Origin of the sequence: Hymenobacter saemangeumensis (genome assembly GCF_039541835.1) — a bacterium.
Taxonomy (GTDB): Bacteria; Bacteroidota; Bacteroidia; order Cytophagales; family Hymenobacteraceae; genus Hymenobacter; species Hymenobacter saemangeumensis.
This window is the reverse complement of the sequence record NZ_BAABGZ010000010.1, coordinates 1-115,343: the sequence shown is the minus strand read 5'-3', so window position 1 is coordinate 115,343 and position 115,343 is coordinate 1. Positions and strand designations below refer to the sequence as shown.

Annotated in this window: 93 protein-coding genes and 1 other RNA gene (1 of these 94 running past the window's edge); 57 read left to right on the top strand and 37 right to left on the bottom strand. The window is 61.8% G+C overall.

Annotated features, from left to right (window positions below; all coding sequences use genetic code 11):
* From ABD919_RS03250 to ABD919_RS03220, 7 genes are all read left to right on the top strand, one after another.
* A protein-coding gene (locus ABD919_RS03250) for a pseudaminic acid biosynthesis-associated methylase (RefSeq protein ID WP_345233738.1) crosses the window boundary here: on the top strand, nucleotides 1-498 show its 3' portion. The gene continues 156 nt to the left of window position 1, outside the view; the window shows 498 of its 654 coding nt (coding positions 157-654); its start codon lies beyond the left edge, outside the window; the stop codon is at nucleotides 496-498.
* A 108-nt stretch (nucleotides 499-606) separates the two neighbouring features.
* Nucleotides 607-1,359, top strand: coding sequence for a cytidylyltransferase domain-containing protein (locus ABD919_RS03245; protein WP_345233736.1), 753 nt, complete (start codon nucleotides 607-609; stop codon nucleotides 1,357-1,359).
* The gene (locus tag ABD919_RS03240) at nucleotides 1,356-2,243 is read left to right on the top strand and encodes a class I SAM-dependent methyltransferase (protein ID WP_345233735.1); all 888 of its coding nucleotides are present in this window, start codon (nucleotides 1,356-1,358) and stop codon (nucleotides 2,241-2,243) included. Before ABD919_RS03245 ends, ABD919_RS03240 begins: the two co-directional genes overlap by 4 nt.
* A gap of 96 nt (nucleotides 2,244-2,339) precedes the next feature.
* Entirely contained in the window at nucleotides 2,340-3,086 is a 747-nt protein-coding gene (locus ABD919_RS03235) for a class I SAM-dependent methyltransferase (protein WP_345233733.1), read from the top strand.
* A 120-nt stretch (nucleotides 3,087-3,206) separates the two neighbouring features.
* Nucleotides 3,207-3,797 (top strand): GNAT family N-acetyltransferase, encoded by a 591-nt coding sequence (locus ABD919_RS03230; RefSeq protein WP_345233731.1) that lies wholly within the window; start codon nucleotides 3,207-3,209, stop codon nucleotides 3,795-3,797.
* Nucleotides 3,781-5,730 (top strand): NAD-dependent epimerase/dehydratase family protein, encoded by a 1,950-nt coding sequence (locus tag ABD919_RS03225; RefSeq protein WP_345233729.1) that lies wholly within the window; start codon nucleotides 3,781-3,783, stop codon nucleotides 5,728-5,730. The genes ABD919_RS03230 and ABD919_RS03225 overlap by 17 nt, the downstream gene beginning before the upstream one ends.
* Before the next feature lie 62 nt (nucleotides 5,731-5,792).
* Nucleotides 5,793-6,464 carry an HAD family hydrolase gene (locus ABD919_RS03220; protein ID WP_345233728.1) on the top strand — a complete coding sequence of 224 codons (672 nt, stop codon included), beginning with the start codon at nucleotides 5,793-5,795 and terminating at the stop codon, nucleotides 6,462-6,464.
* Nucleotides 6,465-6,724: 260 nt separating this feature from the next.
* On the opposite strand, the gene ABD919_RS03215 is transcribed toward ABD919_RS03220, so the two are convergent.
* Complete coding sequence (locus tag ABD919_RS03215) at nucleotides 6,725-6,892, bottom strand: hypothetical protein (RefSeq protein ID WP_345233726.1); 168 nt, start codon at nucleotides 6,890-6,892, stop codon at nucleotides 6,725-6,727.
* 420 nt (nucleotides 6,893-7,312) lie between these two features.
* On the opposite strand from ABD919_RS03215, the gene ABD919_RS03210 reads away from it, so the two are divergent.
* Both ABD919_RS03210 and ABD919_RS03205 read left to right on the top strand, forming a co-directional pair.
* A complete protein-coding gene (locus ABD919_RS03210) occupies nucleotides 7,313-7,849 on the top strand; it encodes a hypothetical protein (RefSeq protein ID WP_345233725.1) in 537 nt (178 codons plus the stop codon).
* Between the two features lie 504 nt (nucleotides 7,850-8,353).
* Nucleotides 8,354-14,572, top strand: coding sequence for a S8 family serine peptidase (locus ABD919_RS03205; RefSeq protein ID WP_345233723.1), 6,219 nt, complete (start codon nucleotides 8,354-8,356; stop codon nucleotides 14,570-14,572).
* A 185-nt stretch (nucleotides 14,573-14,757) separates the two neighbouring features.
* Here the strand turns inward: ABD919_RS03205 and ABD919_RS03200 are convergent, their stop codons facing one another.
* From ABD919_RS03200 to ABD919_RS03190, 3 genes are all read right to left on the bottom strand, one after another.
* A complete protein-coding gene (locus ABD919_RS03200) occupies nucleotides 14,758-15,123 on the bottom strand; it encodes a cupin domain-containing protein (RefSeq protein ID WP_345233721.1) in 366 nt (121 codons plus the stop codon).
* Between the two features lie 249 nt (nucleotides 15,124-15,372).
* On the bottom strand, nucleotides 15,373-16,506 hold the full coding sequence (locus ABD919_RS03195; protein WP_345233719.1) for a flavin monoamine oxidase family protein: 1,134 nt from the start codon (nucleotides 16,504-16,506) through the stop codon (nucleotides 15,373-15,375).
* Between the two features lie 618 nt (nucleotides 16,507-17,124).
* Nucleotides 17,125-22,644: a T9SS type A sorting domain-containing protein gene (locus ABD919_RS03190; RefSeq protein WP_345233717.1), complete on the bottom strand. Its 5,520-nt coding sequence runs from the start codon at nucleotides 22,642-22,644 to the stop codon at nucleotides 17,125-17,127.
* 734 nt (nucleotides 22,645-23,378) lie between these two features.
* On the opposite strand from ABD919_RS03190, the gene pseI reads away from it, so the two are divergent.
* From pseI to ABD919_RS03170, 4 genes are all read left to right on the top strand, one after another.
* Nucleotides 23,379-24,422: a pseudaminic acid synthase gene (pseI, locus tag ABD919_RS03185; RefSeq protein WP_345233715.1), complete on the top strand. Its 1,044-nt coding sequence runs from the start codon at nucleotides 23,379-23,381 to the stop codon at nucleotides 24,420-24,422.
* A gap of 127 nt (nucleotides 24,423-24,549) precedes the next feature.
* Nucleotides 24,550-25,842 carry a glycosyltransferase family protein gene (locus ABD919_RS03180; RefSeq protein WP_345233713.1) on the top strand — a complete coding sequence of 431 codons (1,293 nt, stop codon included), beginning with the start codon at nucleotides 24,550-24,552 and terminating at the stop codon, nucleotides 25,840-25,842.
* Nucleotides 25,843-25,861: 19 nt separating this feature from the next.
* On the top strand, nucleotides 25,862-27,247 hold the full coding sequence (locus ABD919_RS03175) for a DUF7033 domain-containing protein (RefSeq protein ID WP_345233712.1): 1,386 nt from the start codon (nucleotides 25,862-25,864) through the stop codon (nucleotides 27,245-27,247).
* 262 nt (nucleotides 27,248-27,509) lie between these two features.
* Complete coding sequence (locus ABD919_RS03170) at nucleotides 27,510-28,988, top strand: oligosaccharide flippase family protein (RefSeq protein ID WP_345233710.1); 1,479 nt, start codon at nucleotides 27,510-27,512, stop codon at nucleotides 28,986-28,988.
* 36 nt (nucleotides 28,989-29,024) lie between these two features.
* Here ABD919_RS03170 and ABD919_RS03165 read toward each other — a convergent pair whose 3' ends face one another.
* The 8 genes from ABD919_RS03165 to ABD919_RS03130 form a co-directional block, all read right to left on the bottom strand.
* Nucleotides 29,025-29,891 carry a LysM peptidoglycan-binding domain-containing protein gene (locus ABD919_RS03165; protein WP_345233708.1) on the bottom strand — a complete coding sequence of 289 codons (867 nt, stop codon included), beginning with the start codon at nucleotides 29,889-29,891 and terminating at the stop codon, nucleotides 29,025-29,027.
* A gap of 260 nt (nucleotides 29,892-30,151) precedes the next feature.
* A complete protein-coding gene (locus ABD919_RS03160; RefSeq protein ID WP_345233706.1) occupies nucleotides 30,152-31,294 on the bottom strand; it encodes a T9SS type A sorting domain-containing protein in 1,143 nt (380 codons plus the stop codon).
* Between the two features lie 297 nt (nucleotides 31,295-31,591).
* A complete protein-coding gene (locus tag ABD919_RS03155) occupies nucleotides 31,592-34,738 on the bottom strand; it encodes an efflux RND transporter permease subunit (RefSeq protein ID WP_345233704.1) in 3,147 nt (1,048 codons plus the stop codon).
* Nucleotides 34,739-34,857: 119 nt separating this feature from the next.
* Nucleotides 34,858-35,940: an efflux RND transporter periplasmic adaptor subunit gene (locus ABD919_RS03150; protein ID WP_345233702.1), complete on the bottom strand. Its 1,083-nt coding sequence runs from the start codon at nucleotides 35,938-35,940 to the stop codon at nucleotides 34,858-34,860.
* 114 nt (nucleotides 35,941-36,054) lie between these two features.
* Nucleotides 36,055-37,353: a TolC family protein gene (locus ABD919_RS03145; protein WP_345233700.1), complete on the bottom strand. Its 1,299-nt coding sequence runs from the start codon at nucleotides 37,351-37,353 to the stop codon at nucleotides 36,055-36,057.
* A 123-nt stretch (nucleotides 37,354-37,476) separates the two neighbouring features.
* The gene (locus ABD919_RS03140) at nucleotides 37,477-38,865 is read right to left on the bottom strand and encodes a sensor histidine kinase (protein WP_345233698.1); all 1,389 of its coding nucleotides are present in this window, start codon (nucleotides 38,863-38,865) and stop codon (nucleotides 37,477-37,479) included.
* A 59-nt stretch (nucleotides 38,866-38,924) separates the two neighbouring features.
* A complete protein-coding gene (locus ABD919_RS03135; RefSeq protein WP_345233696.1) occupies nucleotides 38,925-39,605 on the bottom strand; it encodes a response regulator in 681 nt (226 codons plus the stop codon).
* Between the two features lie 206 nt (nucleotides 39,606-39,811).
* Entirely contained in the window at nucleotides 39,812-40,153 is a 342-nt protein-coding gene (locus ABD919_RS03130; protein WP_345233694.1) for a tetratricopeptide repeat protein, read from the bottom strand.
* Nucleotides 40,154-40,306: 153 nt separating this feature from the next.
* Here ABD919_RS03130 and ABD919_RS03125 point away from each other — a divergent pair, with 153 nt between their 5' ends.
* From ABD919_RS03125 to ABD919_RS03110, 4 genes are all read left to right on the top strand, one after another.
* The gene (locus ABD919_RS03125; protein WP_345233692.1) at nucleotides 40,307-41,047 is read left to right on the top strand and encodes an electron transfer flavoprotein subunit beta/FixA family protein; all 741 of its coding nucleotides are present in this window, start codon (nucleotides 40,307-40,309) and stop codon (nucleotides 41,045-41,047) included.
* A 97-nt stretch (nucleotides 41,048-41,144) separates the two neighbouring features.
* The gene (locus ABD919_RS03120; RefSeq protein WP_345233690.1) at nucleotides 41,145-42,122 is read left to right on the top strand and encodes an electron transfer flavoprotein subunit alpha/FixB family protein; all 978 of its coding nucleotides are present in this window, start codon (nucleotides 41,145-41,147) and stop codon (nucleotides 42,120-42,122) included.
* Between the two features lie 178 nt (nucleotides 42,123-42,300).
* Nucleotides 42,301-42,933: a bifunctional nuclease family protein gene (locus tag ABD919_RS03115; RefSeq protein WP_345233688.1), complete on the top strand. Its 633-nt coding sequence runs from the start codon at nucleotides 42,301-42,303 to the stop codon at nucleotides 42,931-42,933.
* A 107-nt stretch (nucleotides 42,934-43,040) separates the two neighbouring features.
* Nucleotides 43,041-43,577 carry a YfiT family bacillithiol transferase gene (locus ABD919_RS03110; protein WP_345233686.1) on the top strand — a complete coding sequence of 179 codons (537 nt, stop codon included), beginning with the start codon at nucleotides 43,041-43,043 and terminating at the stop codon, nucleotides 43,575-43,577.
* A 235-nt stretch (nucleotides 43,578-43,812) separates the two neighbouring features.
* On the opposite strand, the gene ABD919_RS03105 is transcribed toward ABD919_RS03110, so the two are convergent.
* The gene (locus ABD919_RS03105) at nucleotides 43,813-44,622 is read right to left on the bottom strand and encodes an ABC transporter ATP-binding protein (RefSeq protein WP_345233684.1); all 810 of its coding nucleotides are present in this window, start codon (nucleotides 44,620-44,622) and stop codon (nucleotides 43,813-43,815) included.
* A 90-nt stretch (nucleotides 44,623-44,712) separates the two neighbouring features.
* Complete coding sequence (locus tag ABD919_RS03100) at nucleotides 44,713-45,444, bottom strand: MlaE family ABC transporter permease (RefSeq protein WP_345233682.1); 732 nt, start codon at nucleotides 45,442-45,444, stop codon at nucleotides 44,713-44,715.
* A gap of 101 nt (nucleotides 45,445-45,545) precedes the next feature.
* On the opposite strand from ABD919_RS03100, the gene ABD919_RS03095 reads away from it, so the two are divergent.
* A complete protein-coding gene (locus tag ABD919_RS03095) occupies nucleotides 45,546-46,268 on the top strand; it encodes an SDR family oxidoreductase (RefSeq protein ID WP_345233680.1) in 723 nt (240 codons plus the stop codon).
* A gap of 2 nt (nucleotides 46,269-46,270) precedes the next feature.
* Here the strand turns inward: ABD919_RS03095 and ABD919_RS03090 are convergent, their stop codons facing one another.
* A complete protein-coding gene (locus ABD919_RS03090; RefSeq protein ID WP_345233678.1) occupies nucleotides 46,271-46,891 on the bottom strand; it encodes a GIN domain-containing protein in 621 nt (206 codons plus the stop codon).
* A 151-nt stretch (nucleotides 46,892-47,042) separates the two neighbouring features.
* On the opposite strand from ABD919_RS03090, the gene ABD919_RS03085 reads away from it, so the two are divergent.
* From ABD919_RS03085 to ABD919_RS03060, 6 genes are all read left to right on the top strand, one after another.
* On the top strand, nucleotides 47,043-47,738 hold the full coding sequence (locus tag ABD919_RS03085) for an SDR family oxidoreductase (RefSeq protein WP_345233676.1): 696 nt from the start codon (nucleotides 47,043-47,045) through the stop codon (nucleotides 47,736-47,738).
* A gap of 106 nt (nucleotides 47,739-47,844) precedes the next feature.
* Nucleotides 47,845-48,753 (top strand): gliding motility-associated ABC transporter ATP-binding subunit GldA, encoded by a 909-nt coding sequence (gldA, locus tag ABD919_RS03080; RefSeq protein WP_345233674.1) that lies wholly within the window; start codon nucleotides 47,845-47,847, stop codon nucleotides 48,751-48,753.
* Nucleotides 48,754-48,769: 16 nt separating this feature from the next.
* Nucleotides 48,770-49,114: a hypothetical protein gene (locus tag ABD919_RS03075; protein WP_345233672.1), complete on the top strand. Its 345-nt coding sequence runs from the start codon at nucleotides 48,770-48,772 to the stop codon at nucleotides 49,112-49,114.
* A 19-nt stretch (nucleotides 49,115-49,133) separates the two neighbouring features.
* The gene (gene gldF, locus ABD919_RS03070; RefSeq protein ID WP_345233670.1) at nucleotides 49,134-49,859 is read left to right on the top strand and encodes a gliding motility-associated ABC transporter permease subunit GldF; all 726 of its coding nucleotides are present in this window, start codon (nucleotides 49,134-49,136) and stop codon (nucleotides 49,857-49,859) included.
* Nucleotides 49,860-49,870: 11 nt separating this feature from the next.
* Nucleotides 49,871-51,595 (top strand): gliding motility-associated ABC transporter substrate-binding protein GldG, encoded by a 1,725-nt coding sequence (gene gldG, locus ABD919_RS03065; protein WP_345233669.1) that lies wholly within the window; start codon nucleotides 49,871-49,873, stop codon nucleotides 51,593-51,595.
* Between the two features lie 28 nt (nucleotides 51,596-51,623).
* Complete coding sequence (locus ABD919_RS03060; protein ID WP_345233668.1) at nucleotides 51,624-51,944, top strand: hypothetical protein; 321 nt, start codon at nucleotides 51,624-51,626, stop codon at nucleotides 51,942-51,944.
* Between the two features lie 29 nt (nucleotides 51,945-51,973).
* On the opposite strand, the gene ABD919_RS03055 is transcribed toward ABD919_RS03060, so the two are convergent.
* Together ABD919_RS03055 and ABD919_RS03050 are read right to left on the bottom strand one after the other, a co-directional pair.
* Nucleotides 51,974-52,279, bottom strand: a complete 306-nt coding sequence (locus ABD919_RS03055; RefSeq protein WP_345233667.1) for a type II toxin-antitoxin system RelE/ParE family toxin — start codon at nucleotides 52,277-52,279, stop codon at nucleotides 51,974-51,976.
* Nucleotides 52,267-52,446: a hypothetical protein gene (locus tag ABD919_RS03050; protein WP_345233666.1), complete on the bottom strand. Its 180-nt coding sequence runs from the start codon at nucleotides 52,444-52,446 to the stop codon at nucleotides 52,267-52,269. Before ABD919_RS03050 ends, ABD919_RS03055 begins: the two co-directional genes overlap by 13 nt.
* 144 nt (nucleotides 52,447-52,590) lie before the next feature.
* Between ABD919_RS03050 and dnaN the strand changes: the two genes are divergently transcribed.
* Both dnaN and gldC read left to right on the top strand, forming a co-directional pair.
* Nucleotides 52,591-53,715 (top strand): DNA polymerase III subunit beta, encoded by a 1,125-nt coding sequence (dnaN, locus tag ABD919_RS03045; RefSeq protein WP_345233665.1) that lies wholly within the window; start codon nucleotides 52,591-52,593, stop codon nucleotides 53,713-53,715.
* A gap of 118 nt (nucleotides 53,716-53,833) precedes the next feature.
* Nucleotides 53,834-54,178, top strand: a complete 345-nt coding sequence (gene gldC / locus ABD919_RS03040) for a gliding motility protein GldC (RefSeq protein WP_345233664.1) — start codon at nucleotides 53,834-53,836, stop codon at nucleotides 54,176-54,178.
* A gap of 134 nt (nucleotides 54,179-54,312) precedes the next feature.
* Here the strand turns inward: gldC and ABD919_RS03035 are convergent, their stop codons facing one another.
* The 5 genes from ABD919_RS03035 to ABD919_RS03015 all read right to left on the bottom strand — a co-directional run bounded on the left by ABD919_RS03035 (nucleotide 54,313) and on the right by ABD919_RS03015 (nucleotide 60,046).
* Nucleotides 54,313-54,858, bottom strand: a complete 546-nt coding sequence (locus tag ABD919_RS03035; protein ID WP_345233663.1) for a hypothetical protein — start codon at nucleotides 54,856-54,858, stop codon at nucleotides 54,313-54,315.
* Between the two features lie 384 nt (nucleotides 54,859-55,242).
* A complete protein-coding gene (gene dcd / locus ABD919_RS03030) occupies nucleotides 55,243-55,782 on the bottom strand; it encodes a dCTP deaminase (protein WP_345233662.1) in 540 nt (179 codons plus the stop codon).
* A gap of 46 nt (nucleotides 55,783-55,828) precedes the next feature.
* Nucleotides 55,829-56,725: a hypothetical protein gene (locus ABD919_RS03025; RefSeq protein WP_345233661.1), complete on the bottom strand. Its 897-nt coding sequence runs from the start codon at nucleotides 56,723-56,725 to the stop codon at nucleotides 55,829-55,831.
* Nucleotides 56,726-56,820: 95 nt separating this feature from the next.
* Nucleotides 56,821-58,122, bottom strand: coding sequence for a glutamate-1-semialdehyde 2,1-aminomutase (hemL, locus tag ABD919_RS03020; RefSeq protein ID WP_345233660.1), 1,302 nt, complete (start codon nucleotides 58,120-58,122; stop codon nucleotides 56,821-56,823).
* Between the two features lie 133 nt (nucleotides 58,123-58,255).
* A complete protein-coding gene (locus ABD919_RS03015) occupies nucleotides 58,256-60,046 on the bottom strand; it encodes an ABC transporter substrate-binding protein (RefSeq protein ID WP_345233658.1) in 1,791 nt (596 codons plus the stop codon).
* A gap of 200 nt (nucleotides 60,047-60,246) precedes the next feature.
* Between ABD919_RS03015 and ABD919_RS03010 the strand changes: the two genes are divergently transcribed.
* From ABD919_RS03010 to dgt, 8 genes are all read left to right on the top strand, one after another.
* Nucleotides 60,247-61,758 (top strand): NADP-dependent isocitrate dehydrogenase, encoded by a 1,512-nt coding sequence (locus ABD919_RS03010; protein WP_345233656.1) that lies wholly within the window; start codon nucleotides 60,247-60,249, stop codon nucleotides 61,756-61,758.
* 99 nt (nucleotides 61,759-61,857) lie between these two features.
* Nucleotides 61,858-62,529, top strand: coding sequence for a TetR/AcrR family transcriptional regulator (locus ABD919_RS03005; protein WP_345233654.1), 672 nt, complete (start codon nucleotides 61,858-61,860; stop codon nucleotides 62,527-62,529).
* 33 nt (nucleotides 62,530-62,562) lie between these two features.
* Nucleotides 62,563-64,293, top strand: coding sequence for a peptidase domain-containing ABC transporter (locus ABD919_RS03000; protein ID WP_345233653.1), 1,731 nt, complete (start codon nucleotides 62,563-62,565; stop codon nucleotides 64,291-64,293).
* A 108-nt stretch (nucleotides 64,294-64,401) separates the two neighbouring features.
* Nucleotides 64,402-65,799: an HlyD family secretion protein gene (locus ABD919_RS02995; protein ID WP_345233651.1), complete on the top strand. Its 1,398-nt coding sequence runs from the start codon at nucleotides 64,402-64,404 to the stop codon at nucleotides 65,797-65,799.
* Nucleotides 65,796-67,289 (top strand): TolC family protein, encoded by a 1,494-nt coding sequence (locus ABD919_RS02990; RefSeq protein WP_345233649.1) that lies wholly within the window; start codon nucleotides 65,796-65,798, stop codon nucleotides 67,287-67,289. Before ABD919_RS02995 ends, ABD919_RS02990 begins: the two co-directional genes overlap by 4 nt.
* Nucleotides 67,290-67,504: 215 nt before the next feature.
* Entirely contained in the window at nucleotides 67,505-68,176 is a 672-nt protein-coding gene (locus tag ABD919_RS02985) for a DUF1361 domain-containing protein (protein ID WP_345233647.1), read from the top strand.
* A gap of 90 nt (nucleotides 68,177-68,266) precedes the next feature.
* A complete protein-coding gene (locus tag ABD919_RS02980) occupies nucleotides 68,267-71,299 on the top strand; it encodes a M1 family metallopeptidase (RefSeq protein WP_345233645.1) in 3,033 nt (1,010 codons plus the stop codon).
* A gap of 197 nt (nucleotides 71,300-71,496) precedes the next feature.
* Nucleotides 71,497-72,864, top strand: coding sequence for a dGTP triphosphohydrolase (dgt, locus tag ABD919_RS02975; protein WP_345233643.1), 1,368 nt, complete (start codon nucleotides 71,497-71,499; stop codon nucleotides 72,862-72,864).
* 67 nt (nucleotides 72,865-72,931) lie between these two features.
* On the opposite strand, the gene ABD919_RS02970 is transcribed toward dgt, so the two are convergent.
* From ABD919_RS02970 to guaA, 5 genes are all read right to left on the bottom strand, one after another.
* The gene (locus tag ABD919_RS02970) at nucleotides 72,932-73,651 is read right to left on the bottom strand and encodes a type 1 glutamine amidotransferase (RefSeq protein WP_345233641.1); all 720 of its coding nucleotides are present in this window, start codon (nucleotides 73,649-73,651) and stop codon (nucleotides 72,932-72,934) included.
* Nucleotides 73,652-73,655: 4 nt separating this feature from the next.
* Nucleotides 73,656-74,402: a hypothetical protein gene (locus tag ABD919_RS02965; protein ID WP_345233639.1), complete on the bottom strand. Its 747-nt coding sequence runs from the start codon at nucleotides 74,400-74,402 to the stop codon at nucleotides 73,656-73,658.
* A gap of 106 nt (nucleotides 74,403-74,508) precedes the next feature.
* Nucleotides 74,509-74,712: a hypothetical protein gene (locus ABD919_RS02960; protein ID WP_345233637.1), complete on the bottom strand. Its 204-nt coding sequence runs from the start codon at nucleotides 74,710-74,712 to the stop codon at nucleotides 74,509-74,511.
* Nucleotides 74,713-74,877: 165 nt separating this feature from the next.
* Nucleotides 74,878-75,462, bottom strand: a complete 585-nt coding sequence (locus ABD919_RS02955) for a DUF4291 domain-containing protein (protein WP_345233634.1) — start codon at nucleotides 75,460-75,462, stop codon at nucleotides 74,878-74,880.
* A 191-nt stretch (nucleotides 75,463-75,653) separates the two neighbouring features.
* Nucleotides 75,654-77,189, bottom strand: coding sequence for a glutamine-hydrolyzing GMP synthase (guaA, locus tag ABD919_RS02950; RefSeq protein ID WP_345233632.1), 1,536 nt, complete (start codon nucleotides 77,187-77,189; stop codon nucleotides 75,654-75,656).
* Nucleotides 77,190-77,467: 278 nt separating this feature from the next.
* Here guaA and ffs point away from each other — a divergent pair.
* The 6 genes from ffs to ABD919_RS02920 all read left to right on the top strand — a co-directional run bounded on the left by ffs (nucleotide 77,468) and on the right by ABD919_RS02920 (nucleotide 80,923).
* Nucleotides 77,468-77,565: signal recognition particle sRNA small type (gene ffs / locus ABD919_RS02945), an RNA gene on the top strand.
* Nucleotides 77,566-77,750: 185 nt separating this feature from the next.
* The gene (gene fsa, locus ABD919_RS02940; RefSeq protein ID WP_345233631.1) at nucleotides 77,751-78,407 is read left to right on the top strand and encodes a fructose-6-phosphate aldolase; all 657 of its coding nucleotides are present in this window, start codon (nucleotides 77,751-77,753) and stop codon (nucleotides 78,405-78,407) included.
* Between the two features lie 96 nt (nucleotides 78,408-78,503).
* Entirely contained in the window at nucleotides 78,504-78,707 is a 204-nt protein-coding gene (locus tag ABD919_RS02935; protein ID WP_345233629.1) for a fructose-6-phosphate aldolase, read from the top strand.
* A 114-nt stretch (nucleotides 78,708-78,821) separates the two neighbouring features.
* Nucleotides 78,822-79,496, top strand: coding sequence for a cell division ATP-binding protein FtsE (locus ABD919_RS02930; protein ID WP_345233627.1), 675 nt, complete (start codon nucleotides 78,822-78,824; stop codon nucleotides 79,494-79,496).
* Between the two features lie 31 nt (nucleotides 79,497-79,527).
* Entirely contained in the window at nucleotides 79,528-79,998 is a 471-nt protein-coding gene (locus tag ABD919_RS02925) for a T6SS immunity protein Tdi1 domain-containing protein (RefSeq protein ID WP_345233625.1), read from the top strand.
* Between the two features lie 28 nt (nucleotides 79,999-80,026).
* Complete coding sequence (locus ABD919_RS02920; RefSeq protein ID WP_345233623.1) at nucleotides 80,027-80,923, top strand: glycosyltransferase; 897 nt, start codon at nucleotides 80,027-80,029, stop codon at nucleotides 80,921-80,923.
* A 256-nt stretch (nucleotides 80,924-81,179) separates the two neighbouring features.
* Here ABD919_RS02920 and ABD919_RS02915 read toward each other — a convergent pair whose 3' ends face one another.
* On the bottom strand, nucleotides 81,180-82,055 hold the full coding sequence (locus ABD919_RS02915; protein ID WP_345233621.1) for a DUF6565 domain-containing protein: 876 nt from the start codon (nucleotides 82,053-82,055) through the stop codon (nucleotides 81,180-81,182).
* A 180-nt stretch (nucleotides 82,056-82,235) separates the two neighbouring features.
* On the opposite strand from ABD919_RS02915, the gene ABD919_RS02910 reads away from it, so the two are divergent.
* The 6 genes from ABD919_RS02910 (at nucleotide 82,236) to ABD919_RS02885 (ending at nucleotide 89,921) form a co-directional block, all read left to right on the top strand.
* On the top strand, nucleotides 82,236-83,381 hold the full coding sequence (locus ABD919_RS02910; protein WP_345233619.1) for a DegT/DnrJ/EryC1/StrS family aminotransferase: 1,146 nt from the start codon (nucleotides 82,236-82,238) through the stop codon (nucleotides 83,379-83,381).
* A 31-nt stretch (nucleotides 83,382-83,412) separates the two neighbouring features.
* The gene (locus ABD919_RS02905; protein ID WP_345233617.1) at nucleotides 83,413-83,769 is read left to right on the top strand and encodes a hypothetical protein; all 357 of its coding nucleotides are present in this window, start codon (nucleotides 83,413-83,415) and stop codon (nucleotides 83,767-83,769) included.
* Between the two features lie 188 nt (nucleotides 83,770-83,957).
* The gene (locus tag ABD919_RS02900; protein ID WP_345234059.1) at nucleotides 83,958-84,269 is read left to right on the top strand and encodes a type II toxin-antitoxin system HigB family toxin; all 312 of its coding nucleotides are present in this window, start codon (nucleotides 83,958-83,960) and stop codon (nucleotides 84,267-84,269) included.
* A complete protein-coding gene (locus ABD919_RS02895; protein WP_345233616.1) occupies nucleotides 84,266-84,622 on the top strand; it encodes a helix-turn-helix domain-containing protein in 357 nt (118 codons plus the stop codon). The genes ABD919_RS02900 and ABD919_RS02895 overlap by 4 nt, the downstream gene beginning before the upstream one ends.
* The gene (locus ABD919_RS02890) at nucleotides 84,622-85,638 is read left to right on the top strand and encodes a Gfo/Idh/MocA family protein (protein ID WP_345233614.1); all 1,017 of its coding nucleotides are present in this window, start codon (nucleotides 84,622-84,624) and stop codon (nucleotides 85,636-85,638) included. The genes ABD919_RS02895 and ABD919_RS02890 overlap by 1 nt, the downstream gene beginning before the upstream one ends.
* Nucleotides 85,639-86,009: 371 nt before the next feature.
* Nucleotides 86,010-89,921, top strand: a complete 3,912-nt coding sequence (locus ABD919_RS02885) for an autotransporter outer membrane beta-barrel domain-containing protein (RefSeq protein ID WP_345233612.1) — start codon at nucleotides 86,010-86,012, stop codon at nucleotides 89,919-89,921.
* Nucleotides 89,922-89,952: 31 nt separating this feature from the next.
* On the opposite strand, the gene ABD919_RS02880 is transcribed toward ABD919_RS02885, so the two are convergent.
* Complete coding sequence (locus tag ABD919_RS02880) at nucleotides 89,953-90,912, bottom strand: DUF3078 domain-containing protein (RefSeq protein ID WP_345233610.1); 960 nt, start codon at nucleotides 90,910-90,912, stop codon at nucleotides 89,953-89,955.
* A 199-nt stretch (nucleotides 90,913-91,111) separates the two neighbouring features.
* Between ABD919_RS02880 and ABD919_RS02875 the strand changes: the two genes are divergently transcribed.
* The 3 genes from ABD919_RS02875 (at nucleotide 91,112) to ABD919_RS02865 (ending at nucleotide 96,825) form a co-directional block, all read left to right on the top strand.
* Complete coding sequence (locus ABD919_RS02875; protein ID WP_345233608.1) at nucleotides 91,112-94,177, top strand: PD-(D/E)XK nuclease family protein; 3,066 nt, start codon at nucleotides 91,112-91,114, stop codon at nucleotides 94,175-94,177.
* Nucleotides 94,178-94,455: 278 nt separating this feature from the next.
* Entirely contained in the window at nucleotides 94,456-94,890 is a 435-nt protein-coding gene (locus tag ABD919_RS02870) for a nucleoside deaminase (protein ID WP_345233606.1), read from the top strand.
* Between the two features lie 147 nt (nucleotides 94,891-95,037).
* The gene (locus ABD919_RS02865) at nucleotides 95,038-96,825 is read left to right on the top strand and encodes a chloride channel protein (RefSeq protein WP_345233605.1); all 1,788 of its coding nucleotides are present in this window, start codon (nucleotides 95,038-95,040) and stop codon (nucleotides 96,823-96,825) included.
* 243 nt (nucleotides 96,826-97,068) lie between these two features.
* Here ABD919_RS02865 and ABD919_RS02860 read toward each other — a convergent pair whose 3' ends face one another.
* Nucleotides 97,069-98,259, bottom strand: a complete 1,191-nt coding sequence (locus tag ABD919_RS02860; RefSeq protein ID WP_345233603.1) for a cation:proton antiporter domain-containing protein — start codon at nucleotides 98,257-98,259, stop codon at nucleotides 97,069-97,071.
* 86 nt (nucleotides 98,260-98,345) lie between these two features.
* Between ABD919_RS02860 and ABD919_RS02855 the strand changes: the two genes are divergently transcribed.
* Nucleotides 98,346-99,581: a BaiN/RdsA family NAD(P)/FAD-dependent oxidoreductase gene (locus tag ABD919_RS02855; protein WP_345233601.1), complete on the top strand. Its 1,236-nt coding sequence runs from the start codon at nucleotides 98,346-98,348 to the stop codon at nucleotides 99,579-99,581.
* Between the two features lie 262 nt (nucleotides 99,582-99,843).
* Here ABD919_RS02855 and ABD919_RS02850 read toward each other — a convergent pair whose 3' ends face one another.
* The gene (locus tag ABD919_RS02850; RefSeq protein ID WP_345233599.1) at nucleotides 99,844-100,095 is read right to left on the bottom strand and encodes a hypothetical protein; all 252 of its coding nucleotides are present in this window, start codon (nucleotides 100,093-100,095) and stop codon (nucleotides 99,844-99,846) included.
* A gap of 190 nt (nucleotides 100,096-100,285) precedes the next feature.
* Here ABD919_RS02850 and ABD919_RS02845 point away from each other — a divergent pair, with 190 nt between their 5' ends.
* On the top strand, nucleotides 100,286-101,734 hold the full coding sequence (locus tag ABD919_RS02845) for a diadenylate cyclase (protein ID WP_345233597.1): 1,449 nt from the start codon (nucleotides 100,286-100,288) through the stop codon (nucleotides 101,732-101,734).
* Between the two features lie 222 nt (nucleotides 101,735-101,956).
* Here ABD919_RS02845 and ABD919_RS02840 read toward each other — a convergent pair whose 3' ends face one another.
* The 5 genes from ABD919_RS02840 to ABD919_RS02820 form a co-directional block, all read right to left on the bottom strand.
* Nucleotides 101,957-102,901 carry an N-acetylornithine carbamoyltransferase gene (locus ABD919_RS02840; RefSeq protein WP_345233596.1) on the bottom strand — a complete coding sequence of 315 codons (945 nt, stop codon included), beginning with the start codon at nucleotides 102,899-102,901 and terminating at the stop codon, nucleotides 101,957-101,959.
* A gap of 98 nt (nucleotides 102,902-102,999) precedes the next feature.
* Nucleotides 103,000-104,172 (bottom strand): aspartate aminotransferase family protein, encoded by a 1,173-nt coding sequence (locus ABD919_RS02835; protein ID WP_345233594.1) that lies wholly within the window; start codon nucleotides 104,170-104,172, stop codon nucleotides 103,000-103,002.
* Nucleotides 104,173-104,226: 54 nt separating this feature from the next.
* On the bottom strand, nucleotides 104,227-105,279 hold the full coding sequence (argC, locus tag ABD919_RS02830) for an N-acetyl-gamma-glutamyl-phosphate reductase (protein WP_345233592.1): 1,053 nt from the start codon (nucleotides 105,277-105,279) through the stop codon (nucleotides 104,227-104,229).
* A gap of 15 nt (nucleotides 105,280-105,294) precedes the next feature.
* Nucleotides 105,295-106,506, bottom strand: a complete 1,212-nt coding sequence (gene argG, locus ABD919_RS02825; protein WP_345233590.1) for an argininosuccinate synthase — start codon at nucleotides 106,504-106,506, stop codon at nucleotides 105,295-105,297.
* Nucleotides 106,507-106,670: 164 nt separating this feature from the next.
* Complete coding sequence (locus ABD919_RS02820; protein ID WP_345233589.1) at nucleotides 106,671-107,246, bottom strand: GNAT family N-acetyltransferase; 576 nt, start codon at nucleotides 107,244-107,246, stop codon at nucleotides 106,671-106,673.
* 623 nt (nucleotides 107,247-107,869) lie between these two features.
* Here ABD919_RS02820 and argB point away from each other — a divergent pair.
* The 4 genes from argB (at nucleotide 107,870) to ABD919_RS02800 (ending at nucleotide 112,547) form a co-directional block, all read left to right on the top strand.
* Nucleotides 107,870-108,652, top strand: a complete 783-nt coding sequence (argB, locus tag ABD919_RS02815; protein WP_345233587.1) for an acetylglutamate kinase — start codon at nucleotides 107,870-107,872, stop codon at nucleotides 108,650-108,652.
* On the top strand, nucleotides 108,640-109,707 hold the full coding sequence (locus ABD919_RS02810) for a M20 family metallo-hydrolase (protein WP_345233585.1): 1,068 nt from the start codon (nucleotides 108,640-108,642) through the stop codon (nucleotides 109,705-109,707). The genes argB and ABD919_RS02810 overlap by 13 nt, the downstream gene beginning before the upstream one ends.
* A 92-nt stretch (nucleotides 109,708-109,799) precedes the next feature.
* A complete protein-coding gene (gene argH / locus ABD919_RS02805) occupies nucleotides 109,800-111,113 on the top strand; it encodes an argininosuccinate lyase (protein WP_345233583.1) in 1,314 nt (437 codons plus the stop codon).
* Nucleotides 111,114-111,242: 129 nt separating this feature from the next.
* Nucleotides 111,243-112,547, top strand: a complete 1,305-nt coding sequence (locus ABD919_RS02800; protein ID WP_345233581.1) for a M48 family metallopeptidase — start codon at nucleotides 111,243-111,245, stop codon at nucleotides 112,545-112,547.
* Nucleotides 112,548-112,823: 276 nt separating this feature from the next.
* Here ABD919_RS02800 and ABD919_RS02795 read toward each other — a convergent pair whose 3' ends face one another.
* Nucleotides 112,824-113,813, bottom strand: coding sequence for an aldo/keto reductase (locus ABD919_RS02795; protein ID WP_345233579.1), 990 nt, complete (start codon nucleotides 113,811-113,813; stop codon nucleotides 112,824-112,826).
* Nucleotides 113,814-114,147: 334 nt separating this feature from the next.
* On the opposite strand from ABD919_RS02795, the gene ABD919_RS02790 reads away from it, so the two are divergent.
* Together ABD919_RS02790 and ABD919_RS02785 are read left to right on the top strand one after the other, a co-directional pair.
* Nucleotides 114,148-114,579: a hypothetical protein gene (locus ABD919_RS02790; RefSeq protein ID WP_345233577.1), complete on the top strand. Its 432-nt coding sequence runs from the start codon at nucleotides 114,148-114,150 to the stop codon at nucleotides 114,577-114,579.
* A gap of 3 nt (nucleotides 114,580-114,582) precedes the next feature.
* Nucleotides 114,583-115,257 carry an SCO family protein gene (locus ABD919_RS02785; protein WP_345233575.1) on the top strand — a complete coding sequence of 225 codons (675 nt, stop codon included), beginning with the start codon at nucleotides 114,583-114,585 and terminating at the stop codon, nucleotides 115,255-115,257.
* Nucleotides 115,258-115,343: the final 86 nt, after the last annotated feature.

Sequence of the window (115,343 nt, the reverse complement as noted above, 5' to 3'; positions counted from 1 at the left end):
GACCGGGAGGCCCGCATCCTGGAAGTGGGCTGCAACACGGGCATGCAGCTGGTAGGCCTGCAGGCAGCCGGCTTCCGCAACCTCTACGGCATCGAGCTGCAGCACTACGCCGTGGAAAAGGCCCGCGACTTCGTGCGGGGCGTTAACATCCTGCAGGGCAGCGGCTTCGACCTACCGTTTAAGGACAGCTACTTCGACCTGGTTTGCACCAACGGCGTGCTCATTCACATTGCGCCCGACGACCTGCCGCGCATCATGGGCGAGATGGTGCGCACCTCCCGCCGCTACATCATGGGCTACGAGTACTACGCGCCCGAAACCACGCCCATCAAATACCGCGGCAACGAGGGCTTTCTCTGGAAAACCGACTTCGCCAAGCTCTTCCTCGACAGCTTCCCCGAGCTGCGCCTGGTGAAGCAGCAGCTTTACCCCTACATCCACCAGGCTGAGCAAGGAAACCAGGACGTGGTGTACCTGCTTGAAAAAGTCACAGCCTGAAAAGGGACGTTAGACTTTAGACATGAGACATTAGAAAGTTCTTACGTCAAACAATTTTGCCAGAACAATTCTAAGGTCTCATGTCTAACGTCTAACGTCTAAAGCAAAATGTCTCTCTCTCCGACCATGCAGACGGCCGGCATTATCTCCCAGGTGCGCATGGGCAGCACCCGGCTGCCGGGCAAGGTGCTGCGGCCTGCCGCCGGGCGCCCCCTGCTCGACTACCACGTGCAGCGCCTGCAGCAAAGCGGCCTGCCTGTGCTGCTGGCCACCACCACCGAGCCTGCCGACGACGTACTGGCCGCCTATGCCGCCGAGCGGGGCCTGCCCTGCCACCGCGGCAGCGAAGCCGACGTGCTGGCCCGCTACTACGAAACGGCCCAGCGGTTTGGCCTCGACGTCATCGTGCGCGTCACCAGCGACTGCCCCCTGGTGGATGGCCAGCTAATCGGCTCGGCCGTGCAGCGCTACCTGGACGAGGGCAACCCCTGGGTGTACCGCTCCAATGCCATCGTGCGCACCTTTCCGCGGGGGCTGGACTTCGAGATTTTCTCCATGGAGATGCTGACCGAGGCCTACCACCAGGCCACCCTGCCCTACGAGCGGGAGCACGTGACGCCCTACCTCAAAACCAACCCCTCGGCCGCCTCCCGGGTACAGTACCGCAACGAGGTGTGGCCCGGCGGCGACTACAGCCGCTTCCGCATCACCCTCGACACAGCCGAGGATTATGAAGTGCTGCGCCGCCTGATTGAAGAGCACCGGGCCCAGGAGCTGGACGTGGCGGCGCTGCTGGCCCTGCTGCAAGCCCAGCCGGGAATAATGGCCCTGAACGCGCACATCGAGCAGAAAGCCACATGAACCTGCCTGACACCCTGCGCCTGAACGAGTACGGCTTTGTGGAGGTGCGCGACAAGCCCAGCCCCACCGAGCTGGCCGACTACTATGCCCGCCGCTACTACCAGGAAAACCTGACCACCTACCAGCCCGAATACCCGGCCGAGGAGCTGAAGCACATCGAGGGCAAGCTGCGCCTGCGCCACTGGGTGGTCAGCGAGCTGCGGGGCAACAACACTGCCGGCACCTTCCTCGACATTGGCTGCGGCGAGGGCTGGGCCCTGGCTTACTTTCAGCGCCAGGGCTGGCCGGTGCTGGGGCTGGACTTCAGCCGCTACAGCGTGGAAAAGTTTCACCCGGCGCTGCTTGAGTTCCTGCGCACCGGCGACCTGTACGAAGAGCTGGCCCGCCTCGCCGCCGAAGGCCGGCAGTTCGACCTGCTCTGGCTCGACAACGTGCTGGAGCACGTGCTGGACCCCGCCGAGCTGCTCCGCCGCTGCCGCACCCTGCTCGCCCCCGGCGGCGTGCTGATGGTGGACGTGCCCAACGACTTTTCCAGCCTGCAGAACCACCTGCTGGAAACCGGCAAAATTGACCGTCCTTTTTGGGTTGTGCTGCCCGACCATCTGTCCTACTTCAACCAGACAGGGCTGCGAAGCCTGGCCACTGCCACGGGCTTCCGCACCGCAAAAGTCCTTGCCGACCAGCCCATTGACCTCAACCTGCTCAACCCCGCCACGAACTACGTAATGGACCGAAGCGCCGGCAAAGGCGCCCACCGCGCCCGCGTCGAGCAAGACAACCTATTGCTGCGCACGGCCCCCCTGCCGGCAGTAGCGGCCTACTACGAAGCCATGGCCGGCGTAGGATTGGGCCGCAGCATTGTCGCATTTTTGCAGCCTGAATAGCAGTTGTCAGTTGCTAGTTGTCAGTTGTCAGGTCGTTCTGATGGCTTGTTTGCTAGAACGGACTGACAACTGACAACGAACAACTGACAACTAATTATGTCCACCCTTATTTCCGTGCTCAGCGGCGCCTCCGGCCCCGAGCAGGCCCGCCGCGAAGGCTTTGCCCAGAGTTTGCGCGAGTCGCCCATTCCCAATACCGAGCTGCTCAACAACCTGGGCTTGTACCTGAACCGGCAGACCTTTTCGCGCCTGCTGTTCTTCACCGAGCTCTACCAGCAGATTATTCCCGTGCACGGCGTGGCCATGGAGTTTGGCGTGCGCTGGGGGCAAAACCTGGCCCTTATGCACGCCCTGCGCGGCATCTACGAGCCGTTCAACTACAACCGCAAAATCATAGGATTCGACACCTTTGGCGGGTTTCCCTCAGTTGATGCCAAAGACGGCGACCGGGTGAAGGCCGGCGACTACGGCGTAACGGACAACTACCAGGACTACCTCAGCCAGATTCTGGCTTTGCACGAGGCCGACAGCCCCATTCCGCACAAGCGCAAGTTTGAGCTGGTGGCCGGCGACGCCTCCGAGACCGTGCCGCGCTACCTGCGCGACCACCCCGAAACCGTCATTGCCTTCGCCTACTTCGACTTCGACATCTACGCCCCCACCAAGGCCTGCCTCGAAGCCATCCGCCCCCGCCTCACCAAGGGCGCCATCGTGGCCTTCGACGAGCTGAACTGCCCCGAGTTTCCGGGAGAGACCCTGGCTTTTGATGAAGTGTTTGGCATCTCCAACTACGCCCTGCGCCGCAGCCCGCTCAACCCGTTGATTTCGTATCTGGTGGTGTAGTTGTCAGTTGTTCGATGTCAGTTGTCAGTTTGTTCTGAATGCATCAATCAGAACAATCCTGTCAACGAACAACTGACAACTATCAACTATCAACTGACAACTATCAACTGATAACCAAGATTGACTTACCGCCCCCTCTCCTGCGCTGAATACACCTACCAGGACTACCGCCTCGTCCCCATCCGCTACGAGGACCGGGAAGCTATTCGGGCCTGGCGCAACGCCCAGCTGCAGGTGCTGCGTCAGGCTGCGCCCCTGACGGCTGAGCAGCAGGATGCCTATTTCCAGCGGGTAGTGCTCCCGCTGTTTGAGCAGGAACAGCCGGGGCAGCTGCTGTTTTCGCTGCTGCACCAGGGCGAGCTGGTGGCGTATGGCGGGCTGGTGCACATTGCCTGGCTCGATGGCCGGGCCGAGGTCTCCTTTCTGGCGGCCCCAGCCCGCGTGGCCGAGGCTGCCACCTACCGCCGGGACTTTCTGGCCCACCTGTGCCTGCTGGGGCAAGTAGCATTCGAAGACCTGAAGCTCAACCGCTTGTTCACCGAAACCTACGACATCCGGCCGGCGCACGTGGCGATTCTGGAGGAAGCCGGCTTCCGGCTCGAAGGCCGCTTGCGGCAGCATGTGCGCCCCACGCCGGATACCTTTGCCGACTCACTGATGCACGGCCAGCTGGCCGCCGACTATGCCACAGCCTTTGGAATTACCCTTTAAGCGAATCTTTATCAGCGGCGGGGCCGGCGTTATCGGCCAGGAGATGGTGCGCTGCCTGGCAGCACTCGATGCGGAGATTCAGGTGCTGGTGGGCGACATCAAGCCCCGCCCCGCCGACTTCCCCGCGCGCTTTCAGTACCGGCAGGGCGACCTCAACTTTCTGAGCGAGCAGGAAATCGCGGACTTCGCGCCCGACCTGTTTATGCACCTGGCCGCCACCTTCGAGCGCTCCACCGAAACCTACGGCTTCTGGGAAGAAAACTTCCGGCACAACGTGCGCCTCAGCCACCACCTGATGACGGTGCAGAAAGACCTGCCCTCGCTGAAACGGGTGGTGTTTGCCTCCAGCTACCTCATCTACGACCCGGCCCTGTACACCTTCACGGAAGCGCCGGCCCGGCCCCGCAGCCTGCGCGAAGACGACCCCATCCTGCCCCGCAACCTGACGGGCATGGCCAAGCTCTCCCACGAGATTGAGCTGCGCTTTCTGCAAACCTTCCGCGCCGCGCAGTTCAGCACGGTGTGCCCGCGCATCTACCGCGGCTACGGCCGCAACGGCCGCGACATCACCTCGCGCTGGGTGCGGGCCCTGCTGGCCGGCGAGGAAATCACCGTGTACGGCGCCGAGTCAATGTTCGACTACCTCTACGCCGCCGACACCGCCGAAGGCCTCCTGCGCCTGGCCGCCGCCGAAGCCGTGACGGGCATCATCAACCTCGGCACGGGCCGCGCCCGCCGCGTGGCCGACGTGGTAGCCGTACTGCAGCAGAATTTCCCCGGGATGCTGGCCAAATACGTGGCCTCCGATATTCCTTTCGAAGGCTCTCAGGCCGATATGACCTTGTGGAGCAGCCACATTGATTGGACTCCGCCCACTACGCTGGAAGTAGCCATTCCCGAAATCATTGCCCACGAGCGGGCCCAGGCAGCTGCTGCCGCCAGCGCCAAAGCGCCGGGCCACATCCTGGTGAGCAGCGTATCGGGCAAGGTGCCCCTGGTGCAGGCCGTGCGCCAGGCCGGCCAGCGCCTGTACCCGGGCATCCGGGTAATTGGGGCCGACATCAACGCCCAGGCCCTGGCCTTCCACTTTGCCGACGAAAGCTGGGTGATGCCGCCCACGGCCGACGAGCAGCTGCCCAACATCATCAGCTACTGCCAGGAACACGGCGTGGGCCACATCATCCCCACCCGCGACGGCGAGCTGGACTTCTGGAGCCGGCACCGCGCGGCCTTGGCCACGGCCGGCATTGCCGTGCTGGTAAGCGAGCCCGACGCCGTGAAGCGCTGCCTCGACAAGCTGGAGTTTGCCGTGCTCGGCCAGCAGGCCGGCCTGCCGGTGATTCCCACCAGCCTGAGCATCGACTCCTTACTGGCCGATGACGCAGCTCTTAGCCAGGAATCGGCGTTCGTGGTGAAAGAGCGGTTTGGGGCCGGCTCCCTCAGCCTGGGGCTCAACCTGCCCTATGCCACGGCCGTGAACCATGCCCAGAATCTGCGTGAGCCCATTTTCCAGCCCTTCATCCAGGGCCGGGAAATCAGCGTGGACGGCTACGTGGACCGCGCCGGCCGCGTGCACGGCCTGGTGCCGCGCACCCGCGACATTGTGGTGAGCGGCGAGTCACAGATTACCACCACCTTCCACGACCCTGAGCTGGTGGCCCGCCTAAGCGAGATGGTGGCCAAGCTTGGCCTCTACGGCCCCTTCGTGCTGCAAGCCGTGCTCACCGACGATGGGCAGCTGTACATTATCGAGTGCAACTGCCGCTTCGGCGGGGCCTCCACCCTGGGCATTGCCGCCGGGGTAGACTCCTTTTTCTGGTTTCTGCAGGAAGCTGCCGGCGCCGACCTTAGCCAGTACCCATTCCGCCCGGCGCCCGGGCCGCTGCGTCAGGTACGCGCCGCGGCCGACGTAGTGATGGAAGTAAAAAGGTAAAGATGAAGCGTTAAAACGCGAAAGCCCTTTTAACTTTCAACGCTCACCCTTCAACTTCCAAAATGCCGGTTCTTGTTTTCGACCTCGACGACACCTTGTACCCCGAGCTGAGCTACGTGCACAGTGGCTTTCGGGAGGTGGCGGTATTTCTGGCCCCTCAGCTAGGGGTACCGGCCGAAACACTGACGGCGGCGCTGATTGCTGATGAGGCCGCCTCCGGGCGCGGGCAGCTCTTCGACAACCTGCTGCGCCGGTATAGCCGCTGGTCGAAAGCCCTGGTAATGGCCTGCCTGCGCACCTACCGGCAGCACCAGCCCCGGCACCTGGCGCTGCACCCCGACGCCGAGCGGTGCCTGCAGCGCTTTGCGGCCTGGCCGCTGTACATCGTTACCGATGGCCACAAGGAAGTGCAGGCCCGCAAAGTAGCCGCGCTGAATTTGGCCGGTCGGGTGCGCTTCGCCTACCTCACCAACCGCTACGGCCGCCACCGCGCCAAGCCCGACCCCTACGTGTTTGAGCTGATTCGCCAGCGCGAGGGCGTGGAAGCCGGCCAGGTTATCTACGTGGGCGACAACCCCCGCAAGGACTTCGTCGGCATCAAGCCCCTGGGCTATAAAACCGTGCGCATCCTGCGCGGCAATTACGCCCACCTGCCAGCCGATGCCGCGCACGAGGCGCAGTGCCGCATTCACTCATTGGATGAGCTGACGGAGGAATTTTTGGCTTCGCTGTAAATACAGTCGGAGAAGCTGATGATATGAAGGTTTATAATTGGGGTGTATGCTGGATGTACCTTTTGCGTGAACGGCCGCAGGTTGCACAGTAGTTAGTCCCTGTCCATTACCACTGCGGCTTATCCTTTCTCTAAACAAAGTCAGGATGTCTTGATTCTATAAAACGCTTCTTGGTTGGCCTGTTCTTGACCAGTTGGCAGGCGCATACCCAACAACCAGCCTTAGTGGCATTCGAAGGGGCCAACACCGTGATGGTGGTACTAGCCGATAGTGGGGAAGTCTTTTTTGACCGCGTAGGGCAAGCCCTGGTAAGGCGCGGCTACGAGGTGGATATGCGCGATGCGGTCAGCCAGCGTTTGGGAACAGCTCCCCTGTCTGCTCCCAATGGGAAATGCCTTGCCGCCGTGTATGCCCAGGTACAGGGCCATACCGTGCGGCTCTGGGGCAATTCGTTCTGTGCCCGGCCTGGCAGGAGCCGCCGGCCAATTACCCACTCGGTCTCCCCCGGGTTAATGTCTGCCCCGACGATTGCGAGGCGTGGGGTTGGGCCGAGCTGGTAGCCATAGCGCAGCGATTAGCTCGAAAAGGAGCCCTTTATTTTTAATTTCAGAACCCAGAGTTTAGAAGCGGGACGCTGAATTAATAAGCTTCTTAAACTGAATGGACTCGTTTGCCCTGGACAGCTTGGCTGAACAACCCTTCGGTGTGCAAAAGACACCGTGGTGGAATCAGTTGGTCATTCGTTCACTGCCTGCTGTTGTGCCCCTGCCCCCCTGGCAAACCGTCCCAGAAGCCCTATAGGTTGGCCGTCCGCGCCAGGCAGCCGCGCGGCACACGGCTCCATTTCCATGAAAAAAGGATTTCTGTTACTCCTCCTGCCGGCGACTCTTTTGCCTGTTGCCTGTACCCGGATAGACCGGGGACGGGACATCCATTCCGATTTCATGGACTTTGTCTACCTCAAAGACCACAACCGGTTTGTGTATAAATCCAAAGTCAATGCCAGGGCCGATACCCAGGTGTTCCTTACCACGCACTTCGCAGTGGACCTGCCCAAAGGCTTAAAGCATTGGCAGGTTTTAGGTAATGAGTTTGTCTTCGAGTATGAGAAGAAGCAACTCGTCTACATCCAAATGGCTTATCAGAACGAAAGCCAACCCATAGAGCCTACGCTCCGCAACGTGAACAACGAAGAAGTTTATGCGCGGTTGAGCCCGTATTGGTACGAGCGAAAGTATCCGGAAAAAATATTGAAGGAGAACCATCCCGGCCGAATTTCCAAGGTGTACTCCGATGGGAGGGCTGTGATATTGCTGTACAACGTAAAGCAGGAGAATGTCGACCACTTCCTGCGCCTAACTAACGGGTTAACCTATCTCAATTGAGCGAGAGCAGGGTTTGACAGGGGTACCCCCATTACTTAAACGGCTAGCAACTGCCACGCACCAAGCGTCCTCAGGTCATTGCTGCGCCGGGCTTTTTGTGCGGCACTTCACCGGGGCCCGGCACGAACATGATTATGCTATTTTAATCAGGTGAATAGCAGAATTACTTTGTAGGAATTACTTTCGCCTCGTTCAAAACCGGCTACGTGCGGGGTTTTGAAGTTTTGAGCATCGGGCTGCACTGCCCGTCTTGCCTCCCAGTGCCAGGCGAGCCTAAGGGCCGCCCTCGTCCGCGGGCAGTGGCTAGCTTCTCAGGCGCTTGAGCCGGGCTAACCCATTGCTTTCCTCTCTGAGCTTCTACGCGCACTGGCTTCCCAAGCCGAGCGGCCACATCTACCCTGGTATTGCCTCGTGGTTTATCGGCATTACTTAAAGACGCCAGCTGCGCGATGCTTGCAGAAGGCTTCCCTACGTTTTTTCAACGGCTCACTTTTACCCTTGCTTATGGCTCATTTTTACTTCGCCGGCTCCGAGAGCTGTTTCCTCACCCTGCTGCGTCCGGCCCGCATGGCAGGGGCGCTGCTACTCGCCTTTTGCTACTGCCTGCCCTTGCTGGGATTCGCGCAGGGGCAACCAAGCCCGAAATCAGCCAAGCCGGGTGGTGAAGTGGAGCTTCGACTGGCCGCGGGCACCTACCGCCTGGTGAAAGGCACCCATACGCCCGTCGCTCCTGCTGAAATTGTGGAGGGGCGCTACTACCGGCTGGTGCAGTTCGACCGCCTGCCCACCGATGCCCAGCGCGCCGCACTTGCCGCCGATGGGCGCGTGGAGCTGCTTACCTACCTACCCCAGAATGCCTGGGTTGCGGCCTTGAAGGCCGGCACCGACCCGGCCCTTGCGTTACGTGGCCTGCCCGTGCGGGCCGTCGTGGCCGTGGAGCCGGAGTGGAAGCTAAGCAGCAGCCTGAGCAGCCGCAACTACCCCTCCCACGCGCTGCGGGCAGGGGGGCGGCTGGCCCTGCGGGTGCAGGTGTATGCGCCGATAACGCTGGCCACGGCCACGCAGCGGCTCCGGGTGCTGGACGCGGCCGTGGCCAAGTCGGCCGAGCACCCGAACGTGCTGGAAGTGACGGTAGCGGTAGGCCAGGAACGACGCCTGGCCGCTGAGCCCTGGGTGCAGACGGTGGAAGCCGCTCCCGCTCCTCCTACTCTTGAGGCCGAGCGGGACGTGACAAACCACCGCGCCAACGTATTGAACTCCAACCTGCCCAGTGGCCGCCACCTCGACGGCACAGGCGTAACCATCGCCATCGGCGACGACGGGTTTGTAGGGCCGCACATCGACTTTCAGGGGCGCCTCACCAACATCGTGCAGACAAGCGACGGCGACCACGCCGACCACGTCACGGGCATAGTGGGCGGGGCTGGCAACCTCAACCCCACCATGCGCGGCCAGGCCACCGGCGCTACGCTCCGCACATACAGCTACTACGCCGACATCCTGACCATGACTGGCGCGACCGGGCAATACGCTACTCAGGGAGTCCGTATCTCCTCGCACAGCCTGGGCCAGACCTGCAACGACGGCTACACTTCCGATGCGCGCACCAGCGACCAGCACACCCGCCTGAATCCGGCGCTGATGTACGTGCACTCGGCCGGCAACTCCGGCACCAGCGACTGCTCCTACGGGGCGGGCGCCGGCTGGGCCAACATCACCGGGGGGTACAAGATGGGTAAGAACGTGCTTACCGTGGGCAACCTTACGCACCTCGACGTGCTTTCCTCGTCGTCTTCGCGCGGACCAGCCAAAGATGGGCGCATCAAGCCCGACATCTGCGCTACTGGCACTGATGTTAACTCAACGGGTGAAAACAACACGTACAACTCCAAATCGGGTACGTCGATGGCGTGTCCGGCCGTGAGCGGGGTTCTGGGGCAGCTTTACCAGGCCTACCGCAACGCCAACGCCGGCGCCGACCCTAACTCGGCTCTCATCAAAGCAGCCGTGCTCAACACGGCCGATGACATCGGCAACCCCGGCCCCGACTTCAAGCACGGCTACGGCCGCATCAACGCGCTGCGGGCCGTGGAGTTGCTGGAAAATACGCGCTACGTCACCAACACCCTGAGCACGGGGCAGAACCAGACCGTGAGCCTGACGGTGCCCGCCGGCGTCAGCCAGCTGAAGGTGATGCTGTACTGGGCCGATTACGAAGCTGCTGCCAATGCCGCCACGGCCCTGGTCAACGACCTGGACTTTACGCTCAGCACCCCGGCCGCGGGTACCCTGCAGCCCTGGGTGCTGAACCCGGCGCCCAACGCCGCTACCCTCGACGCGGCCGCCACGCGCGGAATCGACCACCTTAACAACATGGAGCAGGTGACGCTCGATGCGCCGGCGGCGGGCACCTACACGGCAAACATCAGCGGATTCAGCATCCCGCAGGGGCCGCAGCGCTACTACGTGGTGTACTCCTGGGTAGAGAACAACGTCCGCATCACCAACCCTATTGGAGGCGAGGCCTTTGTGCCGGGCGAGACGCAGGTGCTGCGCTGGGACGCCAACACCAGCGCCTCCGGCTTCACCCTGGAGTACAGCACCAACGCGGGCACATCCTGGAACAACATCGGCACGGCCACGGCCGCCGCCCGCGCCTATACCTGGACGGTGCCCAGCAGCCTGGCCACGGCGCCCAGTGGGCAGCTGCGGGTTCGCGTGGTACGCGGGGCCCAGTCCAGCAGCAGCGAAAACCTTTCGGTTATCGGCGTTCCGGCCAACCTGCAGTTTGTGTCGGTATGCCCAACGGAGACGCGCCTCAGCTGGAACGCCGTGACGGGGGCAACGGGCTACGAGATTTTCAAACTGGGGACGACCACCATGGAGTCGGTGGGTACCACCACGGGCCTGGCCTTCACCGTTACGGGCGTTTCCTCCACTGTTGAGCAGTGGTTCAGCGTGCGGGCAACCGGGGCAAACGGCCTGATAGGGCGCCGGGCAAATGCGCTGCGGCGAGCCATCGGGACCAGCAACTGCCCGGCCTTTCCGCCCCCCACCATCAGCAGCTTCTCCCCTACCAGCGGGCCGGCGGGCACGGTGGTCACCATCACCGGCACCAACTTTACCGGGGCAACGGCGGTGAGCTTCAACGGCACCAACGCACCCACTTTCACGGTGGTCAGCTCGACAACCATAAACGTGACGGTACCCGCTGGCGCCCTTAGCGGGCCAATCACGATTACGGCGCCCAACGGCCAGGCCACCAGCTCGCAGAGCTTCAACACCGGCAATTATGTTCTGAACGACAACCTGCCGGTAACAACCTGCTCGGGCGCACTCTACGACTCAGGTGGCCCTGGTGGCAACTACTCCAACAATGAGAACTACACCAAGACTTTTACCCCGGCAACAACCGGCGCCAAGCTCCGGATGGTGTTCACCGCTTTCGACACCGAGGCGACGTACGACTTCCTTTACATCTACGATGGGGCCACTACCAGTGCTCCGCTGATAGGCACCTACCACGGCACCGCGGGCCCCGGCACAGTGACGGCTACCAATGCCAACGGACAGCTTACGCTGCGCTTCACCTCGGATGGTTCGGTAACGCCCTCAGGGTTTGAAGCCACCATCTCCTGCGTAATGCCGGCCGCGCCCACCCTAACCAGCCTCTCGCCCACGAGCGGGCCGGTGGGTACGAGCGTGACGCTGACCGGCACCAACTTTACCGGCGCTACCGGCGTGAGCTTTAACGGCACGGCCGCCAGCACCTTCAGCGTAACGAGCGCCACCACGGCCACGGCTACCGTGCCGGCAGGCGCTACCAGCGGCAACGTGACCATTACGACGCCGAATGGTACCAGCAACGGGGTGGCCTTTACCGTGGTAACGCCCACTGCCGTTACGTCCATCGTGCCGGCGGGCAGCAGCCCAACCAATGCGGGCAGCGTAAGCTACACAGTCACGTTCTCGGCCCAGGTGACTGGGGTTACCGTGGCCAACTTCTCCCTGACTGCCGTGGGCGTGGCCGGAGCCAGCGTGAGCAGCGTGAGCGGCTCGGGCAGTACCTACACCGTGACGGTGAGCACTGGCAGCGGCGACGGCACCCTGCGCCTGAACCTGGCCAATAGCAGCGGCATCAGCCCCGGCGTGAGCAACAGCCCCTACACCAGCGGACAGGCGTATACGATTGACAAGACGCCCCCCACGGCCACCATTACTTCCAGCACCGGCGCCAACGGCAGCACCAGCAGCAGCGCGACCTTTGCCTATACTGTCACCTTTTCGGAAAGCGTGACCGGATTTACGGCCGCCGACGTCACGGTGAGCAACGGCAGCCTGAGCGGCTTCAGTGGCAGCGGCACCACGTACACCTTTGCCATCACCCCCGCTGCCAACGGCCCCGTGACGGTGAGCATAGCCGCGAACATGGCCGCCGATGCTGCCGGCAACGGCAACACGGCGGCGGCCCAGTACAGCATCACCTACAGCCAGCCGGTGACGGCAGCCCCGGCACTGACCTCCCCGGCGAACGGCAGCTCCATAAGCAGCACCACGCCCACCTACAGCGGCACGGCAGTAGCCAACAGCACGGTGACGGTGTACGTGAACGGCACGAGCATCGGCACCACCCAGGCCTCGGCCGGCGGCAGCTGGAGCCTGACCCAGCCCACGCCGCTGGCCTATACCACCCACACGGCCGCCGCCACGGCCCAGGCCAGCGGCAGCGCCGTGAGCGCCAGCAGCGCCAGCTCCACCTTTACCGTCAGCCCGCCCAACCTGAGCATCAGCACGGGCACCGCCACGACGCCCATTGTGGTAGCGGCGGGCACGTATAACAACATCACCATCACGGGCACCGGCTACGGGCAGCTCGGCGGGGCCGTGGTAGTGAACGGGGCCTTGCAGGTAGCGGGCAGCCTCTACACCAACTGCCAGCCCCTGACCGGGCCGGGCAGCTTCACCCTGGCAGCCGGGGCCACACTGGGCATCTGCGACGCCGCCGGCCTGAGCAACGCCCCCGGCACCGGGGCCGTGCAAACCACCGGCGCCCGCAGCTTTTCCCCCGACGCCACTTACCTCTACCATGGCCGGGCCGCCCAGGTAACCGGTGCCGGCCTCCCGGCCACGGTGGCTACGCTGGCAGTGGACAACCCCAACGGCCCCGTGCAGCTCACCCAGGCTCTGGCCCTGACCCGCGAGCTGCGCCTCACCCGTGGCGTGTTTAGCCTCAACGGCCGGGCCCTGACGCTGCTTTCCGACAACAGCACCACGGCGCAGGTAAACCAGGACGGCGTAACGACTACCGGCACGGTGACCGGGGGAGTGGCCACGGTGCAGCGCTTTGTGCCGGCCAACGGCAACGCGGGTCTGGGCTACCGCCACTTTGCCTCGCCGGTGAGCGGCAACACCCTGGCCGACCTGGCCGTGCCCGGCAGCTTCCAGCCCGTGTTCAACGGCGCCTACAATAGCAGCAGCACGCCGGCCCAGCTCACCCCCTTCCCCACCGTCTTTGGCTTCGATGCGGCGCGGATAGGCACCGCACCAAGCAGCTACACCGGCTTCGACCAGGGCTGGTACTCGCCGGCTACCGCCTCAACCCCCGACGCCTTTACCACCGGCCGGGGCTACGCCGTGCACCTGGCGGCAAACCAAACGGTAGACTTCGTAGGGCCATTGAACCAAACCGCTGTGAGTATGGTCCTGCCCCGGGCTGCCGGCACCGCCGCCCCGGACGACAGCAGGGGCTGGCACCTGCTTGGCAACCCCTTTGCCAGCGCCTTTGCCCTGGCCAGCCTGGACAATACGCCCGGCGTGGACAATGCCAAGTACATCTTCCAGAGCAGCGGGCCTTACGCCGGCAGCTACGAAACCTACCTCACCGGCCTGTCGGGGCAGCCGCTGCTGGCCCTGGGGCAGGGCTTCTTCGCCCGGGCCAGTACGCCCGGAACAGCTCCCGTGCTCAGCTTCGCGCTGGCCGGCCGTCGGGTTGATTTCAGCACCAACAGCACCTTCCACCGCGGTAGCGCAGAAACCCGCCCCTTGCTGGAGCTGGCCCTTGCCAACGCCGCTGGCTCGCTGCGCGACCGCACCACCCTCTACGCCGACGCCCGCGCCACTACGGGCCCTGACCCGGCCTACGACGCCGTGAAGCTGCCCAACGCCCACGGGCTCAACCTCGCGCAGCTGGCCGCCGGGCAGCGCATGGCAGTGAACGCACTGCCCGCTTTTGGAGCGAGCACTCTGGTGCCCCTCAGCGTGGGCGTGCCTGCTCCTGGCACCTATGTGCTACAGGTAAACCAGCTGCTGAACCTGCCCGCTGGCACCACCGTCGTGCTGGTAGATGCCCTGCTGGGCACGCGCACCGACCTGGCCACGCTGCCGGTCACGGGCTACGTCTTCACCTTGTCAGGCGCGCAGGCTGCCACGCCCCTCACGGGTCGCTTTTTCCTGAACCTGGGTGCTGTGGCGCTGGGCACGGCCGCAAGCCAGGCAGGGGCTGCTATGCAGCTCTTCCCCAACCCTGCCCACGGCGGCGCGGCCACGCTCACTGGCGCGGCGCCAGGCCTACCGGTGACGGTGCTAGACGCGCTGGGCCGCACGGTGTTGTCGACCACCGCTGATAGCTTGGGCAAGGCAGTGCTGACATTGCCTGCCGGACTGGCTACGGGCGTGTACGTGGTACGCAGCGGCGCCCATGCCTTGCGCCTGGTGGTGGACTAAAGCTGCTGTCAACCAATTAAAAAGGGGCTGGCCATTGGGCCAGCCCCCTTTTTTATGCCCTGTAGCTGCTACGGGACTTGCACCACCTGTGGCTGCGCACTCAGGAAGTGCAGCTGTGCTGGCTTGTCATTCGTTAGTCCGCGCTGGGCCTGTGCGACGAGAGGACACTGCCCTTGCCAGACGGCTTACAGCACCTGCAGGTCGCGGCGCGTGCGCTCACTTTCTACGTTGCCGGTGTTGAGCGTCGATTTGGGCTCTATCATCAGAATCCAGGTTTCGGATTCCGTGCGGGGGCGGTGCTCGGTGCCGCGCGGTACTACCAGCAGCTGGCCGGGATGCACTTCCTCCGTGCGGTCCCGGAAGTCCATCAGCAGCTTGCCCTGCACTACCATGAACAGCTCGTCTTCCTCGGCGTGGCTGTGCCAGATAAACTCGCCACTCACCTTGGCAATCTTGATGTGCTGGTCGTTCAGCTCGCCAATGATGCGGGGGTTCCAGTGGTCGTCAAACAGGGCAAATTTCTCAGTCAGGGTGATGGGCGTAGGAGTCATAAAGGCAAGGTGAAGGGTAATGCAAGAGGAGTTCGTCAAAGGTCGCAAAGAAGGCCTCCGCGGGCGTAGGTGCTTGTCCCTGCTTCAGGCCAGGCGGAGAAGCTGCCAGGCTATACGGGACATCAGTAAAAAGCTGGCAAAAACGCCGCAACAGGGACAGGCCATTAAATCTACTTCAGCAGCCTGGTTGTTTCGAATCCAGACCCGCCGCTGCAGGTATCCAGGCAGTAAAATCAAAGCCCGGCATGGTTACGCCTTCCCGGCCAGCTGCCTGAGTACCTGCGCAGCCGCGTAGCGGCCCGATTCCACCGCCCCATCAAGCCGCCCCCACTCGCTGATGGAGGTTTCGGCACCCGCCCAGTGCAGGGCACCTCCCCAGGCGGGCTGCCGCAGCAGTGCCGGGCCCTGCAGGGGTACTGCCATAGGCGGCTGCTCATCGCCCGGCACGCTGGTGTGCGGGTCCAGCGACCAGTCCCATTCATGGTACGCCAGCGGGGCAGCAGCTTGCGGCCCAAACAGGCGCCCAAGCTGCTGCCGTACGGCGGCCTCTCGCTCCGATGCCGTAGCCATCCGCAACAAATGCGGGGCAGCAAAGAAGCCAAACAAGGCACCAACCTCCCCTTCCACCGGCGAGGCATCGTGAATTTCGATTAATGGCCCCGGTTGGCTGATGGCAAACCCCGACCAGCCCTGGGCCCGCCAGAAAGGCTCGGCATACACCACGACACTTTTCATGGCGTGGCTCATCCAGGTGGGCACGCTGTGCAGGGTATGGCGCAGCGAAGCGGGCAGCTCCGGCTCAAAGGTCAGGCGGTGGGCGGCCAGCCGTGGGGGCAAAGCCAGCACCACTGCCCGGGCTACATAGGCCCGGCTGCTCTGGCCCTGCTGCGCCTGCACCTCAATGCCTTGCCCGTCGGCTAAGCGGCGCAGCTGCGTTACGCGCACGTTTAGCTGCAGGGCCCCGGCCGGCAGCCCGGCGGCTAAGGTGCGGCAAAGCATAGCCGCCCCACCGCCCAGACGCAGGTACCCGGCGGAGCCCGCGGGATGGGGCAGCCGGTGCACGCCTTCTGCCGTCTCATAGGCAGTAGCGCCCACGCTGGGCTGCTCATAGGGCGTAATGGCCAGCTCCCGCAGCAGCTGCATCAGGAATGGATGATGCGCCCAGCCCCAGGTAGCGCCCAGGTCTATCCATCCGGCTCCGGGGCGGCCCGGCAGGGCCGGCACGGCCAGGGTGCGCCCTCCTACCCGGGGGCGGGCTTCCAGCACCAGCACGGAAAGGCCGGCTTCAAGCAGCATACGAGCAGCTACCAGGCCAGACAGCCCGGCCCCAACCACGATAACGGAGGCAGATGAAGCCGGCGCTGAAGGTGAGTCAATTCCCATGGAAGCAAAATGGTAGGCGAAGGCGAAATAAAACGGGCATACGCGCTACGTACCCAAGCAGTCGAAACAAGCCCTGCCATGCTGCGCCTCCAGGCATCTGAGAAGCGCGCTGGCCGCCGGTCCCACGCCCCCGCTACGGCGGGGCCTGATGCAAACCTTAGATGGGGTCAGAAGTTCGCCGGGATTTTACGTGATATAAAAGCCGCATTGCACCGGCTAAGCTTAATTATTCACCGGCAGACTTTTTCAATATGCTTTTACTGCGTTAACAATCAGTGCCTTGCCTCCTATTATTTGAACATAAGCTTCTCATTCTTTTATTAATCTCTAGTCCAGGCCCGTCATTCCCTGTTTCTCATCGGCTTCATGCCCTGTGGGTACGCCCATTACTATCAGGGACGTGCCTTACCGACGCAGCACCTGTGTTTTTTAAAGCCTTTAGCGCCTCGGGCTTTACTCTAAATGGAGCAGGCACGGCCATCGACGTGGCGGTACTTCTTGGTGCTACGAACAAATCAGCCGGCACAGTCTGCACAATAAAGCCCCCTATCGACCCCCCTGCGCTAATGGCGGAGCTCCGATAGGGGGCCTGATACGGGCTAGCGCCCAGCCAACGGCCTAGTGGTGCACCACGCGCACCATACCGGCATGGCTGCCCTGGCTAATGCGCAGGGTGTAGAGGCCGGCAGGCAGGGCATCGGCTTCGGGCAGGCCAATAAGCTGGCTTCCCAGGGCGGCCGGCACAGTGCGCCGCAACACTTCGCGGCCCGTGGCGTCGAGTACTACCAACGTGGCCGGCCCGGCTTCGGGCGTGCTGAGCCGGGCCGTCAGACCAGACTCGAAAGGCCGCGGGAAAGCCTCTACTGCCCAGGCCGATACCTGCAGGCTTAACGCCACAACGGGCGAATAGTGGGTGGTACCGTCCACGTCTACCTGGCGCAGGCGATAATACACCGTGGGCACGCTATAACGGGCCAGGTTGGCATCGAGGTAGCGGTAGTCGTGGGCGCTGTTGCTGGTGCCGGCGGCGGGCTGCCTGCTCAGCGTTTGCCAGGCCAGGCCGTTGGTGCTGGCTTGCACCTCAAAGCTGGCGCTGTTGAGCTCGGTGGCCGTGCGCCAGGTGAGCAGGCCATCGGCGCCTTTGCGCACGGCGGTGAAGGCCACGAGCGTAACCGGCAGCGGGGAAAAGTTGGTGCGGCCCAAGCCAAACTGGCTGAAGCTGGTCAGCCCTTTGCGCAGGGCGTAGCCGTCGGCCACCCGGCGACCGCTGCCGTTATCGGCGTTCAGGGTGCCGCCTCCGGTGGACCAGTCGGCGGCATTGATGCTGGCGTCGGGGCGCTTGAGCACGGCGAAGAGGTTGTCGTTGAGGTCGTAGAAGGGCGCCAGGCCAGCGCGTACGTCGTAGTTACCGGCGGTGGGCTGCGTGTCGGGCGTCAGCGTCCACACCCCGGCCGGGTGCACCGACTGGTAGCGGGGGGTGGTGGGGCCTTCCGCGCAGTTCAGACCGGCGTCGGTGCCGGGCTTGGCGCCAAACCGGGCCGTGAGCGTGCTGAGCCCGGTCAGCCCTTTATCATCAATTTCGAGCAGGGCATAGGCGCCAGGCAGGCCTACCGGAAAGGCATAGGTACCGGTAACGCCCGGGGCCACTGCCCGGCGCAGGTTGCCCAGCACGTAGCTGCTGGCGCTGTAGCCGCTGAGGCTGCCCGGGGCCGGGTTGCTGTGTACCCACTGGAAAGCGCCGGTGGTGATGCGCCCGGCCGTAAGCGTGAGCGTGCCGCTGCTGCTGGCATTGGCGGTTTGGAGCAGCAAGCCGGCGGGGTTATTCACCACCACGCTGCCAAACTGCCCATTGCCGACTACTTGCTGGGCCGCGCCCGCAAACGTGACTACGCTTGCCGGGTCGAGGACTGTGCTGCCGCTGTTTTGCCAGTTGCCGGCCACGGTGAGGCGGGCGGCCGGGCCAGCCGTGAAGCTGGCACCGGCGGGCACCGTAAGGCTGCGCACCGTGGCGCCGGGCTGGTTCAGGCTGGGCTGCAGGGGTACGGCCGCCACCCGGCCATTGCCCAGGCTTACCGTGGCGGCATTCTGGTTCACCACCACGTCCGTGGCGAGGGTGGGCACGGCGCCATTGGCCCAGTTCTGGCAGTCGAACCAGTCGCCGTTGGCGGCTACGCCCCCTCCCATCCAGGCGCCGGCCGCGCCGTTCAGCACCACCTCGGAGGCCACAGCAAACGTGTTGGGGTCGGTATTTTCGATGGTGCCGCAGCCGCCGCTGGCCGAGGTGCTCAGGCTCAGCACCTGGTACTGCGCCGAGGCCGTGCTGGTCGGAATGAGGTAGTCGAAAACAGGTCCGGGCACGCTGATGGTTTCCACCGCATTGGTAGTAAGGTTTTTCAGCACCATGGTGAGCGGAAACTGCGCCGCCGCCAGCGTAGCGGCCGTGTTGTTGGTGATGTCGAAGCTGGTAAACGTGAAGCGCATGGTATGCGGGCCTTCGGCCGGGCATACGTAGCGGCCGCGGTAGGCGGCACGGGGCGGAAAGCCAAAGCTCCAGCCGGGGTTGTTGCCCTGGTTGTTGGCCCCGTTCCGGCCACCCTCGAAGTAGGCCCCACCGGTAGCGCGGCTGTCGCGGATGTACGTATAGTCGGCGCACACGCTCTCCCCACCCGCCGGCTTGGTCCAGGTGAACAGCGAGCCCGGCACGGTGCTTTGCAGGGTGATGGGGTTGGTGCCAGTGCCCGGCAGCAGCACCACGGCGTTGGCGCTGAATGTGGTGGTGGAATTGGGCTCAAATCGGTACACCTGCCCGGGCGAAGTGCGCAGGGAATCGGTAATGGTGGTGTTGCCAATAAAGACGCCCGAGTTGATAATGCGCAGCGAGCGAATGGTGTTGTTGCCCGTAAGTCCTCCCAGCAGGCTGTTGACCACTACCCGGTTGTATCCCTGCCCGCCGCCTTGAAAGCTGGCATTGCCAATGCCCAGCAGGTAGATAACGGAGTTACTGGCATTGAGCGTGAGCGTGGAAGGGGCCTGGGCGCGCCACGACTGACGCGTCACCTCAACGCGTGAAGCCCCAAGGTTCAGCGTCTTAGCCAGGTTGCTGGTACAGAAGAAGTCGTTTACCGTGAACCGCTGGCTGTTGGTGTTCAGGGTGCCGGCTGTCAGGGTAAAGCCCCAGGCCGTATTGCTGCTATAGGTGATGGCGTAGCCAGTCAGCTGCTGCACGAAGTCGTCGGCCAGGGTGACGGTGCCGCCGGGCGCATTCACCTGCAGGCGGCCGTTGAGGCGCTGCCCGGCGCTGGTGAGGGTGCCCGAGCCCAGCAGGTTCAGGTCGCCCTGTAAGGCCAGGGTCATGTTCGGGGCCGGCGCCCAGCTTACCGAGCCGTACACGTTCAGCGCGTTGTTGGTGCTGGCGTCGAAGAGGCTGGTCAGGGTGGGGTTATTGACTACGGTGCGGCAGTCGATGCTGCGGCACGACGCGACTGGCTGGTCGAGCTCCAGCACCTGCCCGGTCGTGGTAAACGAGTTGGAGTCGAGCACCACGTCGTCGAAGGCGCTGGGGACGCAGCTGCCGCTGGCGCCGCCGCTGCTGGTAGACCAGTGGGCGGGGTCGCTCCAGCGGCCGCCATTGCCCACCCAGTACAGGCGGCGGGACGGGGCCGGGGTGAAGGCAATGCCCGTATTCAGGCCATTGTCGAGGCTGGCCTGGGCCTGCCAGCTGGCGCCGCCCGAGAAGGCCGCGTTGCGGAGCTGCACGTATTGCAGCGGCACGGCCGTGCTGCCCACAAAGCGGACCGGGCCACCGTTCACCGGCCCCACAATGTCCACATAGGCCGAGCAGTTGCCGACGGCATCGAAGGTAGCCCCCGGGGCAAACGTGTGCACAGAAGCGTTACTAAAGCTGTACCGACGGCCCGGCGTTAGTCGGAGCGAGCCCGTGATGGTGATGCCGGCGCTGATGATAGCCGGCCCCTCAAACCGCAGCTGCTCGTAGGTACTGGCCGTGCCGTTGCCGTTCACCAGGCCCGGCGCCAGCGTGAGGGGGGCATCGCCAAACACCACGGTGGCGTAGCGCAGCCCGCGCCCGCTCACGAAGGATACCGATGAGGCACTGGTGAGCAGGTTGATGGTGCTGGTGCCTGCGTTCAGCTGCACGGTGGTGCTTGCGTCCCACGTGTGAGCTCCGCCCGCCGCCGTGATGCGCAGCACACTGCCGCCCAGGTTGAGGATGGTAGCGGCCGTACTGTTCAGGCCTACCCCGTACGGCACGCCCGTCGAGCCGATAAAGGTATTAGAGCCCGTGTAGGCAAAGCCGGCGGTGAAGCCGAAGGCGCTGACGGCCTGGCTATTGGTGTTCAGGGCACCGGCCTCAACGCACAGGCGCGAGGTGGTCGTCACAGCGTCTTGCAAACTCAGGGCACTGCCCGGGCAGCGCACCCAGAGGGTGGCCGCAAGCTGCTGGCCCGCCGTGGTAAGGGTATAGGTGCTGCCGGCGGTGCTACCCCCCACAAACAGGGCGATGGGCAGCGTTTGGGTCATGCTGGCAGCTAAGGTGAGCGAGCCCCGCACCGCCAGGGTGTTGAAGCCCGGGGCCGTGCGCAGGTCGGGCTGGTTGCTAACGCCGGCCCAGCTCATGTTGCGGCACAGGGCGGCGGCCCCGTCCAGGGTCACACGCTGGCCGGGGGCGGTAAAGGAGTTGGCATCGAAGTGCACGTTGGTGAGCACGCCGGGCAGGCAGCTGTTGCCGCTGCTGCTGCCGCCGCTGCTGCTGGCCCAGTGGGTGGGGTCGTGCCAGCTGCCGCTGCCGCCCACCCAGTACAGGTCGCTGACGGGTGCTGAGGCCAGGGCAATGCCGGTGTTGTTGCCGTCGTCGGCGCAGCTGCTGCCCACGGCCCCGCCGGGGGTGGTGCCGTCGGCGGCGGTGAAGGCCAGGTCTTGCAGGGCCAGGTGGCTGAGCGGGGCCGTAGCCCAGCCGCCGCTGCGCGCCAGCGTAACGCGGGCCCCCACCGAAGCGGACTGCACCACGCCTTGCCCGGCGCAGCTGCCGCCCGAGGCCAGCGTGGCCCCCGCCCCAAAGGCCACCGTGCCGCTGGCCGGCAGGCGCAGCGTGACGTCGGGCGCTACGGTCAGGGCCCCGCCCGGCGCGATGGCGATAGAAGCGAGCACAGCCGTATTAGCTCCTATTTCCAGGTTTTGAAACGACGCATTGAGCGCATTCACGTTGACGGCGTTGCCGGGCAGGGTGCTTACCCGGTGGTAGCTCAGGGGCGTGCTTTGAAACAGAAAATAGCTGTTGTTAAAAGTGGAATTGCCCAGCCGGATGGTGCCGGTGCCGGCAACCAGGCTCAGGTTGGGATTGGAAATAACCCAGCCCGTTAGGGGGTTGGGCCGCAGCACTGTTACCGAGCTGCTGCCCAGGTCGAGCACCATGGGCACGGTGCCCGGTGCGGAAAAGTAGCTGCAGCTGATGCTGGTACTGCCCAGGCTCACGCGGGCAGCCGCCTGCAGGGTGATGTGCGAGCTATTGAGCGCCATGTTCACCGGGCTGATGAATGTCCACTGGCCCTGGGCGTTGGCAAACGTGAACGAGCCGTTGCCCAGATTCACGTTCTGCATGTCGATGACGTGGCCGGCATCCGGGGCCAGCAGGCGGAAATTGATGGCGGAGGGTGTGCCCATCAGGGGCGTGTACCGAATGTCGCCGTTCACTTCCATGGTTCCCCCGCCGCTGAAGGAGCCCCCGCGCACGTTGCCACTCCACGTCAGGTTGCGGCAGGTGGGGGTGGCCCCCACTGCCAGGCTCACGCGCTGGTTGTTGCCGTTGAAGGAATTGGCGTCGAAGTACACGTCGTCGGTGCTTTGGGGCACCTGGCTGTAGGCCCCGCCGGAGCCGCCGCTGCTGGCGGCCCAGTGAGCCAGCTCGTTCCAGGCCCCGCTGCCCGACACGGTGGTGCCGGTGCCGGTGGGAGCCGGCACCCAGTAATACGGGCTGGCCTGGATTGCCCCGGCCCCGCCCAGGAGGAACAGCAAGGCCAGCAGCAGGAAGCTGGTGTGGGCCCGCAGGCCCGAGCACCAGAAGGCTGGCTTAGCACACCGAAGCAATGGACCGCGGCCTACTTTGAATAATAATGTTGTCATGGAGTTGAGTTGAAAAGCAGTAAAAAGGAGAAGGCCAGGCAGTAGAGAGCGGCGACGTCAGCAGGAAAAACTCAGCGACGCAGTGCGTCTGTGGCGGCTGGACGTCCGATGCCCTGTTTGGAACCTGACACCTGATAGAGCATAAGCCGCCCTTTTTCAACCGATTTAACTTAACCATCAGCTAGTCAATGGATATGCATCGACTAACCTTGTTTAGTAAAGTCTAAAGACCCGGGCCGCTTTTTTCATTTTACAAGGGAAAACAGCACGTTTTAATGCTCAAAGGTCCCCTGGGCGCTTAGCAAACCCTATTGCCGCACGGGCAAACTAGGACCAACAGCAGGGGGACTGATTCAAACAGCAGTATTATTTGGCTGACCGGACGCCAACGGCTGCCCATCGCTCTCACCAGGAAGGCATTGCCCTTATTTATCATTAGATGAGACCTTTGCGCACCTTCTCCCTAAGCAATAGAGCAGCTTGCCCCTTCCGCCCCCCCCCTTGCTGCAGCTTCAGCCGCTGCCATGGTGGCGAGAGACCCTGAAAAGCCGCTGCTGAAGCTGACCAAAGCCCTGCTGTGGGTATTCCGAATGCCTTGCTGTGGGGCCTATGTGCTGGCGAATGGCTCATTGATGCCGCGCAGTTGGGCTAAGAGTCGCTCCCGGCCCACGGTGCAAACCCACCTTGCCTGGGCAAGGCCCTACCTTTGCAGGCCTGACTGGCTTTACCTGAACATGACTGAAATCAACATCGGCGGCCGCCCCGTGGGCCCCGCCCACAAGCCGTTTATCATCGCCGAGATGTCGGGCAACCACAACCAGAGCCTGGAGCGGGCCCTGGCCCTGGTGGATGCCGCCGCCGCCGCCGGCGTCGACGCCCTCAAGCTGCAGACCTACACCGCCGATACCATCACCATGGACACCGGCTTCGCCATCGATGAAGAAGGCCAAAGCCTGTGGGAAGGCAAAAACCTCTACAAGCTCTACGAGGAAGCCCACACGCCCTGGGCGTGGCACGCCGAGCTGTTTGCCCGCGCCCGGCAGCACGGCCTGCTGGCCTTCAGCTCGCCCTTTGATGAGACGGCCGTTGACTTCCTGGAGACGCTGGACGTGCCGGCGTACAAAATTGCCTCCTTCGAAAATGCCCACTGGCCGCTGCTGCGAAAAGTAGCTGCCACCGGCAAGCCCGTGATTGTGAGCACCGGCGCAGCCACGCTGGCCGAAATCGATGAGGCCGTACGCGTGCTGCGCGAGGCCGGCTGCCGCGAGCTGGTGCTGCTTAAGTGCACCAGCACCTACCCTGCCTCCCCGGTCAACACCAACCTGCGCACCATCCCGGTGCTGGCCGAAACTTTCGGCTGCCCCATCGGCCTGAGCGACCACACCATGGGCGTGGGCGCCAGCGTAGCCGCAGTGGCCCTGGGCGCCTGCGTCATCGAAAAGCACTTCACCCTGAGCCGCGCCGAAGGCGGCGTGGACTCGGCCTTTTCCCTGGAGCCCCAGGAGCTGCAGGCCCTGGTGGTGGAAACCGAGCGCGCCCACCAGGCTCTGGGCACGGTGCAGCTCTGCATTCAGACCGGCGAGGAGAAAAGCCGCCTCTACAAGCGCAGCATCTACGTTTCCAGGCCCATCGCCGCCGGCGAGGAGCTTACCGCTGACAACCTGAAAATCATCCGCCCCGGCGACGGTCTCTGGCCCCGACACTGGGAAACCGTGATGGGCCGCCGCGCCACCCGCGACCTCAAGCCCGGCACCCCGCTAAGCTGGGACGTGCTTTAACAGCAGTTAAAAGTTGAGAGTTAAAAGTTAAAAAGGTAGGTCTGCCAGCTTTTTAACTTTTAACTCTCAACTTTTAACTAAAAAAGCCAGGCTGCTTATTGCCCGAACCCCTCCCGCTACCGCCTTCATGCTGCCCCTGCTCCCCCGCCTGCGCGACATCCTGCAGCTGCGCTTCACCGCTGTATTTGCCTCGCTGCCCCCGGCCGCCCTGGCCGATATTTCGCCAGCCAACCCGCTGAAGCGCCTGGGCCGGGTGCTGGGCTATGCCGGCCTGCGGCTGCTGGGCAACATGTTCCGGCCCATTAAGAACCCCGAAAACCTGCATGGGGCCGTGTGGCTGTACGTGGTGAGTGCCAATAACTACGACGCCCTGGAGTTCATCAAAAAAGCCCGGCCCGATGCGGTACTGCTGGCGGGTCAGGCCAAGAACATCGGCCGTTACAATGCAGTAGTCAACCGCCTGTCCCTGCGGCGCAAGCTGCTGTACTACTGGCAATTCCCCTACGCCCTGCTGGGCCTGCTGCGCACGGAAGGTGGCCGGGCCTGGCGCTTTTTCGACTTCATCTTCTACGCCATCGGCTACTACGAGGTGTACCGGCGGGCCCTGCGCCACTACCGGCCCCGGGCCGTGGTGTTTTCCAACGACCACAACGACGACACCCGCTCCCTGCTGCTGGCCTGCCGCGCCGAGGGCGTGCCCACGGCCTATGTGCAGCACGCCAGCGTGAGCGTGCATTTCCCGCCCCTGGGCTTCGACCTCAGCCTGCTCGAAGGGCAGGACGCCCTGGACAAGTACCGGCAGTGTGGCCCCGTGCACGGCCGCGTGGAGCTGGTGGGCATGCCCAAGGCCGATGCCTACCTGAGCCGGCGCAACACCGCGCCCGCCGTGCGCCGCGTGGGCCTCGCCTGCAACATCCACGACCCGATGCCGGCCCTCACTGAGGCCCTGGCGTTTCTGGTGCGGGAGCTGCCCGAGCTGACCTTTACCCTGCGCCCCCACCCCAGCGACGGCCGCGACTTCGAGCCCCTGCGCCAGCTGCTGCCCAGCCTGCAGTGGTCCTCGGCCCGCCAGGAAAACGTGTTCGACTTCCTACTAAATCAGGATGCCCTGGTGGCAGCCGATACCTCCACTCACCTCGAAGCCGTGCTGCTGAACGTCGTGAGCCTGTACTTCCGCTTCGGCACCAACCCGCTTACCGAAGACTACTACGGCTACGTAGCCAATGGCCTGGTGCAGCGGGCCCCTACAACTGCCGACCTGGCTGTATTGCTCCGCCAGTACGCCGCCCACAAGCCGGCTGACTTCTACCTGCGGGCCGCCTACTACAATGCCACGCTGGGCACCGCCTACGAAGGCCAGAGCCAGGCGCGGGCGCTGGGCATTCTGGAGCAGTGGCTGGCCGATGGCCACCGGCCCTAGCCCGCACTACTTTTACGTCATGACACTGCCGCCCGCGTTTCCGCTACCCCAGCCCGCGCCCGCGCCGCTGCCGGCTGCTACCCGCCTGGCTTACGTGCTGCGTCACTTCCACCTGGCCTACGACTCGGTACCGGAAGTAAGCATCGGCTACGAGGAAACGGCGGTCGTCCGGCTGGAGGACGCCTCGGGCGGCTTTTTCAGCGGGCAGGCCCCCTACCCGCCTGCTCCGCAGTGGCGTGACTGGTGCGGTACGCGGCTGCCGTTCTTCTTCAGCCCCCCGGTTGAAGCGCCCCTGCTGCACCTGCCGGCCGGCCGGGCTTTTATCGGGCCTGACCTTATCAGCGCGGCTTTTTACCTGCTTAGCGGCTGGCAGGAATACTTTTCAGCGGAGCGCGACCAGCACGGCCGATTTCCCTATGCGGCCAGTGTCCAAAAGCAATATGGCTTCGTTACCCTGCCGCTGGTCAACTATTATTTCGACGTATTGCGGGCGGCAGTGGAGCACGTGACGGGCCAGCCGCTGCGCCCCCGGCGCTGGGGCCCGGCCCAGGCAGCTTTCGCGGGCTTTATAACCCACGATATCGACACCATTCACGGCGGCTGGGGTACTCGTATCCGCAGCCAGCTGCACCAGGGCCACTTGCCCAGGGTGGTTCAAACGCTGCTTTACAAAGCTGCCGGCCGGCCCAGCCCCTGGAACAACCTGGAAGAGGTACAGGAAGCAACTACCAAGCAGGGCGCACCCTCTACTTTTTTCATGCTGGGCAGCCAGCAGCCCGCTTCCAATGGAACGCTCAACGCCGACTATGACCTGACCGCCGCCAGCATGGCAGCACGCTTGCGTAAGCTGGCCGCGCGAGGAGCCGAAATTGCCAGCCATGCCAGTTACGGCACGGCAACCACTCCAGGCCGGCTACAGGCTGAGCGGCAGCGCTATGGCCTCCCCGCTCCCACCGGCAACCGGTTTCACTACCTGTGCTGGGAGCCGCGGATTACGCCGCAGCTGGTAGCAGGCGCCGGCTTTCGCTACGACTCCACCCTGGGGTTTGCTGAGCATTTTGGGTTTCGCAACTCCTACTGCCACCCCTTCTTTCCCTTTGATTTTGAGCAGGGCCAGGCACTGGCCTTTCTGGAACTTCCGCTGAACGTGATGGATGCCACCCTACACCACCCAAACTACCTGCAGCTATCAGCCCCGCAGATTATGCCGGCCCTACAGCCCCTGTTCGCTGAAATCGAGAAGTTCGGCGGCCTGACCACCCTGCTCTGGCACAATGACCATTTCGACCCCGCCAACGACGTCACCGGCCCCCGGCAGTTTGCCGAAATCATGACCCACCTGCAGCAGCGCGGAGCCGCATTCCTCACCGGAAGCCAAATCGTGGCCGAAGTTTGGACATGTTAGATGATGAGTCGATGTGCTGACGCGGTATGAAGGAAAAAATGAACGTCCCGCTCATCTGGCGTCCGCTTGTCGAAGCAGCTTGCCGGCGGCAGTAATTCCCTTTTAATTGGATTTACACTCGTGGTGAAGATGCTTAGGCTAGCGCTCCGCTCCCTGGCTTGATGCGCCACATGCTCAGCAGGACGTTCTTTTATCCTTCATTACCGCATCAGCACATCAGCACATCACCTCATTACTTTTCACTTAATCACCTAAAAGCAAATTGGGCATCGTCCAACGCCAGGGCCTTCGCAACACCCTGATTTCCTACGCCGGGCTGGTTATTGGCTTTGTCAATACCACCGTGGTACTGCCCCGGCTGCTCACGCCCGCCCAGATTGGCCTGACGGGGGTGCTGGTGTCGCTGGCCACCATCGGGGCGCAGCTGGCTTCGGTGGGCTTTGCCAGCACGGGCATGCGCTACTTCCCCTACTTCCGGGGGCAGGGGCGCAACCACGCCGGCTTTCTGCCCCTGCTGCTGGGTTTGCCCATGCTGGGCTTTGTGGTGGTGGCCGGTCTGCTGTGGCTGGGAAAGCCGCTGGTGCTGCACTGGTACGCCAAGGATGCCGCCCTGCTGGGGCCGCACTACCTGGTAGCCATCGGGCTGGCGGCCTGCATCCTGCTCTACTCCCTGCAGGATGCCTTTCTGAAGGCCCTGTACCACACGGCGTTCTCCTCTTTTGTGCAGGAAGTGCTGCTGCGCCTGCTTATCGTGGCCGCCGCGGCCGCCTATGGCCTGGGGGCGCTCAGCTTCGAGGGCTTTGTGCTGGCTTACCTGGGGGCTTATGCCCTGGTGGCGCTCATGCTGTCGCTTTACCTCATGGCCATTCGCGAGTTCAACCTGCGGCCTACGCGGGCGGCGCTGCGCGTGAAGCCCCTGCGCGAGCTGCTGGCCTACGGCGGCTTCGTGCTGCTGAGCAACATCTCCGGCACCGTGCTGCTCACCATCGACAACCTTATGGTGGGCTCCAAGCTCAGCCTGGCCGCGGCGGGTATCTACATCATTGCCACCAACATCAGCACGGCCCTGACTATGCCCTTCCGGGCGCTGTACAAAACGGCCTTCCCCCTTATTGCCGAGTACTGGAAGGAAGGCAACATGGCCAGGCTGGCCGACTTCTACCAGCGCACCACCCGCCTCAACACCCTACTGGGCAGCTACCTGGCCATAGGCATTGCCCTAAACCTGGATTTTATCTACGGCATCATCAACCGGCCGGCCTACACGGCGGGCACCACGGCCGTGCTGCTGCTGCTGGCCGGCCGCCTGTTCGACGGCATTGCCGGCGTCAACGGCATCATCGTCGCCACTTCGCCCCGCTACCGCTTCGATTTGATATTCAACTTCACCCTGGCCGCCGCTACCGTGGCGCTCAACTGGCTGTTGATTCCGCGCTACGGCCTGGCCGGCGCGGCCGTAGCCTACTGCCTGGCTTTGACCGGCATCAACCTGGCCCGCACCTGGTTTGTGTGGCGGGCCTACGGCATGCAGCCCTTCGATGCCCGTATTCCGCGCATTCTGGCCGTGGCCGGCGTGGCGGCGGCGGTAGTGTGGTTCTTGCCTTCTCTGCCCAACCTCTGGCTGAACCTGCTCTGGCGCGGTGGCGTGCTCACGCTGGTGTACGGCGCGGGCATCCTGCTCACGCGCACCGCGCCGGAGCTGGAGCAGCTCTGGGCAAAGGTGCTGCGCCTAAAGAAGTAAGCATGAGCTTGTTTTCGACCCGGTAAAGAGCCTGGCTCAGAACTTATACCCCGAAAACGTTCGGGTAAACTCGGCTGCGGGAATGGGCTGATTGGCCAACACGTCAACAAACTCGAACCGCTCGTACAAACCCTGCTCGTCTACTACGTGCACCAGCACGGGCAGAAAGGTGTTGGGGTCTACGCACACCGTGGTGCGGCGGCCGTAGGCATTGGGCACCTGCAGCACCCGGCCCTCGGCAATTTTCTCCTCGGCTGCTAAGTTGTTGCGCTCCATAATGCGGTAGTCGCCGCAGCCAAACCGCTGAGCCACGGTGCCCGGCGTCTCGTTTTTGCCGGCCGTATAGCTTACATACCGGAACTGCGGAAAGTCAGACCGCAGAATGTGAGCGGGCCGGCCCTGCAGCAGGGTGTCGCCCACGTAGCGCAGCGAGCGAAAGAAGGCACTTTCACCGCCGGCACCGGCCGGGCGCAGCAGCTCGGCGATGGGGCCAAAGCCGGCCTGCAGCGCCACGTGGTGCTGGTCGCGCCGCATCAGCGTGCCCTGGGGGTTCAGGCTGAGGGTGAGGTAGGGAAACCGGCCCAGGTGCACCCAGGCCTGACCATCGTTCTGCCCCGTTACCCACAGCACCTCAATGCCGTCCTGCTTTTTGATGTACACCTTCAGGGGCCGGAAATTCACTTTAACCAGGTTGCGGGCCTGAATGATTTTGCCTTGCATACGCTCCTGGGCCCTCATGGTGCAGCGCATGGTTTGCAGGCCCTCAATGGCGCTGCGCAGCCGGAAAATCAGCTGCTCGGTAGTGAGGTTGACGGGCGGCTGGGCCGGCGACGTAGCCGCCAGCAGCAGCACCAGCAGGGCGGGCAGCCAGAAGCACAAGCGGCGAGTGGAGAGCGAGGCCATAAGCGGCTGAGGAATACGTAACCAGCTATTAGCAGAACTGAAGCCTACAGCGGCTCCGGGGTCGATACACAGTTTGTGAAGCAGTTAAAAACGGAGAGCTAAAAGCCAGGCTGTATGTATTTTAACCCTCCGCATTCAACTACCTAAAAAACCATGCACCAACTTGAGAACTGCTGTAAATAGCAGCCTCAGCTCTTACTAAACCAACAGGCAGGGCTGACTGAAAGCCAGTGCCGGCAGGCTCGCCGGCCGGCACTGATCTACTGCCGTACAATGCGGCGCACGGCCACTACCTGCTCGGTCTGAATGCGCAGCAATGCCACTCCATGGAAAGCACCAAACACGGTGGCTGGCAGCTGCACGGCACCCTGCTGCACCGGCAGCTCCCGGGCAAACAGCACGCGGCCGGTAACATCAGTGGCCGTCAGACGGACCGTGCGGCCGCTGAGGCCGTCTACGCGCAGGGCCTCGGTGCCCAGCGGGTTGGGGTACACCAGCACCGCGGCCTCGGCGGCAGCCCCCCGGGCAGCGGTGGGCTGCATAATGCGGCGGTACCGGTCGCGGTACTGCACGGCCGTAATGGTTTCGGTAGTCCCCTGCATCTGGGTGATAATGGTCAGCACAGGCACGTGGTGGGTTTTGGCCAGCCACTTGTACTCCCGGGTCAGCGGCACGTCGAAGCCGGTGCCGGGCATGCCACCGGTAGCAAGGCTGTCGTGTTCTGTGATTTTACTTACTATCCGCACCGTCTGAAACGTGCCAAACGGGGTGATGAGCGTGCCCCAGGCATCTACCTGGTTTACCCGCTTGCGCTTGCGGCTGAAGTAGCCGGTGGAAGCCGCAGCCTGCGGCGTTTCGAGAAAGGAGCGGCTGGAGTCGCGCGGGCTGGCGAAGCTGAGCGGAAAGCGGTAGATGACGTCCTGCTCGGCCTGGCTGCGGTAGGTTACGGGCACCTGCTGCCCGCCTACCGTGCCGCCATAACCCACCGAGCGGTAGTCGGCATTGGAGGCGTTGTAGAACTGGTAGGGGTCGGTAATGGGCGAGTTGGCCGCCAGGGCCGCCGGCAAAGCCTCGGGCGAAGCTACCGTGGCCCGGTTAACTCCACCGAGTACTCCAAACGAAAACTGGTAGATGGGCGAATTGGTAGCAGCCACCGAAATGTAGCGGTCTACGGTCTGGGAAGTAGCCACCAGGGTGCTGTAGTTCCAGGTCTGGTTGGCGCCGCGCTGCGTAAGCTGGGGCGCGCCAGCCGGCAGCATGGCCGCGGCCTGGCTTTGCCGCATGGAATCGACCGGGACCGACGTAGAAACGGCCGGCATGTCGCTGCGGTCTATAATGGGGGAAACCTGGGCCCACACATTAGTGGAAGCCAGCAGTAACAAGGGGTAAAAAGTTGAGCGCATAAGCAATATGCAAAAATTAAGAAACCATTATAATATCCTTATTGCCAGAAGGTTCCCACCCAAAGATACTATCCCGCAGGCATCTTATTCCAGTTGAGAGGAGCATTTATTTTCAACAATGGCGCCGTATGGTAGCAGGGCAAAAAAACTGAAAACCGGGGTGGCACTCCATTTTTATGCGGTGCGGGCGAGGGTATTCATGCATCAGTCCACGACTTTTGCCACCCCGGTTAGCTAGCTGGCCATAGGCCTTTTCCTGAAGAATTAATTGCGTTCTTATACTTGGCCAGCGCAGCCTCAGGCCCCCACCAGCGCAGGCTCCTGCGCCTGCTTGACTTCCGGCGCCGGCCCGTCCTGCCGCAGCTCGCGGTAGAAGAAGCCGAAGATGAGCGGGAAAATCAGCAGGGTGAGGACGGTGGCCGATATCAGCCCGCCAATCACCACGATGGCCAGGGGCTTCTGCGTCTCGGAGCCGATGCCGGTGGAAATAGCCGCCGGAAACAGCCCAATCATGGCCATCAGGGCCGTCATCACCACGGGGCGCACCCGCGAGGCCACGCCCTCGCGCAGGCTCTGCTCCAGGCTGAGCCTGCGCCGCAGGTTCTGCTTGAATACCGTGATAAGCACAATGCCGTTCTGAATACAGATGCCGAACAGCGCAATGAAGCCGATGCCGGCCGAGATGCTGAAGTTGATGTGCGTGAGGTGCAAGGCCAGGATGCCGCCGATAAGGGCGAAGGGCACGTTCACCAGCACCAGCCCGGCGTCTTTGCCGTTGCCAAAGGTGATAAACAGCAGGATGAAGATGATGACCAGCGACACCGGCACCACCTGCGTCAGGCGCTTGGTGGCCCGCACCTGGTTTTCGAACTCCCCAGCCCACTCAATGCGGTAGCCCTTGGGCAGGTGCACCTGGGCATTCACCTTGTCCTGGGCCTCGGCAATGGTGGAGCCCATGTCCCGGTCGCGGATGGAGAACTTCACGGCAATAAAGCGCTGCCCGTTGTCGTGGTACACGAAGGCGGGGCCGTTTACGGTGCCGATGTCGGCAATTTCCTTTAAAGCCACCTTGTTGTCGCGCATGGTGGGCACGCGCAGCTCCCCAATCTCGGCCTCGGTGCTGCGGTACTGCTGGGGGTAGCGGATGCGCACGTCGAAGCGGCGCTCGCCTTCGTAAATCTGGGTGGCCGCCTTGCCGCCGATGGCCATTTCCACCACGGCCTGGGCGTCGGCGGTGCTCACGCCGTAGGCGGCCATGCGGCTTTGGTCGAGCTTGAGGCTGAGCTCGGGCTGGCCCAGGTTGCGCAGCACGCCCAGGTCCTTCACCCCGCGAATGCCTTTGAGGATGGCAGCTACTGAATCTGCTTTTGAGTTGATGGCCTCCAGGTCGTTGCCAAAAATCTTGACGGCCAGCGAGGCGTTGATGCCCGCCACGGCCTCGGCCACGTTGTCGATAATGGGCTGGGAGTAGTTCAGGATAATGCCCGGGTACTGCTTGAGCTGGGCATCCATCTCGTCGATGAGCTGCTCGGTAGTGATTTTGCGCTTCCACTCCTCCTTGGGGTAGAGGTTTACCTGGCACTGCACGTAGTACATGCCGCTGGGGTCGGTGCCGTCGTTGGAGCGGCCGGTCTGGCTCAGCACCGAGCGCACCTCGGGGAAGGAGCGCAGGATGCCGCGAAAGGTGCGCACCATCTTGGTGGTTTCGGTGAGCGACGACGACATGGGCAGCTTGGCTTCCACCCACAGCGCGCCCTCATTCAGCTCGGGCAGAAACTCGGTACCCAGGTACTTAAAGGAGTACAGCGACAGGCCCATGACGGCGAAGGCCGCGGCCACGCTCAGGCGCTGGTGGCGGTAGGTCCAGCTGAAGGCGCTGGTCACAATGCGGTCGAAGAAGTTGACGATGGGGTTGTTCTTCTCCCGCACGTTCTTGTTCAGCAGGATAGACGCCAGCACCGGCACCAGGGTCAGGGTCAGAATCAGGGCGCCCACCAGGGCAAAGCCCAGGGTGTAAGCCAGGGGCGAAAACATCTTGCCCTCCACCTTCTCGAAGGCAAAAATCGGAATCAGGCAGGTGAGGATGATGAGCTTGGAAAAGAAGACGGCCTTGCCCAGCTCGCCGCCGGTTTTCTTTATCAGCCCCATCTTCGCCAGCTTGTTGTACTTCTCCATGCCCACCTTGTGGGCCTTGTGGTCGAGTATCACGAAAATGCCCTCCACCATCACCACGGCCCCGTCGATGATGATACCGAAGTCGATGGCGCCCATGCTCAGCAGGTTGGCGCTCATGCCTTTCAAACGCAGGCAGATAAAGGCAAACAGCAGCGCCAGCGGAATCACAATGCTCACGATGACGGTGGTGCGCCAGTCGGCCATGAACAGGAACACGATGAGCGTCACCAGCAGAATACCTTCTACCAGGTTGTGTATCACGGTTTTGGTGCAGTAGCCCATCAGCACGTCCCGGTCGTAGAAGGTCACCAGCTTCACGTCGGAGGGCAGCACCTTGGTATTGAGCTCCTCAATCTTGGCTTTCACGCGGCCCAGCACCTCGGCGGGGTTCTCCCCTTTCCGCATAATCACGATGCCCTCTACCACGTCGTCGTTGTCGTCGAGGCCGGCCTGGCCCACGCGGGGCGTGTGGCTTTCGGCCACGGTGGCCACGTTGCGCACCAGAATGGGCGTGTTGTTGACTTCCTTGACGATGATGTTGCCGATGTCGGCAGGCTTCTGCAAGAGGCCCAGGCCGCGCACCACGTAGGCCTGGCCGTTTTTCTCAATCACGTCGCCGCCCACGTTCAGGTTGGACTTGCGCACGGCCTCGTACACTTCCAGCGGGGTCAGGTTGTACTTCTGCAGCTGGGCCGGGTCGGCGCTGATTTCGTAGATTTTGGTAGTGCCGCCGAAGGCCGCGATGTCGGCCACGCCGGGCACCGACTTCAGCGCACGCTCCACAATCCAGTCCTCAATGGCCAGCAGGTCGTTGGTGCTGCGGCCCTTGCCCTGCACGGTGTAGCGGAAAATCTCGCCCGTGGGCCCGTAGGGCGGCTGCACGTGGTTTTCGCAGCCCTCCGGGAAGTTCACGCCGGCCAGCAGGTTGTTTACCTGCTGCCGGGCGAAGAAGTCCTCCACGTCGTCCTCAAAGTTTATCTTGAGCACCGACAGGCCGAACATGCTGATGGAGCGCATGTTGCTCTTCTTCTGCACCGAGTTCATGGCCACCTCAATCGGGATGCTCACGAAGCGCTCCACCTCCTCGGCCGAGCGGCCCGGCCACTGGCTCACGATGATAATCTGGGTGTTGGTAACGTCCGGAAATGCTTCCAGCGGCGTGTGAATGTAGCTGTACACCCCGCCCGCCATCAGCAGCGCCGTCATGAAAAAGACGAAGAAGCGGTTCTTCAGCGAAAAGGCAACAATGCCGGAAATGAGCTTATTCATTGCGAAGGTTTTAGGGGCTTAGGTCTTAGGTCTTAGATTTTCTTGGTCATAGGCTGGTCCGTCCAAGTGCCCTTTCAGCGCCTGGCTCTAAAACCTAAGTCCCTAATACCTAAGACCTATTAGTCATTCAGCTCGTCGTAAATCAGGAGCTGGTTTTTGGCGATAACCCGCTCGCCGGGCTGCAGGCCGCTTTGCACGTAGCTGATGTCACCCACGGTTTTGGCAATTTCCACGGGGCGGGTGTCGATGTGCCGCTGGTCGCGGTACACCATCACGAAGTTGCGGTTCTTGTCGAAGATGACGGCCTTGGCCGGCACGGCCAGCATCTTGTTGCCCTGGGTGTTCAGCACCCGAATCTGGGCGTACATCTCGGGCTTGAGCAGGTAGTCGGGGTTGTCGAGGCGCACGCGCACCTTCATCACCTTGCTCTCAGGGTCGAGCACGTTAAATACCTTGTCGACCTTGCCGCGGAAGCGCTGGTCGGGGTAGGCCAGGGTGCTCACCTCGGCTTCGTAGCCCACCTTCACCTTGGCAATGTCCGACTCAAACACGTTGGCCATCACCCACACCTGGTCGAGGTTGGCGATGGTGAAGAAGTGGTCCACGTTCGAGTCGTTGTACTGCATGCTTTCGGTCACGTTCTTTTCCGTGATAAAGCCCGAAATAGGCGCCTTGATAGTGTAGCGCCCGTCCTGGGTTACGCCGTAGATGCCCAGCTGCTTGCGGCTCTTGCTCACGTTGGACTCGGCGCGGTGCAGCTCGGCGCGGGCCAGCACCACGTCGCGCTCGGCAGCCAGGCCGGCGGCGTACTGGTCTTCGGCCACGGCCAGGTTCTTGCGGGCAATGGCCAGGTCGGTGCCGGCCGAGCTGTTCTGGTTCTGGATATCGGCAATCTCGCCGCTGCGCACCACGGCCAGGAGCTGGCCTTTCTGCACGTGGTCGCCCAGCTCCACCTTCAGGTCTTCCACCACGCCGCCCACCAGCGGAAACACCTTGGCGGTTTTGTCGCCGTTGCTGATAATCTGCCCGGTAAAGCTCAGCTCGTCCTGTACCGGCTGCAGGCGGGCCGAGTCCAGCTCAATCTGCTTCAGCATGGTGTCGGAAAGCTGAAAGCCCTCGGGCTTCTCCTGCTTTACTTCGGCTTTCTGGCAGCCGGCCAGCAGGGCCAGGGCCGCGAGCAGGGAAAAAGAAATGTGATTCATTGAAAGGTGTTTCTAGTTGCTGGATTTTTGTTTTTTGTTCCTGGTTTCTGGTTTCTGGTTTCTGGTTATTCGTCAGAACGTCAACCAGAAACCAGCCACCAGAAACCAGGAACTCTACTCCGCCCGGAACACCGTCTTGCCCACGGCCAGGTTGATTTGCTCAAATGCGCGCACCCGGTTGGCCCGCAGGGCATTTACCTGGGCCACGTTGTTTTTGTAGGCTTCGTAGAAGTCGAGGTACTCCACAATGCCGATGACGCGCTTGGCATAGCTGCGCTCGATGGCGTCAATCAGGTTGGAAAAGGGCACCAGGTCGCGGTTGGTATGCCGGTACAGCTCATCGGCCTGCCGGGCCAGCTGGTAGGCTTCGCGCACCTCATGCCGCACCGCCAGCTGCTGCAGCTCGAGCTGGGCCTGGGCCCCGGCAATCTGGGCTTTGGCGGCCTGGATGTTGCCCTGGTTGCGGTTGAACACCGGCACGGACATGCCCAGCGTCAGGGCGTGGTAGTTGTTGATGTAGGAGCCGGCCCGGTCGTAGGTGTAGCCCACCGCCAGGTCGGGCTTGGCCAGGGTGCGCTGCAGGCGCAGGTTCAGGTTTTGCTGCTCTACCCCGGCTTTGCGGGCCAGCACATCGGCCCGGCGGGCCAGGGCCGAGTCCGTCAGCGCCGTTTCCGGGAATGCATTCAGGGTCAGCTGCTTTACGCGCTCCACGTTCGCTACGGGCTGGTAGTTGGTGTCGGTGGAGTCGCGCAGCAGAATGTGCAGGTCGGCCTGGTGGCTGGTCAGCTCGTTTAGCAGCGCCAGCCGCTCACTTTCCAGGCTGAAAAGAAACGCTTTCAGGCGAATCACCTCTTTCAGGGCGATGTTGCCTTTCTCGTACTGCCCCTGGTACTGCTCTACCGTGTGGCGCAGCGAAGGAATTTCCGACTCGTACACGCGCAGCGTTTGCTGCTTATAAAAGATGTCGTAAAAGGTGGTGCGCAGCTGAAAGCGCAGGTTGCGCAGCAGGTCTTCCAGGTTGTAGCGCTCCACAATGGCCGCCTGCTCGGCGGCTTTGCCCGCGGCACGGCGGCGCCCGGCCAGCGACACCAGCTGCTGGAAGCTGAAAATCACCTCGCTGCCGGGCGTACCATCCGGCACCTCGCGGCTCAGCAGCCGCCGGCCCAGCACGTCCTGCTCCAGGTACAGGCTGGGGTTGTCCAGCAGGCGGGCCTGCACGGCCTGGGCCTGGGCCACGGTGATGTTGTAGTTCTGGGCCAGCAGCGTCAGGTTGCGCTGGGCAAAGCGCTGCTCGGCCTCGGGGAGCGTCAGCCGCAGGGTGTCGGCTTGCTGCTCGGTCTGGGCGAGGGGCCGGGCCCGGAGTTGAATGGTAGAAGCAGCCAGCAGGCCGGTTAGCAACAGCAATCGAAGCATGGCAGGAAGTCAGTCAGCAAATAGTGCCGCAAAGCTCCCCTGCCTGTATTAGGCTGGTATTAGAGGTAGATTAGAAAGGGATTAGAATTGGCTTTTTACCGAATAATTAGCTGCTGCGCCGGCTTAGCCCCGCTCCTTTCTGGCCGGATGCGCAAAAATCACCTCGGCTACGGTGCCCTTTCCCAGCTCCGAGCGAAGCGCTAGCCGGCCCCCGTGCAGCTCCACAATGCGCCGGGCCAGGGGCAGTCCTACCCCATGCCCCACCACCCCGCGGGCAGTATCGGCCCGGAAAAAGGGCTGAAACACCTTGGGAAGGTCTTGTGGCGCAATGCCGATACCTGAGTCGGCAACCTGAACCATGCACTGCCTGGGCGTATAGCGCAGGTTCAGACTCACCGGCTGCCCGTCGGCGGAGTACTTCAGGGCATTGTCGACGAGGTTGCCCAGGCCCCGCGCCAGCAGCGCCCGGTGCCCCCGCACTTCCAGGGCAGCCGGGTCTTCGGGCAGCTCACCCAGGTCGATATGCACGCGCTTGCGCAGGGCAGGCGGCACACTTTCACGCACTTCCCACAGCAGCTCATCCAGACGGATTTCTTGCTGCACGGTAAGCCCGCCGTCGGTCTGCGCCATATCCAGCAGGTTATTTATCAGCGCCTTAAGCTGCAGCAGCTCGGCCAGTACCGAGGCCACGCCTTCGCGGTATGTTTCTGGCTGACGCTCCCGCGTCAGCAGTACCTGCAGCTCGCCGATGCTGGCCGTAAGGGGCGTGCGCAGCTCGTGGGAAGCGTTGCTCACGAAGGTGCGCTGGCTGGCAAAGCTTTCTTCGAGGCGCACCAGCAGCCGGTTGAAGGTTCGGGCCAGGCGGGCCAGGTCGTCCTGCTCGCTGTCGTGCAGCCGGCCGGCATCCACGCGCCGGTGCAGGTCCTCGGCGTTGATGCGGTCCACCTGGTCGTTGAGGGCGGCAATGGGAGCCAGCGCCCGCCCGGCCAGCACCCGCCCGGCCAGGTAAATCAGCACCAGGCTGCCCACGAAAATCAGGCTCATAATAGTAGCTAGGTGCTGCAGCCGCTTGTTGCCCGACTCATTTTCAGCTGCTGCCACAATCACGTACTCCCCCTGGTTGTCGCGGTAGAAGATACCCACCGCCTGCCGTTTTCCCAGCCTGAAATTCAACTCTTTATTTGCAATAATGCGGGCCAGCACGGCATCCGACAGCTGCACCCGCTCGTCTTCGGCCACAAAGTGCACCTCCCCATTGGCATCGTACACTTGCAGTATTTCGCCGGTCAGCGACTGCAGGTACTTTTTCTCAAAATCCCGGAAGGCGCCGGAGCGCATCTCGTCGCGTTCCAGAAAGATGTAGCCCGTCACCTGCGCCCGGTCGAGCAAGCGCCGCTGAAACTCCTCGTGGGTGTAGTCGGCCTGCAGCAGAAATACCACGGTAAGGGCCATCAGCAGCAGTACGGCAACAATTCCGACAAACAAGAGCGTAATGCGGTGGCGGAGAGTCATTCGTTGAAGTGCTGATAGTTGATGAGCTGATGCTTGAGTTGTAGGCGCAGGTCAGGCAGTTATTCCTCCCGCATCACATAGCCCATGCCTACCACCGTGTGAATTAGCTTCTTATCGAAGCCCTTGTCCACTTTATTGCGTAGGTAGTTCACGTACACGTCGATGACGTTGGAGCCGGCGTCGAAGGCTTCCTCCCAGGTATGCTCAGCAATTTCAGCCCGGCTCAGTACCCGGCCCTGATGGCGCAGCAGCAGCTCCAGCAGGTTGAACTCGCGGGCCGTCAGGCGGATGGCCAGCCCGTTGCGGCTGACGGTTTTCGCCGAAGTGTCCACCGTCAGGTCGGCCAGGGTGAGCAGGCGGCCCTTCTCCCCTTTGCCGCGGCGGCGCGTCAGGGCGCGTACGCGGGCCAGCAGCTCGGCAAAGTCGAAGGGCTTGACCAGGTAGTCGTCGGCCCCACCGTCGAAGCCCTGCAGCTTATCAGGAGTAGTACCCAGCGCGGTCAGCATCAGAATGGGCATTTCCTGCTCCTGGGCCCGCACGGCCCGCAGCACCTCGTAGCCGCTTTGGCCGGGCAGAATCACGTCCAGTATCAGCAGGTCGTACTCCCGGCTCAAGGCCAGGCGCTGGCCAAACGGACCGTCGTAGGCCACTTCTACCTCATAGCCTTCTTCCTCCAGCCCCCGCCGGATAAAAGCCGAAACCTTGGGCTCGTCTTCTACCAGTAATATTTTTCCTGCCATGCACCTATAAGTCAGCTATTGATTTACTATTCAGACGTTAGACTTTAGACATGAGACATGAGAAAGCGGTAGCATTCCGCCCTGAATCGCGAACGATGCAAGGACGCAACACCGCCTAGCGCCCTCCACTCTGTAATAAAGTATAAAATCCCAGAACAATTCTAACGTCTCATGTCTAAGGTCTAATGTCTCAACCTTACAGGCACTTAGTCGTCCTCATAGTCCAGCCCCAGGCAGCTGTTCAGGGCTTGGCGCAGCTCGCTGGCGGCATGCTGCTGCCCGGCCTTTTTGCTTACTACCAACCCCTTGCGGTAAATATCGGCTGCTTCGTCCTTCTTGCCAAAGCCTTCCAGCAGCTTGCCGGCGTGGTAGTAGGTGCCCACGTAGTCGGGGTGCTCGGCCAGCAGCTTCTCGTAATATTCCCAGGCCCGCAAAGGCTCGGTGGCGCGGTACTCGGTAGCCAGAGCGTAGATGGTAAACGCGTCGTTGGGGTCGTCGGCGTAAAAGGCCAGCAGCTGTTCGAGCCGTGAGGGAGCGGAAGGTGTCATTGGGATGGGAGTTTTGTCTATCTTTGGGCAAAAATGCGGTTTTTACGCTACATAACGACTTCAGGGCAAAGGGTGATAAACTTTGCGCCCGCCGGATTTGTTATGCAAGCAGCGCATTTTTCACCTTATTTCGCCCACCAAAAGCCCGTTTAGATGAAATTTCTGGTCTGTATCAGTAACGTGCCCGACACGACGACCAAAATCACCTTCACCCCCGACAACAAGGAATTTAACAAAGCCGGGGTGCAGTTTGTGATTAATCCCTGGGATGAATACGCCCTCACCCGTGCCATCGAGCTGAAGGAAGCTGCCGGCAGCGGCACCGTAACGGTGCTGAACGTGGGCGAAGCCGACACCGAGCCCAACATCCGCAAGGCGCTGGCCATTGGGGCCGACGACGCCATCCGCGTCAACGCCTTCCCCCAGGATGCCTACTTCGTGGCCGAGCAGATTGCTGCCGTGGCCAAAGAAGGCGGCTACGACGTGATTCTGATGGGCAAGGAAAGCATCGACTACAACGGCTTCCAGGTGCACGGCATGGTGGGCGAGATGCTGGGCATCCCCACGGTGGCCCCGGCCATGAAGCTGGACATGAGCGGCAACACCGCTACCCTGGAGCGCGAGATTGAAGGCGGCAAGGAAATCGTGCAGGTGAACACGCCCTTCGTGGCATCCTGCCAGCAGCCCATGTGCGAGCCCCGCATTCCCAACATGCGCGGCATCATGACAGCCCGCACCAAGCCCCTGAAAGTGGTGCAGCCCGTGGGCGAGCCCGCCCTCACCAAGGTGACCGAGTACGCCCTGCCGCCCAAGAAGCAAGGCGTGAAGCTCATCCCCGCCGAAAGCGCCGGCGACCTGATTAAGCTGCTCCGCAACGAAGCCAAAGTAATTTAAACTAAGTTATGAGCTATGAATTATGAGTTATTTGATGGCCATATGGCGCAAACAATTCAGAACTCATAACTCATAATTCATAACTCCCCTCCGAATTATGTCCGTTTTAGTAGTTGTCGAATGTGACAAAGGCGAAGTAAAAAAGTCTTCGCTGGAAGTAGCCTCCTACGGGGCACAGGTGGCCGCCCAGCTGGGCACCACGGCTACGGCCATTGCCGTGGGCGAAGCCAATGAAGCCAACCTGGCCAAGCTGGGCGAGCAGGGCATCAGCAAAGTGCTCTACGACGCCGAGCCCCGCCTGAAAGACTTCGTGAACAACGCCTACACCAAGCTCATCGCCACGGCGGCCGAGCAGGAGCAGGCCCAAATCATCGTGCTGGCCAACTCCAACATCGGCGCCGCCGTGGGCTCGCGCCTGTCGGTGCGCCTCAAGGCCAGCCTGGCTACCAACGTGGTGGATTTGCCCAAAACCGACGGCGGCCAGTTCGTGGTGAAGCGCGGCGCCTTCTCCGGCAAAGCCTTTGCCGACATGGTGCTCAGCGGCGACCGCAAAATCATTGCCGTTAAGAAAAACTCCATCGAAGCCCAGCATGAGGCCGGCAAAACCGCCGAGGTGTCGAGCTTCTCGGCCCAGCTGTCGGAAGCCGACTTCGCCGATGCGCCCAAGCAGGTGGTGATGCAGGACCAGGCCGGCGGCGTGCTGCTGCCCGAAGCCGAGCGCGTGGTATCGGGTGGCCGCGGCCTGAAAGGCCCGGAAAACTGGCACCTGATTGAAGACCTTGCCAAAGCCCTGGGCGCGGCCACGGCCTGCTCCAAGCCGGTGTCGGACGTCGACTGGCGCCCCCACCACGAGCACGTGGGCCAGACCGGCATCACGGTATCGCCCAATCTGTACATTGCCTGCGGCATCTCGGGCGCTATCCAGCACCTGGCCGGCGTGAACAGCTCCAAGGTTATTGTGGTCATCAACAAAGACCCGGAAGCCCCCTTCTTTAAGGCGGCCGACTACGGCATCGTGGGCGACGTGTTTGAGGTGCTGCCCAAGCTGACGGCGGCGGTTAAAGAGCTGAGCTAGTTTTCTTCATCGGCAAACTGTTACTTGGGAGTCTGGAAACAATCCGGGCTCCCAAGTTCTTTTTTTGGCCTGTGCGCTGATTTCAGGGGCAAGTTCTGACCATTTTGCCTTTATTTGCCGTACAGAACCCCACCCCCGCCCTGTCCCCAAGACCCCCAGTCCGAAAGACCCCATTCCCTTGAAAAAAATACAGCTTGAAATTCTTGGCCTCTCGTCCAGCCAGTCGCAATCGGGCTCGTTTGCGCTGATTCTGGGCGAGAAAAATGGCAACCGCCGCCTGCCCATCATCATCGGCATGTTCGAGGCGCAGAGCATCGCCATTCAAATCGAGAAAATAAGCCCCAACCGCCCCCTGACGCACGACTTGTTTAAGTCGTTTGCCGAACATGTACACGTGGTGATTCTGGAGGTCATTATTTCCGATTTGAAGGAAGGCGTATTTTACTCCCGCATCGTGTGCTCGGACGGCGCCAGCACCTTCGAGATTGATGCCCGCCCCTCCGACGCCATCGCCATTGGCCTGCGCTTCGGCGTTCCCATCTACACCGTGGAAAGCGTGCTCAGCGAAGCCGGCATCATCCTGACCGACCTCGACGAGGCCGCTGATGAGTCGGACGAAGACGAGGACGACGAAGACGACGAGGACGACAACGACTCGCCGGCCCGCCCCAGCCGCCAGCCCGAGCCCAAGGAGCCCAGCGGCCAGGTATCGCTCGACGAGCTGACCAAAATGCTGGCCCAGGCCCTGGAGAAAGAAGATTACGAGAAAGCCGCCAAGATTCGCGACGAGCTCAACAAGCGCAACGGCTAGTATCGCTGATTGCCGCTGATTTTTCTGATTCCGCTGATTTTTGACGCAAACCTTTAAGGCGCTGCTTTCTTTACGAGAGCGGCGTCTTTGCTTTTACCCAATTCCTTATGAGCAACTCCGAAGACTTGCTGCGCTATCCCATTGGCCGGGCCGTGCTGCCCGAGCAGCGCCTCACTCCTGCCGAGCGGGCGGTGCTTATTCAGCAGGTGGCCGAGCTGCCAGCCCAGCTAACGGCTACGGCCCGCGCAGTAGGCGGCGAGCGGCTGCAGCTGCCCTACCGCCCCGGGGGCTGGACGGGCCGCCAGGTTATCCATCACCTGGCCGACTCGCACATGAACTGCTACTTCCGCTACCGCCTGGCCCTGACGGAAGAAAACCCCACCGTGCGGCCCTACGACGAAACCGCCTGGGCCGAGCTGCCCGACGTGGAAGCCTCGCCCATCACCGTGTCGCTGACCCTGCTGGAAGCCCTGCATAGCCGCTGGGTAACCCTGCTGCACCACCTGAGCGAGGAGCAGTGGCAGCGCACCTTCTACCACCCCGCCCAGGACCGCGACTTCCGTCTCGACCAGGCCCTGGCCATGTACGCCTGGCACGGACAGCACCACCTGGCCCACCTAAAATCGCTGATTGCCGCTGATTAGCGGTGATTACGCGGATTCTTATGTTCTATTGGCGCCATTTCCTGCCTATCGTAATGGAGTGCTGCTGAAGGCGAGCTCTGGGCACTCTTTGAAATGGGAAGGGCCTTACCGAAGCAGAACAAGGCACAGCTACTGCTGCTGCGTGTTCTGCCTCGGTAAGGCCCTTTGCTATGCCTGGGGGTCAGACTTCGCGAACTAAATCAGCGAAATCAAAAAAATCAGCGGCAATCAGCGATTATATGCCGCCGCCTTCGTGGTCGTGAATGGAGGCCAGGCCGCCTTCCGCTTCCTCGTCCACTTTCTTGGCGGCCCGCACCAGGCTGCTGCTGAAGATGAACTCCTGCAGCTCCGGCACCTGGGCGTTCAGAATTTCTTCTTTGGTGCCGTCCCAGAGCTTGCGGCCCTGGTGCAGGAAGATGATGTGCTCGCCAATCTCAATCACCGAGTTCATGTCGTGGGTGATGATGACGGTGGTGATGTTGTACTCGTGCGTGATTTCGTGAATCAGCTCGTCAATCTTGATGCTGGTGGCCGGGTCGAGGCCGGAGTTGGGCTCGTCGCAGAACAGGTAGGTACAGTTGGGGGCAATGGCGCGGGCAATACCCACGCGCTTTTTCATGCCGCCCGATATTTCGGAAGGCATCTTGTTGCCGGCGTTTTCCAGCCCGACGCGCTTCAGGCAGAACTCCACCCGGTCGCGGCGCTCGGCCGGCGTCATTTCCGGCGTCAGCATCTGCAGGGGAAACTCCACGTTCTGGGCCACCGTCATGGAGTCGAACAGAGCGGAGCCCTGAAACAGCATGCCGATTTTGCGGCGGATTTCCTGGCGGATGTTGATTTTATTGTTGGTGTACATGGTGCCATCGAAGGTGATGGACCCCAGGTCGGGCTTCATCAGGCCTACGATGCACTGCAGCAGCACGCTTTTGCCCGTGCCGGAGCCGCCCAGCACCAGGTTGCACTTGCCCGTTTCGAACGTGCAGCTGATGCCTTTCAGAACCGGATTGCCATTAAAGGCCTTCTGAACATTGGATACTTCAATCATAACTATTTCTGGCTGCTTGTTGCTGGTTGCTTGTTTCCGAACCTGCCCAACTGAAGGCTAACCAGAAACAAGGACCCGGAAACAAGAAACTTAAAGAAGCACAGCTGCCAGCACGTAGTCGGCGAGCAGAATGGCGATAATGGAGTTGGTAACGGCGGAAGTGCTGGCGGCGCCTACTTCCAGGGCGCCGCCCTGGGTGTAGTAGCCTTTGTAGGCCGAAATTCCGGAAATCAGAAAGGCAAACACCACCGATTTGATAAGGGCAAAAACGATGTTGTAGGGAATAAATGAGTCGCGGATGCCCTGAATGTACTCTTCGGCCGTCACCGACCCGGAAAGGGTGCCGGCCAGGTAGCCGCCGAAGATGCCCAGGGTCATGGCCATAATGACCAGCAGCGGGAAGGTAATCATGGAAGCCAGGATGCGGGGCAGTACCAGGTAGGAGGTGGAGTTGATGCCCATTACCTCAAGCGCGGAAATCTGCTCGGTAATGCGCATGGTGCCCAGCCCCCCCGCGATGCTGCTGCCCACCTTGCCGGCCAGCACCACGCAGGTGATGGTAGGGGCCAGCTCCAGAATGGTCATTTCCCGCACCATGTAGCCAATGGTGGACTTGGGAATCAGCGGGTTGGTGAAGTTGTAGGCAATCTGCACACAGGTTACGGCCCCGATAAAAGCCGAAACGATGGAGACGATGACCACCGAATCGAAGCCGATGAGAATTGCCTCGTCGATGGTGCGGTTCCAAAGCGTGGACAGGCGCTCGGTGCGCACAACCATGCCGCGCATGAACAGCACGAAGGAGCCAAATATTTTAAGCATGAAAAAAGACTGCTGATTGGTAAACCCAACCCCGGTAACCGGAGTTGCTAGCGGCAAAGAACGTGGCCACTCGCCACCTTACGTAAAAACCCAGCGATACAGTGGAGGCAAACAAAAAATTGGTCGTCGTCACCGGCGGCAGCAAAGGTATTGGGTTGGCCGTAGTCCGGCGCTTTTTGCGGGCCGGCTATGCCGTGGCCACCTGCGCCCGCTCGGCCAGCGACTTGCAGCAGCTGAGTGCCGACCTGCAAAGCGCCGGCGCAGCGGAGCGGCTGCATACCCTCCCTGCCGATTTAAGTGCGGCCGACGACTGCCGGCGCTTCACCGACTTTGTACTGGGCCTGGGCCTGCCCATCGAAGTGCTGGTAAATAACGCCGGCGCCTTTATTCCCGGCCGCCTGCAGGACGAGCCCGCCGATGGCTCGCAGCTGCGGCAGATGCTGGCCGTGAACCTGCTTAGCGCTTACGATGTGACGCTGGCCCTGCTGCCCGGCTTTATTGCCCGCCGCGCGGGCCACATCTTCAACCTGTGCTCCACCGCCAGCATCATGGCCTACCCCAATGGTGGCTCCTACGGCATCGCCAAGCACGCCCTGTACGGATTCAGCAAAAACCTGCGCGAAGAGCTGAAAGAGCAGGGCGTGCGCGTGACTACGGTGCTGCCCGGCGCCACCCTTACCGCCAGCTGGGAGGGGGTGGACCTGCCAGCCGAGCGGTTTATCCGGGCCGAGGACGTGGCCGAAGCCATTTTCTCGGCTTACCAGCTATCTCCCCAGGCGGTGCTGGAAGAGCTGCTGATACGCCCCCAGCTCGGCGACTTGTAATCTTACCGGGCCACGGCCTTGCCCCGGCCGCTCACTTCAATGTCGGTTACCCGCGGTGGGCCGGCATAGTACGTAGTGCCCGTGCCGGCCAGGCGGCCGCCAAAGATGTCGCTGGCCCGGACAAAGGCATCGCCGTTGCTGTCGCGCGTGGAGCGGAAGTAGCAGCGGCGGGTTTGCAGGCCGTCGGCAAAGAGGCGGCCGTTGCCGCCTACCCGGAGGGCGGCTTCTTCAATCTGCCCCCGCAGGGTGATGTCGCCCAACTCAAACATGTCGGCGTTCAGGTAAGCCCCCTGCAGGTCTAAGCTGATGTTGCCGGCCCCAATCAGGTGCAGGTAAGTTGAGTCCTGCGCAAATGGCCCGGCGGAGCTCAGCGTACCATAGCCGCGCTGGTAGAGGCTGCGGATGCCGGGCAGATGCAGGGTTACCTCCCGCGGCGTATCGTAGGAGCGGGTCCAGTTGTAGGTGCTGGTATTGCGCACGTTGAGCGTGGTGCCTTCCACTTCCAGCTTGATGTCGTCGACCACTTTCTCGCCGGCCCGAACTTCGACGTAGTAGCCGTTGTCCTGCACCAGCTTCAAGTCGACGTTATTATAAAGGTTCAGGGTCTTGAGATTATGCGGCACTTCATAGCGCCGGGAAATGACCTCGCCGTTGCTGCAGCCCGTAAGTGCATAGAGCAGGCTTACTCCCACCCCCCAAAACCAACCCCGGCCCCTAACTTGCGCGCTCAAATTCGTATCAGGCATTTCTTCCCATATTTTTTTCAAAGATAAGATGGAGCTAGAGGGTAAGGTTGCCATTGTGACCGGTGTCAGCAAAGGAATTGGACGGGCTACGGCCGAGGCCCTGCTGGCCCGGGGCATGGCGGTGGCCGGCTGGGGCCGGCACGCCCCGCAGGGACTGACGCATGAGCGGTTCCAGTTTTTTGAGTGCGACGTGCGCGAGGAAATTGCCGTAGCCGAAGCCCTGACCAACACCTTGCGCGAGCTGGGTCCGGAAATACACGTGCTGGTAAACAACGCCGGCCTGGGCGTGGCCGGCCCCGTCGACGGGTTTTCGTCGGACGACTGGCGGCTGATGTTCGACACCAACGTGCACGGCACTTTCTACTGCGCCAAGGCCGTGCTGCCGCAGATGAAGCGGCAGCAGCTGGGCCACATCATCAACGTCGCCAGCATTGCCGGCACCACGGGCATTGAGAACATGGCCGGCTACTGCGCCAGCAAGTTTGCCGTGCGGGGCTTTTCGCAGTCGCTGTTCAAGGAAGTACGCAACGACGGCATCAAGGTCACCTGCCTCTATCCGGGCTCTACCCAAACCAACTTCTTCGACGACATTCCCGGCGCCCAGGCCAACGACTCCATGATGCAGCCCCAGGACATTGCCGGCGCCATTGTGTACGCCCTGGAAACGCCGTTCAACTTCCACATCGTGGACGTAGAAATGCGACCTTTACAGCCTAAGAAATAGCTGTTTTAAGTTGTCAGTTGTTTGTTGTCAGTTGTCAGGTCGTTCCGGCAAAGCTGACGTCAGAACAATGCTGACAACGAACAACTGACAACTGACAACCAACCGAATGGTAGAAATCCAACACCTCACCAAGACCTACGGCAGCCAGAACGCGGTGGACGACATCAGCTTTACGGCCGGTGCCGGGGAGATTGTAGGTTTTCTGGGGCCGAACGGGGCGGGCAAAAGCACCACCATGAAAATTGCCACCGGCTACCTGCCGCCCACGGCGGGCACGGTGCGGGTGGCCGGGCACGACGTAGCCACCGAAAGCCTGGCCGTGCGCCGGCACGTGGGCTACCTGCCCGAGCACAACCCCCTGTACCTCGACATGTATGTGCACGAGTACCTGGAATTTATCGGCTCGGTGCACGGGCTGCGCGGCCGTGAGCTGCGCGGCCGGGTAAGCGAGCTAGTGGGCCGCGTTGGCCTGAGCCGGGAGCAGAACAAGCAGATTGGCGCCCTCAGCAAGGGCTACCGGCAGCGCGTGGGCCTGGCCCAGGCCCTGATACATGACCCCGCCGTGCTGATTCTGGACGAGCCCACCACCGGCCTCGACCCCAACCAGATTCTGGAAATCCGCCAGCTTATCCGGGAGGTGAGCGAAAACAAAACCGTGATTTTCAGCACTCATATTCTGCCTGAAGTCACGGCCCTGTGCTCTCGGGTGGTCATCATCAGCCGCGGCAAGCTGGTAGCCGATGCCCCCGTGGCCGAGCTGGCGGCCCGGGCCGCCGGCGAAACCGTGGTGCGGGCCGAGTTTGAAGGCCCGGTGGATGCCGCCAAGCTAAGCCGCCTGCCGGGCGTGCGCGAAGTAGAAGCCGGCCCGGCCGGCAGCTTCCTCCTGCGGGCAGCGCCGGGTGTAGACCCGCGGGCGGCCATCTCCCGCCTGGCCGGGCAGGAAGGCTGGATTATCCTTGGTTTGCGGCAGGAGCAGCAAAGCCTGGAGGAAGTGTTTGGGGAGTTGACGAAATAGATTAGTTTGCTTCGTAATGGTAAAAGAGTACCGCTTGTTTTACGCCATCAAATCGGCCAACTTGGACGAAACGGCTCGGTATATTGCGAAGCTGCTTGGGATGGATGTAAAGCTACGCACTGGCTCTTCCGGCGACTACGCCACCTGCGAAGGTGCGGCCGCTGACCGTCTTTACATCAGGCCACGGAATCGCAATGACTTTCCACGCGGTATCGACTATAAGCCATATGACGTCCAGCTGACGGCCATCAATGCTACCGGCAAAAACTCAGAGAAAGAGGTCCGGCACAACAACCTGAAAAGCAAACTGGGAAAGCTTTCAGGTTTTCTTCTGGTTACAGAAACCGTAGTGGAATCATAGTAAAATTTAGGTAGCCTTAATGCTCACAATCCTAAGAAAAGAATTCAACGCTTTCCTCAACTCCCCCGTCGCCTACGTGGTGCTAGGGGTGTTTCTGGTGGCTACCGGCCTGTTCGTCTGGGTTTTTCCCGACAGCAGCGTGCTGGATTACGGCTATGCGGATTTGCAGACGCTGTTTTCCCTGGCGCCCTGGATTTTCCTGTTTCTGATTCCGGCCATCACCATGCGCACGTTTGCCGAAGAGAAGAAAGCCGGCACCATTGAGCTGCTGCTGACCCGGCCCCTGACCGATGGGCAGATTATCGGCGGCAAGTACCTGGCCTGCTTCCTGCTGGCCCTGCTGGCCCTGGTGCCTACTCTGCTCTACTACCTGTCAGTGTACAAGCTGGGCAGCCCGGAGGGTAACATCGACTCGGCGGCTACGGTTGGCTCCTACCTGGGGCTGGCCCTACTGGCGGGCGTGTTTGCCGCCATCGGCATCCTGGCTTCGGCCCTCACCCGCGACCAGATTATTGCCTTCCTGGTAGCCGTGGTGGGCTGTTTTCTGGTGTATACCGGCTTCGACTCGCTGGCTTCGGTGCTGGAAGGCAGCGCGGCCTATTATGTAAGCCAGCTCGGCATTGCGGCCCACTACCGCGACCTGAGCAAGGGGCTGGTTGACTCCCGCGACCTGCTGTATTTCCTGAGCGTGGTAGCCCTGGCCCTGCTGGCTACCCGCCTGGTACTGCGTAGCCGAAACTGGTAATGGAACCAACAATGACAGATTCTGCCACTTCGACTCCAGCTGTAGCTTCTTCTCGCAAGCGTGCTGACCTTCTTACATTTATTGCCATTGTAGGCGGCCTGCTGCTGCTCAACTTCATCGGGCAGCGCTTCTTCTTCCGGCTCGATATGACGGAGGAAAAACGCTACACCATGTCGCCCGCTACCAAAACATTGCTCAGCGAGCTGAAGCAGCCGGTGACCGTGACGGTGTACCTGACCGGCGACTTCCCCCCGGCCTTCCGCCGCCTGGAGCAGGCCGTACGCGAAACCCTGACCGAGTTCCAGGTGTACGGCGGCGCCAACCTCAACTTCATATTCATCGACCCCAGTGCGGCCGGCAGCGAAGCCGCCCGCAACCAGTTCTACGCTTCCCTCTTCAAAAAGGGCCTGAAGCCCACCAACCTCGGCGCCACCGAGAACGGCAAGCGGGTCGAGAAAATCATTTTCCCCTGGGCCGTGGTGAGCATGGCCGGGCGCGACCGCAACGTGCTGCTGCTGCGCGGCAACCAGGCCGCCCCGCCCGAGGTGCGCCTCAACCAGAGCATTGAAGGATTAGAGTATGAGCTGGCCAATACCATCCGCACCCTCTCGCCTAGCTTGCGGAAGCGCATGGGTGTCGTGATGGGGCACGGCGAGCTCAGCAACGAGCAGGCCGGCGACATGCTCGGGGCCTGGCAGCAGCAGTACGACGTGTACCGCGTGGACCTGAGCAAGGTGCCCGACCTGCGGGCCCTGGACGCGCTGGTGGTTGCCCAGCCCAAAACGGCCTACTCAGAGGAAGAAAAGTTCAAGCTCGACCAGTTCATCACCCAGGGCGGCCGGGCCATGTTCTTCGTCGATGCCCTGCGCGTCGACCTCGACAGCGTAAGCCGCAACGGCGCCGCTCTGGCCACGCCCTACGACCTCAACCTCGACGACCTGTTCTTTAAGTACGGCGTGCGCCTGAACCAGAACCTGCTGCTCGACCTCAACAGCGGGCAGATTCCGCTGGTGACGGGCACCGAGGGCAACCGGCCCAAGATTGAGCCCATGCCCTGGCAGCTCTACCCGCTTATCAACCGCTTCAGCCCCCACCCCATCACCCGCAACCTCGACGCGGTGTACCTCAAGTTTGTGGGCAACATCGACACGGTGAAGGCTGTGGGCATCCGCAAAACCATGCTGATGAGCACCTCGCGCTACACGCGCACGCTGCCGGCTCCGGTGCCCATCAACTTCAACGACGCCCGCCTCGAGCCCAACCCCAAGCTGTACCAGAACAGCTTTCAGCCCGTGGCCTACCTGCTGGAAGGGCAGTTTAAGTCGCTCTATGCCAACCGGGCCCGACCTGGTACCATGCAGTTTCAGCCCGATAAGTCGCCCAACGCCCGGCCTTCCAGAATTCTGGTGGTGTCGGACGGCGACTTCATCCGCTCCGAGCTCAACCCCAAAACCGGCAAACCCCTGCGCCTGGGCTTCGACCGCCTGGCCAACACCGAGTTTGCCAACCGCGAGCTGGTTCTGAACGCCACCGACTACCTGCTCGACGAAACCGGCCTCATTGCCGTGCGCGGCAAGCAAATCACGCTGCGCCCCCTGGATAAGGTGAAGCTGGCTGAGCAGCGCCGCCGCTGGCAACTGCTCAACATCGGGGCGCCGCTGGCGCTGCTGGGGCTGTTTGGAGCGGTGCGGGCTTGGAGAAGGAAGCGGCGGTACGCGGAATTTGCTACAAGCTAGAAAAGCAACACATTACCACGTCCTATCTGTGCAAAAGCCCACCCGAAGAGAATTAGTGACGAGTGCGCTGTTACGTGGAAAAGAGCAGCATAAGAATTATACGCAGCCGCGAACGGAATCCTCAGCTACTGCTTTCGGCACGGTGGCCGTCATTTTAAAAGGTGACGTCTTTTTGATTTCTATTCAAGAGGTGCATGTGCCATCAAAGAAATACTATGATGACGAGTATGATGTCGAAGAGCTTCACACGGTTTTAACACTCACCGAAGTTGAGCAGTTATTACGGCAGCGTCTTGGAATAGAATTAGACGAGCTTGGACCAGCAAAAGGAATCAAGCGCTTCCGATAAGCGTGGGCTACACCATATTACCCAATATGCTAACCCTGATGCCTAAAATCCAGTAGTGGCCGCGCAGAATGGTGAATCTTCAAAACTAGAATACGGTCACCCGGCAGCAGTTCGTAAATGATGCGATAGCTGCCTTCTAATAACTCACGCAATGATTCATCATTCGGAGCTTCGGGCAGCTTGCGGCCAGACTGCGGGAAAGTGTGCAAGACATCAACCCGACTAATGATTTTATCGAGCAGACGGTTCGCGTAAGCCGGGGAGTTTTGCGAGAGGTATTCGTGCAACTGGTGTAGGTCGTCGCGAGCGCCATTGGTGAAAGTTATTTTCGCCATGAGCTTGCCTCGCGCTTCATGTCATCAAAAGATATGGTTTCACCGTCCTCCCCCTGCTTGCGGCGCTTTTCAAGCTCCTCCAGCAGAATCAAACGCTCCACCAACTCATTTAGCTCAAAATTGCGGGGCAGAGTTTTAATAGTTTCGATGGCAGCTTCCTGGGTCATGGCGTAATAGCAATGGTATGCAAAGCAAGATACGTCCGCACCGAATAGGTTGGTTCAAAGAATGCGTAAAGCCTACGAATTGCCCTTTCCAAACCACGCGCCCGCCATGTATCTTTGCCCTCCATCCCTAGACTTCCCGATTTTATGAAATTCATCGTCTCATCTTCCGCCCTGCTCAAGCAGCTCCAGAGCATCAACGGCGTGGTAACCAACAACCCGGTGGTGCCCATCCTGGAAAACTTCCTCTTCGAGATTGAGGCCGGCAAGCTGACGATTACGGCCTCCGACCTGGAGACCAGCATGATTACCGAGCTGCCCGTGGAAGCCCGCGATGCCGGCCGCATTGCTGCCCCCGCCCGCATCCTGCTCGACACGCTTAAGAACCTGCCCGACCAGCCCGTGACTTTCACGCTGGACGAGGAAACCTACACCATCGAAATCAGCTCGGCCAACGGGCGCTATAAGCTGGCCGGTGAGAACGCCGCCGACTTCCCCCGCGTGCCGGTGGTGAAGGGCTCCGCTCCTATCGAGATGCCCTCGTCGTCGCTGTCCCGGGCCATCAACAAAACCATCTTCGCCGTAAGCACCGACGAGCTGCGCCCGGCCATGACCGGCATCCTGGTGCAGCTGGCCGACAACCAGGTAACTTTCGTGGCTACCGACGGGCACCGCCTGCTACGCTACCGCCGCCAGGACGTAGGCGCCGGACAAACGGCTAACCTCATCATTCCCCGCAAGGCCTTCAACCTGCTGAAAGGCACCCTGCCTTCTGAGGCCACGCCGGTGAAGATGGAGTTCAACCAGAGCAATGCCTTCTTCAGCTTTAATCAGATGCGCCTGGTGTGCCGCCTGATTGATGAGCGGTACCCCGACTACGAGAACGTTATTCCGGTTAGCAACCCCAACAAGCTCATCATCAACCGCCAGGAGCTGCTGAACTCGGTGAAGCGCATCAGCATCTACTCCAACAAAACCACCCACCAGGTGCGCCTGCGCCTGGCTGGCTCCGAGCTCATCATCTCGGCCGAAGACCTGGACTTCTCCAACGAAGCCAAGGAAACCCTGGCCTGCCAGTACGACGGCGAAGACATGGAAATCGGCTTCAACGCCCGCTTCCTGCTTGAGATGCTGTCCAACATCGACTCCGAGGAAATCACCCTGGAGCTGAGCACGCCCAACCGCGCCGGCCTGCTCATGCCCACCGCCACCGACGACAGCGAAAGCATCCTGATGCTGGTGATGCCGGTGATGCTCAACAACTACGTATAATCGCTGATTCTCTTTGATTTCCATTGATTTCGATGATTAACTACCGTTCCTACTTTTCGCAAGCGGAGTTGACAGAAAAGAATCAATGAAATCAGTTTAATCAGCCTAAAAATCAGTGATGAAAAAATCCGAAATCCGCTTCAGCATTGCCCTCGACGACCAGAAAGTACCCGAGGCCATCAGCTGGTCGGCCACCGATGCGGGGCCCGATATACACTTCGCCAAAGCCATCAACATTGCTCTCTGGGACCGGCAGCACGCCGGCACCATGAAAATTGACCTCTGGACCAAGGACATGCCCGTGGACGAGATGAAGCGCTTCGTGGTCGACAACATCGGCTCCATGGCCGAAAACGTGGTGAATGCCACCAACGACCGGCAGATGGCCGAGATGATGCGCGACCTGTGCAAGCAGCTTTCCAGCTACCTCGACGAGCAGGAAAAGACTACCAATAGCAACTGAGCAGAGAGTAAGCAGGCGGGTTCCCGTTTTACTTCTGCTTATTGATGCGCTTTTACCCTGAGCGCGGCACACCAATTAGAAAGCCCTTCCAGTTGACTGGAAGGGCTTTTTAATTGTGTCTATCCCGAAGAGACTTAACGGGCGTTTCGGCCCAGGTTACCGGCCGGGCGCGCGGGCTTGTCTTCTTTGGTCGGGGCAATTACAGCGTCATTGGCGCGGGTTGGAGCCGGGTTGTTGACCGACTCGGCCAGTAGAATGGAGGCCGACTGACTGGCATAGTCCTTATCGTACTTATAGTAGGCGGAGCGGGCCCCGAAATAGGCCGAATACTGGTCGTTGCTAAGTACGTTGCGTAGCTCCTGGTCGCGCTCCTTGCAAACACCCTGGCACTCCTCGTCGATAAGCTTGGGGTTGCCCGCGTTTTTACGCTCGATGGCGGCCATCTTGGCTACCTTGTCTTCGTTGATGGCCCGAAGGCGGGAAGCCTGGTAGCCGTTCAGCCGCAGTTGGCGCACCATGTGGTCGCTTAGGCGGTCGGCCCTGACGATTACCGGGTTAAGCCGCGGGGTTGATTTGGTTTTATCGCGGGGTATGGTGGGAGCAGGCATACCCTGCTGGGCAATAGCGGGGCCAGTGGCCAGGGCCAGCAGCAGGGCAGCGAAGATGCTTTTCTGGTTCATGGTCGTAGGGTTTTAGGAAACACTAACGCAAGTTCCGGACCATGAATACGGTACCGGTGACCATTTTTAACGAGTAAAGCGCAGCCCTGGTTCAGATTATGTAGGGTAGGCAGCCTCGATATGCGCGAGCTGCAAAGCCGGCCTCTGAGCAGGCTATAACCATAATCCGCTACTAGCTGCTTTTCGGGCAAGTCCTGGGCAGGCAATTACATTTTCAGCAAAGCCCTTTGTTCTCAGCCCAATACACATAACTGCAACGACTCTACCCAAAAGCGCTGTACTGGTATCAGCAGATTGAAGCTGCTCCAATCTGCCCTTTCGGGCAGGGCAGATTGGAGCAGGTTTTTACCTGGCTTTGTTTTTAAGAGCGCTAAATTCTTAGCGTCAGAAGCTATTTTTCCACATCATCGACTCCACCGGCTTATCGGTTTTGTCGTTGTACTTGGCGTTCTGCTTGCGGTTGTAGAAGGTATTTACTTCACCTTGCACAGTAAAGTAAATCAGCTGGCCAATGGGCATGCCCCGGTACACGCGAACGGGCATCGACACGCTGATTTCCAGGGTCCAGTGGTTGCAGAAGCCCACGTCGCCTTTGCCAGCAGTGGCGTGAATATCGATGCCGAGGCGGCCAACGCTGCTTTTGCCTTCCAGGAAGGGCACCGTTGCGTGGGTTTCGGTGTACTCCTCGGTTACGCCCAGGTAGAGCGTGCCAGGCTGCAGCACGAAGCCTTGCTGCTCATCGATTTCAAAGATGTCGATTTCGTTGTGGCGGCGGGCATCGAGAACGGCGTCGCGGTAAGTGGCCAGGTATCGTCCCAGGTGCACGTCGTAGGAGTTGGTACCCAGGCAGCTGCGGTCGTACGGCTCGATGACGATGGTGCCCTTTTCAATTTCAGCCAGAATCTGCTGGTCGGTAAGAATCATTCGATGAGGTTTGGTCAGCGCAGGCTGGCGGGCCGGCTGGTGGGGGTTATTCGTCGTCGTGGCGGTAGTCGTCGCGCTGGTAATTGTCGCGGGGCACAGGTACTTCGTCTTCGTCCTCCTCGTCGTCATCGTAGCTGTCTTCGCGCATGCCGCCGCGCCGGCTGGGGCGCAGCCGGCTCATCAGGCTTTGCGGCTCCGGCTCGGGCTCCGGCTCATACGCCAGCTTGTTCACCCGCCGGCTCAGCGTTGGCAGCACGTTGGTCACCAGGTACAGCAGCATCAGGAAGCTGGCCAGGCTCAGCAGCAGGGTGAAGTAGTCGAGCCAGTCGTGGCGGGGGGCAGCCCCTGCCACTGGCGTGGCAACCGGCGCTTCTACATTGTCATCAACCGTTACCGAGCTGGCCTCGTCGTGAGTGGTAAGGGGAGCGGCAACCGGCGGGTCGGCATCTACATCGGAGGGCGGCACGGCGGCTACTTCCTCAGGGTTGCCGGAGTCGTTGAACTGGGCGGCCGCCTGCTTTATCAGGCGCTGCTCGGCCCGGATGAGGGCTACCCGCTCGTCGCGGGGCAGGTTGTGAATAAAGAACTCGAAGTTTTTATCGAGCAGGATGCTGTTCAGCTGCTTTTCAAACTCGGCCAGGGTCATGGGCCCGTTGCCAAAGCGCGACTTGTAGCGCTCGGCTATGCCGTTGTAGTTCAGAAAGAGCTGCTTCAGCCCTTTGTTGTCGCCGAAGCCGTCGAACTGCTTGCGGGCGGCAGCCGTGCGCAGGTTGAGCGGGAACTTGCCCCGGGTGAAGGACTTGTCGTACACCGTTTCGAAGGTGCGGAAGTTCAGCTCGTCCACCGTTTTGTCGAACAGGCGCTTGTTGGCCTGGGCGGGGGTTTCGGCAAAGGCCAGCTGCGTAAGCAGCAGCAAGAGGCCAATCAGTCGGATTTTAACCATAGGGCAAAGGTCGCGCAAAGTTTCGCGAAGTGAAAATACCTTTCGCGAAGCAGAAAATGAGGTTTGGCGAAGGCTGCCCTTCTCACATGCCACAGCTAGCGCTGGGCGTGGGCTTCCTGCAGCGACTCGCGGCAGGCCGACAGGTACAGGTCCACGATGTCGCTGGTAATGGCCGTCGATACGAACAGGGCTTCGTACTGCGAGGGCGCCAGGTAGATGCCGCGGTTGAGCATGGCGTGGAAGTAGCGGCCAAACGCTGCCGTGTCCGACTTCTTGGCATCGTCGAGGCTGTTCACCGGCTCGGCCGTGAAGAACAGGCTGAACATGGAGCCCACCTGGTTTACGGTGTAGTTCAGGCCCAGCTCGGCGGCAATCTTCCGGGTGCCGTCGGCGAGGCGCGTGGTAGTTGCGTTTAGCTGCTCGTACAGGGCAGGGTTGTCGCGCAGGTAGCTGAGCTGGGCAAAGCCGGCGGCCGTAGCCAGGGGGTTGCCCGACAGGGTGCCGGCCTGGTACACTTTCCCGGCCGGAGCTACGCAGTTCATGATGTCTTCGCGGCCCCCGTAGGCGCCTACGGGCAGGCCGCCGCCGATGATTTTGCCCAGCGTAGTCAGGTCCGGCGTGACGCCGTAAAGCTCCTGCGCCCCGCCGGGGGCGAGGCGGAAGCCGGTCATTACCTCGTCGAAAATCAAGACGATGCCGTTGGCAGTGCACAGGTCGCGCAGGCCCTGCAGGAAGCCCGGGCCGGGAGCAACCAGCCCCATGTTGCCCACTACCGGCTCCAGGATAAGGGCGGCTACCTGCTCGGGGTTGGCGTCGACGGCGGCTTTTACCGCGGCCAGGTCGTTGTAGGCCACGGTGATGGTATCCTGGGCCACGCCCTCGGTTACCCCGGCCGAGTCGGGCGTGCCCAGGGTAAGGGCCCCGCTGCCGGCGGCAATGAGGAAGGAGTCGCCGTGCCCGTGGTAGCAGCCCTCAAACTTGATGATTTTGCTGCGGCCGGTATAGCCCCGGGCCACGCGGATGGCCGACATGCAGGCCTCGGTGCCGGAATTCACCAGGCGTACCTTTTCGATGCTGGGCACCATCTCCCGGATAAGCCCGGCCATGGCCACCTCCCGCTGCGTGGGGGCCCCAAAGCTGAGCGAGCCCTGCAGGGCCTCCCGCACGGCCTCCAGCACTACCTCGGGTGCATGGCCCAAAATCATTGGCCCCCAGGAGTTAATAAAGTCAACATAGCGGTTGCCATCGACGTCGGTTAGCCAGGCCCCCTGGGCCGACTGCATGAAGACGGGGCCACCGCCCACGCTGCGAAACGCCCGAACCGGTGAGTTAACACCGCCGGGAATAAGGCTTTTGGCCTGGTCGAACAGCGCAGCAGAATTGGTGTGATTGAGCATCTTTTTCTGAATTATGAGTTATGAGTTATGAATTATAAATTTTGAATCATTCACTATGAAAGCAAGCCTAAGACTACTGCTCAGGGCCGCCCATTCATAATTCATAATTCATAACTCATAATTCCCTTCTATTCTACCGCACTACCTGCAGCTCCAGGTTTTCGAGCTTGGTGATGGGCACAATCTGGTTGTCGCCATCGGGCCCGGTGTAGCTCTGGCCCCTGAAGATTATCCCACTGGAAGCGCCGGCGCTGGTCAGATTGGTCTGGAAAGCCGGGCCGTACTGGTGCAGGGCACTGCCAAAAAACATCAGCAGCTCGAAGCCCTGGCTGGCAAACACCGATGGGGGAATGCGCTGCTGCTGCAGGTACAGCTGCCGGAAGCGTCGAAAGCCGCGGCTTTGGTCGTCGAAGTATTTGGGTTGAACGAAGTAGATGTTGCGGCTATTGAGCTGCTCCACTTCAATGCGCGGATTGTCGAGCCAGGCGGCGGGGCACAGCAAGGGCGGGCGGGCGACCGCCGGGGCTGGCACAGGCCGGGGATTGGCCGCCGTTTTGGGTGGGGCGGCCGGGGCGGTACCCAAGCCGGCCAGCACCCCCAGGGTGTAGGGCCCGGCCCGTCGGCTGTCGGAAGCTACCACCAGGTGGCTGGCGCCGCCGAGGTCGAGGCCGGCAAAGGCGGCGCTCAGGCTTTCGTCCACGTCGGGGTTGAAGCGGCGCACGGCGGAGAGCTTGCCGCCCAATGTTTCGTAGGCTTCCTTGTAGGCAGTGGCAAAGTCGGCGTCGTCCTTGCTGTCTTCGTGCAGCAGCACGCCCGGCTTTCCCATGCCAAAGGCCGTGGCCGCAAACTGGGCTGCCACGCGCCCCTGGGTAGCGGCGCTGGGCCCATACAGGTAGTGCCAGGGGTTGTCTTCCACCAGGCTGCCGTCCTGCGAGAGGGGGTTGACGCACACAATCTGATGCTCGCGGGCGTAGCGGGCCAGCAGCTTGGCCCCGGACTTATACACGGGTCCTATAATAAGGTCCATGCCGACCAGCTCGGGCTGGGCCAGCACTTGCTTGAGCTTGAGCGTATCGGCGCCGGTGTCGTAGGCAAAAATCTGCAGGGGGCGGCCGGCCCGCTGCAGGGAGTCCTGAGCCAGGCGCAAGCCGGCGTAGAGGTCGGTTACAAACTGGTTTTTGCGCTGGGTTTGCCAGCTGGTATCGTCCAGCTCGAAGGGCAGCAGCACGCCCACGTTGTAGCTGCTTTTGCGGGTGGCGCGGGGCCGGGGCGCGTAGCGGCTGCGGTCGAGGTTAAACTTGGTGATGAGCTCGTCGAGCTGCGGGCGGTCGACCTCGGTGAAAGCCCCGCCGGGCACCAGGTACTCGGCGTAGGCGCGGGCCAGCACCGCATCGTTGGGGTAGCGCCGCAGCAGGCGCTGCCAGGTAGCGCGGTCGCTGATACGGGCCAGGTACTGGGCCTTCATGGCTTCGCGCTCGGCTTCCAGCGTCCCCGGCGGAATCTGAAACAGCGTTTTCATGGCCGTATCGAAGTCGCCCTGCTCAAACGACACCTGCCCCTGCAGGAACAGGGCGTCGGCAAGGTTGGGATAGGCGCGGTACTCGGTACGGAGCAGGTTGAGCAGCTGCTCCGCCTCGGGCCAGTCCATGAGGCGGGCGGCGGCCACGGCGCTTAGGTAGGCGGCGTCGGCCGCGCGGGCAAAGCGGGCGGTGGGCTGGGCCAGGGGCTCCAGCTCCTTCAGCGCCGCGGCATAGTTGCCCTGGTCAAGCTGGGCTTTGCCGCTGCGGTAGCGCTGGTCCTGGGCACCAGGGCTGGTGGCCGGGGTAGTGGCTGGCTTGGCCTTGGCCGGCGCCTGCGCGGTGGCCGGAGCTGCCAAAGCCAGGCTGAGGGCCAGCGTAGCCAGAACGGTTGGAAAGTGATTCATGCGGAAGACAGAAGACCAGCACGCGGCTAAGCCGCGACAAAGGTACGCGGGACACCGGGCGCAAGGTTAAAAAGGAATTAAAACTATTTTTTATGATAGTAAAGCTTTCAAAACAAGAGCTAAATGTTTACCTTTGCAGCCACAAAACCCTCACAGGTTCACCCTCACCCCACCTCACCCTCCTCAATTACATGGCAGCCATGTCCTTGTCCACCCCCGCCCCCACCGACTCCGCTACCCCCATTCCAGTTACCGTGGCCATGGGCGACGGCATTGGTCCGGAAATTATGACCCAGACGCTGCGCATCCTGGCAGCAGCGGGGGTGCCGCTGGCTCCTGAGTTTATTGAAGTAGGCGAGCGGCAGTACCACGCCGGCCACACCTCGGGCATTGCCCCCGAAGCCTGGGACTCGCTGCAGCGCACCGGGGTGCTGCTCAAGGCCCCCATTACTACGCCCCTGGGCGGCGGCTACAAAAGCCTGAACGTCACGCTGCGTAAAACCCTGGGCCTCTACGCCAACGTGCGGCCCAACCGCTCCCTTTTCCCGGCCGTGGCCACGCGCTTCCCGGACCTTGATGTGGTTATTATCCGGGAAAACGAGGAAGACCTTTATGCCGGCATCGAGCACCAGCAGACGCCCGACGTGGTGCAGTGCCTGAAGCTGGTGAGCCGTACCGGCTGCGAGAAGATTGTGCGCTACGCCTTCGAGTATGCCCGGCAGCACGGCCGCCGCAAGGTAACCTGCATGACCAAGGACAACATCATGAAGCTGACCGACGGCCTGTTCCACCGGGTGTTCATGGAGATTGGCGAGCAATACCCCGACATCGAGCAGGACCACCAGATTATCGACATCGGGGCGGCCCGCCTGGCGGATACGCCCGAGCGCTACGACGTGGTGGTAACGCTGAACCTGTACGGCGACATCATTTCTGACATTGTGGCCCAGGTGGCCGGCTCGGTGGGCCTGGCCGGCTCGGCCAACATTGGGGCCGGCGGCGCTTTGTTTGAAGCCATTCACGGCTCGGCGCCCGACATCGCCGGCCAGGACATGGCCAACCCCTCGGGGCTGCTGCAGGCGGCGCTGCTCATGCTGCGCCACGTGGGCCAGCACCAGCACGCCCTGCGCATCGAGAACGCCTGGCTGCGCACCCTCGAAGATGGCCTGCATACGGCCGACATCTACCGCGAGGGCACGAGCCGCGAGCGGGTAGGCACCACGGCTTTTGCCGACGCCGTAATTGAGCGCCTGGGCCAGGAGCCCGGCCAGCTGGGCAGCCGCCGCGCCCGGCAGGCCGACCCCGCCGTAACGGCCCGCCCCAGCCAGGCCCTGGTGCCGCGCCCCAGCGCGCAGCAGGACCTGGTGGGCTGCGACCTGTTTCTCTGCGCCGAGGGCGCCCAGCCCACTGAGCTGGGCGAGCAGCTGGAGGCCCTGGCAGGCCCGGAGCTGCGCCTGAAAATCATCACCAACCGCGGCGTGAAGGTGTATCCGCAGGGCCACGCCGAAACCTTCTGCACCGACCACTGGCGCTGCCGCTTTGTGGCCCGTACCGCCACTGCCGGCGCCAACCCCACCTACCCCACCGTGGCGTACCCGGAAGTGCTGGCCCTGCTCAGCCGCGTGAACGAAGCGGGCCTGATGGTGGTAAAAACCGAAAACCTGTACTTGTTCGACGGGCAGCGGGGCTTCTCGCTGGGCCAGGGCGAGTAAGGCCTGCCCGGGTGCTGCCCCGGCCAACGGCTTCTGGCTGTTGTACCGGCCTGGGCAGCACCCATCTTCCTATTGCAAACTTCCCTTGCCCGCTACCCGATGACGCCAACCATTCGCCCGGCACTGAACGAACACCTGTACCTGCGCGACCCCCAGGAAACGGAGCTGGGCCGGCGCATTGTCGCAGAAAGCGTCGGCCTTATCGATGAACTGGGTTTTGAGCAGTTCACATTTAAAAAGCTGGCCGTCGTAATCAACTCCACGGAGGCCAGCATTTACCGCTACTTCGAAAACAAGCACCGCCTGCTGGTGTACCTGGTGTCCTGGCATTGGGCCTGGCTGGCGTTTCAAATCCGGTTTCACACCCACAACCTGCCCGATGCGCGGGAGCGGCTGCGCCTGAGCCTGCGCATCATCACGCGGGTGCACCGCAACGACCCGGCAACGCCGCTCGACGAGGCGGCCCTCTACCGCATTGTCATCAACGAAGCGTCGAAGTCCTACCTGACGCGCGACGTGGACGACGACAACCGCGCCGGCCTGTTCCGGGAGTACAAAAGCCTGGTGGCCAATATCGCCGCGGTGGTAAGCGAGATAAACCCGGGCTACCCCTACCCCCACGCCCTGGTGAGCACCTTGCTCGAATCGGCGCACAAGCAGCTCTTTTTTGCCCTGCACCTGCCTTCGCTCACCAATGCCCGCACCCACAGCGAGGCGGAGAACGACATCTACGCCTTTCTCGAACACCTCGCCTTCTCGGTCGTCGGCTAAGCTTTTCACTACACCCTTCTAGCTTCTTCCTGCATGGCGGACCCTCACACCTCTACCCTTACCCCGCCCCAGCGCCTGTGGCGGCTGCTGGGCGCGGAGCGGCGCGACATCAGCTTTTTGTACGTCTATTCCGCGCTGGCCGGGCTTATCAGCTTGTCGCTGCCCCTGGGCGTGCAATCGGTAATCGGCTTTGTGAGCAGCGGCGACGTGAGCACATCCCTGATTGTGCTCATTGCCTTTATTGTACTGGGTACCATGCTGGTAGGCGCCCTGCAGGTGATGCAGGTGTACCTGGTAGAGTACATTCAGCAGCGCTTGTTTGCGCGGGTAGCGCTCGACTTCGCCGTGCGCCTGCCCCGGGTACGTACCGAGTCACTGGACGGGCAGTACCTGCCCGAGCTCATGAACCGCCTGCTCGATACGCCTACCTTGCAGAAAGGCCTGTCCACGCTCCTGATAGAGTTTTCGGCCGCAGCCCTGCAGATACTGTTTGGCCTGCTGCTGCTGGCTTTCTACCACCCTATTTTCATCGCCTTCGGGCTGTTGATGGTAGGGCTGCTGGTCTTGATGATACGCCTTACCGGCCCCAGAGGGCTGAGTACCAGCCTTACGGAGTCTAAGTACAAGTACCGGGTAGTGGCCTGGCTGGAAGATGTGGCCCGCACGGTGCACACCTTTCGCCACCCCCCCCTGCAGGAGCTGGCCCTCAACAACACCGACAACTTGGTGGTGGGCTACCTGAAGTCGCGCCAAAGCCACTTTCAGGTGCTGGTAGGTCAGTTTTGGGGCTTCGTAGCTTTTCGCACCCTGATTACGGCGGCCCTGCTCACCATCGGCTGCTGGCTGCTGATTGCCAAGCAAATCAACATCGGGCAGTTTGTGGCCTCCGAGATTGTTATCATTCTCATCATCTCGGCCGTGGAGAAAGTGCTGCTCAAGCTCGATGTGGTATACGATGCGCTGACGTCGATTGATAAAATCGGCCATGTGCTGGATTTGCCCGTGGTGCCGCCGCGCACGGGCTCGGCACTGCCCCTGCCCAGCAACAGCGCCGGCCTGGCGGTGGAGGTGCGCCACCTGGGCTACCAATACCCCGGCAGCAGCAAGCAGCACCTGAAGGATGTAACGCTCAGCCTGACCCCGGGCGAGCACCTGGGCCTGGCCGGCAACGACGGCTCGGGCAAAACCACGCTGCTGCGCGTGCTGGCCGGGCTGCTGATCGACTACACTGGAGTGGTGGCCTACGACGGCCTGGCCCTGCCCGATATTTCGGGCGAGGCGCTGGGCCGCTTCGTGGGCGACAACCTCTCGCACCAGAACATTTTTGAGGGCACCATTCAGCAAAACCTCACCCTGGACCAGGCCAAGCTCACCGCCGACGAAGTAGCCTGGGCCCTGGAGCTGGTGGGCCTGCGCGACGAGGTGTACTCCCGGCCGCTGGGCCTGAGCACGCCGCTGGGCATTGGCACGCCCATGGCCGACAGCCTGCGCCAGAAGCTGCTGCTGGCCCGGGCCCTGGTGCGCCGCCCCCGCCTGCTGCTGCTCGACCACTTCCTGCCCGGAGTGGAGCCCGCCGAGCGGCACCGCATCCTATGCCGCCTGCTGGCCCCCGAGCTGCCCTGGACGGTGCTGCTCACCTCCAACGACGTGCGCCTGCTGGCCTTGTGCCCCCGGGTGGCCCTGCTCAGCAAAGGCCGCATCGTGGCCGACGGCAGCTACGAAGAAGTGTCGCAGCGCCCCGAAGCCCGCAACCTGCTGAGTTAAGCACCGGGTACCTGGCCGGCATTGCGCCCGCTTCAGACCATTCACAACCCAGAGGCCTGCAAACACCAGCCCGGGTTGTATTGTCCTTACCAGTAACCTTTCTGCTATATGCCTTTTGCCGATAGACCGCTCGTTGCTACCGACCCGCTGACCAGCAGCTTCCGCTCGTTTCGCTACGTGCAGACGCCGCGCACCGGCCGCGTGCTGGCCCGCTGGCTGGCCGGCCTGGGCCTGCTGGTGCTGCTGGCCGGATTTATGCCCTGGACGCAGAACATCCGCTCGACGGGCACGCTCACTACCCTGCGGCCCCAGGACCGCCCCCAGACCGTGCCGAGCACCATTGCCGGGCGCATCGACCGCTGGAACGTGCGCGAAGGCCAGGCCGTGCGCAAGGGCGACACGCTGATGACCATCACCGAAATCAAAGAGAAATACTTCGACCCGCAGCTGCTGGCCCGCACCCGCGAGCAGCTGGAAGCCAAAATTTCGGCCCTGGAGGAAAACCGGGCCAAGGGCGCTGCCCTCAGCAGCCAGCAGGATGCCCTACGCACCGGCCTGCAGGTAAGCCTGGAAAAGGCCCGCAACAAAGTCACCCAAACCCGCCTCAAGGTGGGCTCCGACGAAGCGGACCTGCGGGCCGCCAACAACGATTTCGACATTGCCCGCCAGCAGCTCGAACGCCAGGAGGCCCTGTACCAGCAGGGCCTGAAGTCGCTGACCGAGCTGGAGCAGCGCCGCCTGAAGTTTCAGGAAAGCACGGCCAAGCGGCAGTCGGCCGAGAACAAGCTGGCCGCCAGCCGCCAGGAGCTGGAAAACGCCCAGCTGGAGCTGAGCTCTCTGGCAGCCGACTACCAGGACAAGCTGGCCAAGTCGGAGTCGGACCGCCGCTCGACCACGGCTTACCAGTTCGACAGCGAAGGCCAGATTGCCAAGATGCGCAACGAGCTGGCCAACCTCAGCATCCGGGCGGGCTTCTACCACATCACGGCCCCGCAAGACGGCTACGTGGTGCGGGCCCTGAAAACCGGCCTCGGCGACATTGTGAAGGAGGGCGAGGCCGTGGTAACCATTATGCCCAACGCCCCGGCCCTGGCCGCCGAGCTCTACGTACAGCCCATGGACATCCCGCTGCTGAGCCTGGGCCGCAAGGTGCGCCTGCAGTTCGACGGCTGGCCGGCCCTGGTGTTCAGCGGCTGGCCGGGTACCAGCTTCGGCACCTTCGGCGGCCGCGTGGCCGTCATCGACAACATCGACTCCAACGGGCGCTACCGCATCCTGGTAACCCCCGACCCCGACGATGAGCCCTGGCCCAAGCCCCTGCGGGTGGGCTCGGGCGTGTACGGCTGGGCCCTGCTCGACGACGTGCCCATCTGGTACGAGCTGTGGCGGCAGCTGAATGGCTTCCCGCCCAACTTCGTGGATGGCTCCCCGGCCAAGGAGAAAAGTGGCGCAGCTGGCAAATCCGACAAAAAAGGGGGCTCCAACGATGAGGAAGAATCGAAATGAGGCGGCTACGAATCTATCTGCTGGCCCTGGGGCTGGCCGCATCTGCCCCCGCCCCTGCCCAGACGGGCTCGGCGCCCGGCGGGCCGCTTAGCGCCCCGCCCCTGCTGACGCGGCCACTGACGCCGGCCGACAGCGGCCGCGTGTTTGCCCTGGCCGACCTGCTCACTTACGTAACCCAGCGCCACCCCGTGGCCCGGCAGGCCGGCCTGCTGCCCGAGCGCGCCCGCCAGGAAGTGCGCTTCGCCCGCGGTATGTTCGACCCCGCTGCCACCAGCAAGTACTACGGCAAGACCCTGGGCGGGAAAGAATACTTCCACGACTGGGACACGCAGCTGCGCATTCCGGTGTGGTACGGCGTGGACGTAAAAGCCGGCTTTGAGCGCGGCACCGGCGCCTTCGTCAACCCCGAAAACTACACCGCCCCCGCCGGTTTGAGCTATGTGGGCTTGTCGGTGCCCCTGGGGCAAGGCCTGCTCATCGATGAGAGGCGCGCGGCCGTGCGCCAGGCCCAGGCCCTGCAGGGACTGGCCGAGGCCGAGCGCCGCGGGGCCATCAACAAGCTGCTGCTGCAGGCCGCCAAAGACTACTGGGACTGGAGCCTGAGCTACCAGCGCCTGGAGCTGCACGACTACAACCTGCGCCTGGCCGACGTGCGCTTCCGGGCTGTGCGCCAGCGCGTGCGCCTGGGCGACCTGGCCGCCATCGACTCGGTAGAAGCCCTGACCGAGCTGCAGAACCGCCAGGCCACGCTGGTGCAGGCCCGCGTGCAGTTTCAGAACGCCACGCTGCTGCTCAGCAACTACCTCTGGGACGAGCAGAACCAGCCCCTGGAGCTGCCGGCTACTGCCCGGCCCCAGGCCCTGCCCGCCGCCCAGGGCTGGCGCGCCCTGCCCCCCGACACCATTGCCGCCCTCACCGAGCTGGCCCGCCAGATTCACCCCGAGCTGCAGAAGAACCGCGCCAAGCAGGCCCAGCTGGGTATCGAGCGCCGCCTGCTCAACAACAAGCTGCTACCCAAGCTCAGCGTCGACTACAACCTGCTGCAGGCCGGACAGCCCTTCAGCCCGGAAAGCAACGCCCGCCTCGATGGCTCCTACCTGCAGAACAACTACAAGCTGGGCGTGAGCTTTGCCTACCCGCTGCTGCTGCGCGAGGAGCGCGCCAAGCTGCAGCTCAACCGCCTCAAGCTGCGCGAGCTGGAGCTGGACCTGCAGCAGGACACCCGCGACATTCAAACCGGCGTACGCACCGTGGCTAACGACTGGGAGGCCCTGCGCGAGCAGCTCCGCCTGCAGGAGCAGATAGTACAAAATGCTGAGCGCATGCGCACGGGCGAGCAAATCCGGTTTGAAAACGGCGAAAGCTCGGTGTTTTTGCTCAACTCCCGCGAGGCGTCGCTGGTGAGCGCCCGCGTGAAGCTGGCCGAGCTGCAAGCCAAGTACGCCCAAACCCAGGCCATGCTGGGCTGGGCCGTGGGTGGGGTGGAGTAGGAAGCCCGATGCCGGATAAGAAATTACAGTTCAGAGCTTTGTCTATGTAAAAGTTAACAGTTGAGAGTTAAAAGTTAAAAGGCGGTTCTGCTTTTTAACTTTTAACTCTCAACTGTTAACTCTTTCTCAGAAACAGGAACTGCGTGATAACTGCAGCGGCTGTGCACACGAAAAAGCAAGTCCGGCGTTATCTTCCCTCCCTAACCCCTGTTTCTATGCTGCTCGCCCCTGCCCTGCCCTTTTCCCGACAGCGCCTCTCCCTGCTGTTTTCTCTGGCCGCTTCCGTAGGCTTAAGCCTGCTGCTGATAGTGGGGCGCGTAATTCTGTCGGGCAACGGCAAGTTTCTGTTTCTGGCCTGGAACCTGTTCCTGGCCCTGATACCCTTTGGCCTGAGTACCCTGCTGGGCGTGAGCAAAGCCCCGCTTAAGGGCCGGCTGCTGCTGCCCGTGGGCTTGGCCTGGCTGCTGTTTTTTCCCAACGCCCCGTACATTCTCACCGACCTGTTTCACCTGCGGGCCCGGCCCGGGGTGCCGCTGTGGTACGACCTGGCCCTAATCCTGAGCTGCGCCTGGAACGGCCTGATGCTGGCTTACGCTTCCCTCACCGACATGCAGCACCTGGTAAACCGGCGCTTTGGCTTCTGGGCCGGCTGGGCCTTTGCGGGTGCTGCCCTTATGCTCAGCAGCTTCGGCATCTACCTGGGCCGCTACCTGCGCTTCAACAGCTGGGATGTGCTGACCAACCCACTCACCCTGTTTTACGACATCATCAGCCGCCTGCTGCACCCCTTCAGCTACCCCGGCACCTGGGGCGTGACGGTGGTGTTCGGCCTGCTGCTGCTCATGGGCTACAGCACCGTGCGGCTGGTAGGCCGCAGCAGCGAGTAAGCCGTGTACGCCGCCAATCCGGCTGCCCGGCCCGCGCCCGGCCTGCATCTGCGGGCCGGGCGCTTTCTTTGTTGGCCACTTAACGATTAAATGAAAAACCTTCTTGCCCTCGGCGTGCTCTGCCTGCTGCCTGGCCTGTCCTTCGCCCAGCAAAAGCCCAAAGCCAAGCCCGCTGCCAAAACCGAGTCTGCCGCCCCACCTGCCGGCCCCTATTTCCAGCAGGATGTCAAATACTCCATCGACGTAGCCCTCGACGACCAGAAGCACGAGCTGACGGGTAAAGAGGAGCTGGTGTACACCAACAACTCGCCCCAGGCCCTGCCCTTTATCTGGTTTCACCTTTGGCCCAACGCCTACCGCGACAACAGCACGGCCTTTGCCAAAGAGCAGCTGCGCCACGGCGAGCGCCAGTTTTACTTTGCCAGCGCCGCCCAGCGCGGCTACATCGACGGCCTGGACTTTAAAGTAAACGGCCAGGCGGCCAAGCTGGAGTTCGACCCCGAAAACCCGGACATTGCCAAGCTGGTCCTGCCCCAGCCCCTGGCCGCGGGCGCCACCATCACCATCAGCACGCCCTTCCACGTGAAGCTGCCCAACTCGTTTTCGCGCATGGGCCACGTGGGGCAAAGCTACCAGGTGACGCAGTGGTACCCCAAGCCGGCGGTGCTCGACCGCCGCGGCTGGCACCCCATGCCCTACCTCAGCCAAGGCGAGTTCTACTCGGAGTTTGGCTCGTTCGACGTCACCATTACCCTGCCCAGCAACTACACCGTGGGGGCCACCGGCGAGCTGCAGAACCCCGACGAGCAGGCCCGCCTGGCTGGCCTGGCCGCGGAGTCGGCCAATAAGAAAACGGCGGCCGACTATGGCGAGGACCTGAGCTTCCCGGCCTCGGCGCCCACCACCAAAACCCTGCGCTACATTCAGGACCGGGTGCACGACTTCGCCTGGTTTGCCGACAAGCGCTTCAACGTGCTCAAGGATGCCGTAACTCTGCCCTCGGGCCGCAAGGTGGACACCTGGGTGCTGTTTACCAACCGCAACCCCGAAGACTGGGTGAAAGGCCTGCAGGACCTCAACGCGGCCATCAGCAATTACTCCAAGTGGGTGGGCGAATACCCCTACGCCGCCGCCACCGCCGTAGATGGCGCCCTGGTAGCCGGGGGCGGCATGGAATACCCTATGGTGACCGTAACGCTGCCCGAAGCCATTGTGCACGAAGCCGGCCACAACTGGTTTTACGGCATCCTGGCCTCCAACGAGCGGGACTTCCCCTGGCTTGATGAGGGCGTTAACACCTACCACCACCTGCGGGTGCAGGAGCTGACCAACCCGGGCGCCGGCATTCTGGCCGAATCCGGCGCGACGCCTAAGATTGTGAAGGCCCTGGGTCTGGAAAACCTGCCCAGCTCGGCTTTCAACCTCGCTCCTTACCAGATTGCCGCCAGCCACGGCGCCGACCAGCCCGTGCAGGGCCCCGGCTCGGCCGCCTACAGCGGCGCCAACTATGGCTCTATTGTGTACTTCAAAACGGCGGCGCTGCTCAAGTACCTGGCCGGCTACCTGGGGCAGGACGTGTTCGACCGCGCCATGCAGGCTTACTACCAGGAGTGGAAGTTCAAGCACCCCTACCCCGAGGATATGCAGGTAGCGTTTGAGCGCAGCACCGGCCAGAAGCTGGGCTGGTTTTTCAAGGAGATGCTCACCAACACCCAGGAGTACAACGCCGACATTGGCGCCATTGCCGTGTTCAACGACGTGGTGAAGGTGCTAGTGGCCACCGACTCGCCCACCCCCTGGGCGGTGCCCGTATCCAGCGTCGATGCCCAGGGCAAGGTGCTGGAAACCCTCTGGACTACGCCCTTTGGCAACACCGAGCCCGACCCGGAGGAGGACGCCACCAGCCAGCTCAACTTCAAGCGCGAAAACGTGGCGGCCATTGTGGTGGATGCCAACTACGTAGCCCCCCAGCTCAACCGCCGCGACGACCGGCTGAAGCTCAGCGGCTCGCTGCCGCGCTGGGAGCCGCTGCGCCTGCGCCCCCTGGTCAGCCTCGAGCGCTGGGATAAAAGCACCCTGAACTGGCTGCCGGTGGCCGGCTACAACACCTCCGATAAGTTTATGCTGGGAGCGGCCTTCTACAACAGCCCGCTCACGCCCAAGAAGATTCAATACCTGGCCATGCCCATGTATGCCTTCGGCTCCAACGAGCTCAACGGCATCGGCTCTATCCAGCTCAACGTGCTGCCCGGCCGCTTCGCCCGCCGCGTCATCACGGCCGCCACGGTGCAGCGCTTCGAGCGCTACCTCAAGTTTGAGCCTTCTCTTACCCTGAAGCTGCCCCACCGCGGCTTCTACCGCCAGCAGCACGAGGTGGGCGTTTCGGTGACTTCGGTGAAAAACGAAGACTTCAACCGCACCAGTAGCGTGCAAACCCTGGAGTACCGCCTGCGCGGCGGCAACAGCGTGCACAGCTGGGGCGGCCACCTCGAGCTAAACCGCTTGGTGGGCGACGACACCGAAACCGGTACCGGCAGCCAGGCTACGCTGCTGCGCGCGGCTTTAAACTATCAGCGCTACTACAGCCCCAAAAACAAGATTTATGTGCGCCTGTTCGCGGGCAGCTTCCTGCAGAAAAACAACCAGCAGGAGTTCTACATGGGCCTGAGCAACTCGCTCGACTACCGCCGCCAGACCGCCTTCCTCGACCGGCAGGAGTCCTCACCGGCCCTGGCCGCTTTCCGCCACCAGACCGACGACCGGGATGGGGCGTTCAAAGCCTTCCTCCCGGTGCTGAGCAACAATTGGCTGACCACGCTGAACGTGAAAGCCGACGTACCCAAGCTGCCCCTGGCGGTATTCGCCGACTTCGGCCTGGGCTCGGTGCGCGATTTGAGTGCTCCCAACTTTCCCATCCAAACCGAGACCCGCAGCTACTACGATGCGGGCCTGACGGTGCCGCTGTTCCGAGAACTCCTGGAATTCTACATCCCCGTAGTAGGCTCCCAGTTTGGCAACGGCTTGCCAAACAGCCGGCAGCAGTTCACCGACAACATCCGCTTCGTGCTGCGCCTCAACAACCTCAGCCCCTTCCGCCTGCTGGACGAGCAGATAGCGAAATAGCTTTCTGCAGACGCTTTTCACTACTTCACCTGCTATCCCAGCGCCTGTACAGGCCGTTTCTTTGCCTTTCACGCAGGGTTTCGCAGTAGCCGTTCATCGGTTAGAACGACAGCGTGAAAGTCCGCGGTAGCAGTGTACCAGCACCGTGGAGTTCCCAGAATCAACTCATAATTCATAATTCTTAACTCATAACTCTCATGCAATGGCCCAAGCTGCTGTCGCAGCGCCGCTTTCCCGACCAGCAGCTGGCTTCCACCGCCGCCGCGCCGGTGCGCGGGGCCTTTGTGCAGGACTACGACCGGGTGGTGTTCAGCTCGGCCTTCCGGCGGCTGCAGCGCAAAACCCAGGTGATGCCCCTGCCCGAAACCGACTTCGTGCACACCCGCCTCACGCATTCGCTGGAAACGGCCGTGGTGGGCCGCTCCCTGGGTAGGCTGGCCGCCCGCCACCTGCTGGAAGCCGATGCGGAGCTGGCCGCTGCCCTGCCCAACCTCGACCAGGACTGCGGCGACATTGTGGCTGCCGCCTGCCTTTCCCACGACATTGGCAACCCGCCCTTTGGCCACTCCGGCGAAGACGCCATCAGCTCCTACTTTGCCTCGTCGGCGGCCGCGCCCTACCTGGCCCGCCTCACGCCGGCGGAGGTGGCCGACCTGCAGCACTTCGAAGGCAACGCCGCCGGCTTCCGCATTCTGACGCACACCTACGCGGCCCACAGCAGCGGCACGGCCGGCCTGGGCCTCACCTACGCCACCCTAGGCGCTTTCACCAAGTACCCCCGCCCCAGCCTGGTGCCGGGTGCCGCCCGCGTGGGCGGCGCTTCCGAAAAGAAGTATGGCCACTTCCAGACCGAGAGCGCCCGCTTCCGCCACGTAGCCGCCGAGCTGGGTTTGCTGGCTAAGGACGAGGCCAGCGGCTTCTACCACCGCCACCCCCTGGCCTTCCTGGTAGAGGCCGCCGACGACCTGTGCTACCGCATTATCGACTTTGAGGACGGCCTCAAGCTGGGTCTTATCGAGCCCCAGGCCGGACTGGGCCTGCTGAAGAAAATGCTCAACGACCCGCCCGGCCGCGTGGGCAGCGTGCAGTGGTACGACTGGCGCGAAGAGCTGGGCTACGTGCGTGCCCGCCTCATCGGCAAGCTGGTGGCTGAGGCCGCTGGCTTATTCGCCCTACATGCCCCGGCCATCATGGCCGGCACCTACGACCAGCCGCTTATCAAGGAGCTCAGCTGCTGGACCGACCTGCAGGAGGTGCAGCGCCTGAGCATTGAGAAGCTCTACCGCAGCCGCCCCGTGCTGGAGATTGAAGCCGCCGGCTTTGAAGTTCTCGGCGGCCTGCTCGACGCCTTTCTCTGCGCCATCTTCGACGAAAGCCGGGGCCACCGCAGCCGCAAGCTGCTGCTGCTCCTGCCCGAGCAGTTCCGCGCCGAAGGCCAGCAGGCCGACGTATCCGATTACGAGAAAATCCTGCTGCTAACGGATTTCGTGGCCGGCATGACCGACCAGAACGCGCTGAGCCTGTACAAGACGATTAAGGGAATTGAGTTGCCGAAAGGCTTCTAGTTTAGTTAAAAGTGAAGAGTTAAAAGTTAAAAAGCAGAACGGCTTTTTAACTTTTAACTCTTCACTTTTAACTTCCTTTCTCTTCCTCAAACAGCGCCACCATATTGGCCAGCAGCTGCTCCAGCAGCACCCGCCCCTTCCACACCGATTTCAACTTTTCCCTAATCTGACCGGCGGTTTGTACGAACTCCTGCTCTTCGGCTTGCTCGTGCCCTTCGTTTAGCATGAGCTGCTCCGCCATTTCTCGTGTCATCTCGGGGTGAAACTGCAGGCCGATGATGCCATCGCCCCACACAAAGCCCTGGGTGGCACAGCCGGCCGACATGCCCACGCGCTGGGCGCCCGGCGGCACCGTAAACGTGTCCTGATGCCAGTGCAGCACCAGCGCCTTTTCGGGCCAGCCGCGCAGCAGCGGATGCTCCAGCACGCGGCTGGAAAAGCGCACCGTCCAGAAGCCAATTTCCGGCTCGGGGTTGGGCTTCACCTCGCCGCCCAGGGCCTGGGCCAGCAGCTGGGCGCCCAGGCAGATGCCCAGCGTGAATTTGCCGGCCCGCAGCGTTTCCCTTAAGAAGGCTTTTTCATCGAGCAGCCAGGGAAATTCGGCTTCGTCGTGTACGCTCATGGCCCCGCCCAGCACCAGCAGCCCATCGAACTCGCTGAGCCTGGGGAATACGGGGTTGGGTTCATACAGGCGGGTATAGCTCAGCGAATGACCATGGGCCGCCAGCCAGTCGGCGGCTTGGCCGGGCCCTTCGTCGGGCAGGTGTTGGAGGCAGTGCCAGCGCATACTCTTAGCGTAAGTCGTCAAATTCCAGGTATATACTTTGCTCCAGACGCAAACCCGGCGCCGCATGGCCTTTAATCCCGGCCGGGGCCTTGAGCGGCGCAGGCCCACCGGCAGCGGCTTCCCAGCTCACCAGTCCTTGCGCTTTTAATTGCTCTGTTAGCTTTCCCTTGGGTACCGTCACCCGCAGCACCTGGTCGTAGCCCGGCTGGCCGGCGATGCGGTGGGCCAGAAACTGCTCCTGCGCATTGCCCAGCAGCAAATAGGCAGGATGTGTCGGGGGCGCTTCCTGAGGGTTCAGCTGCCGGAAGTAAAGCACCTTTTTGATGTGCACTTCCACGTTTTCGACTATTGCCGTACCGCCCCGCTCGAAGTGGCCCCGGTACAGACTGGCCCGAAATGGATGGGGCTTTGCCACCATAGCCGGCAGCACAAACTTCTCCGGCTCCAGGGTGTACAACGCTTCCTGCGGATACGCCCGCCGGCTGGTTTGGTACGTTTTCAGCGTTGCGGAATCCAGCTCCAGCTCCAGCCATACCTGGTAGTCGTGCGGCCGGTTAAACATGGGCAGGTGCGAGGCAAATACCTGCTGCGTGCCCACCAGCAGCATGCCGTGGGTGGCCGGAGGGTCGGGCGCCATTTTCACAGTACCAGCAGAATGAGGACTGTGCTGCCCGCATGCAGCCGTGGCGGCCAAAGCCAGCAGGCCGGCCACTAGGCTCAGCCGCTTTACCCGTAAGGGGTTGAAAAGCATTCGTCAGAAAGACAAGCTTGGGATTGCCAATAATCGGCACCGCGGCAAAGGTACGGCCACCCCGTTAATCGCACTACGCTGCCATGCCAGCGTCGAGGACTCGTCTTTAGCCTGGGTTGAGGTAGATACCTGCCAGCAGGTAAATCAGCAGTGCCCCACTCACCAGGTTAACGCCAAATATCAGCCAGCGCACCCAGCGCTGCCAGGCCGGCCGCCCCGCCAGCAACTTTTGCCGGGGAAAGGTTACCCACAGGCTGAACAGCACCAGCAGCGTAATGGCAAGCGGAAGCAAGGCAGTTGAAAGGGACATTGGAAAGCAAGAAACCAGGAGCGCCCCGCAAATGAAAGCGCGGTAGGAGCAACTTAGAATGCAGCAAGGACAAATCCGCTAGCTATGAAGTTCGCGGAGCACCTATAGAAGCGGCCTTTCCTGGGAAAGCCGGCCAGCATGTATGTTGATTACCAACCATTTTCCTCAGGCAGTATGGGAATCGAGGCCAACTGTGAGCGCCACTGATGGATTGGCGGGCACATAAATCCTTTCCTGTGGAATAATAAGCTGCTCCAGCAGCCGCTTGTCAACGTGCTGCCTTTGCGCCTGCACAAAATCGGTTATATCCTCAATCAGCCGCACCTGCTGTTTGCCAAACCGCTCCAGGACGTCTCCTTTCAGCCCAAGCTGAATGGCCCTTCGGTTGAGCTTGGCGCCGTAGGGGCTGTGGTCGGGGTCCCACTGCAAGCGCACTGCCTTGCTAGCCAAGTCCTTCTTCCACTCGCCTTCGCTGGCATAGTTGCCGGCCGTGAAGGTGGAGAAGGCAGCCTGCCCCAGAATTTCATCAAAGGCCGTTTTATCGAGCCAAAGCGCCAGTACCCGCTCCTGATTTTCCTTGCTGGCCCAGCCGCAGCGGTACATCATCCAAAGAAAGTTGGGCTTAATCCACGACATTCGCCCGTAGTTAAAGTCCGGCCCACCCAGGAGCTGGTTTGCCACTGCATAGGCGGCAATGGCTGGCTTATAAGCCTGATATACCACCAGCTGCGTCTCCGTTTGATGCGCCATAATGTGACGTCCAGCAGCCGGAAATGCGCGTTGTGCTGCCTCGTAAAGCTCTGTTTTTATCTGCATTGTCAACTTTAAAAAAATTACCCCACTCAATTAATTGAGTGGGGTAACGAAATCGTCCACAAAATCCGATTAATCCGTTAAATCCGTGTCAAACGAAGTTCGGCGTAGCCAATCCGTGGTTCAGACTACTCCCACTCAATGGTCGCCGGCGGCTTGGAGCTGATGTCGTACACCACGCGGTTGATGCCGCGCACCTGGTTGATAATCTTATTGCTGACCTCGGCCAGGAACTCATAGGGCAGGTGGGCCCAGTCGGCCGTCATGCCATCTACGCTGGTTACGGCGCGCAGGGCTACCACCCGCTCGTAGGTACGCTCGTCGCCCATCACGCCCACGCTCTGCACGGGCAGCAGCATAGCGCCGGCCTGCCACACGTGCTGGTATAAATCATGCTGCTTTAGCAGGTTGATAAACACGGCGTCGGCCCGCTGCAGCAGGTCTACTTTCTCGGGGGTGATGTCGCCCAGGATGCGGATGCCCAGGCCGGGGCCGGGGAAGGGGTGGCGGTTGAGGATTTCGCCGGGCAGGCCCAGCGTGGCACCCACCTCGCGCACCTCGTCCTTGAACAGCATGCGCAGGGGCTCCACCACCTTCAGGTGCATCTTCTCGGGCAGGCCGCCCACGTTGTGGTGGCTTTTGATGGTTACGGCCGGCCCTTTCACCGACACCGACTCGATAACGTCGGGGTAAATGGTGCCCTGGGCCAGCCAGGCGGCACCCTCCACCTTGTGGGCCTCGCGGTCGAACACCTCGATAAAGGTGCGGCCAATGGCTTTGCGCTTGGCCTCCGGGTCGCTCAGGCCTTCCAGGGCTTTATAGAACTCCGGGGCGGCGGCCACGCCGGTCACGTTCAGGCCCAGGCCCTCGTAGGCTTGCAGCACCGCGGCAAACTCGTCTTTGCGCAGCAGGCCATTATCCACGAAGATGCCGTGCAGGCGCGGGCCGATGGCGCGGTGCAGCAGCAGGGCCGCCACGCTGGAATCGACGCCGCCCGAGAGGCCCAGGATTACCTGGTCGGTTTCGCCGATGGTGTTGCGCAGGGCTTCCACGGCCGAGTCGACGAAGTGCTCCGGCGTCCAGCTTTGGTCGCAGCCGCAGATTTCCACTACGAAGTTGCGCAGCAGCTGCTTGCCCTCGGTAGAGTGCGTTACCTCGGGATGGAACTGAATGCCGTAGGTAGGCTGCCCGGCAATGTGGAAGGCAGCTACTGCCACTTCGGGCGTGCTGGCGATGATGTTGTAGCCCGCGGGCAGCGTCTTAATCGTGTCGCCGTGCGACATCCACACCTGCGACTCCACGTGCATGCCTGCCAGCAGCGGCGCGCTGTGGTCCAGCTCGGCGAGGCGGGCGCGGCCATATTCGCGGATGGTAGCCGGCAGCACTTCGCCCCCGCCCTGGTAGGCCAGCAGCTGGGCCCCGTAGCACACGCCCAGCACCGGCACCCGGCCCAGGATATGGCTCAGGTCAGGATTGGGGGCCCCGTCTTCCCGCACCGAGCACGGCGAGCCGGAAAGAATAACGCCCCGAATATCGTCGCTGATGACGAGGTTCGGGGCGTGGGTGAAGGGGTGGATTTCGCAAAACACGTGCAATTCGCGAATGCGCCGGGCTATCAACTGGGTGTATTGAGAGCCGAAATCAAGAATGATAAGTCGTTCCATGCCGCAAAGCTAATCACTGATTTAGGCTGATTGTGTTGATTTCACTGATTATATCCGCACCTGCTGCCCCGGCCTGAATGGCAATGCCGGGCAAACGCTGCGGAAGTATCCGGCAAAGCACATCTCAGCCAAACTCACTTCCCTCCTCTTCCAAACATCGCTTCCCCCGGCCCAACAGACTATCAGAAAATCAGCGCAATCAAAAAAATCAGCGCCCATCAGCGATAATAAAGAGGGGAATTTGCGCCGGATTCGCGGAATTCCTGCTTACCTTTGCAGCGGCGAGTCAGAACGACCAGCTCCTGCTGAACTCCCCCAGGACCGGAAGGTAGCAAGGGTAAGCGGTTGTAGCGGTGCGATTTTGGCTCGCTTTTTTTTGCCTTTTCCCGTCGGCCCCGACGCTGCCCCGCTCCGCTTTTGGCGGCTTCGTGAGTAGCTTTGGGGCCGATTCTTTTTCTGGGGACTTAGGTCTTGGGGTCTAAGGAACTTGGTTTTCGCCATTGTCCTTGCAGAACCCAATTCTTCCAAGTCCCTAAGACCCTAAGTCCCCAAGACCCAATTATGAAATTCTTCATTGACACCGCCAACCTCAACGACATCCGCGAAGCTGTAGAGCTGGGCGTACTCGACGGCGTTACCACCAACCCCTCGCTGATGGCCAAGGAAGGCATCAAAGGCCTCGACAACGTGATGGCCCACTACCGGCAGATTTGCGAGCTGGTGGATGGCGACGTATCAGCCGAGGTTATTGCCACCGAGTACGAGGAGATGATTCGCGAAGGCGAGGCCCTGGCTGAGCTGCACCCCAACATCGTGGTGAAGGTGCCCATGATTAAGGACGGCGTGAAGGCCATCAAGTACTTCTCCGACAAAGGCATCAAAACCAACTGCACGCTGATTTTCACCGCCGGGCAGGCCCTGCTGGCCGCCAAAGCCGGTGCTACCTACGTGTCGCCCTTCGTGGGCCGCCTCGACGACATCGGGCACGACGGCCTGCAGCTGGTGGAGCAGATTGTACAGATTTTCAGCAACTACGGCTACCCCACCGAAGTGCTGGCCGCCTCCCTGCGCCACGTACCCCACCTGATTCAGTGCGCCGAAATCGGCGCCGACGTGGTAACCTGCCCGCTGAGCGTCATCACCGGCCTGCTCAACCACCCCCTCACCGACAAAGGCCTGGCCACCTTCCTGGCCGACCACAAGCGGGTAAACGCCTAGTGTGGAATTATGAGTTATGAGTTATGAATTATTTGACCGGCTAATGGCGCGAACAATTCATAACTCATAACTCATAACTCATAACTCCCTTCAACCGTGTACATCATCAAGGTAAAAGGCAAGGCCAAGATTCCGGACTACATTCAGCTGCGCGACGAGCAGTTTGTGCTGATTGCCTATTTCCGGGCCGACCGGCCGCTGAAGGACCTGCACCGCTACGGGCTGGAAGGCAAGGAAACGGAGCTGGCTGCGGTAATTGCGGGCCTGGAGTTTGGCAAGCTGCAGCCCCTGGCTATCTAACTCCGGCTTTCAGCCGGGATGCTACCGCGCGGGCTGGTCTGCCTAGTATTTGCCTGACGCCGTGCCCCGCTTCCCCATCGTTCAACGATTCCCCAACACAACGTTGGCGCTACTATGTCTGAACCCGTAATTGAGCTGCACGATGCCGTGATAATGCAGGAGCAGCCTGTGTTGCAGGGCGTGTCGTTTACGCTGGAAAAGGGCGAGTTTGCCTACCTGGTGGGCCGCACGGGCTCCGGCAAGTCGTCGCTGCTGAAGACGCTGTACGCCGACCTGCCCCTGCAGCAGGGCGTGGGCACCGTGGCGGGCTTTGCCCTGCCCAAGCTGGCCCCGGCCAAAATCCCCTTTTTGCGCCGCCGCCTGGGCATCATCTTCCAGGATTTTCAGCTGCTCTCCGACCGTACCGTGGGCGAAAACCTGATGTTTGTGCTCAACGCCACGGGCTGGACAGGCAAGGCGCGCAAGCAGCAGCGCATCAGCGACGTGCTGGCCCGTGTAGGCCTGGCCGCGGCCACCAACCGCATGCCCCACCGCCTCTCCGGCGGGGAGCAGCAGCGCGTAGTTATTGCCCGCGCCATGCTCAACGAGCCCGTGCTGCTGCTGGCCGATGAGCCCACCGGCAACCTCGACCCGGAAGTGTCGGACAGCATCATGCAGCTGTTTGCCGAAATCAATAACGCCGGCACGTCCATTCTAATGGCCACCCACAACTTCCAGCTGCTGGAAAAATATCCGCACCGCGTGTTTACCTGCAAAGACGGGCAGCTGCTGGATTCGGGGCGGCGGTAGAAATGTAAGTTAGCAAGTCGTTCTGGCCCACATGGAGGACCTCTCGCACTATCTTATTCAAACTGAGCTGGTAGATACCACTAAAGTATTGTCCACGTGGAATTGGCTCATACAGAGCGACAAAGCCATTGCGGCTTTAACTAAGATGGGAGATGCAGTGCTGATTGATAACAGCAACAATCTATACCATTTGGATACAGGCTTAGGGGAATTATACTTGCTTGGTCAGGACCGTTATCAGTTTCTGGATGGCACCCTTAACCCAGATGTTTATGAGGATATCCTCTCCCTGAGACTTGTCGACGAATTAGAAGCAGCCAATAAATACCTTGAGACGAATCAAGTTTATCCCTTTTATCAATTACCTCTGATGGGAGGCGCTTACGCAGCTGACAATATTTATTGCCTGGATATTTATGAGCATTTTGGCTTGACAGGTGAAATTCATTTGCAGCTATCAGGCTTGCCCGATGGAACAGAGGTCATCTTAAAAACAGAATAGGATAAAACAGCTGTGGCAGGCCTGATAAATGGAGCATATTGATGGGTTATCCATATTAATTCCGGTTTATAATCGGTTGGTTGGTCTTTTAATTAACCAATTAATTAACCAAGCAACCGACTGGCCTGGCCCGGTAGAAATCCGGCTGCTTGACGATGGCTCGGCCGAGGAGTACCGCCGCCAGAACCGTTCACTGGCCGAGCGCCAGAACGTAATTTACCAAGAGCACACCCAGAACGTTGGCCGCGCCGCCATTCGCAACCAGCTGGCTCAGGCTGCAAAATATGAGTGGCTGCTGCTGCTCGACAACGACAGCCTGCTGCCCGACGCGCAGTTTCTGGCCCGCTACGCCGCCGCCCGGGAGAAGGCGTCCGTGCTTATCGGCGGCACCTGCTACGAAGCTGCTCCCCCGCCCGACCCGGCCTTGCACCTGCGCTGGCGGTACGGGCAGGCCCGGGAGGCCCGGCCGGCAGCTACCCGGCAAACCGTGCCTTACGCGCAGCTTACCATTAACAACGCCCTGCTGCGGGCCGAGGTGCTGCACCGCTACCCGTTGGATGAGCGCCTGACCGGCTACGGACACGAAGACACCAAATTTGGAGTGGAGCTGGCTGCCGGTCGGGTGTCGGTATTACACGTCGACAACCCCGTGCTGCACGACGGGCTGGAACCGGCCGCCACTTTCCTCGCCAAAAGCGAGCAGGCGGTGCGCAACCTGGCCCGGGTGTACCAGGAAGACGGGCTCGGAACGGAGTCGCGGCTGCTGCAAACGGCACTACGGCTGCGCCGCCTGGGCCTGGCGCCGGTAGCCCGCGCCAGCCTGAAGCTGCTGGCGCCTTCCCTGCGCCGTAACTTACTATCAGCCCAACCCAGCTTACGCCAGCTCGACTTGCTGAAGCTACACTGGCTGCTGCCGCTGTTATAAAACCAAACTACCGGCCCCCGACTTTGCGTCCAGGACCGGTAGTTTGGTTTGCGGTGGTTATTACTTGGGCGAATGAGTGGTGCCATGGCAAAAGAGCATGGCACCGCTTCGTTAGCTTAACAGGCTGTTAGTGCGGTTTCGCCTTTCGTGTACGCCGCTCAGGAGCGCGGACTATTAAACCGCGAGCTCGCTAATTCGGGCGCACTCGCGGAGTAACAGTCCGCGCTATGTACGGCAACCCCGAAACGGCTCTGAATTAGTCGTTATCCTTGTCGTCTTTGCCGTCGAAGACGTCTTTCACGGCGCCGCCCACTTTCTTGCCGGCATTGGCTGCCCCGCGCCCTACATCTTTGCCGGCCTCCTTCACGTCGGAAGCGGTATTGCTCACGGCCCGGCCCACTTTACTGCGCTCGTCGGCGGTTTCGGCTTTCAGCTCCTGGGCTTCGCCACTAACGGCATCAGCGCCCTGGCCGGCGCGGATTTTGGTTTTGTCCCAGGACTTGAAGGCAGCATACTTCAGCTTCTCTTTCTGGATTTCGGCCAGGTCTTTGGCGGAGATGTCGCCTTTCACCTTGTCGTAGGCCTCGTCCAGCGCCCGCCATTCGGAGTTGATGTTGCGCCAGTCGTTGATGTCGTAGCGCTCCTGGTTTTGCTTGACGTTGCGGATAAACTGCTCATAGGTGCTGCGGGCGTTGGCAGCCGTAAGTTGACCGGCCGGGTTGCTGGGCTTGTAATACTGGCCCAGGGTCATCTCGCCGCTGCTCAGGCGGCGGTTCCAGGCGGCGGTGCGCTTGTCGTAGGCGGTGGTATAGCGGGTGCGCAGGGCCTCGATTTCCTGGCGGCGGGCATCATCGTACCGGTCGTTGTATTTCTCTACGGCAGCCAGGCGGGTATCATAATCAGCCTTCATGCGGGTATTGGCTTCGTCGTAGTCGGCCTCCACGTCACTGTCGAATTTCTCGGCATTGGTTTCCGTATTGGTCACAAACGTCTGAAAGTCGTTGTAGGCCCGGTCGCTTTCCGATGCTGTTTCCTGGCGGTCGGCCTGCGAGCAGCCGGTAGTGGTGAAGGTGGCGCCAGTCAGGAGCAGGGCCGCAGCCAGCGCATTGAGGGTGAGCGAGTTTTTAAACATGGCGAAAGGGGTAAGCGGGTAAATAAAAGAAAGACAATAGGGATACTATTGTCTTTTTCATAACGGCGGAGTCTGTGCCGGGGTTATTTCCTGACCTAAAAGGGCCATGCGCTGCTGCGCCTGGCAAGGAAACGGCGCTCTATCTTTGAGGCTGGCCTTTTGCAGCATTTTATCTTATCCGTGTCTATTCTTCCGGCACCTTCCTCTCCTATTCAGCTATTGGACCTGGTGGCCGAGCACGCCGCCCTGCAGCCCGCCCTCGACGAGGCCCTGCGCGGGGTACTGAGCGAGGGTGCCTTCATTCAGGGCCCGGCCGTGGCACTGTTTGCGGCCGAGCTGAGTGAGTACCTGGGTGGCGCTCACGTAATACCCTGTGCCAATGGCACCGACGCCCTCACCCTGGCCCTGATGAGCCTGGAGCTGCCCGCCGGGGCCGAGGTCATCGTGCCGGCCTTTACCTACGTGGCCACCCTGGAAGCCGCGGCCCTGCTGGGCTTGCAGCCCGTGCTGGTGGATGTGGAGCCGGCTACGTTCGCCGTTGACATGCAGGCGCTGGAAGCGGCTGTTACGCCGCGTACCGGCGCCATTGTGGTGGTGCACCTGTTTGGGCAGTGCGCGGGGCTGGAGCAGGTGGTGGCCCTGGCTGCCCGGCTCGGCATCCCGCTGATTGAAGACAACGCCCAGGCCATTGGCGCCACCTACCGCTTTGCCAGCGGCGAAACGGTTGCTGCCGGCACGGCGGGCGCGGTGGGCACAACCTCGTTTTTCCCGTCCAAAAACCTGGGGGCCCTGGGCGACGGCGGCGCCCTGTTTACCCGCGACGCGGCGCGGGCTACGCTCCTGCAGCAGCTGGCCAACCACGGCCAGAGCCGCAAGTACTACCACCAGCGCATCGGCTTGAACTCCCGGCTGGATACCCTGCAGGCGGCCCTGCTGCGGGTGAAGCTGGGCAGGCTTGCCGCCAATACCGCCGCCCGCCAGGCTGTGGCCACTCGCTACGACGCCGCCTTAGCGGGCCTTGCCGGCCTTGAAATTCCGGCCCGCGACCCGCGCAGCACCCATGTTTTTCACCAGTACACCATTAAGCTCACGGAGGCCGGGCGGCGCGATGAGCTTAAAAGCCACCTGCAGCGCTGCGGCGTGCCCACCATGATTTACTACCCCCTGCCGGTACACCTGCAGCCAGCCTATGCCTACCTGGGCTATGCGGCGGGGCAGTTCCCGGTGGCCGAGCGTCTGTGCGGGCAGGTGCTGTCGCTGCCCATTCACCCGCTGCTGACGGGTGAGCAGCAGGCGTACATTATTGGCTTAGTCAGTAAGTTTTAACGGCGGTTTTTCCGCATGATACTTAAGGCGCATGCAAAGCTGGTATTACTTCCGGGAGGGAAAGTTTTTAAGCCTTCAGCTACTGGGAGTGATGATATTGCTGGTCGTCAGTGGCCGGGTATACTACAACGGCTACTTTGCACCCCGACTTCCCATATACTCGCGGGAATGGTATTCCGAGGGCCATTACTTATTCTTTGCTATTTCGATGGCCTTCCTTGTTTACAGCTTGGCATTCTGCTTCTGGCATTTTAGAAATCTGAAGCAGCGCATTCAAGGGCTACCGACCTCAGCTAATGCCACCGCTGCATTAGTACTGGGCTCGTTGCCAATTCTTTTCCTTGGTGCAGTTTCCCTTTTGACAGAATTGGCCGCTGGCTCAATGTGAGGCTTTGCCAGTGGCAGGTAGTTTACCGCCTAGCTTTGCCCTTATCCAATGCCTGTGTTTAGTTTATGGGGGCATCCTGCATTCGGCAGCGTGGGCTAAGTCAGCCGTTGAACCCCCGCCAGTAAGGCAAACAGAGTCGAGACAACTTCTATCTTTGTTCACTATAGGTGAACTTTGCAATTACTTCGGTGTTCAACATTATCAACCGGCGCACATTGCTGGCTTACTGCCGCCAGTATCCGGCTGCCGCGGTGGCCCTGCAGCAATGGTACGCCGAAATGCTGTACCAGGAGTTTGCCAATTTCAACCAATTAAAGGCAGTTTATGCATCTGCCAGCCTGATTGGCGACGACCGGGTGGTGTTCAACATCATGGGCAATAATTATCGGTTGGTGGTGCGATTTGTGTTTGCTTATAAAACCATTCTGTTGAAATGGTTTGGCACCCACCGCGAATACGACCAGGTCGACGTTGCCACCGTTCAGTTCCGTCCCTTATGAAACTACGTCCCATCAAATCGGAAGAGCAATACGACCAGCTGCTGCAATGGCTGGATACACAATTCGACCAGCAGGTGCCCCCGGATAGCCCGGAAGGCGAAACCATTCAAATGGCGCTGTTACTGGTGAAAGCCTATGAGGATGAGCATTACCCCATTCCAACGCCCGACCCCATTGCTGCCATTCAGCTCAAGATGGCTGAGCAAGGCTTGAAGCCTAAGGACTTAGTGGGCCATATTGGCAGCAAAAGCTACGTGTCGGCCGTGCTGAACCGGCGGAAGCCGCTTACCCTGGCCATGGCCCGCTTCTTCCACCATACCTTGCACATTCCCGCGAGTGTGCTGCTTTCCTAGTGAGTGCCGTTCGCTTCGCCATCTGTGGCGTGGGCCACATTGGCCGCCGCCATGCCGCACTGGTGTCGCGCCACCCCGGCGCCCAGCTGGTTGCGCTGATTGATGTGCGCCCCGAGCTGCAGGACGGATTTGCTCAGGAGTTTCCCGGTGTACCCTTCTTTCCCTCCCTGGAGGACTACCTGCAGCATGGCCCGGCGGCCGATGTGCTGACCGTGGCCACGCCCAACGGCCTGCACGCCCCGCAGGCCATTGCCGGGCTGCGTCATGGCTTGCACGTAGTAGTAGAAAAGCCTATTGCCCTGCGCAAAGCCGATGCCGAAGCCATTGTGCACACGGCCCTGCAAACCGGGCGGCTGGTGTTTGGGGTGATGCAGAACCGCTACTCCCCGCCGGCCGCCTGGCTCAAGCAGGTGGTGGACGAAGGCCGCCTGGGGCGCATTTTTCTGGTGCAGCTCAGCTGCTTCTGGAACCGCGACGCCCGCTACTACCAGCCCGGCGGCTGGAAAGGCACGCAAGCACTCGACGGCGGCACGCTATTCACCCAGTTCAGCCATTTTGTGGACCTCCTTTACTGGGTGTTTGGCGACATTACCAACATTTCGGCCCGCTTCCGCGACTTCACGCACGAGGGCCTCACCGAGTTTGAAGACAGCGGCCTGGTCACCTTCGACCTGCTGCGCGGGGGCAGCGGCAGCCTCAGCTACAGCACTGCGGTATGGGACCGCAACCTGGAAAGCTCCCTGACGGTGGTAGCCGAGCACGGCTCCCTGAAAATCGGCGGGCAGTACCTGGACCAGGTTGAGTATTGCCACCTGAAAGATTATACCCTGCCAGCGCTGGCCCCCACCAACCCCGCCAACGACTACGGCCCCTATCAGGGTTCGGCAGCTAACCATGTGCAAGTCATTGAGAACGTGGTAGACACTGTTCAGCAACGTAGCTATGCTACCACCAATGCCCTGGAAGGCATGAAGGTGGTGGAGATAATAGAGCGGATATATGCGCTTAGAGCGTAAAGCCATCAGCAAATAGGCGTTCACGCCGACCGCAGTGAAGCACCTGTCCCGCGTAAGAATGGCCAAACCACTACTGGCTTATGCGATAAAGTAAACCGGATAATGGGACAGCTCGACTCACTGCGCTACCCTGGCTGACCCGCCCGATGCAACGAGCCTGCCCTCCCGGCAGGCTCGTTTTGCTATTAACTGACCGCTGGCTAAGGCAATGGCTTATTCCCTGCCAGCAGTGCCCAGATGCATCTGCAACGCATCACCCGCGGGTTATCACATTATCATGTGATACACATTTTTTTCAATTTGTTCTAGCAAAGATTACATTTGAAGCAGGATATTCTTAGGAATGTCATCACTTCATAACTGCTTCTGCTATGCAACAAAACTTACTTCTTTTCCTGCTTTTCTTACTTGGGCTGCCGCTTGCCCAGCTCAGGGCCCAGAGCGTGGGCGTAGGCACCACCGCCCCCGACGCCAGCGCCGCCCTTGATGTAGTAGCTACCGACAAAGGTGCCCTGCTGCCCCGCCTTGCCGAGGCAGCCCGCACCAGCATGGCTACGCCGGCCCCGGGCCTGATTGTGTACCAGACCAACGGCAGCCAGCCCGGCTTCTGGTACAATGCCGGCGGCACGGGCGTAGCGCCTTCGCCCGCCGTGAACTGGGTGCGCCTCACCGACTCCCAGGGCGTGAGCTACGACCCGGTGACGGGCCTGCAGGTGGGGCCCGGTCCCGTGGCGGGGCCCACCGGGGGCACGGTAGGCAACTTTTCGGGGGGCACGAGCAGCGCACTGCCCTTTTCGGGCGCCGTGCCCGATGGCCGTGCAGTTTACCTGTACCAGGCGAGCAGCCTGCTGGCGGCGGGCGTAACGGCCGGGCCCATTACCATGCTCGAGCTCTTCGTGCGCACTAAAAGCAGCACTGCGCCATACCTTAACTTCACCGTGAAGCTGGGCCTCACCACCGCCAGCAGCGTGAGCAGCTTTCCCAGCGGCCTTACCACCGTGTATACCGGCACCTACAACACTGTGCCCGGCTGGAATGCCATTACGTTGAGCACGCCCTTTGTATGGGACGGCAGCAGCAACCTGTACCTGGAAACGTGCTACGACAACAGCGTGGGTTCGGCGCATGACCAGACTTCTAACTTCACTGTGCTCTACAATGGGGCGCTGGGCTTTGCCGACACGGGCAACGTCACGCCCGGCTGTGCCCTCACCAGCGGGGGAGTCGTTACCCCCCTTCCTACCCGCATTCCCATTCTGCGGCTGACGCAGACAGCGGCGGCCTCCTACACCCTGCCGGCCACCGGCGGCACCGCCGGCCAGATACTGGTACAGCAAGCCAACGGTACCGCCCAGTGGACCGACCAGCTCTGGCTGCAGAACAACACCAGCATCTTCCGCAGCCAGGGCAACGTGGGCATTGGCACCACTGGCCCCCTCAACCGGCTTAGCATCTCTCCCAACGACGTAGAGTCCAAAATCACGCTCTGGGACGGCGGCAGCACGGTTAGCCACTACGGCTTTGGCGTGAGCGGCTCCCAGCTCAACTACCACATCGACATTCCCAACTCCAGCCACGTATTCTGGGCGGGCGGCAAAAACGGCGACGGCGCCGAGCTGATGCGCATTCGCGGCAACGGCCGCGTGGGCATCGGGCTGAGCAATCCGCAGCAGCAGCTGCACGTGTATGGCACCGGCCCGGTTACCAAAATCCGCATTCAGAACTCTAACACCGGCGGCGGCTACGGGCCGGCAGCAGTGGAATTCTGGAGCGACCCGCCCGGCTCCGGCGGCGAGTGGCGGCCGGGCATGATACGCTCGACCGACCAGGCAACGGGCACTTACACCGGTGGGTTGGCTTTCTACGTCAACGGCGCGGGCTATGCCGCGCGCCAAGACTCCATTGAGGTAATGCGCCTGACCCAGAACCGGGTGGGCATTGGAACAAAAACGCCCTCCTCCCACTTCGAAGTCGTCAACGACGGCGGTGGCAATGGCGGCGCCGATGATATTGTACTGCGCTCTTACGGCCCCAGCGTGGCGCCGGGCCTGTCGCTGGGCGCCGCTCATGGCACCGCCGCTGCCCCCAGCAACCTGCTGCGCGACGACTTCATGGGGGAAATCGGCTTTACCGGCCGCGCCAACAACAACTGGCTGGGCTTTACCTCAGCGGGCATGTACTCCTTTTACAAAGGCAATGGCCTGACGGCGGCCTCCGAGCTGTGGCTGAAAACCAGCGGCGCCGCGCAGGTGCTGCTCGACTCGGCCGGGCGCATGGGCCTGGGCCTGTACCCGGCTCACCGCCTGCACGTGCAGGGCGCCATCGCCGCCAACACCAACCAGGGCATTATCCTCGACGCCCAGGACCGGCCCATCATCACCCGGGGCTGGAACCCCTTCACGTCGGGCAACTACGCGGGCCTGGGGCGCTGGGGTCTGTTCATGGAGCCCAACACCCTCACTTTCGGAGTTCCCACTGTGGCCAACCGGCAGTTTCAGTGGGCTACCTATAACGACAATTCCACCATCGACAACCGCCTGATGACCCTGACCCAGTCTGGCTTTCTGGGGTTGGGGACGCCCACGCCCGGTACCCGGCTCGACATTGTGAGCGACGACCTGGGCGGGGGCGGCACCGACGACGTGCTGCTGCGCTCCTACAGCGCCGCGGCCAGCCCCGCCATCGGCATCCGCCGCTACCGCGGCACCCGCGCCGCGCCCCTGGGCCTGCAAGCGGGCGACGTAATGGGCACCTTCGGCTTCAGCGGCCTGATTAATGGCAACGAGAACTTCTTCCGCCTCTCGGGCATGGATGGCTACTACCGCGGCGACGGCACCACCTTCCTCTCCGACCTGCGCCTGTTTACCAGCAACACCGAGCGTATCCGCATCGAAGCCGACGGCCGCGTGGGCATCAACAACGTACTACCTAGCCACCAGCTCGACGTTAATGGCAACATCAACGGCAGCCGGCTGTACCTGGGCAACACCCCGGCCCTGTTTTACGGCACAGGCTCTAACACCAATGCCTTCGTCGGCACGGGCAGCCTGGCCAGCGAAACCAACTCGGGCGCCTTCAATCTGGCGGTGGGCTACACGGCGGGTGCCGCCCTGGGCAGCGGCAATGGCAACACCCTGCTCGGCGGGGCCGCGGGCCAATCAAATCCCGGGGCCAGCAACGTGACAGCCGTCGGCCGCCTGGCCCTGAACGGCCTCAACAACGCGGCAGCCAATAACAATACCAGCGTAGGCGCCTATTCTGGCGGCTTCGTTTCCAGCGGTGCCAACAACACCTTTGTAGGTTACGGCGCCGACTTGTCTTCTGCCACCCAGCGCAGCAACGCCACGGCCATCGGTTACCAGGCCAAGGTGAATGCCGACAATGCCCTGGTGCTGGGCGGCACCGGCGCCAATGCCGTCCGCGTCGGCATCGGCCTCACGGCGCCCACGCACCGCCTCCATATAGTGGCCACCGAAGCGGTGGAACGGGGCGTGTCGGCCGAAAATACCTACGTAGGCAACTTCGACACCCGCGGCGTCTTTGGCCGGGCCGTGAACAACCCCGGCTATGGCTACGGCGGCTACTTTGAAGGCGGGTATATGGGGGTACGGGCCGAAGCGCAGGCCACTTCCTACAACTCCGCCTCCTACGCTGTTTCGGCCCAGGCCAGTGGAACGGCCGGCTCGCACTATGCGCTGTACGGCAACGCCAGCGGGGGCTCCTCGTCGTACGGCCTGTGGGCCACGGCCACCGGCGCCACCACCAACTGGGCCGGCTACTTCCAGGGCAACGTGCAGGTAGTGGGCACGCTCAGCAAATCGGCCGGCACCTTCCGCATCGACCACCCCCAGGACCCCGAGAACAAGTACCTCATTCACTCCTTCGTGGAAAGTCCCGACATGATGAACGTCTACAATGGCAACGTCGTCACCGATGCCCAGGGCAACGCCACCGTGTCGCTGCCGACTTACTTCGAGGCCGAAAACAAGGACTTCAAGTACCAGCTCACCGTTATCGGCCAGTTTGCCCAGGCCATCGTCGGCCAGGAAATCCGGAACAACCAGTTTGTGGTGCGCACCGACAAGCCCGGCGTCAAGGTCAGCTGGCAGGTGACGGGCGTGCGCAACGACAAGTACGCCCAGCAGAACCGCATCGTGGACGTGGTTGAGAAAACCGGCCCCGACAAAGGCAAGTACCTCAACCCCGAGCTCTACGGACGGCCCGCCAGCGAAGGCATCGGCGCCGCGCCGACGGAGCGGAAAGGCGCTGCGGTCGGCAAATAGCCCGGTAAAGGCCCCTCTCAACGACGGGCCTTTACTTTTTCTCGTCTGCGAAGTTCTGGAAGGCGTAGGCGATGCCCAGCGTCAGCCCCTGGCTGTACTGAATGGCGTTGTCCTGGTCAAAATCATAGAGCGCGATGCCGTTTACTGACACGTTCACGTACTTGCCCACCCTGGCCGTCAGGCCTACATCCAGGCGGTGGTCGATTTCGCGGCCGTTGAGGTTGCGGTAGTTGGCAAACAGCAGGTAGCGCGCCTTGAGGTTGACGCTGGGGCTGAGGTTTTTGTTGGCCTCGGCCAGAATCTGGGCGGCCAGTACTTCCCAGCGCGTGCTGTGGCCCAGGTTTACGCCGTAGGGCGTGTCGCCCAGCACCTCCACAAACCGCTCGGCGCGGTTTACCACCGTGAGGCGGGGCGCGAAAGGTGACAGGCGCACATGAAACCAGTCCGCGGGCCGGTACTCAAAGCCATAGGCGGCGGTGAGAAAGGCCGGGGCGAAAAAGTCGGACGCCAGCCGGGCCCGCTCATCGCCGTTGGCGGCTTTATCATACTTGTAGCCGGGGGCAAACTGCGACAGCAGGTTCAGCGACACGAACATGTCCCAGTGCTCGCTCATGTGCCAGCCGTACTTGGTGTCGATGTACAGCCGGTCTTGCCCCTTGCGGTAGCCCAGGCCCTTGGTCTGGGTGAAGGCAAACAGGAAGTCGGCTTCGTTGTCGAAGGAATGCCCCCCGCTGCGGCGGTTGGCCCGCAGGTTGAGCAGGGAGTTGAAGCCGATGCTGTTGACGCCCCCGCCGCGCCAGTTGTCGCTGAGCAGCGACTCGTTGATGCCCAGCCCCGCCTTACCCGACTTGCGCCACAGCGGCGGGGGTAGCGGCGCGGGTGCCTCCGCGGCCGGCTCGGCGGGAAGGGTGGTGGGAACGGGGGTGGTTTGTGCCAAAGTGGCAGCAGCCAGCAATAGCAAGGGTAAGAGCAGGGTGTAGCGAAAGTGCATAGGCTGGAATTGAGAGCGACAAAATACGGGGCTACCGCCGCGCTTTCGCAGTTACGTATTTTTTGACTTCCGGTAAGCGCACTCAGCCACCCTTGCTCGCACGAATGCGTGGCCCACAGCCCAGGCAACGCACCTTGCCGGCCGTTTTTTTGTTGCTCTACCCAGCCGCAGCGCCTGTTTTGCCCGGTACCTTTACACTATGCCCGCCAGCCCTTCTCCCCTTTCTGCGCCCACTACCGCTCCCCTTACCGCCCCGGTTTCCTTCCTGGCCCAAACCGCCCGCGAGCTGATTGAGCGCTACGGGCACGGCCCTACCGACGAGCTTCCCGACCTGGTGGTGGTAGTACCCACCCGCCGCGCCGTGGTGTATCTGAAAAACGAGCTGGCCCTGGCCTTGCCGCCCGGCGCCCCGCTGTGGGCGCCCCGCGTGGCGGCCATGGAAGACTACATGGTGGAGCTGGCCGGCGTGCAGGTGGAAGAGCCCATTGCCCTGCAGCTGCTCTTGTTCGACATCCTGCGCAACATCGACACCAGCCTCGACTTCGACAAGTTCGTGGGCTGGGCCGGGCTGCTGCTCAGCGACTTCTCCAACCTCGACCAGAACCTGGCCAAGCCCCGCAAGGTGTTTGAGTACCTAAGCCAGGCCAAGGCCCTGGAGCGCTGGAACCTGGAAACCCTGCCCGAGAACGGAGTGGCCCGCCGCTCGTTCAGCTTCTGGGACCAGCTTGAAAAGGTGTACCGCGAGCTCAAGCGCCGCATGCTGGCCAACAAGCTGGCCTACCCCGGCCTGGCGTACCGCATGGCCGTGGAGAAAGTAGAAAAGCAGCTGACCGACCCCGCCGCGCCCGAGCCCGCCCGCCACGTGTTCGTGGGCCTGGGCAGCTTGTCGCGGGCCGAGGAAAAGCTGATTCGCCTGCTGTTCCAGGCCGGCCGGGCCGAGGTGCGCTTCGACGGCGACCCGTTTTACCTGGAGATGGGCTCGCCCAACCGGGCCGGGCAGCACCTGCGCCGCTACTTCTCCAAGTGGAACCTGCCGCTGGAAGCCATGGGCGGCGGGGTGGAGTGGCTGCGGGCCCGCCCCCGCCACGTGCGCTACCTGGGCGTGGCCAACCCCAGCATGCAGGGCAAGCTGGCCGGGCAGCTGCTGGCCGAGGCCCGGCAGCGCTACCCCGACGAAACCGTGGCCGTGGTGCTGCCCGACGAAACCCTGCTGCTGCCCGTGCTGCACGGCCTGCCCACCGACGCCGTGCCCGACTTCAACGTGACCATGGGCCTGAGCTTTCAAAGCACGCCCCTGTTCAACCTGGTGGACTTGCTGTTTGAAGTGCACCTGACCGGCATCCGCGAGGGCAGCGCCGAAACCGGCTACGGCGTGCCCCGCTACCACCACCTGGCCGTGAGCAAGCTGCTCAGCCACCCCTTCCTGCGCCGCTACCAGCAGTGGCTCGACCGGCAGCCCGAGCAGCCCGGGTTCCACGGCATCCTCGACCACGTGTGCCGCGAAATTGTGCGCCTGAATGCCGTGCTGCTGCCGGCGGCCGAGCTGCTGGAGCTGGGCCGCCACCACCCGCTCATCGAGGCCCTGTTCCGCACCTGGAACAACTGCGACGACATCATCGCGGCCTGCAACACCCTCATCGACCTGCTCAAGCAGGTGTACTCGGATAAGCAGTCGGGCATCGAGGCCGAATACCTTTACCTGTTCTACACCCTGATAAAGCAGCTAGACTCGGCCTTCGACTGCCGCGAGCAGCGCCTGTCGGTGCGCTCCTTCCGCCGCTTCCTCTACGAGCAGATGGCCCGCACCCGCCTGCCCTTCAGCGGCGAGCCCCTGGCCGACGTGCAGGTAATGGGCCTGCTCGAAACCCGCGCCCTGGACTTCGACCACCTCATCATCCTGAGCTGCAACGAGGGCGTGCTGCCCGCTCCTAAAAAGCAGCAAAGCCTGTTTCCCTACGACGTCCTGACGGAGTTTAAGCTGCCCACCTACGCCGACGCCGAGGCCGGCACGGCCTATAACTTCTGGCGCCTGCTCCAACGTGCCGGCCGCGTGGATTTGGTGCACGTGCTGCCCGGCGCCGAGGGCATGAAAAGCGGCGAGCGCAGCCGCTTCCTGCTGCAGCTCGAAAACGACCTGCTGCCTCAGAATCCGTATTTGACGCTGGAAGATTTGACGGTGGTGGCAATGGAGTTGTCAGTTGACAGTTGTCAGTTGTCAGGTCGTTCTGATAAGGCAGATACCAGAACAATCCTGACAACTGACAACCAACAACTGACAACTGACAAATACGAAGGCGACCTGGTGCTGGAAAAAGATGCCGAAATGCTGGCCGCCCTGCGCGGGGTGCTGGAGCGCAACATCTCCCCTTCCCGCCTCAACGACTTCCTGGCCTGCTCCCTGCGCTTCTACTTCTCCAAAGTGGCCCGCTTCCACGAAAACGAAGCGGTGGAAGAAACCCTGGAAGCCAACACTTTCGGCACCATGGTGCACGAGGCCCTGGAAAACCTGCTGGGCGCCTTTGCCCTGGATGGCCGCCCGGTCACTGCCGACGACATTCCCGAGCTGATTCGCCAGGCTCCCGAAGAAGTGCGCCGCTCCCTGCGCCAGGCCGAATCGGACAAGCACGAGCGGGCCGACGAAGGCCTCAACCACGTGTACGGGCAGGTGGCCACCCGCCTGGTGGTGCGCTTCCTGGAAAGCCTGCCCCAGCAGCCCGGCCTGCTGCCCCTGCGCCTGTTTGGCCTGGAAAAAGAGCTGGTGGCCACCGTCTTCGTGGACGAGCCCGGCCGCCCCGGTCGCCTGGCCGTGCGTCTCTCCGGCTTTGCCGACCGCATCGACGAGCTGCCCGACGGCCGCCTGCGGGTGGTCGACTACAAGTCGGGCCTGGTGAAGCGCAGCGACCTGCAGCTGCGCGGCTACCGCGACAAGCTCAGCCCCGCCGATGCCATCGAGCGGCTCGTAAACGAGTCCACCTCTTCCGTGGACAAGGTGCGGCAGCTCTGGCTCTACCGCCTCATGCTCTCGCATACGGCCAAGCGGGACACCGCCGATACGGCCATCCTCTCCCTGCGCAACATCGATGAAGGCCTGCTTTCCGCCGATTTAAGCTTCCTCACCGAAGGCGGCCAGGATTTCGTACAGGTTTCCGAGGAATTGGTGACTAGAATTGTACTCAAAATGCTCGACCCAGCCGAGCCGATTCGGAAAACCGACGATTTCACGAAGTGTGAGTACTGCCCCTACCGGGGGATTTGTGCACGGTAAACCAGACGTGTCATTGCGAGGTAAGCCGAAGCAATCCGTCCTCTCTGTGCGACCAGCTTAATAATGTGATGAGCCTTTTACCCAACGTGCAACCGCCTTTTCAATTACTACATCAGCATAAGCGTAGCGCTTAGAGATGACGGATTGCCGCGCTCTACTGCGTTCCGCTCGCAGTGACACGCTCCGCGAGCCCAGCACTTTAGTTACGACATACAACTGTTTCATTTCCACCAAAAAAAGCTAACAGCCATCAGCTATTAGCTAACAGCTTAAAAACTATGGACCAATTCATGCAAGCCGCCATTGACGAAGCCCGCCTGGGGCGCTCAGAAGGGGGCATTCCCATCGGCTCGGTGCTGGTGCGCAACGGCGAAATCGTGGCCAAGGGCCACAACAAGCGCGTGCAGGAGCTCAACCCCATCAAGCACGGCGAGATGGACTGCCTCAACAACGCCGGCCGGCAGCGCAGCTACCGCGACACCGTCATCTACTCCACGCTGATGCCCTGCTACATGTGCGCCGGCACCATTGTGCAGTTCAAGATTCCCAAGGTGATTGTGGGCGAGTCGCGCACCTTCGACGGAGCCCGCGAGTTCATGGAAAGCCACGGCGTGGAGGTTATTGACCTCGACCTGCAGGAGTGCGTCGACATGATGAACGAGTTCATCGAAGCCGAGCCCGTGCTCTGGAACGAAGACATCATGGAGCTGTAGGACCGGCCTGGTTGCTTGCTTCAGGTTTCTAGCTGCTGGTTTGAACAACAACCAGAAACCAGAAACAAGCAGCCAGAAATCCCTGAACCAGCAACAAGAAACCCGTTGCTACGTTGACCTTAGTGAGCTAACCTTTCTTCTGCACCCATGCAAAAAAACGCCGTTCACCGCTTGTTGCGCCCGCTGTTGGTGTGGCGGGCCCGCCACGTGAACGAGCGGATGTACATGCTTGTGCTCAGCATCCTGGTAGGCGGGTTTGCTGGCCTGGCAGCCGTGCTGCTGAAAACCTGTATCCGCTGGCAGGCCGATTTACTGCAGGCCGGTGTAGCCGAGCAGTACCGGGTGTTTGCCCTGTCGCTCTACCCCATTGTGGGCATTACGCTTACCGTACTGGTAACCAAATACCTGCTGGGCGGCAACCTGGGCCGGGGCGTGGGCCCCATCATCTACAACACAGCCCGCGAAGGCAGCATCGTGCCCCGCTCCAAGCTGTACTCCCAGATGATTACGGCCTTTCTCACCGTCAGCTTCGGCGGCTCGGCCGGTACCGAGGCCCCGATTACTGTCACGGGCGCGGCCCTGGGCTCCAACCTGGGCCGGGTGCTGCACGTGGACCGGCGGCGGCGGCGCCTGCTTACGGGCTGCGGGGCGGCGGCGGGCATGGCGGCCATCTTCAACTCGCCCATCGCGGGCGTGCTGTTTGCCGTGGAAGCCATTCTGCTGGAGCTGCCGGCCCAGTACTTTATTCCGCTGCTCATTTCCTCGGCCACGGCCACGGTGGTATCCAAGGCCCTGTACGCCGGGCAGCCCTTCGTGCTCATCACCAACAGCTGGCCTGTCGATGCCGTGCCCTTCTACCTGCTCATGGGCCTGTTCACCGCCTTTTTCTCGGTGTACATGATTCGCGTGTACCATTGGGCCGAGAAGTTTTTTGAGCGCTGGCCGGGCCTCGACTGGCGCAAGGTGGTGGTGGGCGGGCTCATGCTCGGCGGCCTTATCTTCCTGTTTCCCACCCTCTACGGCGAAGGCTACACCACCGTCGAGCTGCTGCTCAAGGGCAAGGCCGAGCGCCTTACCGACGGCAGTATCTTCTCGGTGTACCAGGACGACAACCCCCTGCTGCTACTGGCGCTGGTCGTTTTCAGCATGCTGCTGAAGGTGGTGGCCACCAGCATTACCGTGGGCGCGGGCGGCAACGGGGGCATGTTCGGCTCCTCGCTGTTTTCGGGTGCGCTGGCCGGCTTTTTCTTTGCCCGCCTCATCAACATGAGCGGAGTGATGCACATTCAGGAAGTTCACTTCGTGGTGCTGGGCATGGCCGGCACCCTGGCCGGCGTCATTCACGCCCCACTCACGGCCATCTTCCTCATTGCCGAAATCACCGGCGGCTACGCCCTGTTTGTGCCCCTGATGGTGGTGAGCAGCAGCTCCTACCTCATTACCAAGTACTTTGAGCCCTACTCGGTGTACACCCGCAAGCTCACTCAAAAGGGAGTCGACGTGTACGCCAACCGCGACAAAGGCCTGCTGGCCAAGCTCGACCCGCGGCAGCTGCTGCAAACCGACTTCATTTCCGTGCGCCCCAACACCACGCTGGGCGAGCTGGTCGACGTGTTCCGCCACGCCTCCCGCAACCTGTTTCCGGTGGTGGCCGCCGGGGGGCGCCTGCTGGGTGTGGTGTCGCTCAACCAGGTGCGCGACTCGCTATTTGACGACGCCAACTACTCCACCATCCGGGTGCGCGACCTGATGCAGCCCGCCCCCGCCATCGTGGGTCCCGACGACGACCTGGAGCATACCCTCGACCTGCTCGACCGCCACGGCGCCTGGGCCCTGCCCGTGTGCGAGGAAGATGGCCGCTACCTGGGCTTTATCCTCAAATCGGCCATCCTCGTCCGCTACCGCCGCCAGCTGATTATGGAAAGCGAAGCGTGATTTTGGTGATGAGGTGATGAAGTGAGGAAGTGATGAAGTGAGGAAGTGAGGAAGTAAAAAGAACGTCATGCTGAGCGAAGTCGAAGCATCTTTACCACGAGAGTAAACCCAAACAAAAAGGACTACTCCCCCTGGCAAGATGCTTCGACAAGCTCAGCATGACGTTTTTTTGTCTTCATCACCCCATTACCTCCTCACCCCATCACCAAAATCTCTACATCAGCACACCAGCACATCAAAAAATTAGTACTCGCCCAGCACCGGAGGGCGGCGGGTGAGCTGCAAGCCTATCATCATGAGTATGCCAGTGAGGAGAATAACCAAGAAGAGAATGTTTTCGCTGACCTCGCCAATAAGCAGTTTGGGCGGGATACTGTAAAAGAGCAGCACCGAGATGAGGCCTTTGGGCGCAATAAAGAGCTCCGGAATCAGGTCGGACTTAGCCACGAAGCGCAGGTAGATGTAGCGGATAAACGTTAGCACCGCCACAATGAGCAGGCCCTGCAGCAGCAGCGTGAGGCTGATGAGATGGGCCAGGGTGATGGAGTAGCCAAACAACAGGAAGAAGAAGGTGCGAATGAGAAAGGCCGACTCGGCGGTGATGCTTTTCAGCTGGTGTAGCTCCACCATCAGCTGCTTGGGGTGCAGCCAGCGCCGCAGGCGGGCGCTGCGCACCAGCAAATCTACGTTGTTGACGGCCAGCCCGAACACCAGCACCAGCACCAGGGAAGAGAGATGCAGCTTCTTGGCCAGGCTGTAAATCAGAATCAGGAAGGCAAACAGCAGAAAGAACTTGATGTGGCCCCGCAGCCGCGACAGCAGAAACACCAGCAGGGCCGTGCTCAGCACTGCCACAACCCCAATGGCTATGACATCGCGCCCGAACGTCACGACCGACCACCCCTGGGCAAAATTGTCCTGCACCGCGAAGTTGAACAGCATGATGCCCATGATGTCGGAAAACGTGCTTTCGTAGATGATGAACTCCTGCTTGTCGCCGCCCAGCCCGGCTACGCTGGGAATGGCCACGGCACTGCTCACCACGGCCAGTGGTACGGCATTTACCAGGCAGCTTTGCCAGCTGGCCCCCAGGTACAGGTGCAGCAGCCAGGCTATTACCCCCGCCTGCACTACCATAATAAGGCTGGCAGCCAAAAAGGAGCGCTGAATAAGCGGCAGCTTGTCGCGCGAAAGCCGCAGGTCCAGCGAACCTTCCAATACTATGAGTATCAGCCCGACTATGCCCAGCAGCTGCAGCACCAGCGAGGGCACGACAATGGAAAAGTTCCAATAAGCCGCGGCTTGATTGAGGGCAATGCCGGCCAGCAGCAACATCAGCACCGAAGGCACTTTTGTAGCCCGGGCTGCCAGGTCAAACAAGTACGACAGCACCACGGCCAGGCTCAGGCCAATGAGAATAGTATAAGGTCCCATGCGTTCTGCCTAACGGCCCCTGGGCGGGCCGGGTTAGCTCCGGCTGCCCAAATGGCTTTATTTTAGGCTTTTTGTTGGCAAAGCTAGTGGCTGAAACTTCGATTCCCGATTTTCCCTTTGTGGCCGTTGTAGGCGGCGGCCCGGCTGGCCTGATGGCCGCTCAGCGCCTAGCTGAAGCCGGGCACCGCGTGCTGGTATTTGAAGCGCAGGCTACCGTGGGCCGTAAGTTCCTGGTAGCCGGGCACGGGGGCTTCAACCTCAGCAATGCGGAAGATGCCATCGGCTTTGCCAGCCGCTACGGCCCGCAGCAGGCCCGCCTGGCCCCGCTGCTGACGCACTTCTCCCCTGCTGACTTGAGAACCTGGGCCGCCGACCTGGGCATTGCGACCTTCGTGGGCAGCAGCGGCCGCATCTTCCCCCAGCCCCAGCACAAGCCCGCCGACCTGCTGCGGGCCTGGCTGGGCCGCCTGCGTGAGCTCGGCGTGGCCATCAACGTGCGCCACCGCTGGCTGGGCTTCGACGGCATACAGGGCCTGCGGCTGCGTAATGAGCGCAGCGGCGAGGAGTTTTCCATCCGGCCGCAGGCTACGGTGCTGGCCCTGGGCGGCGCCAGCTGGGCCAAAACCGGCTCCGATGGCAGCTGGGTGCCCTGGCTGCAGGAAACTGGCGTGGAGGTGATGCCCTTTGCCCCGTCCAACTGCGGCGCGGAAGTAGCCTGGTCGGCTTTCTTCCAGCAGAAAGTAGACCGCACCCCCCTCAAAAATATAGCCCTGCGGGTTGCTGCTGGCCCCGCCATCCGAGGGGAGCTGATGCTGACACCCTACGGGGTGGAGGGCACCCCCGTGTACGCCCTTACCTCCGCACTGCGCGCCGCCCTGAGCCAGGAGAAGCCGGCCACCCTCCTGCTCAACCTCAAGCCCGACCTTAAGCCAGCTCAGCTGCTGGCCCGGCTGAAAGAGCGGCGCCCCGGCACTTCCCTGCCCGATCTGCTGCGGCGCAGCCTGCACCTGGGCCCGCCCATCCCCACGCTGCTGCGCGAGCTCGTGCCCGACCTGGGCAGGCTAAGCCCGGAGGAGCTGGCAGACCTGCTCACGGCCCTGCCCCTGCCGGTAAGCGGCCTGCGCCCCCTCGACGAAGCCATTTCCACCGCCGGCGGCATCGCCTTTAGCGAAGTCGACGAGCACCTGATGCTGCGCAAGCGCCCCGGCACCTTCATTGCCGGCGAGATGCTGGACTGGGAAGCCCCCACCGGCGGCTACCTGCTGCAAGCCTGCTTCAGCACCGGCGCCTGGGCCGCGCGGGGAATCAGGGAGGTGATTTAGGTAATGAGGTGATGGTGTGATGAGGTGATGGAGTGATGAGGTAAAAAGAACGTCATGCTGAGCGCAGCGAAGCATCTTGCCCGCAGCAGTAATTCCAAAAAAGGGTTTACTCTCGTGGTAAAGATGCTTCGCCTCCGCTCAGCATGACGTTCTTTTTACCTTCATCACTCCATCACCTCATCACACCATCACCTCCTCACTCCATCACCTCATCCCCTAAATCAGCACATCAGCACATCACCCAAATCAGCACATCAAAAGACTACTCGCTCTTTACTGCTTTTTTCTCGGCTTCGCGCAGAATCTGGCGGGCTTCCCGCACGAGCTGCCGGCCGGGGTCGAGCTCGTCGCGGGCGACGAGGGCGATAAGCAGGAAGAACGATGCCAGCGGCAGCAGCCAACCCAGGGCAAACCACAGCCAGAACGAGCGGCCGTGCGAATGCGCGCAATAGCCCGTCATGATGGGAATGAACGAGATAGCCGCCAGCACAAACAGTATCATGTCAATTAGCATAGTCGGCGGGGCTAAGAGGGTTGTAAACTGGACGGTAGCACGGGCTGGGAGGCACTCCGAAGATACGTAATTGCCCAGCGGCTGGACAAGCAGCCAGCGGCATTTTTTAACTAACTGCCACTGTTTGGCCTTTTTTTGCGTAGTTCGGGTGAAGTCCGGCCCGCACAGGGGCCAGGCCGTCCTTTTGCCCATGTGGGAACACCAAAGTTTGTTTAGAGTTTCGGCCCAGCTGTTTGCCGAAGGGGTATTCAATTTGCTCGACCGCAACCTGCGGCCGGAAGTTTTTTTGCTGGGGCTGGCTTCTGCCAAAGAAGCCGACGAGCCCAATGCCGTTGTGCTTGAGCCCCAGTCGGTACGCTATGACCCGGAGGATTTTCTGGAGGTAAAGAACCGGGCAGCCGGCACAGAAGCCAACGCCGGCCCACGCGAAGTGGTGTACCACCTCCACCCCAACGACCACGACCGGTACGAAAAGCAGCGCTGGTACGAGCTGGTGTGCCACGCTACCGAAACCACGCTCAACGAGCTGTCGGAGAGCCGCGCCGAAAACCGCCGCTCGTTCTGTGCCGTGCCCGTAAGCCTGCAGGGCTACCTCGTGACGGTGGTGCTGCAGCTGGCCGCCGACTGCTACGACGGCTACTACACCCTGCCCAAGCCCAGCAGCACCCGCCCCGGCAACCTGCCCCACGCGGCCGTGCTGGAGTTTCTGCACGACTGCAGCCGCGCCCTGCGCGAGGCCGACACCGCCGACAACGACCGGCCCATGCTCGACCGCGACTACAACGAGCTGCTGCGCTCGGCCGGGCGACGGCTTATGCTGGGCGTGTCGCCGGGCACCACCCACGGCCTCTACGACGCCTGCAACGGCGTGGCGGCCCTGCGGCATGAGGGCGACGAAGGCATCGGCACCCTGCTGGTGAGCCGGCGCCTGCACCCGGCCATCATGCCGGTACTTACCCTGGAAGCCCCCGTCACCATGCGCGACCACCGCTCCATTCGCAAGCTGCTGGAGCTGAGCGAAGGCCACACGGCGCTGATTTCAGACTCCTCCCACGTCTTCGGCCTGGGCCAGCTCGTGCCCGAGTCGGATGCTCAGTTCGAGCACCTCGTAACGGTGCACTTCACCAACCACTACAGCTGGGAGGTAAGCCACGCCCACAACGTGCTGATGCGCGTGGTGAGCAACACACCCCGCCTGCCCCAGGGGCGGGTAGCGGCCGACAACTTCGCCCGAGTGGCCAGCCAGGTATTTCCCTCCCTCAACCCCGACAGCATCGACTACCTCTGGGATTTGGCCCACTCGGCCACCACCCAGCCCACGGGCACCATCCTGGTCATCACCACCGGCGCGGCCCAGGAGGCCCAACGCCTGAGCCGGCAGGGCTTCCGCGTGGTGCCCCGCATCATGACGCCCTCGGTGCTACGCCTGGTTACCAACATCGACGGGGCCGTACTCATCGAGCCCAACGGCATGTGCCACGCCATCGGCGCCATCCTCGACGGCCTGGCCACCGAAAAAGGCGACTCCTCCCGCGGCTCGCGCTACAACTCGGCCCTGCGCTACGTCAACAGCAGCACATACCCCGTACTGGCCATTGTTGTGAGCGAAGATGGCTGGATTGACCTGCTGCCTTCTTGAGCAATGAGCAATGAGCAATGAGCAATGAGCAATGAGCAAAAGGTACGTGTCATTGCGAGGAGGCACTACTAAGCAATCCGTCCTGCTCTCAGCGACCAGCCTACTCATGTGAAAAGCCCCGGCACCAGTAACGGCGCCAGGGCTTTTTTTATGTGTCACATCTCAAGGCAAATGGCTGCTATAGAACAATTTGCCCGTTTTTCTTGCAATGACACGCTCTGACTATTTCAGAATTTCATGCAGCACCGTTTGCATAGAAAACACGCGGTTGGCGGCTTCCTGAATAACCAGGGAGTTGGGTGAGTCGAGCACGGCGTCGGATACTTCCACGTTGCGGCGCACGGGCAGGCAGTGCAGGAAGCCGGCGTTGTTGGTCAGGGCCATATGCTGGGGAGTGAGCATCCAGGCGGGGTCGCTGGTCAGCACCTGCCCGTACTGGTGGTAGCTGCTCCAGTTCTTAGCCTGCACGAAGTCGGCTCCTTCCAGGGCCTTTTTCTGGTCGTACTCAATGCGGGCGCCCTTGGTAAAGCGGGGGTCCAGCTCGAAGCCTTCGGGGTGGGTAATAACGAAATCCACCCAGTCGACTTCGGAGAACCAGTCGGCGAATGAGTTGGGCACGCACTGGGGCAGGGCGCGCACGTGCGGTGCCCAGGTGAGCACCACCTTCACGCGCTCAGTGCGCTTGCGCTCGGCCACGGTAATGAGGTCGGCAAACGACTGCAGCGGGTGCAGCGTGGCACTTTCCAGGCTGATGACGGGCACGGTAGCGTACTGCAGAATCTTATTGAATACCACTTCGCCGTAGTCAGCCTCCCGGTCTTGCAGCGTGGGGAAGGTGCGCACGCCCAGCACATCGCAGTACTCGCTCATCACGGCAATGGCTTCCTTGATGTGCTCCTGCGTGCCGCCGTTCATCACCGCGCCGTCGGCCATTTCCAGGGTCCAGGAGTCGGCGCCGGCATTTAGCACCCAGGCCTGTGCGCCCAGGTTGTACGCCGCCTTGATGGAGCTCAGGCGTGTGCGCAGGCTGGGGTTGAAGAAGATAAGGCCAACGGTTTTGTTTTTGCCGACGTGCTGGTAGCCGAAGGGGTTGGCCTTGATTTCCAGGGCTTGCTGCAGCAGCACCTTATAGCCGCCGGCATCGGCGAAGGAGGTGAAGTTTTTCATTGTTCATTCGTGAGAAGAAGAGCCAGATACTGGCGCAGGTTACGCTGCGCTACATTCGCGCCAGCTTAGGCAGCTACCGAAGTAGCGGATAACCGCTGCTAGCGGCGCGTTTCGGCATACTCGCTGCGCGCGCTGGCCGAGCGGAAGCTCAGCGTTACGTCACTCAGCGCCTGAAGGAACTGGTCTACCTCGGCCCGGGTGATGTTGAGCGGCGGCAGCAGGCGCAGCACCGTGGGGTCGGAGGCGTTGCCGACGAAGATGTGGTGCTCGGTCAGCAGCCGCTCGCGCATTTCCTTAATGGGGAAGTCGTACTTGATGCCGAGCATCAGGCCCCGGCCGCGAATTTCTTCGGCGCCGGCGTGGGCTTCCAGCTCGGTGCGCAGGTAAGCCCCCAGCTCCTCGGCCTGCGTTAGCAGGTCTTCCTGTTCCATCGCTTCCAGCACGGCCAGGGCGGCGGCGCAGGCCAGGTGGTTGCCGCCAAAGGTGGTGCCCAGCAGGCCGTACGAAGCCTGGAGCTCCGGCGAAATCAGGATGCCACCAACGGGGAAGCCGTTGCCCATGCCCTTGGCCACCGAGATGATGTCGGGCCGGATGCCGGCGTGCTGGTGGGCGAAGAAAAGCCCGCTGCGGCCGTAGCCGCACTGCACCTCGTCGGCAATGAGCAGGGCGTCGTACTTGCGGCACAGGGCCGCCAGTCCCTGCAGAAACTCATCCGGGGGCATGATGATGCCGCCCACACCCTGAATAGGCTCAATGATGACCGCGCACACGTCGTCGCCGTGCAGCATGCGCTCCACCGCCCGCAGGTCGTACTCGACAAAGCACACCGCGTGGGCCGCGTTGAAAGGCGCCACGATTTTGGGGTTATCAGTGGCCGCTACCGCGCCGGAGGTGCGGCCGTGAAACGCGCCTTTGAAGGCAATAACGCGGCTTTTGCCGGTGTGGAACGAGGCCAGCTTCAGGGCATTCTCATTAGCCTCCGCGCCGGAGTTGCACAGAAACAGGGAGTAATCGGGGTAGCCCGAAGCCTCGCCCAGCTTATGGGCCAGCTCCTGCTGAATGGGAATCTGCACCGAGTTGGAGTAGAAGCCGATGTTATGGAGCTGCGTGGTGAGGCGCTGCACATAATGCGGGTGGCTGTGGCCGATGGAAATGACGGCGTGCCCGCCGTAGAAGTCCAGGTACTCCTGGCCATTCTCGTCCCAGATTTTGGCACCCAGCGCCTTCACCGGCGTGATGTCGTTGAGCGGATAAACGTTGAACAGCTCCATGTTGAATAGAGGTTAGATGTTAGAGCTTAGAACTTAGCGTGGTGCTGGTATAGCTCAGAACAGCACGGATTTAAGGTGAAGGCCGGTGGTTTCGGGCAGGTTAAACAGCAGGTTCATGTTCTGCACGGCCTGGCCCGAGGCGCCCTTCACCAGGTTGTCGAGTACCGAGGTGACGAGCAGCTGCCGGCCGATTTTCTGCACCTGCAGCAGGCACTTGTTGGTGTTCACTACTTGCTTAAGGTGTATTTCCTGGTCCGATACGTGGGTGAAGGGCGCGTCGGCGTAAAAGTCCTGAAACAGCTGTTGAGCCTGGTCCTGGCTTAGCTCCGAGGGCAGGTATACGCTGGCGAAGATGCCGCGGGTGAAGCTGCCCCGGTAGGGCAGAAAGTGAATGTCGTGGGCAAAGCCGGGCTGCAGCTGCAGCAGGCTCTCCCCTATCTCGCCCAGGTGCTGGTGCTGGAAGGGCTTGTAAACCGACACGTTGTTGGCGCGCCAGGAAAAGTGGGTGGTGTCGGACAAAGCCTGTCCGGCCCCGGTGGAGCCGGTGATAGCCGACACGTGCACGTCGTCGCTGAGCTTGCCCGCGCTGGCCAGCGGCAGCAGCGCCAGCTCAATGGCCGTGGCAAAGCAGCCGGGGTTGGCAATGCTTTGCGCCTGCTGTATGCGGGCTTTGTTCAGCTCCGGCAGGCCGTACACAAACTCGCGGCCGGCCAGGTCCCGGTCGGCCCCCAGCCGGAAGTCGTTGCTCAGGTCGATGACCTTGCAGCTGGCCGGCAGCGCGGCTTTCTCCAGAAAAGCCCGGGAGTTGCCGTGGCCCAGGCAGAGAAACACCACCGCTTCGTCGCCGGCCAGCTCAGATGAAAACTGCAGCTCCGTGTCGCCCAGCAAATCGTCGTGCACGCTGCTCACCGCCTGGCCCGCGCTGGAGCTGCTTACCACCGCCCCCACTTCCACGTTGGGATGCCGGAGCAGAATGCGCAGCAGCTCGCCCGCTGTGTAGCCAGCCCCGCCTACAATGCCGACCTTAATCCCTCCCCTAGCCGCAAATGCTTGAGGTGCATTACCCCGCTGGGAAGCGGACCTAGTTAATTCATTTTGAATGCTCATACAAGAGAGTGCTAACTAGGCTCCCTCCCCATCGGGGAGGGCTGGGGAGGGGCTCAGGGATGCATGAATGCGCAGCTGGTTGCTGAAAATCTTGATAAAGCCCTTGGCGTCGCGGCCGTCCCAGGCGTCGTTCTCTTCGCCATAGGTGGCCACCTTGGAGCGCATCATGTCGTACGGCGAGTCCACGCCCAGCAGCTCGAACCGATAGGGCTTCAGGGTGATGAACACCGTGCCCGATACCCGGGCCTGCGACGAAGCCAGGAAGGCTTCCATGTCGCGCATCACCGGGTCGAGGTACTGGGCCTCGTGCAGCAGCGTGCCGTACCAGTTGGCGATATAGTCTTTGTGCAGCAGCTGCCAGCGGCTCGAGGTGTGCTTTTCCAGCAGGTGGTGGGCCTTCAGAAGAATCAGCGGAGCGGGCGCTTCAAACCCCACCCGGCCCTTGATGCCCAGAATGGTGTCGCCCACGTGGGTGTCGCGGCCGATGGCGTACCGCCCGGCCAGCTCGTTGAGGGCCTGAATCAGCTGCACCGGGGGCAGGGCTTCGCCGTTCAGCGCCACGGGCTCGCCCTGCGCAAAGGTGACTTCGATGCTTACCGGCTCGGTTGTACTGAGCGGCGTCGGGTAGGCCGACTCCGGCAGGGCCTGGTGCGAGGTCAGCGTTTCGACGCCGCCCACGCTGGTGCCCCAGATGCCCTTGTTAACCGAATACTTGGCCTTCTCCCAGCTCATCTCGAAGCCGTGCTGGTTCAGGAAGTCGATTTCCGCTTGGCGGCTCAGCTTCTGGTCGCGGATAGGCGTAATGATTTCCGTATGGGGCGCAATCACCGAGAAGGCCACGTCGAAGCGCACCTGGTCGTTGCCGGCGCCGGTGCTGCCGTGGGCGATGTAGTCGGCCTTATGCTCGCGGGCATACTCGGCCAGGGCCAGGCTCTGGAACATACGCTCGGCACTCACACTCAGCGGGTAAGTATCGTTTTTGAGGATGTTGCCGAAAATCAGGTAGCGCAGGCAGTCCTGGTAGAAGCGCTGGGTTACGTCAATTACCTCGTGCTTGCTGGAGCCCAGCTCGTAGGCGCGCTTTTCGATGGCGGCCAGCTCCTCCGCAGAAAAGCCGCCCGAGTTCACGATGACCGTGTGCACTTCCAGGCCCAGCTCGCGGGTGAGGTACACCACGCAGTAGGAGGTGTCGAGGCCGCCGCTGTAGGCTAAAACTACCTTTTTCATTTTTTAGGGCTTAGGTCTTAGGTATTAGTTGAACGTCATCAAGTAGAACGTCATGCTCATCTGGCGTCCGCTTGTCGAAGCATCTTGCCCGCAGCAGTAATCCATTTGATTAGGTTTACTCTCGTGGCAGAGATGCTTCGACTCCGCCCAGCAATAACAAGCTATTAATGAGGCATTAAAACCTCAATCGTCTCCTGAACCGGCTGGCTGAATCCATCATCAAGCTTGTCGTACACCATGCCGGTGCACAGGCACATCTTGCGCTGGTTTTCCTGCAGGATGGGGTAGTTCTTACAGCCCATGCAGCCTTTCCAGAAGTCGTCGCTCTGGGTCAGCTCCGTGAAGGTGACGGGGCGGTAGCCCAGCTCAGAGTTGATTTTCATCACTGGCCCGCTGGTGGTGATGCCGAAGATTTTAGCCTGCGGGTACTTGGTGCGTGAAAGCTCAAACACGCGGTGCTTGATGGCCCGGCCCAGCCCCACCTGCCGTAGGCTGGTGTTCACAATCAGGCCGGAGTTGACCACGAACTTGGCGTCTTCGAAGGTTTCGATGTAGCAGAAGCCTGCCAGCTCCTTGCCGACGAAGGCCATGATGGCGTCGCCTTTGGCCATCTTCTTGGCCAGGTAGTTAGGGTCGCGCTTGGCGATGCCCACGCCGCGCTGCCGGGCCGATTCCTCGTACCATTGGCACAGCAAATCCACGTACCGCACATCGGCGGCATTGGCAACTCGTAAAATCATGGGAGTAGAGGGGGGATGCCGGGCCGGCAGGCCACGGAAGCTGGACGACTAATGCAAAGCAGTCGGAAACAGCCAGGTAGGTGTGCGGGCTCCCGCGGCCGGCGCAATGCCAGCCCACGAAAAACCCACGAAAAAGCTGTTGTCCGGATGCGGCCCACCTGGGCCGCGCAAGGCGTAAAGCTTAATTTATCTCGCCTTGGATGGATGCACTACGGCCTACACGCGTGTCAGTCTGCTTTGGGGTTGAACTTCTCTTCACTGTTCCCGCTCCTGGGCGGGACTCGCCGGCTTTATCAGATTAAAAGCGCAGGCGAAATATTGCAAGCCAGCTATTAAGCTGGCATAATTCGCAGCACCGATACCGGTCGTCGCAAAAGGGCAATAGGTGAGAGATGAGTCATGGCAGTTACCGGAGGGCGGTAAGCGTGGTAATTGATTGCGCCCCTAAACCGTAAAAGGGTCGGAAATCGTTGCAAAACTAGAACGGTTTTTCAGAAACTTTGTCCCCCAAACAGCACTTTTATTAGCGGGATGTTTTGGGCAGCCCTTTCTCCAAGCCATTATATCATTACAAAACAATGCTTTACAAAACCCGGATTCAGCATGTTATTTTTTTGAATTGAATGAACGACGCCCTGAAAATTTTTAAGATTGGCGGTGGCATCATCGACGAGCCGGCCCAGCTGCGGGTCTTTTTGCGGGAGCTGTCCCGGGTGCCGGGGCCGAAAGTTCTGGTGCACGGCGGCGGCAAAGGCGCCAGTGACATGCTGCGTGCCCTGGGTATTGCCCCGCAGCTGGTCGACGGCCGCCGCATCACCGATGCCGCCACACTCGACATCGTGACCATGTTTTACGCCGGCAAAACCAACAAGCAGATTGTGGCCGGCCTGCAGCGGGAAGGCGTCAACGCCCTGGGCCTTTCCGGGGCCGACGGCAACCTGATTCGGGCGCAGAAACGCCCGGTAACGGAAGTCGACTATGGCTTTGTGGGCGACCTCACCGAGGCCGGCATCAACACCGGCCTGCTGCGGCAGCTGCTGGGCGCGGGCCTGCTGCCGGTGTGCTGCGCCATCACCCACGACGGGCAGGGGCAGCTGCTGAACACCAACGCCGACACCATTGCCAGCACCCTGGCCCGGGCCCTGGCCCCGCACTATCGCGTGGCCCTGCACTACTGCTTCGAAAAAGACGGCGTGCTGCTCGATGTAAACGACCCGGCCTCGGTGCTGCCCCGCCTTACGCCCGGGCAGTACCAGGAGCTAAAAGCCAGCGGCGCCATTGCCGCCGGCATGCTGCCCAAGCTCGACAACGCCTTTGCGGCCCTGGCGGCAGGCGTGGAGCAGGTGGTCATCGAAAACGCCCTGAATATCAATGAGACCACCAAGACTGTGCTATGCCCGAGCTAATTGAGCAGCTGACCGACACGGCCATTGAATTGCTGCAGGCCCTGATTCGCACTCCCTCCTTTTCGCGGGAAGAAGGCGGCACGGCGGAGCTGATTTATAACTTCCTGACGGCTCAGGGCGCCCGCCCCCAGCGCCGGCTGCACAACGTGTGGGCCCTGGCCCCCGGCTACGATGCCGCCCGCCCTACCCTGTTGCTTAACTCCCACCACGACACGGTGAAGCCCGGCGCGGGCTGGACCCGGGACCCATTTGGCGCCACGCTGGATGGCGACCGGCTTTCCGGCCTGGGCAGCAACGACGCCGGGGCTTCAGCCGTGAGCCTTTTGGCGACGTTTCTCTACCTGCGGCGCCAGCCTTTGCCGTTCAACCTCATCTGCGCCATTACCGCCGAAGAGGAAATTTCCGGGGCCAACGGCATTGCCAGCCTGCTGCCGGAGCTGGGCCCAATAGACCTGGGCATTGTGGGCGAGCCCACGCAGATGGACCTGGCCATTGCCGAGAAAGGATTGGTGGTGCTCGACTGCGTAGCGCAGGGCCGCACCGGGCACGCCGCCCGCGACGAGGGCGAAAACGCGCTCTACAAAGCCGTAGAGGACATTATGTGGCTGCGCCACTACAAATTCCCGCAGGTGTCGGCGCTGCTCGGGCCGGTGAAGCTGAGCGTAACCCAGATAGAGGCCGGGCAGCAGCACAACGTGGTGCCCGACCGCTGCCACTACGTGGTAGACGTGCGCAGCAACGAGCTGTACCACAACGCCGAAATTGTAGAATTCCTACAAACTAACCTGCGCGCCACCGTCACGCCCCGCTCGCTGCGGCTTAATTCCTCGCGCATCGCGCCGGAGCACCCGCTGGTGCAGCGTGCCTTAAGCCTGGGCCGCAAAGCCTTCGGCTCCGCCACGCTGTCGGACCAGGCGCTGATGCCCTTCGACACGGTGAAAATGGGGCCCGGCGACTCGGCCCGCTCCCACACCCCCGACGAATACATCTACCTTCGCGAAGTGAGGGAGGGCATACGCGGGTACATCGAGCTGCTGGACGGCTTTTCTTTTTAGGTCGTTAGCTCATCATGCTGGGCATAGACTAAGCATCCTGCCCGCTGCAGTAAACAGCATGACGCTCAACATTATTTAGTCAGCATTACCGAATGAAAATCTGGGAAAAGGGCATTGCCGTTGATAAGAAAATTGAGGACTTCACCGTGGGCCGCGACCGGGAGCTGGACCTGTACCTGGCTTTGTTCGACGTGCAATCCTCGCGGGCCCAGGCCCGCATGCTGGCAACGGTGGGGCTGCTCTCGGAGGCCGAAAAAGAGCAGCTGGTGCAAGGCCTGAACGAGCTGGAAGCCCAGATTGAAGCCGGTACTTTCACCATTGAGGAGAGCTTTGAGGACGTGCACTCCAAAATTGAATTTTACCTGACCGACAGGTTTGGCGATGCCGGCAAGAAAATCCACACCGCCCGCTCCCGCAACGACCAGGTGCTAACGGCCATTCAGCTGTTCCTGAAAGACTACTGCGAGCGGGCAGCCGGCCGCATCGTGGCCCTGGCGGAAGTGCTGTTGGCAAAAGCCGAAGCGCACAAAACCGACCTGATGCCGGGCTACACCCACTTTCAGGCCGCCATGCCCAGCTCCTTTGGCCTGTGGTTTTCGGCCTACGCCGAGCACCTGCTGCTGGACCTGGCCCTGCTGGAGGCCGCCCACACCGTGGCCGACCAGAACCCCCTGGGCTCGGGGGCCGGCTTCGGCAGCAGCTTTCCCATCGACCGGCAGATGACCACGCAGGAGCTGCACTTCTCTCAGTTGGCAGTCAGCTCGGTGGGGGCGCAGATGCTGCGCGGCAAAACCGAGAAAACCCTGGCCTTTGCCCTGGCCGGCTGCGCGGCCACGCTCTCGAAAATGGCCTACGACCTGGTGCTCTACAACAGCCAGGACCTGGCCTTCGTGGAGCTGCCGGCGGCCTTCACCACGGGCTCCAGCATCATGCCGCACAAGAAAAATCCCGACGTGTTTGAGCTGGTGCGGGCCCGCTGCAACGCCCTGCAGGGCCTGCCCACTACCCTGATGCTGGCCACCAACAACCTGCCCAGCGGCTACCACCGCGACTTCCAGATTCTCAAGGAGCTGCTGTTCGAGCCCATGACGCAGTTTCTCGACATTCTCGACATCCTGCTCTTCGCCCTGCCCCAGCTGAAAATCAAGCCCGACCTGCTCAATCAAGCCAAGTACGACCCCATCTTCTCCGTCGAAAACATCAACCAGCTGATTCAGGCCGGGGTGCCTTTCCGCGAAGCCTACGTGCAGGTGGGCAAGGCTGTGGAAAACGGCAGCTACCAGCCCCATCGCGCGTTCCACACCACCCACCTGGGCAGCGTGCACAACCTGGGGCTGGCCGAGATTTGGGCCAAGGTGGCGCAGGCGAAGGCCAGCTGCCGGGTGCTGCGCCACCGGCCAGCGTAAGCAGCATGCCGGGCGGGACTGCTACCACGTCCCCACAGGCCCGGCCTTTTCTGCACGCGGGGAGAGCGTAACGTGTAGCTTGCGGCCCTTATCCGGCCATTGTGCTATTCATTTTTCTGCTTACTCCCCATGTCGTTCCGCCTGAAGCTGCTGCTGCTGTTCCTCTTTACCCTGGTTTTCTCGGTGGCCGGCGTGGCCGCGCAGGAGCTGCCTGCTGATTCGCTGGCCTCCCAAGCGGCCGGCTCCACGTTCGACGTGGAAGCCGCCACCCAGGCTTACCTCAACTCACTTACGCCGGCCCAGAAAGCCAAGTCGGATGCCTATTTCGAGGGCGGCTACTGGCTGCAGCTCTGGCGCATTCTGTATGCGCTGGGCATCGCGGCCGTGTTTCTGGTGGGTGGGCTTTCGCGGCGCATGAAGGCCCTGACGGCGCGCCTGCCCGGCCAGGCCCTGCGCACCCTGGCCTACGCGGCCCTGTACTTCCTGCTGGCCGGCCTGCTAAGCTTCCCGCTGCAGGTATACACCGACTTTATCCGCGAGCATCAGTATGATTTATCGAATCAGTCGTTTGGCGAGTGGCTGCTCTACGTGCTTAAGAGCGAGGCCTTGTCGGTAGTATTCGGCAGCCTGCTTATCCTGGTGCTTTACCTGATGGTGCGGCGCACCGGGCGGCGCTGGTGGCAGTGGGGCACGGTCATCGTGATGTTCTTCCTCACCCTGAGCGTCTTCGTCAGCCCGGTGTTTATCCGTCCCTTGTTCAACAAATACACGCCCCTGCCCGCCGGGCCGGTGCGCGAGGCCATTCTGAGCATGGCCCGCGCCAATGGGGTGCCGGCCGACAACGTGTACCTGGTGGACGCCTCCCGGCAAAGCAAGCGCATCAGCGCCAACGTGAGCGGGCTGGGCAGCACCATCCGCGTATCGCTCAACGACAACCTGCTCAACCGCAGCACGCCCGCCGAAGTGCAGGCCGTAATGGGCCACGAGCTGGGCCACTATGTGCTCAACCACATTCCCAAGATGCTGATTTTCTTCGCCATCATCGTCGGGCTGGGCTTCTGGTTTGTCGACTGGGCCTTTCACCGACTCCTGGTTCGCTACGGAGCGCGCTGGGACGTGGCGGGCATTGGCGACGTGGGCGGCCTGCCGCTGGCCCTGGCCCTGTTCGCCCTGTTCACCTTCCTGGGCACGCCGCTGTTCAACACCATCATTCGCACCAACGAGCAGGAGGCCGACGTTTTTGGCCTCAACGCCGCCCGCCAGCCCGATGGCTTCGCCAAGACGGCGATGAAGCTCTCGGAATACCGCAAAATAAACCCCGGCCCCTGGGAGGAAATCCTGTTCTTCGACCACCCCAGCGGCCGCACCCGCGTGCTGACCGCCATGCGCTGGAAAGCCGAGCACCTGAAGGAGATGAAAAGCAGTGAGCAGTGAGCAGTGAGCAGTGAGCAGTGAGCAGAAGGTAGCGGTTATTGCGAGCAACGCAAAGCAAACCTCGTTTGCTTCGTCAATCTGTCCTCTAACATCCAGCAACCCGTTAAAGCCAGACATGAAAAAAGCCCCAGCGCCGGCCACTGGCGTTGGGGCTTTCACATCCAAGGGTCAGTCGCTAAGAGAGGACGGTTGGCTGCGCGGAACTTCGGTTGCCGCGTTTCGCTGCCCGCAATGACGCGTCTTTTCCGCTCATTAGGCTATAAAGCCCTCATCTTATCACCCGTTCACCGAAGCCATCATGGCGGCGGGGTAGCGCTGGCCGGCGGCAGCACCCTGGGGGGCAATTTCCTCCAGCTGCGCCAGCTCATCTGCCGTTAACGACACCTGCAGGGAAGCCACGTTTTCTTCCAGGTACTTCACGCGCTTGGTGCCGGGAATAGGCACAACGTCGTCGCCCTGGGCCAGCACCCAGGCCAGGGCCAGCTGCCCCGGGGTGCAGCTTTTCTGCTGGGCCAGCTCGTTGATGCGGGCCACCAAATCCAGATTTTTCTGGAAGTTTTCGCCCTGGAAGCGCGGGGTGAAGCGGCGGTAGTCGTCGGGAGCCAGGTCGTCGAAGCTCTTGATTTGGCCGGTGAGAAAGCCGCGGCCCAGCGGGGAATACGGCACGAAGCCCACACCCAGCTCGCGGCAGGTGGGCAGCACCTCGTCTTCGGGGTCGCGGGTCCAGAGCGAGTACTCGCTTTGCAGCGCGGCGATGGGATGCACGGCCACTGCCCGGCGCAGGGTGGCCGCCGAAGCTTCGCTCAGGCCCAGGAAGCGCACCTTGCCTTCCTTCACCAGCTCGGCCATGGCGCCCACGGTTTCCTCGATGGGCGTGCGGGGGTCAACGCGGTGCTGGTAGTAGAGGTCGATGTAATCGGTGCCGAGGCGGCGCAGGCTGGCTTCGCAGGCGGCCCGCACGTACTCGGGCCGCCCATTGATGCCGCGCTTGCCGGGGTCGCCTGGGTCGCGCTGAATACCGAACTTGGTGGCCAGGATAAGGCTGTTGCGCTGGCCCTTCAGGGCTTTGCCGAGCAGCTCCTCGTTTTTGAAGGGGCCGTACATGTCGGCCGTATCAAAGAAGGTGATGCCCAGGTCGAGGGCGCGGTGCAGGGTGCGGGTGCTTTCGGCGTCGTCGGTCTGCCCGTAAAAGTCCGACATACCCATGCAGCCCAGGCCCAGGGCAGAAACCGTAAGGCCGGAGCGGCCCAGTTGGCGAGTGTTCATATGGATGAGGTGATGAAGTGAGGAGGTGATGGGGTGATGAAGTGATGAAGGAAAAAAGCAGGTCGTGCTGAGCGCAGCCGAAGCATCTTTACCACGAGAGTAAATCCAATCGAAGGGATTATTTCCCCTGTCAAGAGGCGTCGACATGCGGACGCCAGCCGAGCATGACGGCCATTAATGAGTTTTCATACTTCCCAAACAGCTTCGGTGTGGTATGCATATTTCTGGATGATACAAAAAAAGTGAGGCAGGATGGAAACGCTCAAACTGGCTGACACGAAGCTTTTGCTTTACGTGGCTGGGCTCCCTGCCAGTGGGGCCGTACCTTTGCAGCATGCGTTTTTCGTTTAAAAATACCCTTCTGCCCTTCCTGACAGGCTCCTTTGCCCTGCTTACCGCCTGCTCTGCGCCCGTTGAAAGCGAGAAGAAGTCGCCGGCCCTGGCGGCTGAGCGCGCCGTGATGGACCGCCACGACTCGCTGATGGTGCAAACCGGTCAGCTATTTGAGCTCAAAGAAAAAGTAAAGCAGGCCAGACCCGCTCATGCCGGGCGCTACCTCCGCGGACTGCAGGCCGCCGACAATGCCATGATGAACTGGATGCACCAGTACCGGGCCCCCGACAGCACCATGAGCGAAGCCCAGCGCCTGGCTTACTTTCAAAAGCAGCAGGAAATCCTGGACGCCGTGGAAAAGCAGCAGCAGGGCATTATTGACTCGGTCCATGCGTTGTTGCAGCAACAGTCTGCCACCACTTCGGTTAAGTAAGCTATGCTTCGTCGCTTTATTCTGCTGCCCTTGCTGGCGGCCTCCCTATTCTCGGCCTGTACCGATTCGGCTGCCGACAAGCCGGCCCGGCTGCCCATCCTGGGCGAGCCCGACGTGCGCGCCGACCCCAACGGCGGGCCCAACGACACCATTCACGCCACCGCCCCGGCCTTTCGCCTCACCAACCAGGCCGGGCAGGTTATTACCAACCAGACCTTTGCCGGGCAGGCGTACATCACCGACTTCTTTTTTGCCACCTGTCCCGGCATCTGCCCCAAGATGCAGGGCGAGCTGCTGAAGGTGTACAACAAGTACCAAGCCGACCAGCGCATCGCCTTCCTGTCGCTTACCATCGACCCGGCTCATGACAGCATTCCGGTGCTGCGCGACTACGCCGAGCGCCTGGGCGTGACCGACCCTCGGCGCTGGCACTTCGCCACCACCGACAAAGACACGGTGTTTCAGCTGGCCCGCGCCTATTTCACGGCGGCTGAGCCCGACAAATCGGCCCCCGGCGGCTTTGCCCACAACGGCACCTTTGCGCTGGTCGACGACCAGGGCCACATCCGCGGCCTGTACGACAGTCTCAACCCCAAGGAAGTAGAGCGTCTGTTCAAGGAGCTGCCCATTCTTTTTGCCGAGATGGACGAGCGCAAAGGCGGCGTAGCCAGGCAGTAGTTTTTGGTGCTTGGTGCTTGGTGCTTGGTGCTTGGTGCTTGGTGCTTGGTGCTTGGTGCTTGGTGCTTGGTGCTTGGTGCTTGGTG

What these genes read in the sequence shown, in the direction of transcription:
- ABD919_RS03245 (WP_345233736.1), top strand. Translation starts at nt 607, where the DNA reads ATGTCTCTCTCTCCGACCATGCAGACGGCCGGCATTATCTCCCAGGTG.
- ABD919_RS03240 (WP_345233735.1), top strand. Translation starts at nt 1,356, where the DNA reads ATGAACCTGCCTGACACCCTGCGCCTGAACGAGTACGGCTTTGTGGAG.
- ABD919_RS03235 (WP_345233733.1), top strand. Translation starts at nt 2,340, where the DNA reads ATGTCCACCCTTATTTCCGTGCTCAGCGGCGCCTCCGGCCCCGAGCAG.
- ABD919_RS03220 (WP_345233728.1), top strand. Translation starts at nt 5,793, where the DNA reads ATGCCGGTTCTTGTTTTCGACCTCGACGACACCTTGTACCCCGAGCTG.
- ABD919_RS03215 (WP_345233726.1), bottom strand. Translation starts at nt 6,892, where the DNA reads ATGGCCCTGTACCTGGGCATACACGGCGGCAAGGCATTTCCCATTGGG.
- ABD919_RS03210 (WP_345233725.1), top strand. Translation starts at nt 7,313, where the DNA reads ATGAAAAAAGGATTTCTGTTACTCCTCCTGCCGGCGACTCTTTTGCCT.
- ABD919_RS03205 (WP_345233723.1), top strand. Translation starts at nt 8,354, where the DNA reads ATGGCTCATTTTTACTTCGCCGGCTCCGAGAGCTGTTTCCTCACCCTG.
- ABD919_RS03200 (WP_345233721.1), bottom strand. Translation starts at nt 15,123, where the DNA reads ATGACTCCTACGCCCATCACCCTGACTGAGAAATTTGCCCTGTTTGAC.
- ABD919_RS03195 (WP_345233719.1), bottom strand. Translation starts at nt 16,506, where the DNA reads ATGGGAATTGACTCACCTTCAGCGCCGGCTTCATCTGCCTCCGTTATC.
- ABD919_RS03190 (WP_345233717.1), bottom strand. Translation starts at nt 22,644, where the DNA reads ATGACAACATTATTATTCAAAGTAGGCCGCGGTCCATTGCTTCGGTGT.
- pseI (WP_345233715.1), top strand. Translation starts at nt 23,379, where the DNA reads ATGACTGAAATCAACATCGGCGGCCGCCCCGTGGGCCCCGCCCACAAG.
- ABD919_RS03180 (WP_345233713.1), top strand. Translation starts at nt 24,550, where the DNA reads ATGCTGCCCCTGCTCCCCCGCCTGCGCGACATCCTGCAGCTGCGCTTC.
- ABD919_RS03175 (WP_345233712.1), top strand. Translation starts at nt 25,862, where the DNA reads ATGACACTGCCGCCCGCGTTTCCGCTACCCCAGCCCGCGCCCGCGCCG.
- ABD919_RS03165 (WP_345233708.1), bottom strand. Translation starts at nt 29,891, where the DNA reads ATGGCCTCGCTCTCCACTCGCCGCTTGTGCTTCTGGCTGCCCGCCCTG.
- ABD919_RS03160 (WP_345233706.1), bottom strand. Translation starts at nt 31,294, where the DNA reads ATGCGCTCAACTTTTTACCCCTTGTTACTGCTGGCTTCCACTAATGTG.
- ABD919_RS03155 (WP_345233704.1), bottom strand. Translation starts at nt 34,738, where the DNA reads ATGAATAAGCTCATTTCCGGCATTGTTGCCTTTTCGCTGAAGAACCGC.
- ABD919_RS03150 (WP_345233702.1), bottom strand. Translation starts at nt 35,940, where the DNA reads ATGAATCACATTTCTTTTTCCCTGCTCGCGGCCCTGGCCCTGCTGGCC.
- ABD919_RS03145 (WP_345233700.1), bottom strand. Translation starts at nt 37,353, where the DNA reads ATGCTTCGATTGCTGTTGCTAACCGGCCTGCTGGCTGCTTCTACCATT.
- ABD919_RS03140 (WP_345233698.1), bottom strand. Translation starts at nt 38,865, where the DNA reads ATGACTCTCCGCCACCGCATTACGCTCTTGTTTGTCGGAATTGTTGCC.
- ABD919_RS03135 (WP_345233696.1), bottom strand. Translation starts at nt 39,605, where the DNA reads ATGGCAGGAAAAATATTACTGGTAGAAGACGAGCCCAAGGTTTCGGCT.
- ABD919_RS03130 (WP_345233694.1), bottom strand. Translation starts at nt 40,153, where the DNA reads ATGACACCTTCCGCTCCCTCACGGCTCGAACAGCTGCTGGCCTTTTAC.
- ABD919_RS03125 (WP_345233692.1), top strand. Translation starts at nt 40,307, where the DNA reads ATGAAATTTCTGGTCTGTATCAGTAACGTGCCCGACACGACGACCAAA.
- ABD919_RS03120 (WP_345233690.1), top strand. Translation starts at nt 41,145, where the DNA reads ATGTCCGTTTTAGTAGTTGTCGAATGTGACAAAGGCGAAGTAAAAAAG.
- ABD919_RS03110 (WP_345233686.1), top strand. Translation starts at nt 43,041, where the DNA reads ATGAGCAACTCCGAAGACTTGCTGCGCTATCCCATTGGCCGGGCCGTG.
- ABD919_RS03105 (WP_345233684.1), bottom strand. Translation starts at nt 44,622, where the DNA reads ATGATTGAAGTATCCAATGTTCAGAAGGCCTTTAATGGCAATCCGGTT.
- ABD919_RS03100 (WP_345233682.1), bottom strand. Translation starts at nt 45,444, where the DNA reads ATGCTTAAAATATTTGGCTCCTTCGTGCTGTTCATGCGCGGCATGGTT.
- ABD919_RS03085 (WP_345233676.1), top strand. Translation starts at nt 47,043, where the DNA reads ATGGAGCTAGAGGGTAAGGTTGCCATTGTGACCGGTGTCAGCAAAGGA.
- gldA (WP_345233674.1), top strand. Translation starts at nt 47,845, where the DNA reads ATGGTAGAAATCCAACACCTCACCAAGACCTACGGCAGCCAGAACGCG.
- ABD919_RS03075 (WP_345233672.1), top strand. Translation starts at nt 48,770, where the DNA reads ATGGTAAAAGAGTACCGCTTGTTTTACGCCATCAAATCGGCCAACTTG.
- gldF (WP_345233670.1), top strand. Translation starts at nt 49,134, where the DNA reads ATGCTCACAATCCTAAGAAAAGAATTCAACGCTTTCCTCAACTCCCCC.
- gldG (WP_345233669.1), top strand. Translation starts at nt 49,871, where the DNA reads ATGACAGATTCTGCCACTTCGACTCCAGCTGTAGCTTCTTCTCGCAAG.
- ABD919_RS03055 (WP_345233667.1), bottom strand. Translation starts at nt 52,279, where the DNA reads ATGGCGAAAATAACTTTCACCAATGGCGCTCGCGACGACCTACACCAG.
- ABD919_RS03050 (WP_345233666.1), bottom strand. Translation starts at nt 52,446, where the DNA reads ATGACCCAGGAAGCTGCCATCGAAACTATTAAAACTCTGCCCCGCAAT.
- dnaN (WP_345233665.1), top strand. Translation starts at nt 52,591, where the DNA reads ATGAAATTCATCGTCTCATCTTCCGCCCTGCTCAAGCAGCTCCAGAGC.
- gldC (WP_345233664.1), top strand. Translation starts at nt 53,834, where the DNA reads ATGAAAAAATCCGAAATCCGCTTCAGCATTGCCCTCGACGACCAGAAA.
- ABD919_RS03035 (WP_345233663.1), bottom strand. Translation starts at nt 54,858, where the DNA reads ATGAACCAGAAAAGCATCTTCGCTGCCCTGCTGCTGGCCCTGGCCACT.
- dcd (WP_345233662.1), bottom strand. Translation starts at nt 55,782, where the DNA reads ATGATTCTTACCGACCAGCAGATTCTGGCTGAAATTGAAAAGGGCACC.
- ABD919_RS03025 (WP_345233661.1), bottom strand. Translation starts at nt 56,725, where the DNA reads ATGGTTAAAATCCGACTGATTGGCCTCTTGCTGCTGCTTACGCAGCTG.
- hemL (WP_345233660.1), bottom strand. Translation starts at nt 58,122, where the DNA reads ATGCTCAATCACACCAATTCTGCTGCGCTGTTCGACCAGGCCAAAAGC.
- ABD919_RS03015 (WP_345233658.1), bottom strand. Translation starts at nt 60,046, where the DNA reads ATGAATCACTTTCCAACCGTTCTGGCTACGCTGGCCCTCAGCCTGGCT.
- ABD919_RS03010 (WP_345233656.1), top strand. Translation starts at nt 60,247, where the DNA reads ATGTCCTTGTCCACCCCCGCCCCCACCGACTCCGCTACCCCCATTCCA.
- ABD919_RS03005 (WP_345233654.1), top strand. Translation starts at nt 61,858, where the DNA reads ATGACGCCAACCATTCGCCCGGCACTGAACGAACACCTGTACCTGCGC.
- ABD919_RS03000 (WP_345233653.1), top strand. Translation starts at nt 62,563, where the DNA reads ATGGCGGACCCTCACACCTCTACCCTTACCCCGCCCCAGCGCCTGTGG.
- ABD919_RS02995 (WP_345233651.1), top strand. Translation starts at nt 64,402, where the DNA reads ATGCCTTTTGCCGATAGACCGCTCGTTGCTACCGACCCGCTGACCAGC.
- ABD919_RS02990 (WP_345233649.1), top strand. Translation starts at nt 65,796, where the DNA reads ATGAGGCGGCTACGAATCTATCTGCTGGCCCTGGGGCTGGCCGCATCT.
- ABD919_RS02985 (WP_345233647.1), top strand. Translation starts at nt 67,505, where the DNA reads ATGCTGCTCGCCCCTGCCCTGCCCTTTTCCCGACAGCGCCTCTCCCTG.
- ABD919_RS02980 (WP_345233645.1), top strand. Translation starts at nt 68,267, where the DNA reads ATGAAAAACCTTCTTGCCCTCGGCGTGCTCTGCCTGCTGCCTGGCCTG.
- dgt (WP_345233643.1), top strand. Translation starts at nt 71,497, where the DNA reads ATGCAATGGCCCAAGCTGCTGTCGCAGCGCCGCTTTCCCGACCAGCAG.
- ABD919_RS02970 (WP_345233641.1), bottom strand. Translation starts at nt 73,651, where the DNA reads ATGCGCTGGCACTGCCTCCAACACCTGCCCGACGAAGGGCCCGGCCAA.
- ABD919_RS02965 (WP_345233639.1), bottom strand. Translation starts at nt 74,402, where the DNA reads ATGCTTTTCAACCCCTTACGGGTAAAGCGGCTGAGCCTAGTGGCCGGC.
- ABD919_RS02960 (WP_345233637.1), bottom strand. Translation starts at nt 74,712, where the DNA reads ATGTCCCTTTCAACTGCCTTGCTTCCGCTTGCCATTACGCTGCTGGTG.
- ABD919_RS02955 (WP_345233634.1), bottom strand. Translation starts at nt 75,462, where the DNA reads ATGGCGCATCAAACGGAGACGCAGCTGGTGGTATATCAGGCTTATAAG.
- guaA (WP_345233632.1), bottom strand. Translation starts at nt 77,189, where the DNA reads ATGGAACGACTTATCATTCTTGATTTCGGCTCTCAATACACCCAGTTG.
- fsa (WP_345233631.1), top strand. Translation starts at nt 77,751, where the DNA reads ATGAAATTCTTCATTGACACCGCCAACCTCAACGACATCCGCGAAGCT.
- ABD919_RS02930 (WP_345233627.1), top strand. Translation starts at nt 78,822, where the DNA reads ATGTCTGAACCCGTAATTGAGCTGCACGATGCCGTGATAATGCAGGAG.
- ABD919_RS02925 (WP_345233625.1), top strand. Translation starts at nt 79,528, where the DNA reads ATGGAGGACCTCTCGCACTATCTTATTCAAACTGAGCTGGTAGATACC.
- ABD919_RS02920 (WP_345233623.1), top strand. Translation starts at nt 80,027, where the DNA reads ATGGAGCATATTGATGGGTTATCCATATTAATTCCGGTTTATAATCGG.
- ABD919_RS02915 (WP_345233621.1), bottom strand. Translation starts at nt 82,055, where the DNA reads ATGTTTAAAAACTCGCTCACCCTCAATGCGCTGGCTGCGGCCCTGCTC.
- ABD919_RS02905 (WP_345233617.1), top strand. Translation starts at nt 83,413, where the DNA reads ATGCAAAGCTGGTATTACTTCCGGGAGGGAAAGTTTTTAAGCCTTCAG.
- ABD919_RS02895 (WP_345233616.1), top strand. Translation starts at nt 84,266, where the DNA reads ATGAAACTACGTCCCATCAAATCGGAAGAGCAATACGACCAGCTGCTG.
- ABD919_RS02885 (WP_345233612.1), top strand. Translation starts at nt 86,010, where the DNA reads ATGCAACAAAACTTACTTCTTTTCCTGCTTTTCTTACTTGGGCTGCCG.
- ABD919_RS02880 (WP_345233610.1), bottom strand. Translation starts at nt 90,912, where the DNA reads ATGCACTTTCGCTACACCCTGCTCTTACCCTTGCTATTGCTGGCTGCT.
- ABD919_RS02875 (WP_345233608.1), top strand. Translation starts at nt 91,112, where the DNA reads ATGCCCGCCAGCCCTTCTCCCCTTTCTGCGCCCACTACCGCTCCCCTT.
- ABD919_RS02870 (WP_345233606.1), top strand. Translation starts at nt 94,456, where the DNA reads ATGGACCAATTCATGCAAGCCGCCATTGACGAAGCCCGCCTGGGGCGC.
- ABD919_RS02865 (WP_345233605.1), top strand. Translation starts at nt 95,038, where the DNA reads ATGCAAAAAAACGCCGTTCACCGCTTGTTGCGCCCGCTGTTGGTGTGG.
- ABD919_RS02860 (WP_345233603.1), bottom strand. Translation starts at nt 98,259, where the DNA reads ATGGGACCTTATACTATTCTCATTGGCCTGAGCCTGGCCGTGGTGCTG.
- ABD919_RS02850 (WP_345233599.1), bottom strand. Translation starts at nt 100,095, where the DNA reads ATGCTAATTGACATGATACTGTTTGTGCTGGCGGCTATCTCGTTCATT.
- ABD919_RS02845 (WP_345233597.1), top strand. Translation starts at nt 100,286, where the DNA reads ATGTGGGAACACCAAAGTTTGTTTAGAGTTTCGGCCCAGCTGTTTGCC.
- ABD919_RS02840 (WP_345233596.1), bottom strand. Translation starts at nt 102,901, where the DNA reads ATGAAAAACTTCACCTCCTTCGCCGATGCCGGCGGCTATAAGGTGCTG.
- ABD919_RS02835 (WP_345233594.1), bottom strand. Translation starts at nt 104,172, where the DNA reads ATGGAGCTGTTCAACGTTTATCCGCTCAACGACATCACGCCGGTGAAG.
- argC (WP_345233592.1), bottom strand. Translation starts at nt 105,279, where the DNA reads ATGAGCATTCAAAATGAATTAACTAGGTCCGCTTCCCAGCGGGGTAAT.
- argG (WP_345233590.1), bottom strand. Translation starts at nt 106,506, where the DNA reads ATGAAAAAGGTAGTTTTAGCCTACAGCGGCGGCCTCGACACCTCCTAC.
- ABD919_RS02820 (WP_345233589.1), bottom strand. Translation starts at nt 107,246, where the DNA reads ATGATTTTACGAGTTGCCAATGCCGCCGATGTGCGGTACGTGGATTTG.
- argB (WP_345233587.1), top strand. Translation starts at nt 107,870, where the DNA reads ATGAACGACGCCCTGAAAATTTTTAAGATTGGCGGTGGCATCATCGAC.
- ABD919_RS02810 (WP_345233585.1), top strand. Translation starts at nt 108,640, where the DNA reads ATGCCCGAGCTAATTGAGCAGCTGACCGACACGGCCATTGAATTGCTG.
- argH (WP_345233583.1), top strand. Translation starts at nt 109,800, where the DNA reads ATGAAAATCTGGGAAAAGGGCATTGCCGTTGATAAGAAAATTGAGGAC.
- ABD919_RS02800 (WP_345233581.1), top strand. Translation starts at nt 111,243, where the DNA reads ATGTCGTTCCGCCTGAAGCTGCTGCTGCTGTTCCTCTTTACCCTGGTT.
- ABD919_RS02795 (WP_345233579.1), bottom strand. Translation starts at nt 113,813, where the DNA reads ATGAACACTCGCCAACTGGGCCGCTCCGGCCTTACGGTTTCTGCCCTG.
- ABD919_RS02790 (WP_345233577.1), top strand. Translation starts at nt 114,148, where the DNA reads ATGCGTTTTTCGTTTAAAAATACCCTTCTGCCCTTCCTGACAGGCTCC.
- ABD919_RS02785 (WP_345233575.1), top strand. Translation starts at nt 114,583, where the DNA reads ATGCTTCGTCGCTTTATTCTGCTGCCCTTGCTGGCGGCCTCCCTATTC.